This window comes from Malaciobacter mytili LMG 24559 (assembly GCF_003346775.1).
Taxonomy (GTDB): Bacteria; Campylobacterota; Campylobacteria; order Campylobacterales; family Arcobacteraceae; genus Malaciobacter; species Malaciobacter mytili.
Map to the genome: position 1 here is coordinate 403,701 of NZ_CP031219.1, position 115,343 is coordinate 519,043.

A 115,343-nucleotide genomic window follows, 5' to 3' on the forward strand; every position below is an offset into this window, starting at 1 on the left:
AAAGCCTGAATATATATTGTGAAAAATTGGTGCAAGTATAAAAGTAATACCTCCAATAAAAAAGAACTCTTTTGCTGCTTGGTATGAATTTATTCTATAAAAAGACCAAAATAAAGTTGCTAGCCAAATATTGTAAAAAATTCCTTGTTGCCAGATTACTCTATCTTCTAAATCAAAAGGCAAAGCCCATTGTAAAATAAATAAAGCACCAGTAGAGGGAATAATACCTATCATAGACGCTAATGAAAATTTTCCAATACCATCATAAAAAGTGATTTTATTTTCATATTTTTTTGCTTTTTTCTCTAAATATAACATCATTGCAAAACCAATAGCTATTGCACAAAGTGCCATCATAATAGCAACTGCAATTCTTGAAAAAATATCTATACCAAATAAAAAATGTAAGAAAAATAGTGCTTCAGCTACAAATACAGGCCAAGTTTTATCTAAAACTTTTTGATTTTCTATAAGCTCTCCTGTATGGGCATTTAAAGTAATGGTTGGTTTATTAAATATCCCTCCATTTAAAAAGGGTTTATATGGGTTATAACCTTCTATTTCAACTCTTGCTGTTTCATCTTTCCAATTTATAAGCTTTACTACTTTAAAAGTAAGTTGTGGATTTATTTGATTTGCTATTTGTAAAAGTTCATTTAGAGGTTTCATACTAACTTCTTTATTTACTTTTTTTACTGGTTTACTTTGAGGGAAAAGTACAGTTCCTACCACTGCATCAATTGTTTTTGCTTCACCTTTTGTTAGCATTTGAGACATAGGAGCTGAACTAATAAGCCCCACATTCATCACTGCACCACTTAAAGTAATTAGAAGAAATGGAACAAATAACCAAGTAAAGACTTTTACATGAATTTTTGAAAAAACTGCTTGTTGATTTTTCCCTTTATTTGAAAATTTAAATAAAGTGATTAATATAAGTCCAGTAATAATTAAAACCATTGTTCCAATTGCAACAAATCCAAAAGATACTCTTCCTATAACTTTTAGAGGTGCTCCATAATGTAACTCATTTAAAAATTCAGCAAGATGGGATTGTTCTTTAGTTTCATTATTTAACTTCTCTTTTGTTGTTGGATTAAAAGCAATAGGTTGGGTAAATCTATGAGAAATTGTAACTGCTGGATCACCCATTCTTCCCGGAAGAGAAACTAAAATATTATTTTTAGGAAAATTTTCAGTTTTTAAAGCCTCTTCAATCATATAATTGTAATCAATTTTATAAATATTTATATTTGAGTCTATATGTCGTGAAGGTTTTTCCCAAGTTTTAATATAAGGAAGTAAAATTGCAAATACTCCAAAAAATATGGCAATATACATAATTATAGAAAAAATCACCCCAGATGCAATATGTATTCTAAATAGTCTTTGTTTAAAAAGTTTTGATTTTTCCATTAAAATTCCTTAATAAAAAAATAAAGTGCAATAGTAAAAATAGTTGTAGGAATTAGAACTCTTTTTAAAGCTTCTAGTTTTGATGAAGCTAAGGCTATCCAAGTAATAGCCCCTGCATAAGCAAAAGTATTAAACATAATAGAAATAATGGCAGATTCTTTAACCTCTAAAGGGATTAGAAAAGCAACTAAAGTCATACCTAAATAAGCTACTAATAAACCACCAAATATAGAACTAAAAATTCTAAAAATGCCTATTTGTTTTCCATTTGTTTCGGGTGTTTTAAGTATTTGATAGATTTTTTTTATCATATAAAACCTTTTATTTTAACTTCTCAAAAAGAGAAGTTAAAATGAGTAACTAAGAGTTGCAACAACAGCTCTTGGTGTTCCAATATAAACTCTACTTGTACTTGCAGATTCAACATACTCTTCATCAGTAATATTATGTAAGCTTAAATTTGCACTCCAATGACCTTTTTTATAACCTAATGTTGCATTGTAAATAATATTTGAATCAAGTTTTACACTATTTGTAGTATCTGCATATCTACTTCCTATATATCTAGCTCCTCCACCAATAAAAGTATTTGGTAAACCAAAACTATTTAAATTATATGTAGTAAATAAGTTAAAAGTGTGTTTTGGAATACCTGCAAGAAGTTTGCCTTCATTTTTTCCTTTATCTTCTGTTTTTGTATAACCATAAGAAGCAACTAAAGACCAACCAGAAATAATTTCACCTGCTAAGTCTATTTCAAATCCACGGCTTTCTTGTTCTTCACTTGCAACTGAAAATAATGGATTTGTTTCATCAGTTGTTGCAATATTTTCTTTTCGTATTTTAAATATAGCTGCTGTTAAATCAAAATTATCATTAAAAAGTTTTTGTTTAACCCCAAGTTCAATACCTTTACCTTCTTCTGGGTCTAAAAGTTTTCCATTTTTATCTAATGCTGTTTGTGGATAAAATGATTCTGAATAATTTGCATATAAAGTTGTTTGATTTGAAAGTTTATAAACTAAACCTACTTGTGGTAAAACTTTACTACTTTTTTGGCTATTTTGTGGAGTTACTCTATCATATCTTACTCCAGCACTTAGTATTAAATTATCTGTTAAGTTTATATGGTCTTGTAAAAATCCACCAACTCTTCTTGTAATTATAGTCTCACCTGTATTTCCATAAGTAATTGCTTGTGGATGGTCATCTTTAGAAGTTAGCTTTTCATATGTAGGATTTGATAAATTAATAGTATAAAGAGTTCTTCTATCCATGTACCCTCTAAATTTTGAAGAAGATTTTCTATAATCAGCACCTATTGTAAATCTATTTCTTAAATTAAAAATATCAATTTCTTTATTTAAAGTATATTGTAAGATATTATCTTTGTATTGATTTCTTTGCGAAGCATAAAATCTACTTAAGGTATTTGCAGCTTCATTATATACAAATGGAATATGAACATCATGGTTATCAATTTCATAATCTATATATCTATATCTTAATAATGAATTCCAAGAATTATAATTACTTTGTAGCTCAAATCCATAAATTTTTTGAAGTTTATCCAAAGTCTCATCTGGATGGGAAGTTACTGTTTTAGTAGAAGTAGCTAAAGTACCATCACTTTTCACATAGGCTCCAAAATCAGATTGTTTTCTTTCATTTAGATATTCACTAATAAAAGTAATAGTATTATTATCATCTATATCATAAGCAATACTTGGAGCAATAAAGATTTTTTTTGCATCATTATTATAATCTTTAACCCCTTCATCTGTTTTATAAACACTTACTAATCTATATCTTAAAGAGCCATCTTTATTTAAAGAACCACCCACATCAAGTTTAGGGCTATATGATTTATTTGAAGTATATTCAAAAACAGTTTGAGCGTGGAACTCTTTTTGTGGTTTTTTATGTACAAGGTTTATTAACCCTCCAGGATTTGCTTCACCGTATTGTAAAGAATCAGGACCTTTTAAAATTTCTACTCTTTCAAGGTTAAATAATTCTGGGTACGCCACACTATTACTTAAATTAAAACCATCTCTTAGTACAGGAACTCCTGCAAATCCCCTAATAGCAAATTTATTTTCTCTTCCGTGGTTATCCCCTAAATAAGTTGTATTTGAAGACATAGTTACAATATCATTGATATTTTGAGGTTGATAATCTTTAATAAAATCTTCATTATATACTTGAACAGATTTTGCCATTTCTTCTATATCAATATTATTTCTTGCTAAATTTATCTTTTTTTTATTTTGATAATCTGCTGTGGTTTTTTCTAAAATAGTGATACTATCTAGCTGTTTTGTTTGTTCTTTATCTTTAGCAAATAAGCTTGAACTTGCAAAAAGTAAAGAACAAAGAGTTATAGATAGCTTTCTTTGTAAACCGACAATTTTCATATATACACTCCTTGAAAAATTTATCGGAATGATATATAAAATGATTATGATTATCAATAATTAATAATCAAAAAAGGGAAAAATATATCTAAGAAAAGGAAAAATCAGTATGTTTTAAATTGTTTTCTATAACTACTTGGTGTTATTCCAAAATAATTAAAAAAGAGTTTGCTAAAGTGACCAGTGTGTTTATACCCAACTTTTATACAAGCTTCTTTTACACTAAAATCTTTTTTTAAAAGCTTTTTTGCTTCTTCTAATCTTTGCTTTTGAATCATTTCATAAATAGTCATTTTGTAGTAGTTTTTAAAATCTTTTTTTAAATAACACTCATTTATTGCAGATTTATATGCTATTTCTTTTATAGATAAAGTATTAGAAAAATACTCACTTAAAATTATCTGTTTTGCTTTTTCTAAAGATTTAATAATATTTTCATCCATATTAGAATTTGAGTTGATATTTTTGATAATTTTTTTATAAGTGTATTGAATTAGATTTGCAATATTTGATTCTAAAAATAGATCAGTAAAAAGGTACTCATCAAATTTTTTATTAAAAAAATAAGTTAAAATATCTAATTGTTCAGGGTCTATACTTCCACCTTCTATAATTGCATAATTTTTTTTGTTTGCCTCATTTCTTTTATTTTCTAAATTTTTAAAATCATAGGGTAATTTTAAAAAAAGTTCTTCTTTTATACCAATTGTAAAGATGCTATATGAAGTATTTTTTTTAAATTGCATTTTTGCTGAAAAATTATTTGAAGAAAATCCTAAAAAGAAACTATCTTTTTTTGATAGATATTTATTTTTATCTTTAAAAGTATAAGTAAAATCATTTGCAAAATTAAAGATTAAAACAGTTCCTGCAATAGTTGAAGTTTGTGAAATAATAGTATCTTGATATAGTTTAAAAGTAGTTATAGATATGGCAATACCACTTCCAATATCATACCAAATATAATTACCCATTCCAAAATTATTTTTGATTTTACCTAGATAATTTTTTCTTGAAAATGGGTTATTTTCTTTTTTTAATATTTCTATTAAATCGTAGTAATCTATTTCTAACATTATAATAATTGTCCTCAAAATCAACTTTAATTTTGATAATAATAATTAAAATGTATTTAAAATGTGTTTAATTTTAGATATAGATATTTTTTACTATAAAATTAAATAAAAAGTTTTCATCATTATTAAATCGTATAAAAGACTCTTTTATATGACTTTCATAACTATTTTTATTTATACCTCTAAATTTTTTAAGCCTTTGATTTAAAAAAGTTTCAAAATTATTTGAAGATTTATAGTAGCCAATAACTAAAAAATCATTTTTTCTTTTATTGTACAAAAGTTTTACACTATTTGCTTTTTTATGATTTATTAAAGTAGTTTCAATATTTTGTTTTATAAAGTTAAAAAGATTTTTATAATATAAAGCTTTTGAATCTAAAAAATAGTATTTGTTATTATATTGTATATAATAAAAAACCTCTTCATTTAAATAAATATATTTTAAAGTAAAGCAGTCTTTATCTAACTTTGTATCCAATGGATATTTATTTAGAAGTAAAACTCTTATATCTTTATAATATTTATTAATTGTTTGTCTGCTAATATCTAGCTTTTTTGCCACTTCACTAGCTGTACAATCACTAATAAAATATCTACAAATATTTTCTATTTTTGAAATTTCTATTTTTCTATTATTTAATTTATTGATTTTAACCATAAGCTATAATATTTAAAAAAAATGTGTAAAAAATGTGAACAACTCTATTTATAAATAGAATTAAAATTAAGTTGTCATGATAAATAAATTAATAATATTCTCCTAAGTTAAAATAAGAAATAATTCCATTTTTAGTGTTAATTATGATAATTGTTATCATATCAGGAGAAATAATGAAATTAGGAAACAAGAGATTATTAAAGTTATCTATATGTGCTGCAATTTTATTGCAAATGCCAGTTTTTGCAGATAGTACAAAACAGAATAATAAATCATTAGGTACAGTAGATGTTGTATCTTCAAGTGATAGTGAAAGTACAAATTCATATACTGTAAATTCTATGAATACAGCAACAAAGTTAAATCTTTCATTAAGACAAACACCACAATCAGTTAGTGTTTTAACTACTCAAAAAATGAGAGACTTAGGAATAAACTCTTATGATAGTATGCTAAATAATGTAACAGGGGTATCATTAAATAGATGGGATGAAAGGGTTAATGCTAGTGCAAGAGGGTTTGATTTAGATTATTATAAAATTGATGGAATGCCTACTTATATTACTTATAATGCAAGAGATTTAGACCTTTCTTTATATGATAGAGTTGAAGTAGTAAGAGGAGCTAATGGCCTAACAACTGGAGCTGGAAATCCTGCTTTAAGTATTAATTTAGTTAGAAAAAGAGCTAATAGTAATGAATTTAAAGGAGATATATTTTTAAGAGGAGGGTCATGGGATAGTTATAGCGCTATGACTGATATATCTACACCTTTAAATAGTGATAAAAGTATAAGAGCTAGAATAATTGCAAAACATGAAGATAGTAAATCTTTTATGGATAATTATGAAAAAGAAAACAATCTTTTTTATGGTGTTGTAGATATGAATCTAACAGATACTACTTTTTTATCAGTAGGCGCTAGTTATCAAAAACTAGATAGAAAGGGTATTAGATGGGGTGGTTTACCAGCTTTTTATAGTGATAATTCAAAAACAAATTTTGATAGATCAAAAACAGTTTCTGAAGATTGGACAGCTTGGGATGTGGAAACAAAATCATTATTTGCAAACTTAGAACAAATTTTATATAAAGATATTTCTTTAAATCTTGCATATACATATGATGAGATAAAAACAGATACGGCACTTTTATATTTTGCTGGAAAAGTAAATAAAGCAGATGGAAGTGGTTTAAACTATATGGATTGGAAAGCCCAAGAAGAGAAAAAACAAAATACTTTAGATATAAATGTAAAAGTTCCTTTTGACGTGGCAAATCTTTCACAAGAGATAATTGTAGGTGCAACATATAGTAAAGATAAAACTTTAAAATATGATGCTGTTTATCCACAAGGGTATTATTCTATACTTCCAAATTTCTATGATTATAACTTAGATTTCCCTTCTTCATCAAGTGCAGATGTGCCATATATTATAAGACCTGAAGATATAGTGCAAAAAGGTATTTATTTAGCGGGGAATTTCTCTTTAACAAATAGTTTAAAATTAATTGCAGGTGCTAGGTTATCATCTTGGGAATATAATAGTGAAGATTCAAATAAAGAAACTAGAAAGTTTGATAATGAAATTACTCCATATGTAGGTTTAGTATACGACATAGATAAAAATCATTCACTTTACACAAGTTATACAAGTATTTTCCAACCTCAAGATAAAAAAGATAGAAGTGATAATTTTTTAGAGCCAATTGAAGGGAAAAACTATGAAATTGGAGTAAAAGGGGAATATTTTAATGGAAAACTTACAAGTTCATTGGCTATTTTTAGAATAGAGCAAGATAATGTAGCACAAACAGATGGTGACCCAATAGGTGGTAAACAACCTTATAAATCTTCTGAGGGTGTTACAAGTAAAGGTGTAGAATTTGATATTAGTGGTCAAGTAACAGATAATTTAACTTTAGACTTTGGAATTGCAAATTTTGAAGCAAGAGATGCAGATGGTGAGAAATTTAATACTAAAGCTTCAAGAACAACGGCTAATCTATTTGCAAAATATACTATAAATAATTTAAGATTAGGTGCTGGGTTAAATTATAAAAGTAAATATTATACTCAAACTGATTCAGGAAAAATTACTCAAGATGCTTACACTCTTGCAAATGCAATGATAGGTTATAAAATAAATAAAAATGCTAATTTACAATTAAATATAAATAATATTTTTGACAAAAAATATTATGAAGGAATAGGAAAAAATAGTATGGTATATGGAACTCCTAGAAGGGTCTTATTAACTTTACAATATTCATTTTAATATGAAAAGGAAAAATAATGAAATTAGGAAACAAGAGATTATTAAAGTTATCTATATGTGCTGCAATTTTATTGCAAATGCCAGTTTTTGCAGATAGTACAAAACAGAATAATAAATCATTAGGTACAGTAGATGTTGTATCTTCAAGTGATAGTGAAAGTACAAATTCATATAAATTTGATTCTATGAATACAGCAACAAGATTAAACTTATCTTCAAAAGAAACACCGCAGTCAATTAGTGTGGTTACAAATGAGCAAATAAATGATATGGCTATGGAAAGTATTTCTGATGTGGTAAAAAGTGTAGTGGGATTATCTTCAACTACTAGTGATAGTGAAAGAAGTTCTTTTTCAGCTAGAGGATTTGATATTTCAAATTATCAAATAGATGGTGTAGCAGTTTCTTGGGTAGGGGGATATAATACAGGTGAAACACAGCAAGATTTAACAATCTATGATAGGGTTGAAGTTGTAAGAGGAGCAAATGGTCTTATTTCAGGAGCAGGTGATCCCTCTGCTGCTATTAATTTAGTTAGAAAACATGCAAATAGTAAAGAGTTTAAAGGAAATATCACTTTACAAGGGGGAAGCTGGGATAAATACAAAGCTTCTTTAGATGTTTCAACTCCTTTAACTAAAGATGGAAAAGTAAGAGCTAGAATTGCAGCTAGTTATGAAGATAGAGAATCTTTTGAAGATTATTATAAAAATAAGAAAACAGTACTTTATGGTGTAATTGATGCTGATATATCTGATAATACAAGAGTATCTTTAGGAACAAGCTATCAAGATAATAATCCAAAAGGAAGTATGTGGGGAGGTTTACCTTCTAAGTATAGTAATGGAACTAAAACAAACTGGGATAGATCTGATACTACTGCACCAAAATGGAGTTATTGGGCCTCTAAAAATAAAAATTATTTTGCAAATATTGAGCATTATTTTGAAAATAACATTAAATTATATGCAGGTTATTCAAGAATAGATAGTAGTGCAGATTTAAAATTATTATATCTATATGGAAATCCAGATAAAACTACTGGCTTAGGAATGGGAGGAAGTGGTTATAAAGGTGATTTCTCAAGAGTTCAAGATAATATTGATATTTATGCTTCTATTCCTTTTGAATTAGGAAGTTTAGATCATGAATTACTAATTGGAACAATGTATAATAAACAAAAATTCAAAGCTTATTCTGCTTCAAAAAGTGTTGGTTCAATTGGTAGTTTTTTTGATTGGGATGGAAATATACAAAGTCCTGATTTTCCTAAAATGAACTTAGTAGGAGATACAGTTACAAAACAATTAGGTACTTATTTAGTAGGTAGATTTTCATTATCTGATAATTTAAAATTAATAGCTGGAACAAGACTTACTAATTGGGAAAAGGAAGATAGATTAAAAGATTTTACATATGATCATGATAATGTTGTAACACCTTATGCAGGGTTAATTTATAATATAAATGAAGATTTTTCTACATATGTGAGTTATACTGATATTTTTAAACCACAAGATAATCAAGATTCTAGTGGAAATTATCTTGACCCAATTGAAGGGAAAAGTTATGAAGTTGGAATAAAAGGTGAGTTTTTTGACGATAAATTAAATGCTAGCTTCGCAATTTTTAGAATAGAACAAGATAAATTAGCACAAACAGATCCTTCAGGAGCATTAATCCCTGGAACAACTACTGTTGCAAGTGTGGCAGCAGAAGGAACTACAAGTAAAGGATTTGAAGTTGAACTTAATGGAGAAATAACTGATAATTGGAATTTAAGTGTTGGGTATTCTCAATTTCAAGCAAAAGATGCAAATGATAATGAAGTAAATTCAAATCATCCAAGAAAAACATTTAAATTATTTACTAAATATAAAATTGATAAGTTAAGTTTAGCTGGTGGGTTAAATTGGCAAAGACAAACAAATTTAAATGGTATATATCAAGAAGCCTATTCAACAGTTGATTTAATGGCAAAATATCAATTTAATAAAAATCTATCAGCACAGCTAAATATTGATAATTTATTTGATAAAAAATATTATTCAAATGTAGGTTTTTATAGCCAAGTAGCTTATGGAACACCAAGAAGTGCACTAGTAACTTTAAAATATTCATTTTAATATTAAAAGGAGAAATCCTTTTAATATTATATAATTATGATAATAACTATTAATATTTATAAAAAATACTGTATAATTTCTTATGCTAAAAGAAGAATACAAAAATTTAAAAATATTATATGTGGAAGATGAAGAGAATATTAGAAGTAATGCCACTTCATATTTAAAAAGAATTTTTACTAATGTTTATGAAGCAAAAGATGCTTTTGAAGCTATGGAAAAAATAGAGACTTTTTCTCCTCATTTAGTTATTACTGATATTAAAATGCCTAAAAAAAATGGTCTTGATATGATAAGACAAATTAGACAAAAAGATAAAGATACTCAATTTATAGTCTTAACTGCTTTTACTAATACAAACTACTTATTAGATGCTATAGATTTACATTTAGTTAAATATCTTACAAAACCTATAAAACATGAGACAATTTTTCCTTTACTTATGCAATGTGCAAAAAAGATTTTTGATAATAAAAATACTAAAAAGTATATTTGTGAGAATTGTTATTTTGATTTAGTAAATGAAGTATTAAAAATAGAAGATGAGATAATAAAATTATCAAAAAATGAGACTTTATTTTTTAAACTTTTATGTGAAAATTTTTCAAGAGTGGTTACTTATGAAGAGATACAAAACTATATTTGGTATGATGAATATATGAGTGAAAATGCTATTAGACTTTTAGTTAGAGACTTAAGAAAAAAACTTCCAATAAATTGTATTAAAAACCTATCAAAAGTAGGGTATAAAATAGAATTATTTCAATGAAATACATAATTATTTTTTCTTTTTTTATTTTAAATTTATATGCAAATAGATTTGGGATTGTGGAAGATATTCAGATTTCTGAAGATTTTAATACCTATAAACAAGTAAATTATTTAGAGTATAAAAATAAAGTAGTAAAAAAATTTTCTATAAAATTAGATATAAACAAATATAAGCTTAAAAATAAAACATATTATTTAACAATAGTTAGTGATGATAAAAACCTAATCTATACAAATACAAAATATTATAAATATAATCATTTATTAATAATAAAACTAGATAAAAATTCTTTTGAAAAACTCTTTTTCAACTATGAATATAAAGAAGCAAAAAGAGCTGGATTTAGATATAGAGTTATTAGTGAACTTGAGTATAAATATATACTTCCTTACGAAGGAATACTATATGGTTTAGCTTATGGAATTATTTTTTGTGCTTTTTTATACTATTTTATTATTTACTTTTCAACTAGACAAAAGTGTTTTTTATATTATTCTATTATGCAGCTTTTTGTGCTTTTATCTCTTGTGGGTTTTGTTTATTTTAGTTATAAACCCTATCCTTCAGTTTTAGGTCAGGCTCTTGTGGATATTTTTGAAACCTCTGGATTTTTATTTACACTTTTATTTACAAAAGAGATTTTATCTTTAGAAAAAAATCTACCAAAAGTTTCTAAAATTGTCAATTTTTTTATAGTTTTAAATATCATAGATTTATTATTAATAGTGATTTTTAAAATTTCAATTTTGTATGAATTTTTACCTTTTTATATTAGTTTTCTAATTCCTTCTTTAGTAGGAATAATTAGTATTTATAAAGGTAATAAAAATGCAATTATTTATACTTTAGGATGGGTTTTTATGGCTTGTTTTGTCTTTATGGCACAAGAAAAGCTTTTACCTATTAGTGGAATATATATTATACATATAGCAGCCCCAATGGAATCACTTATTTTTAGTTTTGCTTTAGCTTATACTTTAAGACAATTGGTTATTGAAAAAAATGAAAAGGAAAAACTTTTAATACATAAAAGTAAGTTAGCTTCTATGGGAGAGATGATAAATAATATTGCCCATCAATGGAGACAGCCTTTAACTCATCTAAGTTTTATAAATATGAATTTGCAGTTAGCAAGTGAGTATAATGAACTTGATAAAAAATATTTAATTGAAAAAATAAATGAGTCAAATGAACAAATAGAATTTATGTCAAATACAATAAATAGCTTTAGAGATTTTTATAAACCCCAAAAAAGTAAAAACTCCTTTTATATTTCTGAAGCAGTTAATAAATCTGTGGATATTATGCTTCCATTATTGCAACTTTATAAAATTGAAGTGATATTAGATATAAAAAGTGATAAAAGAGTTTTATCTTATGAAAATGAGTATTCCCAAGTTATATTAAATCTACTTTCAAATGCAAAAGAGGCTTTAGTTGCAAAAAATATTCAAACTCCAAAGATAAAAATAACTATTGATGTAAAAGAAAAAAGAAGTTTAACAACTATTTGTGATAACGCAGGTGGAATTTCAGAAAAAATACTTTATAAAATTTTTGAACCATATTTTACTACTAAAGATAGTGGGAGTGGAATAGGGCTTTATATGTCAAAAACTATAATAAACTCCCATTTTAAAGGGGAATTAAGTGTTCAAAATAAAAAAGAGGGTGCTTGTTTTATAATAAAAGTTTAAAAGAGAGTTTTATTAAAACTCTCTACCATATAATTCTGAAGCTTCTTGAATTACTAAAAAAGCCTCTTTATCATATTTTTTTATAATTGATTTTAAAAGTTGCAGCTTTGAAATATCAACAATTACTAAAATTAAAGTTTTACTCTCTTGCTGTTTTAGATTAAATCCTTTTATAATAGTTCCATGTTCTCCTAATTTTTTATATAATTGTATTGAAAGTTCACTCACATTATTTGAGACAATAGTTACTGCTTTTTGTGCAGGTTTCCCTGATAATAAAACATCTATAATCCTAGAAGTAATATAAACTCCAATTACACTAAATAAAGCTTTTTCTACATTATTATAAATAAAAATTGAACTAAACATAATAAGTGCATCTATAAATAAAATAATTTGTGAAGTTTTATATTTTGTTTTTAAAGCTATAACTTCTGCTAAGATGGTAGTACCTCCTGTTGAAGACCTAGCAAGCATTACAAATCCAACTCCAAAACCTATTAATAATCCACCAAAAATAGAAGCTAATATAGTTTCATGTGTTAGGGGTGATACTTCTATAAATTCTTTTAAAAAGTCTGTAAAAAAAGAGATTAAAGCTATACTTATTAGGGTTTTTACAACAAAAGCCCTTCCAAAAAATTTCATTCCTAAAAGTATTAAAGGAATACTAACTATTAGTATGCAAATACCTAAAGTAGTAGAAGGGAAAAGAGCATATAAAAGTTGTGCTAATCCAACTCCTCCTCCTGTAATAATACTATTTGGATTTAGAAATGCTACTGTTGAATAAGCTATTAAAAAGCATCCTAAAATAATAAAAAGTAAATTTTTTATCTTAATCATTTATAACCTTTAAATTTTTTGCTAATTATAAAGAATTCTTTTTTTTATTTCTTCTTTAAAATTGTTAGAAAAACTAATTATTCTTGCTTAAAATAATTTTTTTATAGATATAATTTGATTATGAAAAAAGATACAATAGTAAGACATAGAAAAATAGCAAATGATATAATGCATTATATTTATAAATATATAAATACAAATATTGATTTAGAAGAGTTAAGTATAAATCTAAAGATAAGTAAATATCATATGCATAGAATTTTTAAAGAAGAGTTTGGTCAAAATATTTATAAAACAATAAAATCAATAAGACTTCAAAAAGCTGCCAGTTTACTTTTAACAAATCATAATTCAACAATCACAAATATTGCAAAAATGTGTGGTTATAGCTCTCAAGGTGCTTTTATAAAAGTATTTAAAGATAAATTTAATATGACTCCAAAGGAGTGGAAAAGGGGAGATTATAAGCAACTAATAAAAATAAAAGCCTCTTATTCTTTAAAAGCACAAATATTAAAAATTAAATCAAAAAAAATATATTATATAAGGCATAAAGGGGATATTGATTCTAAAAAACTGGTTTGGGAAAAGTTAAATACTTGGGTTTTATCCAAAGATATTAAAGAGTATAATCAAATAACTTTATATCATGATAATCCCTCTATAACACCTCTACTTGAATGCCAATATACAGCAGCAATTCAAACACAAGAAATTATAGAAGAAAACACTTTGCCAAGTTTAATGTCTCCTAGTGGAATTTATGCAAAATTTGATTTTCAAGGAAGTTATAAAGAGTTTTTAGAGTTTATAAATTGGGTATATTTTGATTGGCTAATAAATAGTGGATATGAAACTACAACAGAGCCCTCATATGTAGTCTATAAAAAGAATTCTTTTTTAGATGATGAGGACTTTTTTATTGCAAGTTATTATATTTCAATTTATATGTAGTTATTTATTTTTAATCTCTTCTATTAACTTTTTTGTATTTTTAGAACTAAAATATAAAGTCAATAAAATTAAAATTAAGCCAATAAATAAAAAGCTTATAAGTTCAATTCCTAACTGGTGTTCTTCATGTCTTGGTTGAGATAGTTTTTCTAATACTTCTTTAGTGGCTTTAAATTTAAACCCTTCTAGTGGAGCAATACCTTTTTGTACAAGTTGCTCTTCTGGTCCACCATCTAAAACTATTTGGTACTCTTCTTTAGGAATAGGAATAATTAATTTACTTTCATATGGAAGTCTATTTTTATATAAAACTTCACCCGAAGTAAGAGATTCTAATCTAACCATTGCACCTTGAGCTTTTTGAAGATTATCAAACTCTCCTATTACTGTAATTGTATTATCTTTGTTGTCAATAACTTTTAATAATAAAGTGTGTGCTTGTAAATTTAAGCATATAAATAAACTAAGAAGTAAGAATTTCATTTTTTTCCTTTATATTTTTGCTTTAAAAAATTTTTTTGCTTCTATTCTATCTTTTGGTAATTTATAAGATAAAAGTAAAAGAACTAAACCAAATAAAAATAAACCTATATCAACATTTAAAATAATATGCATATTTTGTTTATATAATTGTATGGGCATAAATCCACTAAAAATTCCGTGAAAAATTGGAGTTAAAATAAAAAATATTCCTCCTAAAGCAAAAAACTCTTTTGCTACTTTATAAGAAGAAACTCTATAAAAAGACCAAGTTAAAGTGGCTAACCAAAAGGTAAAAAATAGCCCTTTTTGAATAAGAAGTCTATTTTCTAAATCAAAAGGTAAAAGCCATTGTAGTAAAAAAATAAATCCAGTTGCAGGAATAACTCCTATCATAACTGCCAATGATAGTTTGCCCATCCAATGATAAAAGATAATTGTACCTTCAAATTTTTTAGCTTTTTTTTCTAGCCATAACATAACACCAAAACCAATGGCAACAGCACAAATTAACATAAGTAAAGCTATTAAAACTCTTGTAAAAATATCCACTCCAAAAAGAAGATGTAAAAAATACATAATATCCACAAAAATAACAGACCAGTGCTTATCTAAAACTTTTACATTTTGAATTAAGCTTCCATCAACTCCACTTAAAACAACTTTTGGTTTATTAAATACTCCGTTTAAAAAAGGCATTTTGGGATTGTATCCACTAAGTTCCACTTGAGCACTTGAATCTTTCCAATTTATAAGTAGAATTTTTTGAAAGTTTATATTTGGGTTTATCTGCTGTGCTTTTTTTATTAGCTCATTTATTGGAAGCATTTTTATATTATCGTTTTTTCTATGTATTTGCTTTGCTTCAGGGTTTAAAACAGGTCTTAATAAAACTCCTATATTTGCAGTTTCTCCTTTTGATGAGATATAGGCCATAGGTGCAGAGCCAAAATATCCAATATTCATTAATGCACCTGTTAAAGTAACAATAATAAAAGGAGCAAATAACCAAGTAAAGATTTTTCTATGCCAAAAAGAAAATTTACTTTGTTGGTTTTTCCCTTTATCTTTATATTTTATAAGAGTAACTTGGATTAATCCACCAATTATTAAAAACATAACTGCAACAGCCACAAAACCAAAAAGTACATATCCAAAAGTTTTTAAAGGTCTTCCATAATGCATACTATTTAAAAACCAAGCAAGTTCTGAAATATGCTCTTCATTTTCTATTATCTTTTTTGTATTTGGATTAAATACAATTGGCTCAACAAATTCATGGGAAATTATTAATGCGGGGTCATTATGATACCCTGGTAAAGTTATGTTTATATTATTTTTAGGAAAATCTTCATTTGAAATTATGGGGTCTATCATAGAAGAATAATCAATATTTTTAATATTTGCAAATTCAAAATGTCTTGAAGGCTTTTCCCAAGTTTGAATATATGGCAATAAAATTGCAAAAATTCCAAAGAATACTGCAATATACATAAATAATGAAGCACTAATACCTACTGCTACATGAACTCTTTGAAGTCTTTGTTTTAAAAGTTTTGAAGAATTATCACTCATTTTAGTTTCCTACAATAAAAATAGTTATGGCTATAGTTAAGATAAAAGTAGGAATTAAAACTCTTTTTAATGCTACTAACTTTGAAATAGATAAACATATCCACAAAGAAGCAATAGCCCAAGCAAAAGTATTAAACATCAATGGCACAATAATTGATTCACCAGCACTTCCTGGAATTATAAAAACAAGTAAAGTCATTGCTAAATATGCCACAAGTAAACCACCAAATATAGAACAAATTGTTCTAAATAAACCTATTTTTTTACCACTGTTTTCTACTATTGATAACTCTTTATATATTTTAAAAAATCTATTTATCAAACTATAAACCTTATTTAATTTTGAGAATTATAATCATTAAATATTAAACATGGACTTAAAAATAAACTAATCATGACAATCAAAAATATTACAAAGAAACATTTAGATATAATGGCAAAAAATTTTATAGTGAAAGAATAAAATGATAGATATTAGACAATTACAAAAAGATTTTGAAGCAACTGCTACAGCTTTAAGAAGAAAAGGTGTTGAGCAAGGGATTTTAGATAATCTAAAAGAACTTTCAAATGAAGCAAAAGCTAAAAGACAAGAGATGGAAAATGTAACTGCTGAACAAAATAAATTATCAAAAGAGTTTGGTAGATACAAAAAAGAGGGGCTTGATATTGCAACTCTTCAAGAAAATATTAATGAACTTAAAAATAAAAAACAACAAATGGAAGAAGAAGTTAGAGTTTTAGAAGATAAATTAACTTCTATAGTATTAACAGTTCCAAATCTTCCAGATGAAAATGTTCCTAATGGAGCAGATGAAAATGATAATATTGTTTTAGAAGTAGTAGGAGAAAAACCAACTTTTACTTTTGAACCAAAAGAGCATTGGGATTTAGGTGAGCAAAATGGTTGGCTTGATTTTGAAAGAGGTGTGAAACTAGCAAAATCAAGATTTTCTGCCCTTAAAGGAACAGCTGCAAGATTAGAAAGAGCATTAATTAATTATATGCTTGATTTTAATACAGCAAGAGGTTTTGAAGAGTGGTATGTACCTTTTATGGCAAATTCAAATACTTTACAAGGTACAGGACAACTTCCAAAATTTGAAGAGGATTTATTTAAAATAGAAGGGGAAGATTTATATCTTATTCCTACTGCTGAAGTTAGTTTAACAAACCTTTATAATGATGAAATTTTAAGTGAAGAACAACTTCCAATGCTTCTTACTTCTTATACTCCTTGTTTTAGAAAAGAAGCAGGAAGTGCAGGAAGAGATACAAGAGGACTTATTAGACAACATCAATTTGATAAAGTAGAAATGGTTGCTATTACAAAACCAGAACAATCTGATGAAATATTTGAGAAAATGGTAGCTTGCGCTAGTGATTTATTAACTTCTTTAGGTTTAGCTCATCAAAAAGTTATGCTTTGTACAGGAGATTTAGGCTTTAGTGCTGCAAAAACTATAGATTTAGAAGTATGGCTTCCTGGACAAAATAAATATAGAGAAATCTCTTCTATTTCAAATACAAGAGAATTCCAAAGTAGACGAGCAAAAATTAGATACAAAGATGGAAAACAAAATATTTTAACTCACACTTTAAATGGTAGCTCACTAGCTGTTGGTAGAACACTAGTTGCTATTATGGAAAACTATCAACTTTCAGATGGAACTATAAAAATCCCTCAAGTTCTAGAAAAGTATATGTGAAAAGCGTTATAAACGATAATTTCTTATCGTTTATAGCTTTGAAACCGGAATGGTCGGAACGAAGTGAAGCCATGGAGGCTGAAAGAAGCGTTTATAGCTTTGAAACCGGAATGGTCGGAACGAAGTGAAGCCATGGAGGCTGAAAGAAGCGTTTATAGCTTTGAAACCGGAATGGTCGGAACGAAGTGAAGCCATGGAGGCTGAAAGAAGCGTTTATAGCTTTGAAACCATATTTGATATTTTATACTTAGAAGCTATTAAACATAGAAATAATTATCTAAAATTTTAAATAAAAGGAAACCGTATTAGGTTTCCTAAAATAAATTCGCACTTTTAAATAAAACATTCACATTTTTTTATTAGAAATTTTAGAAGTGAATTTAACTCTCTTTTTGATCAAAGTTAGGAATGAAGTTTCAAAAAGAGAGTTGAGAGTCAAAAGAAGTTTTAGTAAGACTTATTATGTAGGGAAGGAGACATATATATAAGATAAAACTTCTTTGATGACATTATATAACTTTATAAAAATTATATATTTGATTTATATCAAATCAAAGTGAAATTTCCGTGATTTTTTTTAAATTTGTTAAAAAAATAGGTATTTTTTTATAAATACCTATTATAAAACTTTCCTATTTCTATAAGAAAGAAGAATTAGTATCAAAATCACTATTGCAGTAATTGGAACAAAAGTAGGAATTGGAACAGGATCACCTGCTGCATAAGAGTGTTTTCCACTTAAATAGTAATTAACTCCAAAATAAGTCATAATAATTGAAGCATAACTAATTAGACTTAATGTAGCAAAAAGATAATCAGAAATAATACCTTTTATATATCTTAGATGAATAATAGCTGCATAAATTAAAATAGATACTAAAGTCCAAGTCTCTTTTGGATCCCAACCCCAATATCTTCCCCATGACTCATTTGCCCAAATACCACCTAAAAAGTTACCTATTACTAATAATACAAGTCCAATTAAAATAGACATTTCATTTATTCTATTTGCTTCTTTTATACTTAATAAAATTGAGAAAAATTTATCATCTTGTGTTTTTTTATTTATAAAAGCAAATAAAAATATACTTATAAATCCAAGTAAAGCACTCAGTCCTAGAAAACCATAACTTGCTGTAATTACACTAACATGAATTGTAAGCCAATATGATTTTAAAACAGGAGCTAAAGTTGTGATTTGTGGTTCCATCCAACTTAAGTGAGCTACAAATAAAGTTATTCCACTTAAGATACCTGTTGTAGCTAATGCTAAATTTGATTGTTTAGAAAAAAACATCCCTGATAATACAATTGCCCAAGCTATATAAATCATTGATTCATAACCATTTGACCAAGGTGCATGACCTGCTATATACCATCTAAGAGCTAAACCAAAAGTATGAAAAATAAAACCCACAGCAAATAAAACTAAAATAACTTTTGTAAATTTTGATAAATTTAGGTTTTGTTTAAAAATATTAATAAAAATTGTAATTAAAAGTAAAAATCCTAAGATTAAATAAAAAGGTGTTAATCTTTCAAAAATATTGTATTTATTAAAAATTAATTCTGCTTTTATTTTCCAACTACTAGGTAAAATATGTGAAGCAAACTCTTCTTGATATTTTTGTATTTCTTTTAATTTATTTGTTGCATTTTCCCATAAAAGTGGATTTTTTGTTGCTTCATCTAAAGCAAAATAGTAATCTTTCATAAGTGTTTTAATTTTTAAAGCTTCTTCTTTTGGCAAATCAATATCTGAACTATTATCTAAAACTCTAATTGCAACTGAAGATTCAATCCATCTATTTTTTTCATCATATTTTATAGGAAAAGCTTTAAAAAAATCCCCTGTAAAAAGAGTATAAGCTATATTTAGTCTTTCATCTACTTTTATAAGTTCTTTATCAAACTTAGTTCTTAATGCAGGTTTTTTTGCATTTGCATTTTCAAGAAATTTTGTAAGTTTATAATTTCCTTGTGCATCATAAATATTTTTAAAACTAATTGTGTTTTTATCTATTCCTAATATTTTTTTCAATTTATCATCATTTATTTTAATAAATTCAATTTCTTGCCAAATATTTGGATATATCATCATACTTAAGAAAAATTGATTTGCATCTAAAGAAAAAATCTCATTTTTTCTAGTTAGTTTATTTATAATCTCAATAGCTAAAGAATTAATAGGTTTGATTCTTCCTTGATAATCTTGAATTAAAACAGAACCAAAATATTGTGAGTGTTTTTTATTTATATTTTGAATAGTTTTTAAACTTTCTTCATTTGCAAAAGTTGAAGTTTGAAAAAATATAAAAAAAGTAGCTATTAAAACCATCAGATTGTTTTTTAAATAGTAGCTTTTTTTTATACTTTCAAGAGTATACTTTTTATTGCTTAATTTTCTAAATCTTCCATTTTTACTAAAAAGATTTAAAAATAATCCTGTAAAAAGTAAAAAATATCCAATATATGTGGGAACTTTTCCTGGGTCTTTATTTACAGATAAAATTGTTCCTGTTTCATCAGTTTTATATGAAGATTGGAAAAATCTAAACCCATTATGATCTAAAGTATTATTCATATAAATTCTATAAAACTTTTCACCTTTTAAATCTTTATCCACAATTTCAATATCACTTAAGTATGAAGAAGGAGAGTTAGACCCTGGGTATCTTTCTAAACTAAAATCAAGTAGTTTTAAACCAAAAGGTAGAGTTATTTCTTTACTTCCCCATTGCATTTTAAGCTCTATATTTTTATCAAGTTTTACTTTATTAACATATCCTCTTGTTGCTTCAACAGCTTTAAATAAGGCTACTTGTTTATTTATATTTTTGTACTTTACATCAACTAAAATAGCATCAACTCTATTTTCTTTTTTTGTTTGACTTTGGGGTAAACTTACAACTTTTAATGCGCCACTAACACTAGCTTCTTTTATCATAAATTCAGTTTGTCCAACTTTGTATACTCTTGAAAGATAAGCAATTTCTTCTTCATTTGCTTTTATTTCACCTTCTAGTTTATCTTCTATTGAATACCAAGAAGTTTTTATATTTGATTTAAAATAGATATTATTATCTTTTGTTGTAAAAGATACTACGGGTTTTTTAGAGTCTTTAATCTCTTTATTTAATGAAAAAGATAAAAACATTGTCTCTTTTTCATCTTGTTTTTTTAAATCTATACTTTTCATACCATTTAAAGTAGAAACAATTATATTTACCATAGGTATTCCATCTTTTATATCTACTATTTTTTCTGCTGCATTTGGTACAAAACTATTAAAAGTAACTTCAACTATATCATTATTTAAAGTAAAGTTATGAGAAAAATCTGTTTGATTTAATTTTGTCATTAATACTTTTTGTTCAAACTTTTGTTTTTTATCATTTTCTTTAATTTGCATTTGCACAAAATGATCTAAAGTATAAATTTTATTTTGAGTTTGACCTTCACTAATAGTCATAGTAGCTTCATATCCCACATATCTTGTTAAAGCTGAACCTAAAAAGATAAATACAAATGAAATATGAATCATAAGAATTAAAAATTTTTCTTTTTTATACATTTTAAACCAAAAGATATTGAAAACAACACCTATTGTTAAAAGAAGCATTATTGTTTCAAACCAAGTCTGTCCATAAATAAAAGACTTAGCCCCAAGTGGTCCATAATCATTTTCAACAAATGTAGCAACAGCACAGGAAAAGGCAAAAAATAGCATAAGTACAGTCATTAATTCCATACCAAAGAAAGTTTTTATTATTTTTTTCATTAAAAGACCTAAAAATTTATTAAAATTTACAAGTAACACCGAAGGAAGATAAAGGGAGGTGTTACTTATAAATATTATAGTATAAAAAGAGGAGTATATCCTCTTTTTATTTTAGTTATATGAAGTTTTGTGCTCAACATCTTTTGTTGATTCAGGATTATAGATACCTTTTTTCTCAGCTTCTTTTTTCCATTCTTGTAATAAACCATCATTGAATTGTTTTTTCTCTTCAATTAATTTATTAAATGGTAATCCAATAATTTTTTGAGCATCTTCTTTTGAATAATTAGCAGGTGCTTTATAATCACTTGCTCCATATTTAGCTAAGATTTTAGCTAATTTAATTCTAGCATCTCCAGCTTTTTCTAAAGCAGTACCAAGAACTCTTAAAGTCTCTTCTGGTGCGTGGAAGAATGCTGGGTGAGAAGCAACTGCGTAGTCCCATCTCCATTGTGCATGTCTAATATCTTTTAATGCTGGTGCCATTTCTTCTTTAGTTGCACCTAATTCCCAAGCTTTACCAGCTTCTAAGTGTGCAGCAGAAATTTGTTTCATAGCTTTTGTATGTAACTCATCTTTTCTTGCTTTTTTCTCAGCAATATTAGCAAGTAAAGATTTTTCACTTACTCTATGACAATTCATACAAGTTTTACTCATATTTTCTAAAGGATTTCCAATATTATGGTCAGTATATTTAATACCACCTTCTTGAGTATATGGCATGTGACAATCTGCACAAGATACATTGTTTTTACCATGAGCACCTGTTTTCCACATTTCATAACCTGGGTGTTGTGCTTTTAACATTGGTGTTTTAGAAATTTTGTGTGTCCAATCAGAGAATTCTAAATCATCATAGTATTTCTCCATAGCTTCAACAGAAGTTCCATTTGCCCAAGGTAAAGTTACAACAGCAGCTTTTTTACCTGCACTTGTAGTTTTTTTAGCAAAATAGTATTCAACGTGACATTGAGCACAAACCATTGTTCTCATATCTTGTTGGCTTGCATTTGCTAAATCAGTAATTCCAGCAGCTTTTAAAGCATCATCTAGATATTTTCTATTAACTTGTAACTCCATAGTTTTTGGATTATGACAATCTACACATCCAATAGGATTTATAATATCAGAACCATATTTAGACCATTTACCACTATAATACTCATCATCACCTTGCTCAGCCATAATTCTTGGAACGTCTGGTGATTTACATGTCCAACATGCAGTTGGCATTGGTCCTGTTTTTTCATCAACTGGCCCACCAGTTCTTAGAGTATTTCTATTATCTTCGATTGCATAAAAGTGCCCTCTTGGAGCATTATAATCTTTTGCAAATCCATATCCTGCCCATAATACTACTAATTCAGGATACTCTTTTAACATATCATGGATTTCATCAGAATTTTTTGTTTTTCTCCATGAATCAAATTGTCTTGGATAATGAGTTCTAAACTCTTCACTCTTAGTTTCCCATCTATTATCCATTTGTGGAACACTATTGATCTGTTTTTGCTCTTCTTTCTTTTCATTAATTGAAGCAACTAAAGCAGACATTAACCCTATCGCTATTAAAGAAATAGCAAGAAGTATTTTATATTTTTTCATGACAACTAACCTTCTATTTCATTTTTTCTTTTACCCCAATATTATATGGAGTAGAAACTAAACTACGAACTTTACCATGTGGCACATATTTGTGACACTCCCAGCATTTTCGACCATTCTCAAGACTTCCGTCTTCACCACTATGATATTTGTCAGCATTCATCTTCAATGTCGCATTTTCACTTGCATGACATCGAACACAATTTGCTTGTACACGGTTTGCTCCATCATCACTTATATGAATATTATTCTCATAAGTGTTTAATGTGAATGCAACTGAGTGATTCCACCCATCTATTGCTTTAGATTTGTATTTAGCTACAAAATTGTCAACAGGTAAGTGACAATCAACGCATCCTGCCACATTTTTATGTGAACTATTTTCCCAAGTTGCAAAAGCTGAATTCATTGTATGACAATTAATACAGGCTTTTGGGTCACTTGATAAATATGACAGCATGTTAGATGCATATACTGTGTAAACAAAAAGCGAAGCGGCAACAAGAAGACTTAAAACTGTCCCATAAACAACAATTTTTTTGTTCTTTTCCATCCTATATCCTTTAAGTTACACTGAAATTATAAAATTAATTATATACAACTTTCTTGATCTAAATCAAGAAAATATATTTTGAGTGAATGGTCATTCGTTAATTATAAAGAAAAATTATGAAACTTTTTTTGTAAAAAAAATTTTACCATTTTTGTAAGTGTCCATTAAATGGTAGGTCTAGCTAAGTTATTATTATAAAAAATTATAATAATAAAAGTGTGACGTAGTAGTGAAAAAAATATATAAAAATTACAAATTTCTTAAAAATAAAAATTAAATTTAGCTTTAAGCTTAAACTTTTAAACTAATTTTTTTTTATTTTACAAAAACTTTGGAATCATATGTCTTATTATCAATACTAACTTTTATATATCCATTTGTTACATTGTAGTGTTTATATAAAAGTGTAGTTCCAATTTTTATTTTATTTTTATTAAAGATTGATTCTTCTTTTTGTAAGTAGCCTTTTGAGTTTCCTATATATACATTTGGAGTTGTATAGTAAAAATTTCCAAAAACAGAAACTTTGGTAAAGCAAGTACCATTGTAGTCATTTTTTGTTTTTCTTATATGTTGGATATTTTCGCCATTTCCATTTTCATCAAATATTCCAATAGCTCTAGCTTGTCTTATATTTGTTGAGTTAGCATATAAAGTAAAAAATATAGATAAAACTACCTTTATTAAAATCAACTTTTTCATAGGTAATTTTATCTATTTATCGTGCAAAAATTGTGTAGTTTTATATATATGAGACAACTCTTATTGATTCATTGTCTTGTTTTTTTATTTTGTCATATAATCTTTGGTATTTTATTTTATCTTCAAATGAGATTGGTGTTCTAATAGATTTATATTCAACTAATTTTCCATCTTTTTTTACAGCACTTATTTGTGCATAAACCCAATAATATCCCCTATCTTTTCGTAAGTTTTTAATAAAACCACTCCAAGATTTTCCTTCTTGTAAAGTTTTCCATAACTCTTTAAAGATTTTTTTGGGCATATCTGGATGTCTTACTATATTATGTGGTTTTCCAATTAATTCTTCAACTTCATATCCACTAATTTGTGCAAAAGTTTCATTTGCATAAGTAATATTACCTTTTAAATCAGTTCTTGAAACAATAAGCTCATCTTTAGGAACAATAGTCTCTATTAGAAATTCACTCTCATTGTATTGCATTTTACTTTCCTGTTTTATCGAAATGTTTAGTAAACCCGTAAATATCTTTTTTCTTTAAATCCCCATTATAAACTATTTCTTCAGGTTTTATATTATCATCATTTAGCATACTTGGAACCACATCTGAGTTTTCAAGCACTTTCATATGTTCATTTAGTTCATCTTCACTATAAGCCATTTGCATATCAGCACTAATTATATGAGGAATACTTTCAACAACTCTTAGTTTCTCCAATTCTTCTTCAACATTTTTACCTTCAATAGTAATAATAATTCTTCCTAATTCATCATGCACATGATAATCACAGGCTTCACATTCTTTTAAATTTTTCACTACTTCATCTAAATATTTTGGTAATGTTTGAACTACTATACTTGAAATATTCATTTTTAATCCTTTAATTTATAAAAATTTATTTTTTTATCATCACTTGCAACAAAAAGTTCTTTTTCATTTAAAAATAGAATTTTTGTAATAGTTTTACTATTTTTAGTTAATAAATAAAGCTCTTTTTGCGTTTGTGTATTAAATACTGTAATATTATTTTGTTCATCACTTGCAAATGCAGCAAGTTGCGAACTTGGAGTTAATCCACAACTGTATATTAAAAAATTGACTTGTTTATAATAAGCATCAGAACTATTTTGGCTATTATAAACCACTGCTCTTCTATCTTGACCCGCTGTTAATATTATATTTTTTTTCCAATCAACTTGATATACATTATCCAAATTTTGTTTTTTATAATCTTTAATAAAAGTTGCATCTTTTGTATAATATTCATGTAAAACACCACTTTCATCAGCAATAACAATCTTAGATTTATCATCATTTAAAGCAAAATCAGAAAATTTTGATTGAGAGATTTGTTTAATAAAAAGTTCTTTTTTAGTTTTTAAATCATATAAATATAATTGATTACTTAAAAGAGAAAAGATAATTTTATCTTTTGATAAGAATTTTGCTTTTGCAATAAACATTCTTTTTTCATCTGATATGATTTTTGTAAGTTGATTATCTTTATATAAAAAGATATTTCTTCCACCTTTTTCCCCTTGAGAAAGAATAAGAATACTATCTTCTAAAATATCTACACTATAAACTTTTGCATCAACTTTATCACCCATAAAATCCAATATTTTAGGAAGTTCTATTCTATTTATTAAGCTTTTGCTTTGTAAATCAAAAATATCAATGCTACTTAAATCAGTAGAAGCTAATAGTTTATGTTTATATACAACTAAATCTGTAACTGCTCCCTTTGCTTCTAATATTGAAGTAGGAGTTAAAATCTCTTTTGAAAAAAGTGAAGTTGTTATAATAAAAATAAAAATAAATTTATAAAAAGACAAATTATTCTCCTATTTTTATAGCATCACTTGGACAAACTTTTATACAAAATCCACATGATGTACAATTCTCATTTATTTGAGGTCTAAACATAGCTAAAAAATCTATAGCATCATCTAAACAAGGGTCTTTGCAAGAAAAACACATAGTTTGATGCCAGCTTAGACATTTTAGTATATCTATTGTTATTTTTGTATCAATATTTCTTTTATTTTCGATTTTTAAAACTTCATTTGGACACACTTTAGCACACTCATCACAATAAGTACAACCACTATTTGAAAAGTCTAAAGTTGGAGTTTTATCTTCTTTTATAATTATAATATTTTGTTCACAAGAGAGTGCACAAACTCCATCACATTTTATGCATTCCCTTTTAAACAAAGATTCATCTTCAAAATAAGGAGGTCTAATAGCTTTTAATTCTTCTTGTTTTTTTGAAAAAGTAGATTTAAATGAATTAAAAAAATCTCTTCTTTGCATTATTTCCCTTTTAAAATAAGAGAAACGAGTTCTCTTATTTTATATATTATTTAACACCTTCGTTAATATTATCTATTAAGTTAGATGCTTTATTTGCATCTGTAGCTCTAAAATCTGCTTTAAAATTATTATCAACTAATTGCCCTTCAGATTGTGGTGCATGACATTGACTACAATTAAATCTAGCTCCTGCTAAATCATTTAGCTTTCTATTTGAAACAAGTAAATCACTTGTATTTTCAACTGTTTTTCCATTTTTTACTATTTTACCATCTTTTGATAAATGTGTTTCTGGTCTAAAGTCAGTAAAGTGTGACTTTGGAATTGGAGTTGCATTCATAGACTCAGCAATTCCAGGTAAGTGACAAGTTGTACACTGATTATCTTTAATAGTAATTGGTAACATACCATCTACACTATGTGGAATCATTGGAGGTGCATTTTCAAATGCTCTTTCAAATGTTACTCCTGTTCCTGGTACAGCTTCTTTGTACATTGTTTTATCTGCTACTGTTGTTTGCTCAGTATACAGGTCTGTTTTTCTTAAGCCTAAAGACTCTTCACTAACAGTTTGTGGGCTTGACACACATCCTGCAACAAATATTGCAGCAGCTGTTGCAATACCTAAAGCAATATTAGTTAATTTCATTGTATTTCCTTTTTAAATTTTTTATCGAAAAGTTAAGAGCTTCATCATCACATACTTCTACACATCTTCCACAGTTTGTACACTCTCCTGAAACTACAGGAATTGAATCTTTTGTTACCATAAATAACACTTGTGATTCTGGACAAACCTCTTTACATTTCATGCAAGCTGTGCAGTTCTCATGATTATGATGAACTCTAATAAAACTAAATTTCCCAATAAGTGAATAAAATCCTCCAATTGGACATATATGACCACACCAGCCATTTTTTAACACAAAAAGATCAAATAAAAATATAATTAATATAGCTGCCCAACCAAAACCTAAACCAAAAATAATTCCTCTATGTATCATTGATACCGGTGAAATAAACTCAAAAGCAGTTATCCCCATAAAAAATGAGATAATTAAGCTTAAAGCTAAAACATAATATCTAATATTTCTACTTGCTGGTTGTCTTTTTTGAATTTTATTAAATTCAAATTTTCTTCTAATATAGTTACTTAAATCAGTAATCATATTAACAGGACATACCCAAGAACAAAATGCTCTTCCACCTATAAACATATAAAATAGGATAATTATTACTGCACCAATTATAATATCCGTTGCAATAAGCGCACCTGCTGCAAACATTTGCAATACAGCATAAGGGTCACTAAGTGGGATAACATCAAATAATTTTGATGAACTTAGATTTCCAACTAAAATATTAAGTCCCCAAATATTAGCAGCAATATAAAGTACCATTAAAGAGATTTGTGAAACTCTTCTTAGAAGTAGGAATCTATTTTTTTTGATTAAATTAATCATCTAAAATTCCTCCTAAATCATTTAAACTATCTACTGCTTTTCTCTCACTAAGTTTTGTCTTAGTAATTTTACTTGTGGCCTTTTCTAGCCGTTTTTCATCATTTTTATCCCAGCCTTTGATATAATAATCTCCAGCTTTACCTAAGGCAACTTCTCTTGGTAAGACAAAAATAGCTGCTTTTTCTGTAACACAAGCTTTTTCACATAAACCACATCCAGTACATGCATCTGCATGAACTACGGGTTTTAAAAAGGCATGTTTCCCTGTTCTTTCATTTTTTGTATATTCAACTGTGATTGCTTCTCCTAAAATTGGACAAGCTCTATAACAGGCATCACATTGAATACCCCAAAAAGCAATACAACTATTATCATCTATTACAGCAACACCCATATCAGCTTTTTTAATATCAAGCTTATTATTTGTTGTTACTAATTTTTCATCAAGTGCACCAGTTGGACAAACTGGGACACAAGGAATATCAGGACACATGTAACAAGGAATCTCTCTTGGGACAAAATATGGTGTTCCAAGTGGTTTATTATCTCCTGGTTTTGCTAACATTAATGTATCATATGGGCAGGCTTCTACACACATACCACATTTAATACAAGTTTTTAGAAAATCATCTTCTTTTAGTGCAGCAGGTGGTCTAAGTAGAAGTGTTGATGCAGTTACTTCATCCACATATGCACTCCACATTAATCCACCTAAAGCAGCAAGACCCACTGCTCTTGCACTATTTAAGAAGAATTCTCTTCTATTCATTTTTTGATCTTTTTTTGGAATGTTATTGCTCAAGACAATACTCCCTTTTTTTATTGAAGATGAATTTCATCTTCAATTTAAATTATGCTTTATAAATTTTTACAGCACATTTTTTAAAGTCTGTTTGTTTTGACATTGGACAAGTATAATCCGCACAAACTTTATTAATAAATACTTTTTCATCAAACCAAGGTACAAATACAAGTCCTCTTGAAGGTCTATTTCTTCCTCTTGTTTCAACTCTAGCTTTTACTTTTCCTCTTCTACTTTCAACCCAACATAATTCACCTTGTTTTACTCCATATTTCTTAGCATCTTCTGGATGTATATAACAAAGCGCTTCAGGTACTGCTCTATATAATTCTGGAACTCTCATTGTCATTGTTCCTGAGTGCCAGTGCTCTAATACTCTTCCTGTTGATAACCATACTGGATATTGCTCATCTGGCATTTCAGGTGCATCCATATAAGGTCTTGCAAAGATTTTAGCTTTATTTGGTAATGGAGTTTTATTAGGGTTTGTAACACCTTTTAAATCACCATATGGTAAAGCTTTTGCTAATTTTCCATAGAAAGCATGAGAATTTTCAGTTGTTCCAGCTTTTTTATTTGCTTTTGCTGCATATGGGTCATATTTAGTATTAAATCTCCATTGAGTCTCTTTACCATCAACAACTGGCCATTTTAATCCTCTTACTCTATGATAAGTATCAAAGTCAGCTAAATCGTGTGCATGTCCTCTACCAAAGTCTGCATACTCTTCGAATAGGTATTTTTGAATAAAGAATCCATACCCTTCCCAAGTTTTTCCATCACTTCCTTTAACATTTCTGCTATCTCCATATCCTTCAGTATTATCAAAACCTGCTTGAATTGGGTCTTCTTGACTTAATTTATAAGATTTAGCTTTACTATTTGCAAATAAAATATCAAACATAGTCGTATTTTCATTATATCCCATAGCTTTAGCTTCAGAAATAACACTTGGTAATTTTTTACCATTTCTTAGTGTCCATTCACCCCATAAATCTTTAACTGTAAATCTTTTTGATAACTCTACCCATTGCCAAATATCTGACATAGAATCACCTATTGGTAATACTTGTTGTCTCCAATGTTGAGTTCTTCTTTCTGCATTACCATAAGCTCCCCATTTTTCATAAATCATAGCAGTTGGTAAAATAAGGTCAGATACTTTTGCTGAAATACCTGGGTAACCATCAGAAGTTACAATAAAGTTATCCATTTCTCTTGCTGCTTTAATCCAGTGACTAGCACTTGCAGTATCTTGATATGGATTACATACATTAACCCATGCAAATTTAACAACACCATCTTCAATATCTCTATGGATTTTCATAATATGTTGATTTCCAACAGGGTTAATTGTTCCTAATGGAACATTCCATGCTTTTTCAGTGATTTCTCTATGTTTTGCATTTGCTACCATCATATCTGCTGGTAATCTATGTGTAAATGTACCAACTTCTCTTGCAGTTCCACAAGCACTTGGCTGACCAGTTAAAGAAAATGCTCCTGAACCTGGAATTGCTTGTTTATTTAATAAAAAGTGAACATTATATGCAAGTGTATTTACCCAAGTACCTCTTGTATGTTGGTTCATACCCATTGTCCAGAAAGATACAACTTTTCTTCCTTTTTCAATATATAAATCAGCTAATTCTTTAATTTTTTTCTTAAATACTGCATCTGATTCATCAGGGTTACCTTTAGATACTTTTGTTACATAATCAGCATTATAAGGCTCTAAGAATTTTTTATACTCTTCAAAAGAGATTTCCCAGTGTTTTAATCCAGCTGGGTTATTAACCATAACATCACCAGCTTTATAACCATATGGTGCAAGTGCTGGAGCTTCATCTTCAGAAACTACTTTTTTCATCTCTTTTTCAATGATTTCCATCTCTTTAGCTGTATATTTACCTTCAGTAATGGCTTTTTCACCAGCTCTTCTCATACCATAACCCATATTTACTGGGCTTGCTGCAAAGATAATATGTTTTTTAATAAAATCCCAGTCAATTGATTCAGGGTTGTTATATACAATTTCTCTTGCAATATAGTTCCATAAAGCTAAGTCTGAATTTGGTTTGAAGATAATTTCAATGTCTGCTATATCAGAAGTTCTGTGTCTATAAGTAGAAAGGTTAATTATCTTTACTCTTTCTGGATCTGATAATTTTCTATCAGTTACCCTTGACCATAAAATTGGGTGCATTTCTGCCATATTTGAACCCCAAGATACTACAGTATCAGTTAGTTCAATATCATCATAACATCCAGATGGCTCATCAATACCAAAAGTTTGATAGAAACCAACAACAGCAGATGCCATACAATGTCTTGCATTTGGGTCAATTGCGTTACTTCTAAATCCAGCTTTCATCATTTTTTGAGCTGCATAACCTTCCATAACTGTATATTGTCCAGAAGCAAATACTCCAACACCTTCAGGTCCAGAAGCTTTTAATGCTTTTCTAATATGAAATTCCATTTCATCAAATGCTCTTTCCCATGAAACAGGAGCAAATTTACCATTTTTGTCAAATTCACCTTTTTCATTTACTCTTAATAAAGGTTGCTTTAATCTATCTGCACCATACATTATTTTAGCGTTAAAATAACCTTTAATACAGTTAAGACCTCTATTTACTGGTGCTGCTGGGTCACCTTTTACTGCTACAATTTTTCCATTTTTAGTAGCTAACATAATCCCACAACCAGTACCACAGAAACGACAAGCTGCTTTGTCCCATCTCCAGTCACCCTCAGTTTTACTTGCTGCTGCTTGTAAAGGCGCAGGTACATTCATACCAATCGCTGCGGCTGCAGAAGCTGCGGCTGAACTTTTAAGAAAATCTCTTCTTGAAAGCGACATTTTATCTCCTTTGTTTTTTGTTTCATATGAATTGTAACACTTATTTTTCTTATAATTATTGACCTTAGTCAAATTTTATAAGTTTTAATTAAGATAATAATTGTCCTTTTTAATGACACTTTATAGTTATAAAGTTTTAATTAAAAAACACACCAAAGAGCGAATTTAAAAATAAGAATTTATTTTAGGAGGCTAAATAACTCATATTGAAGCCTTTTATTTTATTTGGAAGCTAAAAGAGATTACAATTACTAAAGATAGTAAAAGAACTAGATATTGATTATTTAATTATAATTTATCATAATTACAAAAAAGTTACAATAAAATGAGTTTAAGGTTTAAAATTTTGATTAAAGTTCTTTTTTTAGGTATTTTAAAGTAGTTTAAGAATTAAAAAAAGTTTTAATTCTTAAAAAAATAAATTAGTATGGGGTTACTTAATTTTAAGTTCTATTGGAAAATACTCAATACATCTAGCACTAAAAAAATCTCTTTTATAATTTGCAGAGCTGAAAAGATGGTTATTTAAACTCCAATCATTTGATTTTTCAATAATTACACTTTGAGCAACTTTTCTTAAGGCTTTACTTTCACAAATAACTTTTTTACCTTCATTAAAGGCAGTTTCTACTTTGTGTATTCTATTTGTAGTAACAAAATAGTGTGTTCCAATAAAAATACTAAGCATAATACTTATAATTAAGACTCCTTTTTTAAGAGCATTTGGAGGCATAAATTTTCTTGTTGTTACAAAAATAGTAATTATTAAAATAAAAGCTGCAATAGCTAAATATCCCGCTTCAAGTTTTAAAAATAGTTCCATTTGTAAATCCTTTATAAATATTTATCTTCCCAAAGTTTAAAATCATCACTAAAATATTTAATTCTAGTTTTTTTAAACTCTTTAGAAGAGTAAAGTGGTAAGTTTGATTTATAGTCAATCTCTTTTTCTATATTTTTTATAACTTCATTTGTCTCTTTTTGTGTTTTTCCATGAATCATAGTAAATAAGTTATAGTTCCAGTTTTTATATTTAGGTCTTAAATAACAATGGGAAACATTTGAAAAACTTGCAGCAATTTTGCCTATTTTTGAAGCATCTTTTTCTTCTATATCCCATACAACCATTGCATTTGCATTAAATCCTGCTTGTCTATGATTTAAAATAGAAGCAAATCTTCTCATAATACCACACTCTTCAAACTGTTTTAAAATAGTAAAAAATTCTTTATAATCCAAATTTAGTTTTTCTACTATATGTTTAAAAGGCTCACTTATAAATTCAATATCATTTTGTATTTCTTTTATAACATTTAAGTGTATTTGATTAAGTTGCATAGTTTTAAACTCTTTATTTATAACTTTTTCTTTTTTATCTTGTTTATTTGTAGTATCTAATTTAACAGAGATTTTAAAAAGTTTTAAAGTGGGTAAAACTATATAATCTTCTGCTTTGCATAAATTTGCAAGGCACTTAACAGTTTTTTCTAAAGTAGTTTTTGAATTTGGAGAAATAGCAAGAGTGAACCATATATTATACCTATGGTTTCTTTCATAATTATGAGAAATTCCAGGATGAGAGTTTAGTATCTCTACTGCTTTATTAATATTTTCTTCTTTTACTTCAAAGGCAACTAAAGAGGACGTAAAGCCTAGTTTTTTTGTATCTAATATAGCAGAGGTTTGTCTTATAATCTTGTTTTTTTTCTCATCTTGAAGTATTTTTAACACCTCTTCTTCACTTATATTTAACTCTTGAGCAATTTTAAAAAAAGGTCTTTTAGTAAGAGGAAAATTTTTTTGTATTCTATATAAAATTTCATTTCTCATTTTTATATCCAAATTAAATTTTTCAAGTATAACAATAATTTTACTTCTAAACATTGACATAAAACAATAATTGATTTAAGTTAAGGTTTTTAGGTATAAATTTAAATATAATTACTCATTAAGAATAAGTAAAAGAGAATATATGGCATATTTCCCAGCATTTATAAAATTTGAAAAAAAAAGAGTATTAATAATTGGTGGAGGCATTATTGCCCAAGAAAAATTAGTACATCTACTTGAATTTACATCTGATATAACACTTCTTTCAAAAGATTTTACTGAAAATATTTTGGATTTAATTACTTTAAATTCTTTAAAATATATAAAAAAAGAGTATGAGATTGGTGATATAAAGGGCTATGATATTATTATTGTAGCAATTGATGATATTTCTTTACAAGAAAAAATATATATTGAAACAAAAAAGTTTAATTGTTTATGTAATTGTGTGGATTTACCTAATTGTTGTGATTTTATTTTTCCTTCATATATAAAAAAAGGAGATTTAACAATTGCAATTTCTACTTCAGGAACTTCTCCTGCTTTTGCAAAAAATCTTAGAATTTATTTAGAAAAAATTATACCCAATAATGTAAATGAATTTTTAAAAAAGATGAAAGAGTATCGAAAAACTATGCCTAAAGGTAAAGATAGAATGAAGTTTTTAGATAAGCAAGCAAAAGAGTATATAGAAAAATGGAATAAAAATGAAATCTAAACCCCTATTAATTATCGCTTTTTTTATTATCTTTATGTTTTTAAGTATTTTTGCTTTAAAAGAATCAATGCCCTCATATAAAAATAAAAGAGTTTATACCATATTAGAAAATTATATACCTTATATTATTGAAAAAAGAGCAGGGGGCTTATCTATTGTTGATAAAACAACTGGGGTTAAAGAAAAGCCACCTGCAAAGCAAGTTTTTTTAAGATTGGAACAACTAGAAAAGATGTGGGGAAAAGAGTTTTTAAAATTAGATAAAAATATATTAATTATTTATAATAAAGATAAAAAAGAAGTTACAAAAATAACTTTAAAAACAGATGAGGAATTAAATTGGGTAAGAGAGTATTTTCAACTAAAATAAACTCTTCTTTAATTTAATGGCATATTAAAAAAGGGATTCTTATGAAAGCTAAATTAAAAGAGATTTTTCTATTTAAAGATTTAGATGACAATACCTTAGATAAAATTGCGAAAATAACTTCTATACTAAGATTATCAAAAGATAATATTTTATTTTATGAAGGAGAAGAATCAAAGTTTTTGTATCTTCTTACAAAAGGTATTATAAAAGTGTATAAAACCTCTTCCAATGATAAAGAGATAATCTTAAAATATTTTCATGCCAATGAGTTTATTGCAGAAGTTGCAAATTTTGAAAATATTGCTTATCCAGCTACTGCTCAATGTTTTATTGATTCAGAAGTTTTAAAAATAGATTTTTTTAAATTAAAAGAGATTATTTATTCAGATCCAAAACTTGCTTTTGTAATACAAACTTCTTTAATAAAAAAAATAAGAAATTTAGAAAAATTAGTCTCTTTACATATTGTTTTAGACTCAAAAGAAAGAATAGCAAAATATATTTATGAGCAGCCAGAGCAGTTTTTTAATACTAAAAATATAATTATTGCAGAGATTTTAAATATCTCTCCTGAAACCTTGTCTAGAATGTTAAAGGGCTTTAAAGATGAAGGTATAATTGATATAAAAAATAAAACAATAAATAAAGAAAAATTAGAAGATATTTTTAGACTACAAAAATAAAAGTGGTTATTTAAACCACTTTATTTTCTCTCTTAAATTTACTACTTCCCCAATAATTATAATAGCAGGTGTACACATATCTTTTGAAGCTTCAACAATCTTTTCTAAAGTTGAAACTATTACTTTTTGATTTTTTGTAGTACCTTCTGAAATTACTGCACAGGGATAATCTTTACTTTTGCCTAAACTAAGAAGCTTATTTGTAATAAGTTTAATATTATGAAAACCCATTAAAAAAACAATAGTTTCATCATTTAAAAAGCTTTCCCATTGAATTTGTGAGATTTTTTTATTTGAAGTTTCATGTCCTGTAACTACTCTAAAAGAAGTAGTAATTCCCCTATGTGTTACTGGAATCCCTGCATATGCTGGAACACTAATACAAGAAGTTATACCTGGAATAATTTCAAATTCTATATCTTTATTATAAAGATAAATAGCCTCTTCTCCACCTCTTCCAAACACAAAAGGATCTCCACCTTTTAATCTAACTACATTTTCATATTTTAAAGCTGCTTGGTAGATTATCTCATTTATTTGTTCTTGTGGAACACAGTGCTTTCCATCTTTTTTTCCCACATAGATTTTTTCACAAGTTTTTTTTGCTAAGTTTAAAATCTGTGGATTTGCAAGTCTATCATAAATAATTATATCTGCTTGTTCAACTACTTTTACTGCTTTTAAAGTTAGTAATTCCATATCTCCTGGACCTGCTCCTGTTAAATATACTTTTCCCATTATTCACTCCTTTTATAAATAAATATTCCAGAAGGTTTTTTAATATCTAAAATCTCTTTTTGAACTATCCATTTTTTAGTATTAATTACTGCAACTTTATTTGAATCATTTATAGACACATATAATTTAGGTTTTTCTTCTGACCATCTTAAATGTAAAACTTTTCCATCAAATGTAAAACTTTTTATAATTTTTAAAGTTTTTGTATCAATTATTTCAATTATTGGAAAATCTTTTCCTGAATAAGTAACAGCAAGAAAATCTTTTTTAGGGCTTAAACTTGTAAATACAGGTAATCCTTTTGTTTGTATATTTTTAATAAATTTAAAATTATTATCATATACCAATACTTTTTTATCTCCTACAGCTGGTACAAATACTTTGTCTCCACCAATAGACCAAAATCCAAAATGTGGAACTTTTAAAACCATTTGTCTATTTTCATCTAAGAAAATCTTTACTTTTTGAAATTCCATTTTCTTTAAATCAACTACTCCAAAATGCTTAGAAGTAAAAAAACCAACAATATATTTTTCATCTTTTATCATGGCATCAAAAGGAAGTTCTCCAACTTCTTTAAATTCTTTATAAAGTTTAAAATTAGGCTCTTTTTCTCCTAGATTTAAATCTTTATATATGGAAATAGTATCTTTATTCATTTGTGAAAAAATTAGATAATTGTTATAAATTTTTATACCTACGTTTTTAGAATCAGTAAAGATTTTTTTAATAGGTTTTAAATCTCTTGTTAAAATATCTACGCTTTTATCATCATAATTTGCAACTGCCACATAATACTTTGCTACAACAAAACCAATTGCAGATTTTGAAGTTTTATAAGTAGCTGTTATTTTTTCTAAAATAGGATCAAATTTAATTATATATCCATCTCTTGAAATAACATAGCCATCTTTATCTTTAAACTTTACAACACCATGATTCATATTTTTCATATTTTTTATTGTGTTCTTTTTAGAGTCTTTAGAAATAACTGCAAGTGACGAGTCTTCTCTTTCAACTATAAAAATCTTCTCTTTTGCTTGTAAAGAATTTAATATTATAAATACAAATAAATATATTTTAAAAAGCTTCATTTTAACTCCTAATCTCTTCATTTGTTAAATAACAAGAAGGATCTTCTTGCCATAAATCACCACTTAAAGCATAAGCTCTTGCCCTTGAGCCTCCATTGCAAATATTGATATATTTGCATATTTTGCATTTTCCTTTTATTTTTCTTGGAAAATTTCTTAATTTATTTAAAATCTCATTTTTTGAATTATTCCAAATTTCATTAAAAGACATTTGTAGATAATTACCAATAGCAAAAGGGAAAAAAGGATCTGGTTTTACAACTCCTTGCCAATTTATATTTCCTAATCTGCTTCCACAAGAGTTACCTTTCCAGTTTAATAATCTCTTTTCTAAATTTAAAGCTTTATGGGGATAATCTTTTTTAAATCTATTTAAAAGAATTATGGCATCCATCTCCATATTACCTGTAACAATATCTATATCTTTTTTTTCTTTGTAATATTCAAAAGCTTTATCTATAATATATTCAACATATTCTCTTCTTTTTTCTTTTGAAATATCAATATCTAAATTCTCTTTTCCTCGTCCTGAATATACTAGATGAGAGATATAAAATTTTTTTACATTTAACTTTTCTACTAACTCAAACATCTTATAAAAACTATCTTGAGTCTCTTTTGTAAGAGTAAATCTAATACCTACATTTCCACCATGTTCTTGTATTAGTTTAATAGAGTCAATAGCTTTTTTATAGGCACCTTTGTGTCCTCTGAAATTATCATGTATATCCTCAATTCCATCAATAGAAATACCTATATAATTAAAAGTATTTATGATTTTTTCTACATTTTTCTTATTTATATAAAATCCATTTGTTGATAAATAAGTAAAAATTTTTTGTTCTTTCATATAAGAGGCTATTTCAAAAATATCTTTTCTTAAAAGAGGTTCTCCCCCTGAAAAGATTACAAAGTTTATATTTGATTGTTTTAGTTCTTTTGTGGTTTTTTTTATTTGTTCTAAAGTAAGAGTATCTTTTTCATAAATATCTGCTTTACTATAACAGTGATGACAAAGTAAATTACAGCGATTTGTAAAATTCCAAATTATTATTGAGCCATTTAACATTTTAGAGTGAGTCTCTTCAAATGTTGATTTTATTAGATTTGATAGACGTAACATTTTAGTTTTCTTTTTTAAATGAGATTATAAAATTTGTAATTTCATCTAATTGTTTAATAGTTAGTTTATCTTTAAAACTTGGCATAACTGATCTTTTATAGCCTAGTTGTATATAAGTAGACCTAGGTGCAATTATATGACCTTGAATTTCTCCATAAGTTCTTTTACTTGCAATTTCTTCAAAAGAAGGACCAAAAGCAACAGATGTTTGATGATGGCAACCCCAACAATACTCTTTAAATACCTTATCATTTGAAAAAACCGATGTGTAAAGAGACATTAGTACAAGTGGTATTTTAAATACAAGCCACATTTTGTACTCCTTTATGCTTTAACTATAATAATCTTATCATAATAGAACAATCTTGTACTTGATGTTTATCAATAAATAAAAAATAAAATAAGATAAAATATATAATAAAAGTCTAAGGATTTAAGATGCAAATAGTAATGATATTAGTTTTTTCAATTGTTCTTTTAATTTTTATGATATATCCAGCTATGAAAATAGTTGAATATCTAGAAAAATTTATAAATATTAGTGATAAAATGTATGATTTTTTAACTGTAGCAATTACAATAGCTTTATCTTTGATATTTGGAGTAGGATTATACTTTTTATAAGTATAATCCCTATTTTAAGGTTTTTAAAAAAGCATCTAAACTCTTTTTTTCATAAGTATTTAATTTTAAGTTTTCACAAGGAAGCATATTTTTACACTTTTGCTTAAAAATATCCCAACCAAAAAGTCTAGGATAAAATTTTCTATTTTTATTTATATAGTTATATTTACCAACAGGAATATTAGCTTTATAAGAGGCAAGTTGTTTAAAGCTATTTGTATCTAAAACTATAATTTCTCCATCTTTTTCATAAATACTTAAATAAGTATATTTGCCATCTCCACTATATTCTGTATGAATATATTGTTTATTTTTTCTTGGTATAAAACTTTTAATAGAGTAATCTTCTTTATTTATTAAAATAAGTTTATCACTTCCATTATCAGCCCAAAGATAAGCAGTATTTGGATGAGTTTTTACAAAAAAACCATCTCCTTTTATATCAATTTGTTTAATAAACTGCCAATTATACATTTTCCAAACAGTTATATAAGGCTTTTTTATATGGGGTGTTGCAAAATAAAAGTTTCCATTTTTATACCAATATGTTGCAGAAAAAAGATGTGGCATTCCCTTCATCTTATATTCAAATACCATTTTTGAAGTTTTTAAATCAAATACTCTTAAAACTTCACCTTTTCTTGCTGTTCCTATTAAATACTCTTCAAAAGGATCTATAAAAAAATCTTCAATGGGCTCTTTTATATTTATATAATTTATTTTAAAAGTATTAGTATTTATACTAGCAAGTAAAGGTTTATTTCTAAAAGTAAATATTGCTTTATCTTGTGAATATAGTTCATATAAAGCAGAAACTTTTCCTTCTAGTTTTTTTACTTCTAGTGGTATCATACTTTTAGTATCTATTATTACTATTTGTTCAGGAAGTAAACAAGTGGCAAAAAGATATTCTCCATTATTACTTAAAGAGATATTTCGTAAATTTATACAAGCTCTTACTTTATTTAATCTTTGAGCTGTTTTTAAAGAGTAATTTTGTATCCAACCATCTCTTGTGGGAACATAGATATTTTTTGCATCATTGCTATATTTTATACCTCCATGCACATTTGCCAAATTAAATTTACTTAAAACTCTTGTATCCTCCATAATCCAAACTTTAGAACCATCCCTTTCAACAACAGGCAAAACTTGTTCTATATCTTTTATTTTTAAAGGATTTAAAGGGTCATTAAATGAAGTAATTGAGTTATAAATATCTTCTTTATTCCATTGAATTTTCTCTTTTATAGGAGATTTTATATATCTTGCTATTGAAGTTAATTCATAAGGATTTAAAAAATCATATTTTGGCATTAAAGTTTGAGGAAAACCATCTTTTATTTTTAAAGCTAACTGTTTTTCACTAAATTTTTTTAAAAATTTGGGTAATAAAGGAGGGCCTTCTAGACCTATTCTTTTTTTATGATGGCAAGTTGCACAGTATTTATTATATAACTCTTTACCAACTTCTTTTTTAGGCAATGCTTCAACTGCATGAACAAAAGCACCATCTAAGGCAAAAACATTACTTAAAAAAATAGTTAATAAAAAAAAGACTTTTATTTTAGTTTTCATGGTTTCAAGCCTTTCATTTTAGATATTTAGTATCAAGCATATAGCTTGATACTAAGAGATAAATTAATATGTATCTGTCATTGTATTAGTTACATTAAATTTACCAGTTGGTGTAATTAATCTTTTATCATCAATTACAGATTTTAGTTCTAAAGTTTTTGAATCATAGATTAAAATTGGGCTAGCTTTTAGCTTATTACCCCAAATTGATGTCCAAACTTCAGATCCATCTGCATTAAACTCAAAATGTACAGGTCCTCTTGAAGCTACCTCTTTACCATCTTCAGTTTTTGCAGGAGTTAAATATTTTTTAGGAATAGGTATAGTTTTAACCACTTCTAAACTCTCTTTATCTATTACATAAATTTGTGTTTGAAGTTTTCTATCTGGATTAACTGGTCTATCTGCAAAAATATATGGTGAGTTTGGATGTCCTTTTATAAATAAGTTTCCTCCTCCTTCACCTGGAAGTGAGATTTTTTTCACAACTTTCCATGCATTTTGTGGATAATTTACAGGATCAGTTCCAATAAAAATAATATCATTTGAACCAATATGTCCTGAACCCCAAATTGGACCATATTTTTTAGAATTAACATTTACACCTCTACCTGGATGAGGCTTAATTCCTTGTGAAGGTATATTAGCAACTAAATTGCCTTTTACTGTATCAATTACAGATATTATATTTCTAGCATTTGCTGCTGTCATAAAATATCTTTTAGATAAGTCCCATCCACCATCATGTAAATATCTTTCAGCATCTACCATAGTAATTTTTGGATTTTTAATATCTGAGTAATCATATAGCCAAACTTGACCTGTCTCTTTTATATTAACTACCCATTCAGGTCTTTCATGTGAAGCAATAATTGCTGCAACTCTAGCTTCTCTTGTAAATTCTTGTGTATCATAAGTATAACTTGCAGTTGAAACAATTTTTAAAGGTTCAAGAGTATCTGCTTCTAATGTTACAATTGAAGGTGGCCAGTAGCATCCAACAATTGCATATTTATCTTTATAGTCTGGATGTTTAGATGTATCAATAGCTCTTGCATCATTACAAGTTCTAATTTCAGCTACATTTTTAGGAACTTTCATCCATAAATCAATCATTGAGGCTTTTCCATCTCTTCCTATAACATACATATATCTTCCTGAAGCCCCTGTTCTTGTAATATGTGTTGCAAATCCAGATGGTACCACTGAAACTACTTTTTTTGTAACACCATCAATAATAGCAATTTCTCCCACATCTCTTAAGATAACTGCAAAGTAATCTTTCCAATTTTCAGCTTCTGGAGCTTTTGGTCTATCTTTTACTGGAATAAGTATCTTATGAGACTTCTTCATATCAGCCATAGATTTTTCAGGAGGAAGAGGGGCTTCTATTTGAATATATTTAGCCATTAATTCAGTCTCTTCTTTTGTTAATTCTCCTGTTTTTCCCCAACCTGGCATTCCTCCAGGTGTTCCAAAATTAATAATGTGTTTTAATGTTTCTGTTCCAAATTCTTTTGATCTTGTAGCTTCTAAACTAGGTCCCAATGCCCCTTTTCTTAACATTCCATGGCACCCAGCACACCTATCAAAATATACTTGTGTTGCTTTTTGCATCTCTTCTTTTGATAATTTAATCTCTTTTGCATTAACTAATGATGTTAATCCTAAACAACTAATAGTTAATATACCTAATACTCTTCTTATTTTCATAATATTTATCTCCTTCCTTTGAAATAAATAAAAAACTAATTATTATTAGTTTAAGCCTTAACTGTAAACCTTATCTCAACTCTCTTCCTCTAATCTTTTTTTCTCTGCTTTGTAAATCCAAAACATTGGAAGTACAATTATTGTATGTAAAAATAGAGTTAAAGTTAATGGACCTTGATTTAATGTAGCAAAAAAACTTGGTACTACATCTACAAATGGATCTATCATTTTTTCTCCTTATTAATAAATATGTCTTGGACTTTTTGAAGTTGTTAATAAATCTTTTATTAAGAATATAAATCCAATAAAAGTTACAACACCCATAACAAGTCTCCAACCTATACCTTGTACAAACCATGGTAAACTTTGTGAAATAAAATAAGCTTGCCAAGTTGCTCCCATTTGAGCTCTTTCAACTAATACTTGTCCATAACCTGCAATAGTTAAAGATACAGTCATTCCTAATACTCCAATAGTAATTAATGAAATTGCCATTTTAGAAGCAAATGTTGCTTTTAAAACTTTGATACCATTTTTACCTTGTAATCCTAAATAAAACATACCTATTAAAATTGTTGCGTATGCTCCAAAAAAGGCTAAGTGTCCGTGAGCAGAAGTAAACTGCGTACCGTGCGTATAGATATTTATTTGTGGTAAAGTGTGGAAAAATCCCCAAACACCTGCACCTAAAAAGTTACCAAAAGCATTTGTAACAAACCAAGCAAAAGCAGGAGTATTGTTCATAGTTTTTTCTTCTGTTCCTTCTTTTAACCCAGTCTCTTTTCCCCAATCATAAATTACATGCACAAACATTGCAACTAAAGGTACTGGCTCAAGTGCAGAAAACAGTGCTCCAATTTCCCACCAATATTCAGGTGTTCCAATCCAAAAATAGTGATGTCCTAATCCTAAAATACCAGAACCAAAAAGCATAGTTACTTCAATCCATAACCACATTTCAACTATTTCTCTTCTAGCACCAATAATTTTAATAAGTCCATATGCTGCTAAACATCCAACAAATACTTCCCAAGTAGCTTCAACCCATAAGTGAATTACCCACCACCACCAATATTGATCAACTGAAATATTTTCTGTAAAGAACATACCTGCAAGATATAAACCAGCTAAGGCTAAAACATCTGCCATAAGAACTGTTACAATACCTGTTTGTTTTCCTTTTGCAGCTGTTGCAAAAAGGTTAAAAACAAATACTAAAACCACTACAACAATACCTATATCAGCCCATCTTGGTGCTTCAATATATTCTCTACCTTCATTAATAAACCAAATTGTACTTTCAGTTGCAGGCCCTACTTGAACTAAAATATATACTAATACAACAACTGTAACGGCAGCTGTTAATATATAAAAAGCAATATTTCCAAGTTTAATTCCTACTGTTTCAATTTCTGTTTCATCAGGTAGTAAGTAATATACTGAACCAATCATTGCATAAAGCATCCATACTACTAAAGCATTAATATGAACCATTCTTGCAACATTAAAATCAAATACTTCAAAAAGAAAGCTTGGAAATAAAAATTGAGTTGCTGCAATAAGTCCCATAAGTAATTGTGCACCAAATAATATAGCTGCAACAGTAAAATACTTAATTGCTAATTTTTTTGATTCAAATTGTAAATTATTTGCCATGAATCGCTCCTGTCTTACCATCTAAAGACATTCTTCCAAAGTTTCTTGGGAATCCATTTGTATCAATAGATGACATATGTTTTAAGAAAGCTACAAGTCCCATCGCTTCTTTTTGTGTAATACCAAGATTTGGCATCATTCTTTCATGTGATGGATACATTGAAGGATTTTGTAAAAATTTTGACATTGCTTCTTCTTTTGTTTTAGAATCTGTCATTAAAATATAATTCTCCCATGCTGGATCTAACCAAGCTTTTGTTAAATCAGGAGCATAATATGCACCATTTCCTAATAGGGTATGGCAATTCATACAGTTTTTAGCTTGAGAAGCTAATTTCCCAAGTCTTAAAAGAGATGAAGCTTCTTCTTCAGACCAATCATCTCTTCCAAAGAATTTTTCTTTTTCACCAATTTTTGGCACCTCATGACCTCTTTTTATATCCATTTCATAAGTAATTTTATAATTAATTACTGTTGGAGCGGGTACTCTTTTGGTAATACCATTTCTAAGATCTGTATCTGTTCCCATACTAATTTGACTCATAGAGTCAAAAGTAAGCCAAATTAATAATATAGCGGCAAATCCAGTTACCCAAGCAGCAGATTTTCTCCAAAAAGGGATACTCGTCCATACTGAAACAACTTTTCTAGACACCTTGTTCCTCCTAAGATTTATTGTTCATATCTTTCTTCTGAACGAAGATTTAAGTAATAATACAAGTGGGGAAGAATTAGATAACAAATCATTGTTACCATAAGTACTTTAACTGTAAAAGAATCACTTTGTATCTTCGTTGCAAAAAAATACATACAATATGTTTGCAAACCCCAAAATATATATGCAAATGGCATATATATTCTTTTTAGTTTGTCCATTTTTACTAGCGTATAAATAGCTACAAAAAATAGTCCAAATAACAATACAAATGAAGAAGATAAAAATATTGGTAAAAAATCATCCAATGCAATTTCTGGTCTTCTTATAAAAACAACATCCATATTTTCTCTCCTTTATTGACAATATATGAACCATAAAAAAATTCTAGTCTAAAAATAAACTTAAAAAAATGACATATGTCAATTTTTTATAATTATTGAAGTTATTTGAAATTATTAAACAAAAAATGTTTAGAAAATAAACAAATTAGATAAATAAAGTAAATTTTATAATTAAGCAATAATAGAGAAAAAAAGGGCCTTTTATCTAAAGGCCCTTTTTATGGATTATTTATTTTTACAATTAATTGCAAGGGTATTTAATTCTTTTTTTAATTCTTGAAGTTTATGTGTAAAGTTTAAAAGATTTTCTTGAGATTCTATAACCATATCTTCACTTTTATAAAGTTGATTTGACAGGTCTTGTGAATCTTTTAATTCATCTAAAATTTGATCAAATTCATTAGTTAAATCTTCTAATCTTTTTGAAGCATTATTTGAATAATCCATTGCAGCATTTATTTTATGAATAAAACAATTTAGAGTATCAGTTGCTTCAACAATCTCTTTTTCAGCTTCAAAGTTTATTAAATCAATAGGTTCAGTAATATTTTCTTCTTTTAATTTTTTTGATAACTCAAGGAACTTTTTAGCATTTTCTTCCATTGATTTTAATTGATAAAAACTATAAATTACTAAAAGAATAATCATAAGTGCAAAAATATATTGAAAATACTTTATAGAGTCAGTTTTTTTCTCTGCATAAGTTGTATATAAACTTACAATAACATCTACTTCATTTAATAAATTGTTATTTGTTTCATAAATTGTATCTACTAAGTTTTTTAATATTTTTTGATTTGTTTCATTTCTATTTTCTAGTAATTCTTTAATTTTTAAAATATTTGAATAAAAATTACTCCATAAAATTTCAACTTTTGAAATTTGATTTGAAATTGAAGTAGTTGGGGCTTTTTCAATACCCAATAAAGAATTTCCATCTTTTAAAGATTTTAAATTATATATAAATTCTTGCGTAGCATTATCTAATTCTGAAAAGCTATGTTTATTATTATGATATAAGTAAAATACATTTTTGGAAATTCTTTGGGTAAGCATTCTTTGTTTTCCAGCAATATTTATAATAAGTGCATCTTTTTCATTTTTTGCATTTAAATAAATAGTTGTTCCTATAATACTAGACATTAAGATTATAAATAATAATCCAATTGTTTTAATTTTTGTACTAATTGTTGTTTGTTTCATATCCCAATTCCTTTAAAAATTGATACAAGTGCCTCTTTATTTATAACTGAAACTATACTATTTTCAATCTCTATTATTTGGTTTCTGCTTAATCTTTTTAGTACTCTTGAAAGTGTTTCTGGCTGAATATGAAGCATAAAAGAAACCTCTTGTCTTTTTAACTTATTAAACATATCTAAATCTTGATTTAGCATAAAAGCAACTTTTGCTGTTGCATCAAATACTAATTCTCTATTTATAATACATTGAAGTTGATGTGTTTTATTTAGTAAAGCTTCCATTAGTTTAGAAGTAAGTATATTTTTATCTAAAAATTCTTCTTTAAATTTAACAAAATCAATTGATAAGATAATTGAGTCCTCAATAAATTCAGCATTTGAAAAACAATATATATTGTTTGTATTTATTGATGAAAGCTCTGAAATCATATTGTTTTTATAAATATGATATAAAAATATTTCATTACCAAATTTATCAACTTTATAGATTTTTATTAATCCACTAACTAAAAACATAAGTGAATTATTAATATCACTTTCATAATATAAAATAGAGTTTTGTGGATAACTATTTATTCTTGAAATTTCTGATAGTTTTTTTACTTGTTCTTGTGATAATTCATTAAAAAAATCTATTGAGCTTATGACTTCTTGTAGTGACAAAATTAAACCTTATTAATGTTTTTGTTTAAGCTATTCTATATTATCCTATTATAAATCTTAATTAAATAAGTTATAAACTAAGTTTATTCAAGGAAAAAAATGAGTTTTAAAAGATATATAAAAGCCGTAGGTACGGGGATAAAAGGTAATAGAAATTTAGAAGAATTTGAAGTAATTGATGCAATTACTCAAATCTTAAATAGGCAAGCAACTGATGCACAAATTGGTGCTTTTTTAATTGGTTTTAGGGTAAAGCTAGAATCTGATGAAGAATTAAAAGCTTGTGTAAAAGCTTTAAGAAACTTTATAAAGTTTTCAAATATAGAAAATTCTTTAGAACTTGGTTACTCTTTTGATGGAAAAGTACGAAATCCTTTTTTATTCCCCTTATATAAAGATATTTTAAAAGAATTTCATCTAAAAAATAGTGATATTAAACCTTTAAATTTAGTTATTTCAACAGATTTTTTGCAACCTGCTAAAAATGGAATTTGTGCAAATGATTTTGTAAAAGATTATGATTTAGGTGAAAATATTTATATTTTTAATAGACAAGAATATTTAAAACAATTAAGCGATTTAACTTCTTTACGGCAAGAATTAGCACTTAGAACAGTATTTAATACAGTTGAGAAACTATTAGGAGTTGCAAAAAGTGAATATGCTGTAACTACTGCTTTTCATCGACCGTATGTAAAAAAGTATATTGAAGTATTTAAAGACTATTATAAAAATATAGTTGTTGTAAAAGGTGCAGAAGGTAGTCCTGAAGTATTTAGTGATGGAAAATATTGGAAATTAGAAGGTGATGAAATAAAAGATTATAGTTTTGAACTTAAAGATTTTGGAATTAATTATTCTAAAGAATATAATAATATTTCTTTAAATGAAGCAAAAGCTATAATAAATAGTCCAGATGAAGAAATAATTAAATTATGTAAATTTAATATTGCATTATATTTAGTATTTGCAAATAGAGTAAACTCTTTAAATGAAGCATGGGAAAGATTAAATTAGAGGTTTGAAATGAATTTAGAAGATATATACTTTTTTAAGAATTTAGATGAAAAAATTTTAGAAAATATAAAAGAGTATTCAACTATTATAAAATATTCAAAAGAGAATATAATTTTTTATGAAGGTGATGATTCTAAATATCTTCACCTTTTAGTTAAAGGAATTGTAAAACTTTATAAAAGTGGAAGTAATAATAAAGAAATTGTTATGAAGTATTTTTATGATAATGAACTAATTGCTGAACTTAGTAACTTTGAACAAATCCCTTATCCAGCCACTGCATTGGCTTATACTGATTGTGAAATTTTAAAAATAGATTTTGAAAAGTTTAGAAAAATTATCTATTCAAATGAAGAGTTAGCTTTAAAAATTCAAGCTTCATTAATAAAAAAAATAAAGAATTTAGAAAGAATTATTTCGTCACAATTAGTTTTAGATACCCATCAAAGAGTTGCCAAATATATTGTGGAAAATAAAGATGATTTCTTTAAAACAAAGAATATTTTAATAGCTCAATTATTAAATATAACTCCTGAAACACTATCAAGAGTTCTTAGAAATTTTAAAGATAATGGCTATATAAATATAAAAAATAAAAGTATAAATACAGAAGAATTAATTTTACTTTATAATTAAAATTTAATAAAATTAAGCTTTTTTATAATATGCTTTTAAAATTTTTAAAAAAAAAGTGAGAAAAAAATGTTAATAGATGGACACAACAGAATTGTTGATTATTTAAGAGTGTCTGTAACAGAAAGATGTAATTTTAGATGCCAATACTGTATGCCTGAAAAACCTTTTTCATGGGTACCAAAAGAGAACCTACTTTCTTATGAAGATTTATTTAAATTTATACAAGTTGCAATTGATGAAGGTATTAAGAAAGTTCGAATTACAGGTGGTGAACCTCTACTTAGAGAAGGTTTAGACTGTTTTGTAAAAATGATATATGATTATAAAAGTGATATTGATTTAGCTTTAACAACAAATGGTTACCTTTTACCTAAAGTTGCTCAACAGTTAAAAGATGCAGGATTAAAAAGAATAAATGTTTCTTTAGATACTTTAAAAAAAGATGTTGCTGCAAAAATTGCACAAAAAGATGTTTTAGAAAAAGTTTTAGAAGGAATTGCAAAAGCTCATGAAGTTGGGCTAAAAATAAAAATTAATTGTGTTCCTATGAAGGGCATAAATGATAATGAACTTATTGATCTTTTAGAGTTTTGTAAAGAAAAAGGCTATGTAATTAGATTTATTGAGTTTATGGAAAATAAACATGCAAAAGATACTGCAAAGGGACTTACTTCACTAGAAATACAAAATATAATTTCAAGAAAATATAATTTTGAAGTAGTACCAAGGGATTCAAGTTCTCCTGCTCAATATTATAAATTAGAAGATGGATATGAATTTGGGATTATAGAACCCCATAAAGATGATTTTTGTGCTTCATGTAATAGAATTAGATTAACTGCTGAGGGATATTTAATACCATGTTTATATTTTGAAGATGCAATGAGTATTAAAGAGGCAGTTCAAAACAATGAAATTGATAAAGCTGTAAATATTTTAAAAGAAGTGTTAAAAAATAAACCTGAAAAAAATAAATGGTCTCAAGAAGATACAAGCGAAACTTCTACAAGAGCCTTTTATCAAACAGGGGGATAATATAGGTACTAGTTTTTAACTAGTACTTATTTTCTAACTATATTTGCTAGTTTATTTTTAATAGTAGCACCTTTAAACTCATTTAGCATTTTAAGTTCAGGTTTTTTATTTACATTATAAAACTCTACCATATATCCAATAGCATTTGATTTTAGATGAATATAACTATTTTTAACTTCTAAGTTTTCAACTAAATATTCATTTACACTGTTTTTTTTAATATCATTGTATCCTTTATATACTGCTTCAATTTGTAATCTTAAAGCTAAAAACTCTTTTTTATTATTTGAAATAACTCCCACAATGTATGAGTTTTGCATTTTTTTTGTAAATTTTTGCTCTTTTTTTATATCAATATTTAATTGCTTTACTAAATTTGCAAACTCTATATCTTTTGGTTCACCTAAATTATGTTCTAATAAGTATCTAGCTATTTCATGAGCTTTCTCTATACCAATATCATATAAAATGCCATCTGTAAAAGTTATTATTGAATTATCTTTTAAAGTAAAAGTAATAGTAAAATTTGAGTAGATATTTCCTGTTAAATAATTTATTTCAGTTTTAGTTTCTTTTATCTCATCTAATTTTATTTTTTGTTGTTTATATATCTTATTATTATCATAAATACTCCAAGAAATATAGTTCTCATCAATAGAAATTTCAGCTTTTCTTTTAATAAAAAGTACATATAAAATACAAGCAATTTGAAAGGCCATTAAAAATAAAGATATAAACATCAAAATAGAATAAATACCACCTTTTTGTATATGCCCTTGATACATTACTAAAGCAAACATGATAAAAGCAATTAGCATATAAAGTTTATGAATAATCTCTTTTTTATATGTTATATTTAACATTAATTTCCTTTTTATTTTATTCTTGAAACCTTAGTTTCTTTTAACTTAAACTAACTTTAATGATAGTTTACATATAATTCGCGTTCATTTAATTGTAAGTGAAATTAATTATATACCTATTAGGAGGTCAATTATGGCTTTAGATCAGGAAGTAAAAGCAAGTATTATTGCAAAATTCCAAAGAGCGGAAAAAGATACAGGTTCTTCAGAAGTACAAATTGCTATTTTATCTGAGCAAATTAAAGTATTAACTGAGCATTTAAAAATTAATAAAAAAGATCACTCTTCAAGATTAGGTCTATTAAAAATGGTTGGTAAAAGAAAAAGACTTTTAAACTACCTAAAAAGAACTAACTATGAGAAATTTACTTCAATAGTTGCTGAATTAGGAATTAGAGCTAAATAATTTTAGTTTTAAATTTAGTTCAAAAGGTTGCAAGATTTCTTGCAACCTTTTTTTTTGAACTTTTTATAAAAACAAAAATTTAGTTTATAAAAATAATTAATATTAATTTTAGTTCTAGTAGAATAATATTTATTAAAAATTATTAGGAAAAATATGTTATTAACAAAAAAGAGCGAATATGCTTTACTCTCTTTAATATCAATTGCAAAAAGTGAAAATCCTAAAAATGTTGATGTTTTATCAAAAGAATTAAATATTTCAAAATCATTTTTAGCAAAAATCATGCAAAATTTAGCAAAACATGATATTGTTGTATCTCATAGGGGAGTAAATGGAGGATTTGCTTTAAAAAAGCCATATGATGAACTTACAATATTAGAAATTACAACTGCTGCAGAAGAAAGAATACCTTCAGTTTTTGAATGTTCTCCCTCTCAACATTCATGTCCTTCTGATATTGCAAATACTTGTACTATTTGGCCTTTGTTAAATAACCTTCAAAATAAAATAAATTTGTTCTTAGAGAATCTAACTCTTAAGGACATAGCTTCATGAGGCTATTTCATATCTCTCACACTGATTTGGATGGTTACTCTTGCCAGCTTTTAACAAAAGAGTTTTTTAAAACAGGATTTTTTCTTAATGCTAATTATGGACTAGAAGTAAAATTAAGTATTAAAAAAGTAATTGAGTTAATAAAACAGCTTAATACTAATGATGAAATACTTTTTTTAATTACAGATTTAAATTTAACTTATCAAGAATCAAAAGATTTAGATAGTGAAATAAAAAAATTAAAAAAAGATGGTTATCAAATTAAATTACAAGTATTAGACCACCACGCAACTGGTCAAAAAAGTGCAGAAAAATTTGATTGGTATTTTTTGGACTTAAAAAGATGTGCTGCTAAGATTACATATGATTATTTAAATGAAGAATTTAATGGTTTTTCAAAAGAGATAGATACTTGGATAAACCCTTTAATAAACTGTGTAAATGCCATTGATATATGGCTTGAAGAGGAAGAACAAAACTTTGAATTTGGAAAAGTTCTTTTAAGTATGATTAGTCGTGTAAGAGAGATAAATAATGTATTATTTGCTGATTTAAATAGAGAACTAAGACTATTTTTACTTAAAAAAGCAGCAACATATATAAGTTTAGAAAATGGAAATATAAAACTTGATAATGATGTTCATTTATTAAAAAAACAGTTTTTAAATGTGGATGGAATTGATGATACAATTGATAATTTAAGTGCAAAATATTTAGTTAATTCACTTGAGGATTTAAAAGAAAGTTTAACAGTATTTTATAAAGAGCATAAAGGTCTTTTAACTTATACTTTAGGTTCTATTTCAATCCCTGCAAATGCCTTTTTAAAAGCAAATAGTGATTATGGCTTTTTTATAGACATCGGTAAAAAAGGAAATGCAAGTTTTAGAGCCAATGGCAAAGTTGATGTTTCTTTAATGGCTCAAAAGTTAGCAAATGGTGGTGGGCATATTAATGCTAGTGGTGCTAAATTTGAAGATTTTAAAGAGACAATAGATTATACTGAAGTAAAAAACTACTTACAAGAAAAACTAAAAGCAATAGAGTAATTATTACTCTATCCCAAACATTTATTATTTGAAAAATCTACTTCGGCTAAGGAGTCTTTTTTATATGCAAATGTAATTAATACATCTCCTTCTTCAAGTCTTTGTATTTCAAAATCAAATACTTTATCAATTTTTGGAAAAAGTCCATTTGGAAGTTGATGATTTTTCATAATTAGTTTTTTATTAGTATCATTTATAGCTTTTAATCCTGCCATTGCATTTATCATAGGCTCAGGTACTCCACATAATGAAGTATCAAAATATAAATATGTGATATTATCTTTTTCAAACTCATAAAAATCTACAGTTGTATTTTCTATTTGTATTTTAGTTGCATTATTGGGTAATAACATTTTTTTCCTTATAGGGGTATATTTATATAAAAAATTGCGCCATTTATACTATTATTCACTTCCAAAGAGCCTTTTAGTCTATTTACAATTGCTTTTCTTGTAAGGTGTAAACCAAGTCCTACTCCTTGCGCTTGATGTTTTGTAGTAAAATATGGATCAAAAATTTTTGGCATAATCTCTTTTTCTATACCCTTTGCATTATCTTCTATAATTATAGTAAAAAATTTCTCTTTTTTTAATAGAGATATTTTTATCCAAGGTGCTTCTATTTTATTTATAAGAAGAGCATCTTTTGCATTATTTACTATATTTATAATTGCTTGTATTAAATCATTTGCAAGCAAATTTTTAATAATTAATTCATCTGTTATATCTGTAATAAGTTTTATTTTTTCATTTTTAAGTGTAGCAGATAAAATATCTATTGTTTCATAAATTAAATCTTGAATTATCACATCTTTTATATTAGAATTTTTAAAAGTATAATCCCTAAATATATCAATTGTATTTGATAGATAATTTGTATTTTTTATAATTACATTTGCATAATTTTTTATTTCATGTTTATCTAAAATATTAAGTTCATCTGCAAGTTTTAATCCAGAACTAGCAACAGAAATTGCAGTTAATGGCTGTCTCCATTGATGGGCAATATTTCCTATCATCTCTCCCATTTGAGCCATTTTTTCATATTGATACAATTGTTCTTCTTGTTTTAAACTTTTTTCTACTTCTTCTTGAATTCTATTTTCTAAAGATTGATTTAATTCATTTAATTCTTTAGTTTTAAAAAAAACTTTTTCTTCAAGTTGTTTTTTTATTGAAACTTCTTTTAAAATATATGCAAGAATTAAAAAATAAATTAGTGAAAAAATCAGATAATTTTCATTAAGCTGTTTTTCTATATCCCCTAATTCTTTATTATTTTGATAAACTACAAAATAACCAATTTTTTCTTTTTGTATATTATATAACTCTAAGAAAGTAACTATTTTATGAAAATGTTTATCATTTTTTGGAAAAATTTTCATTTCAAAACTAAAATTATTTTTATTTTTTATACTATCTTCAATAAATAGTTTTAAAGAAGATTCATATTGTTCTTTTATATATTTCTCTTGACTTCTAATTTTATAAAAATTTTCTCTTTTTAATAAAATATAATTTTTTGATTCTATACTTGTTTCATAATAGTCTTTAAAAATATCAAAAATTTTTTTATTAAATACTTCTTTATCCAATAAAAAATGAACATGTACATTATATACTTTTTCAAGTCTATTTATAAAAGCATTTATACTAAAAGAAGTCTCAATACTTCCCAAATATTTCTCTTCTTTATGTAAAGGATATACATATCTAAAACCTGGAATAATTTTACCTGTTTCTAATCCACTAATTGGTCTTTTATATCTATTTACATATTTAACACTAAATCTAATATCTGATAAATCATCAGAGTGAAGAGATGGGTTATGCATTCTTAAAAATGAGTAATTATTGGGAAGATGAAAATGAAGTTGATTAAAATTAATAGATGTTAAATAATCATAATCTTTTTTTAAAAGATTATATAATTGTTCTCTATTTCTATTTTCAAAAGAATTTAATATTTCAGGTCTATTAATATAGCCAAAAAATACCGTATTTGCTAAAGTATCAAAAGAGTCAAAAATAGTATTGTATTGTGCCATTACTGTATTAGTAGCATTTGTTAATATATTTTTCTTTTTATAGCTATAATTCTTTGATAATAAGCTAAAAGTGATAAATGTAATAATTATAAATATACAAATAATATAAAATTTTTTCATAACTTCTTCTTGGGAATTGTATAAAAATTATATCATTATATTACTAAATTATAAATATATGACACTTTTTAAGATTTGAGATTTTACAAAATCAATAGAATGTATTATAATATGTATAAATTTCATAAAAGGATAAAAAATGCAGTGTGAATTTGCAACTATAAACTCTGATTCAAAACAGATAAAAGAGATTTTTGAAAATACAAAAACAATAGCTATTATAGGATGTTCTCCTGATAGTTCAAAAGCTAGTAATATTGTAGCTAATTATTTAAAAAATGTTGGGTTTAAAATTGTTCCGGTGTATCCTAAAGAAGAAGAGATTTTAGGTGAAAAAGTTTATAGAACTTTGGCAGAAATTCCTTTTAAAATAGATATGGTTGATATATTTAGAAAACCAGATGTTATTGCACAAGTTGTAGATGAAGCAATAAAAAGAGGTGATGTTGATACAGTTTGGACACAGTTAGGATTAGTTAATAATGAAGCTGCAAAAAAGGCACTTGATGCTGGAATAAAAGTAGTACAAAATCATTGTACTAAGATAGAACATCAAGCTTTATGATAGTTTACATACAGGATTGTTGTAAAGCGTAAGTTTTGCAATACATCCTGTTTTACCATCTTTTCTGTTTTCTAAAGCAATTTTAGCACCCATAGCATCTGCTGCATTTTTAGCTAAAAATAATCCAAGACCTGCACCACTTTCATTTCCTACTCTTTTAAATGGAGCAAAAAGATCAATTTTTTCATCTATTCCTATACCTTCATCAGTTACAGTAATAGTAGTAAATTCTTTATTTTTTTCTAATCTAATAGCAATATTTTTATTTTCAGGAGTAAATTTAATAGCATTTTGTACAAAATTTTGAATAATTTGATTTAATAAAGTTACTTGTAATAAAGTATTATAATAATTTACATTTGCATAAAAAGTAATTGTGATTTTCTTTTGGGCACTAAGCATTCTATAATCATTAGTTTTTCTTTGCATATATTGAACTAAATCTATTTCTGTTGGTTTTTCAAACTGTGCACCCTCAGCTCTTCCTATATCCAAAATAGAACTAATCATTTTATTCATATCATCAATTTGTTTAATTGTTAGTTTTAATGTTTCTTGATATTTTTCAGGTTCTCTTTGCTTCATTAAAGTTACTTCATTTTTTAACTTCATAACTGCAAGGGGAGTTTTTAATTCGTGTGCAGCACCTATAAATAACTCTTTTTTAAATTTTACATATGTTTCTATTCTATTTGTTAGGGAGTTAATTGAATCTGCAAGGGGATGAAACTCAATAGGTAAAGAACTTTTATTAATTTGAGTTAGATAATTTTCATTCATATTTGATAGTTTTTTATTTATTTGTAAAATAGGTTTTAAAAGAGTTTTAGAAACAGTAAAAGCGTATAAAACAACTAATATTAACCCACCAAGAGATAAAAATAATAGATTATTAAAAATATTTGTAAGCATCTCTCTTGATGAATTGATATTTTTTACAATTTTTATAAATTTCTTACTTTTTATATCAAAGGGGTAAAGAAGTTCTACAAAATGATCTTCTCCACTTTTAAAAGTTTCAAAACTAAGTTCTGAAAGATTATCTATTGTTACTAAATCTACAGTTATACCTGTATGAGTAATAATATTAAAATTTGTTTGGTTAGCACCTTTACTTTTACTAATTTTGTAAATTAGTTGAGCATCAGATACTAAACTCTCTTTAAGCTCTTCATATATAGTAGCTTTAGTATATCCATAGAAAATAAAAGAAAGAGTTGTTATGAACAGCGAAGTTGCAAGTATTAGTTTTTGGTAAAACTGAGTATATATGCTCTTTGTGTTCATAATAGACTCCCCTTATTTTTATTTTTTATATAAAATTATTCAGAATCACTTTGTGCTTCTGGATAGCAGAATCTATAACCTCTTCTTCTAATTGTTTCAATAGTTGAAATATTTAAAGGTTTATCCATTTTTTGTCTAATTTGGTTAATTGCTACTTCAATTACGTTTGGAGTTACTAATTCTGGCTCTTCCCAAATAGCATCTAATAATTGTTCTTTAGAAACAATTTGATCTCTATGTCTAGCAAGATGAGTTAGAACTTCAAATGGTTTACCTTTTAATTCAATTTCTTCATCATTGTAGATGATTTTTTCTTCATCAGGATTAATGATTAAATCATCAATCTCAATTACATTTGTACCACCAAATCTTAATCTTGCTTCAATTCTTGCAAGTAAAATATCAAAATCAAATGGTTTTTTAATATAATCATCAGCCCCAGATTTAAGTGCTTCAATTTCACTTTCTTTATCATCTCTTGCTGAAATAATTACAACAGCAGTTCTTGAACTTCTATTTTTTACGATTTTACACAATTCAATACCATCACCATCTGGTAACATCCAGTCAGTTAATACTAAATCATAGTTTCTAATATCGATAAAATATTCTGCATCTTTATAATTTTCTGCTGCATCAACTTGGTATCCAAAGTCAGTAAGCCCTTCTTGCAGCGTTCTATTTAAAGTTATTTCATCTTCTATAATTAAAATTCTCATATAATATTCCCTTAAATTTAAGTTAAGTTTAAATTTGTGCGAATTGTACCATAAAAAATGAAAAATTTAAAGGCTTTTTAAGTTAAATATTAAAATTTGATTAAAAAGACACAATTTTATAAAGAAAAAATTAGATATAATCGGCCTTTTATTTATTAGTTTTAATAAATTAACTCTTTGTTAATAAAATATAGATAGAATAAACCCATAATTAAACAAAAGGAAAATTATGAAAAAAATTGTATCAAGTGTAATAGCGACTTTAGCTTTAGCAGCAAGTTTAAATGCAGCTGATTACTATGCAACTGTAAATGGTGAAAAAATTACTAAAGAAGATTTAGAAATAGTATTAAGAAATCCAAATATAGATTTTGACATATTACCTAAAGAGAGAAAAGATAAAGCAATTGAGCAAGCAATTGAGAAAAAACTTTTAACTAATGCTGCTTTAAAAAGTGGTGTTGAAAAAGATAAAAGTTATAAAGAAGCTTTAGAAAAAATTAAAAAAGATTTAGCATTAGAAATTTGGATGCAAAATCAATTTAAAGCTATTAAAGTTACAGATAAAGAGCAAAAAGATTATTATAACAATAATAAAGAGAGATTTAAACAACCTGCTACTTTAGAAGCAAGACATATCTTATTAGAAAATGAAGCTGATGCTAAAGATGTAATTAAACTTTTAGATAAAGCATCAAATAAAAAAGATGAGTTTATTAAATTAGCTGCAGAAAAATCTAAAGGTCCTACTGCTTCAAAAGGTGGATATTTAGGAAAATTTTCTGAAGATAGAATGGTTCCTGAGTTTAGTGCAGGTGCAAAAGCCTTAAATGCAGGTGAATATTCAAAAGCTCCTGTAAAAACTCAATTTGGATACCATGTAATCTATTTAGAGTCAAAAGAGCCTGCAAAAACTTTAGAGTTTGATGTAATTAAAAATAAAATTAAAGAGTTTTTATTACAAGATAAATTTAGAAAAATTATAAGTGATAAAGCTGAAAAACTTAAAAAAGAAGCAAAAATAGTTATTAAATAAATTAAGGAGACAAACTTGGGTGTATTAGATGTAGTTAAGCCTGGAGTATTAAGTGGTAGTGAAGCTAAAAAACTTTTCTCTTATGCAAAAGAGAATGGTTTTGCTATTCCAGCTGTAAATGTTGTAGGAACAGATTCTGTTAATTCAGTTTTAGAAGCTGCAAGTAAAGTAAACTCACCAATTATAATTCAATTTTCAAATGGTGGAGCACAATATTTTGCAGGTAAAGGTTTAAAAGTAGATAATGCTGCTATTTTAGGAGCTATTTCTGGGGCTAAGCATGTTCACTTATTGGCTGAGGCTTATGGAATTCCTGTAATTTTACATACTGACCATGCTGCAAGAAAACTATTACCTTGGATTGATGGGTTATTAGAAGCTTCAAAAGAGCACTTTAAAGCAACAGGTAAGCCTTTATACACATCTCATATGTTAGATTTAAGTGAAGAGAGTTTAGAGGAAAATATTTCAACTTGTGTTGAATACTTTAAAACTATGAATGAACTTGATATGATGATTGAAATTGAATTGGGTATTACTGGTGGAGAAGAAGATGGTGTAGATAATACAGGAATTGATAATTCTCTTTTATATACTCAACCTCAAGAAGTTTGTTATGCTTATGAAGAGTTAAGTAAAGTAGGAGAAAACTTTACAATTGCAGCATCATTTGGAAATGTACATGGAGTATATAAACCAGGTAATGTAAAATTATCTCCAATTATTTTAAATAATTCTCAAAAATATATTCAAGAAAAATTAAATTGTGATGCAAAACCAGTTGATTTTGTATTTCATGGTGGTTCTGGTTCTAGCCTTTCTGAAATTAGAGAAGCCATCTCTTATGGTGTTATTAAAATGAATATTGATACAGATACTCAATGGGCATTTTGGGATGGTGTTAGAGCTTATGAAGCTAAATATAAAGGTTATTTACAAGGTCAAATTGGAAACCCTGAAGGTGAAGATAAACCAAATAAAAACTATTATGACCCAAGAAAATGGCTAAGAGCTGGTCAAGAGACTATGATAGCTAGACTTGAAACTGCATTTTCAGATTTAAATGCACTAAATAAGAACTAAAAGTTCTTATTTAGCACTCTCATTAGTAATTAAAGCTAAATTTGTAAGATTATACTTTTGAAGTAAGTCTAAAACTTTTACTACTCTTTCATATTTAACATTTTTATCTATTCTTACAACAATTGGTTTTGTTTTGTTTTTTACTTCTTTTAGATTATCTTCTAAGGATATAAAAGAGACTTCTATACCTTTTATAGCTAGTTTTTCTTGGCTTAATTCAATAAATACTTGTTCTTCATTTACTTCCATAGCTTTTGCATTTGAGCTAGGTAAATCAAGCATAAGTGCTAGTTCTTCTTTTTTAAATACTGAAGTTACAATAAAAAAGATTAGTAAAATAAATACCACATCAATAATAGGTGTTAAATCAGCACCTAGGGGTTCTCTTCTTTTCATTTGCTTATTAACTCTTTTTTTGCTTTTAATTCAATAGCATCAATTTGAGAGATAAAATGATTGTAAGCTATATGATGAGGAATGGCAACTATAAGTCCTGCAATTGTTGTTATAAGAGCAATAGAAATTCCATTTGAAAATAGTGTTGGATCACCTAATCCTTTAGCTGTAATAGTTTCAAAAGCCTTAAATACCCCATATACAGTTCCTAAAAGTCCTAAAAGAGGAGCAACTGAAGCTATGTTTTTTATATATGTTAAACCAATTTCTAATTTTTGTACTTCATATTCAATTTGAGCTTTTAGATTTTCATTTGGTGAAGCAAGAGTTTTTTCTTTTATTTTTCTAACCATTGCATTTTTTCTTGGAAGTGTAAAAAATTTCCAAATAATAATAGTAAAACCAATAATATTTAAAAAAATTAAGATATAAACTATTATTCCACCTTTATCAATATATTCTAACAAATTCATCTAAAACCTTTATTTTTTTTGTAATTGTACTAAAGTTTTATTAACAAATGCTACAATTACATATGAATTTTACAAACTCACCCATACAAAAAGTTATATTTAGAAATAAAGAGATTTATATAAAAAGAGATGATTTATTGCATAAGGATTTTTCCGGAAATAAAGCAAGAAAGTTTTATTACTTTTTAAATAATGATTTTAAAAATATAAAAAAACTAATATCTTACGGTTCGGCTCAAGCTAATTCTTTATATACAATGTCTGTTTTAGCAAAATTAAGAGGTTGGGAATTTGATTTTTATGTAAAGCATATTTCAAACTTTTTAAAAGATAATCCAGCAGGTAATTATAAAGCTTCTTTAGAAAATGGTGCAAATATTATAGAAAAAGAAGTTGAGGATTTGCACTCTTATATAAGTGAAAATTTATTAAGTAAAGAGATTTTATATATTCAAGAGGGCGGAAGAGTAAAAGAGGCTAGTTATGGAATAGAAATTTTATCAAACGAGATAAAAAGTTGGGCAAAACAAAATAATATAAAACAATTAAAAGTAATGTTACCAAGTGGAACAGGAACAACCGCTCTTTTTTTACAAAAATATTTACCTTTTGAAGTTTTAACTTGTCCTTGTGTGGGAAAAGAAGAGTATTTAAAAAAACAATTTTTTTCATTGGAAGAAAATGAAAAATTTCATCCCACAATTTTAAAACTTTCAAAAAATTATCATTTTGGAAAGCTATATAAGGAGTTTTATGAAATTTACCTTGAATTAAAAAAGCAGACAAATATAGAATTTGAACTATTATATGATCCTTTAGGTTTTATAAGTTTAGTAAACTCTGATTATTTTTTTTCACAAACACCTGTTTTATATATACATCAAGGAGGTATTTTAGGTAATAAAACTATGATAGAGAGATATAAAAGAAAGTTAAATTTTAATAATTAATGGTATAATTTTGTAACATTTTTTGAAGGTTAAAGTTGAAGATTAAAAATTATTTTTTTATCTTTTTTATATTGTATTTTTCATTATCTTTAAATGCCAATGAACTAAAAAAAGCTAGTATTCAATTAAATTGGAAATATCAATTTGAATTTGCAGGATATATAGCAGCAATTGAAAAAGGTTTTTACAAAGAAATTGGGTATGATGTTGAATTAAGAGAGTTAAATGAAAATATAAATGTTGTAGATGAAGTTAAAAATCAAAGGGCAACATTTGGTATTTATGACTCATCAATTTTAGATAAGTATGATAATACAAAACCTATAATTTTACTTGCAAATTATCTTAAAAAATCTCCTTTAGTTTTTGTAACAAAGCAAGATATTTATTCTCCTACAGATTTAAAAAATAAAAAAATAATGATTTCAAATTTTGAACTTGAAAACTCTTCTTTATCAAAACTTTTAGAGAAATTTAAAATAAAAAAAGAGGATTTTACAGTAATTGCACATGAAATTTCTATTGAGAAGTTTATAAAAGGTGAAGTTGATGTAACAACAGCTTATATTACAAATCAACTTTATTATTTACAAAAAGAAAAAGTACCTTTTAATATTTTAAATCCAATGAATTATGAAATCTATGGTTTTGGTGGTAATTTATTTTCTTCTTTAGAGTATGTAAAAAATAATACTTCAAATATAAATAACTTTATTAAAGCTACAAATAAAGGGTGGAAGTATGCTTTAGAAAATAAAGAAGAGATAATAAATATAATTTATAATAAATATTCAAAACAAAAAAGTAAAGAAGCCTTATTATATGAGGCTAAAATGATAGAAAATATTATGCTTTTAGATGTTTATAAATTAGGAGAAGTTAGAAAAACTCTAGTTTTAGATGAATTAATAAGAGCACAAAATATAAATTTAATAGATAAATCAGTAACTTTAAATGATATTATTTATTCTTTAAGTAAATATTCAAAAAATTATAATTTTTCATTGGATGAATTGGACTATTTAAATAGAAAAAAACAAATACTTATGTGTACTGATCCTTCTTGGATGCCTTATGAAAAAATAGAAGAAGGAAAGCATACAGGAATAATTAGTGATTATATATCTTTTTTTGAAAAAGAGATTAATATTCCTATTAAATTATATGTAACAAAAAGTTGGAATGAGAGTTTAAAAGCAATAAGTGAAAAAAAATGTGATATTCTCTCAGGTGTTATTCCCACAGAAATTCGTACAAAAAATATGGATATAACAAAACCATATATAAATTTTCCTTTAGTTATTGCCACTAAAAAAGAAGAGATGTTTATTTCAAATCTTGATGAAGTTATAGAAACAAAAAAAATAGCAGTTGTAAGAGACTATGCTTATTCAGAGGTTTTTAAAAAAAGGTATCCAAAAAATAAAATAGTTTTAGTTAATAATGTAGAAGAGGGCTTAGAAAAAGTTTTACATGGTGAAATCTTTGGTTTTATTGATAGTATTACTACAATTGGTTATAAGTTACAAAGAGAGTATTTTTCTGAATTAAAAATAGCTGGAAAATTTGATGAAAAATATTCTCTTGGAATTGGTGTTAGAAATGACGAGCCCCTTTTATTTTCTATTTTTGATAAACTTGTATTAAAACTTGATATTTCAACTAAACATGAGATTTTAAAAAAATGGATAAATGTTCAATATGATGGGGATTTTGACTATAAACTATTTTGGAAAATTTTTATAATTTTTATTATTATAATTTTTATTATTACTTATAGATATAAAGAAGTAGTTAATAATAAAGAAAATCTTCAAAAAGAAAGAAAAAAACTTGAAGAGAAAAATGCAGAATTAAAGAAAATGCAAAAAGCTTTAAAAGACTCACTTCAAAACTTTGAAATATTACTTGATTCTACAATGGAAGCTGTTCTTGTATTTAAAGAACATGACTGTATTGATATAAATAAAGTTGGATATAAACTATTAGGCTATAAAAGTAAATCTGAGGTTATAGGAAAAAGTTTATATCATCATGTGCATGAAGATTTTATCGTAACTTTAAAAGAATCTTTAAATAAAAACTTAGAGTCATATGAAATAGAGTTTGTAAGAACTGATGGCTCAACTTTTCCTGCACTTGTAAAAGATAGATATATTTATTTAAATAATGAAAGAGTAAAGCTTTTTACAATTGTTGATTTAACAGAACTTAAAAATAAAGAAAATCTTTTATTTAAGCAATCTAAACTTGCTTCAATGGGAGAAATGATAGGAAATATTGCCCATCAATGGAGACAACCTCTTAGTTTAATTTCAACTATAGCAACAGGCTTAAAATTAAAAATCGAGACACAAACAGAAGATAAAAATGAATCAATAGAGTTTTTAGATAGGTTAAATACTACTGCACAACATCTTTCTTCAACTATTGATGATTTTAGAAATTTCTTTGCTGCTGATAAAAGAAAAGAAGAGTTTTATGTTTATTCTTTAATTGAGCAAAATTTAGTTTTATTAGATAGTATTTTTAAAACAAATTTTATTGAAGTAAAAATAGATATAGATAAAAATATTAAGTTAAATACTTATAAAAATGAATTAACTCAAGCTTTATTAAATATTTTAAATAATGCTAATGATGCTTTTAAAGAAAAGAGTTTAGAAGAGGATAAATATATTTTTATAAGAGTTTATAAAAAACATAAAAATGTATTTATTTGCATAAAAGATAATGCAGGTGGAATTCCTACTACTATTATAGATAAAATCTTTGAACCATATTTTACTACAAAGCATAAAAGTAATGGAACAGGAATAGGGCTATATATGACTTATCAAATAATAAATGAGCATATTCATGGCAAAATTGAAGTGGAAAATTGCACTTATATTTATAATAATGAAACTCATAAAGGTGCTAAATTTATAATAACTATTCCTAATAAGTGATAAATTGATTTCAATCATTTAGAGTTTTACTTTATTTTAGATATAATATTAACCTATGATAAAAATCATGAGGAATGTTTTATTGAATAAGAGTAATATTATACTTATAGGTTTTATGGGAGTAGGAAAAGGAACAGTTGCAAGAGCACTTGTAAAAAACTCTACATTATTCTCAATAGATACTGATGACTTAATTGAAAGTATTGAAAGTAGAAAAATCAAAAAAATTTTTGAAACAGATGGGGAAGCTTATTTTAGAGCACTTGAAAAAAGATGTGCTTTATGGCTAGAAAATAGTGTAAATAATACAATCATCTCAACAGGTGGTGGATTTTATAAGCAAGAAAATCTACAAAAAATTGGAAAAGTAATCTACTTAAAATCTAGTTTTGAAGGTATCTTAGAAAGAATTAGAAATTCTGAAAATGCAGAGAAAAAGTTTAAGAAAAGACCTCTTCTAAAAAATCTTGAAGAAGCAAAAAAATTATATGACTTAAGAGCAAGGGAATACGAAGCTGTTGCTAATGTAGTTATAAATGTTGAAAATAGAGATATTTTAGATATTGTAAATGAGATATTAGAAGTAATTTAGAGGGAAATTATGAAGATTATTAGTACAAAACAGGAAAATTTTAAAGAAGAATTTGAAGCTATTTTAGCAAGAGCTAAAACAGATATTCAAGGTGTTTCAGCCATAGTAACAAATATTATAAATGAAATTGTTGAAGAAAAAAATAGTGCTTTAAAAAGACATATTGAAAAGTTTGATAAGTGGGAAGTAAAAAGTGATGAAGAACTTTTAATTTCAAAAGATGATATGAAAAAAGCCTATGATAATATAAATGCTGATTTAAAAAAGGCTTTACATACTGCTTATGATAGAATTAAAGCATATCATGAAAAACAACTTCCAAAATCTTGGTTGGATTTTGAAAAAAATGGAACTGTTTTAGGACAAAAAGTATCTCCTGTTGATAGAGCTGGTTTATATATTCCAGGAGGAAAAGCTGCATATCCTAGTTCTTTACTTATGAATGCAATTCCTGCTATTGTTGCAGGTGTTGAAGAGATAGTTGTATGTACGCCAACTCCTAATAATGAGATAAATGAATTACTACTTGCAGCTTGTCATATTTGTAATATTTCTAAAGCTTTTAAAGTTGGAGGAGCAAGTGCAATTGCAGCAATGGCTTATGGAACACAAACTATTCCCAAAGTTGATGTAATAACAGGTCCAGGAAATATCTTTGTTGCTACTGCTAAAAAGCTAGTTTTTGGTGAAGTAAATATTGATATGATTGCTGGTCCTTCTGAAATTGGGATATTATCAGATAGTACAGCAAAACCAAAATATTTAGCAATAGATTTACTTTCTCAAGCAGAACATGATGAAATGGCTAGTTCTATTATGATTACAATTGATGAAGAAATAGCAAAACAAACTTCTATTGAAGTAGATAATTATTTAAAAGTATTAAGTAGAAGTGAAATTGCTTCAAAATCAATAAATGAAAGAGGTGCAATTATTATTGCAACTTCAATGGATGAAGCTTGTTCTTTAATGAATGAAATAGCTCCTGAGCATTTAGAAGTTATGACAGCAAATCCTTTTGAACTTCTTTCAAAAATTAAACATGCAGGTGCTATTTTCTTAGGTGAAAATACTCCTGAACCTATTGGAGATTATATTGCTGGTCCAAATCATACTCTTCCAACAGGAAGTACAGCAAAATTTTATAGTCCTTTAAATGTAGAGAATTTTATGAAAAAATCTTCAATTATAAATTTCTCATCACAAGCAATTGATGAATTAGGAGAAGCTTGTGCAATTTTAGCTGATACTGAAGGTTTAACAGCACACGCTGAGTCAGTAAGAGTAAGGTTAAGAAAGGATTTTTAATGGGAAAATTTGAAGCACTTTTTAATGAAGATGAAAATGATATTTTAATAGGAAGTGCAAAATCAAAATTTCTTGATGTATTAAAAAATGCAAATAGTGAAGTAGTAGCAGAAGAACTTGATAAAATTATTGAGAAATTTGCTGCAATGGAGCTATTATTAACTCAAAATGATGAGTTTGAAAAAGTTTTACAAGAATATATATTTAAAAATAGTAGTGAAGTTCACCAAATGAAAAAATCACTTTATATGGAATTTACTGGTGAAATTATCTCAAGACTAGATTCATAAGGTTTTAAAATTGGTAGAGTTAGAAAAAGTAAAAGAGCAAATAAAAAAATTTGTTGAAGAGTGTAATGATAAAAAATCTTTAGAGTTATTAGATAAGCTAGCAACAGGAAAGATGCTAAGAAGTAAATTAATACTTAAAATAGCTGGAGTAAATGAGACTTCAATTAGATTATGTGCAATTGTAGAGATGATTCATGCAGCCTCACTTTTACATGATGATGTAATAGATGAAGCAGATACTAGAAGAGGTAAACCCTCTGTAAATGCCCTTTATGATAATAAAACTTCAATTATGTTTGGAGATGTTTTATATTCAAAAGCTTTTACAGAATTAACTAATATGCCTCAAGAAGTGGCTTATACAATTTCAAATGCAGTTACACTTTTAAGTATTGGTGAAATGTTAGATGTGGATTTAACAAAAGAGTTTAATACTTCATATGATAAATACTTAGATATGATTTATAAAAAAACTGCTTCATTAATTGAAGCTAGTGCAAAAGCTGCTGCTATTTTAGCTAATAAAGATAAAGACAAATTTGCTTTATATGGTAAAAATCTAGGTTTAGCATTTCAAATGATAGATGATATTTTAGATATTACACAAGATAGTCAAACTTTAGGAAAGCCTGCCTTATTGGATTTTATTGAAGGTAAAGTAACAATTCCATATTTATTACTATTTGATAGAACTTTACAAAAAGATAAATTAAAATCCCTATATAAAAAAGAGTTATCACAAGAAGAGAGTTTTTGGATTAAAAATGAAATGAAAGCTACAAAAGCTTTAGAAGATAGTATAAATCAAGCAAAAACTTTAGGTATAGAAGCAATTAATGCTGTAAAAAATGAAAATGATGACTCTTTAGTTCAAATAATGAAAGCAATGATAGAAAGAGAGTTTTAATATGAGTTATTTAGTAATTAGCTTTTCTCATAAAAATACAGATATTCAAACAAGAGAAAAGTTAGCTTTCCCCGATGAAGAAAATAAAGATAGATTTTTAAGACAGATATTAGAAGAAAAAGTAATAAGAGAAGCAATTTTACTTTCAACATGTAATAGAGTTGAAATAATAATTTCCACATCAAGTGTAGCTTATGCAACCGCTTTTATTATTGAAAAATTATCAAAATATTCTGGTATTTCATATGATGATTTATATGATAGAGCTGATATTTATGATAATGAAGGAGCAATTCACCATTTATTTTCTGTTGCTTCTGCACTTGACTCTTTAGTAATAGGTGAGACACAAATTGTAGGGCAATTAAAAGATGCCTTTAGATTTTCATTAAATAAAAATTACTGTCAGCAAAACTTGCCAAGGGCTTTACATTATGCTTTTAAATGTGCAGCAGCAGTTAGAACAGCTACAAGTTTAGGAACAGGTTCTGTATCAGTTGCAAGTACAGCTGTAATTAAAGCAAAAGAAGTTATTGGGGATACAAATGAGGTTAAAGCTTTAGTAATTGGAGCAGGAGAGATGAGTGAGCTTACTGTTAAGCATCTTATCTCAAGAGGTTTTAAAGTTACTATAATAAGTAGAGATATTAAAAAAGCTACAATTTTAGCAGAAAGTTTTGAAGAACATGTGGAAGTTGAAGAGTATAGTAAATTAACACAGTTATTAAATCAAATACCAGTTATGATAACTGCTACATCAGCACCTTACCCCATTATTACAGAGAATATGGTTTATGAGTGTGATTTTAATAGATATTGGTTTGATATAGCTGTTCCAAGAGATATTGCAGATAATATAAAATCACCAAATCTTACAATATTTTCTGTGGATGACCTTCAGTATATTGTTGATTCAAATATGCAACTAAAAGCAAAACAAGCAAAAGTTGCTTTTAGCATTGTGGGAAAAATGTCTGTTGAATTTTTTGAGTGGCTAAAAACTTTAGAAGTAGAACCTGTTATTAAACATCTATATTTAAGAGGTGATGAAATAATTGAGAAAAAAGTTAAAAATGCTATAAAAAAAGGTTTTATTTCTTGTGAACACGAAGCAAATATAAAAAAACTTTGTCAAACAGTATTAACAGAATATTTACATCATCCTTCAAAAAAAATGAAGCATATTTCGAAAAATATGGAGTGTGATATTGTTTTAGGAGCTGTTCAATCAATGTTTGATTTAAAAACAGATTCAAATATGTTAAATAAATATAAGTGCGAGCATGCATTACAAATAAATGAAAGAGGATAAGATTTAAATGAAATTTTCTAGAATGTTTATACCAACTACTAAAGAAGCACCAAAAGATGCAACTTTACCATCTCACCAATATTTAGTAAGAGGTGGATTTATAAATCAAGTAGGAGCTGGTATTTATAACTTTATGCCTTTAGGAAAAATAGTTTTAGATAAAATTAGAGCTATTGTAAAAGAAGAGATGGATAATGCAGGAGCAAATGAAGTTCTTATGAGTTTTGTAACGCCCCTTGAACTTTGGGAAGAATCAGGTAGAGCAAATGTTATGGGACATGAGCTTTTAAAGTTTAAAGATAGAAAAAATGCTGGATATGTTTTATCTCCAACAAATGAAGAATCAGTTGTTGATATTGTGAAAAATAGAGTAACTTCATATAAGGATTTACCTTTAAATTTATACCATATAAATACTAAGTTTAGAGATGAAGCAAGACCTAGATTTGGTCTTATGAGAGGAAGAGAGTTTTTAATGAAAGATGCTTACTCTTTCCATGCTACACAAGAAGATTTAGTAAGAGAATTTAACCTTATGGAAGAGACTTATAAAAAAGTTTATTCAAGACTAGGTTTAGAGTTTAGAGTAGTTGAAGCTGATAGTGGTGCTATTGGTGGAAGTGGTTCTAAAGAGTTTATGATTTTAGCAAACTCAGGTGAAGATACAATTGTAGTATGTGACTCTTGTGATTATGGAGCTAATATTGAAGCTGCAAAAAGAAAAGAGCTAAAAAAAGAAAAACTTGAAACTAAACAAATAGAAAAAGTACATACTCCAAATTTAAAATCTATTGAAGAAGTAACTAACTTTTTACAAATTGACCCATACTATTCAATAAAAGCTGTGATTAAAAAAGCAATTTTTAAGAATAGTGTTGAAACTGTAGTATTTTTTGTAAGAGGAGTTGATGAACTTGAAGAGACAAAAGCTTGTAACGCAGTTGATGCTATTGATTTAGAAGATGCAACACCAGAAGATTTAGAAAAAGCAAATTTAATTGCAGGTTTTTGTGGAATAATTGATTTTCCAAAAAATATTAAAGTTGTTTTTGATAAAGAATTAATTGGAGAAAATAATATTGTTTGTGGGGCAAATGAAGAAGATTATCACTTAACAGGTGTAGATTTAACTGCTTTAGATTTAGAATATAAAGATTTAGTTGTGGTTAAAGAAGGTGATACTTGTGCTTGTTGTGGTGGAAAATTAACTTATACAAAAGGAATTGAAGCTGGACATATTTTCCAATTAGGAACAAAATACTCAAGTGCTATGAATGCAACATTTTTAGATTCAAATGGAAAAGCTCAGCCTTTTATTATGGGATGTTATGGAATAGGAGTTTCTAGATTAGTAGCTGCTGTTATTGAGCAAAACCATGATGAAAAAGGTTGTATTTGGACAAAATCTACTGCCCCATTTATGGTAGATATTATTGTCTCTAATTCTAAAAAAGAAGAAGAAGCACAAGCTGGTGAAAAAATTTATAATGAATTAAAAGCAAATGGAGTAGAAGTTTTATTAGATGATAGAATAAATGCAAGATTTGGTTTTAAAATGGGAGATTTCGAGCTTATTGGTTTTCCATATGCTGTTGTAATAGGTAAAAAATTACAAGAAGGGTTAGTGGAAATTATTGATAGAAAAACTTTAGAAAAAGTAGATGTTGCTTTAGAAGAAGTAACTTCTAAACTTCTAGAATTTATAAAGTAAGGTGAAAAAATGCAAGAGAGTGTTCAAACTGTTTCAGATTTAATTGGTATGTATGCTTTAAATATAGCATTATCAATTGTTATTTTTGTAGTTGGAAAATGGATTGTTGGAAAATTAACTGATGTTAGTGTAAGACTTTTAGAAAAAAGTAAAAAAGTTGATGATACATTAATTAAATTTCTAAGAAATATTATTTATTATACTTTATTGGTTATTGTTGTTTTAACAGCATTAAAACAATTAGGTATTGATACAACTTCATTTTTTGCAATTTTAGGTGCAGCAGGTCTTGCTATTGGTTTAGCTTTAAAAGATTCACTTGGTAACTTTGCTTCAGGAGTTATGATAGTTGTTTTTAGACCATTTAAAGTGGGTGATTTTATAACTGCTGCTGGTTCTAGTGGAACTGTTGAAGAGATTTCTATTTTTAATACTATTTTAAAAACAGGAGATAATCAAAAACTAATAATTCCAAATGGTTCTATTACAAGTGGAACAATAATAAATGTTAATGCAAATGATACTAGAAGAGTAGATTTAGTTGTTGGTATTGGTTATGATGATGATATTAAAAAAGCAAAAGAGATTTTAGAAACTATTTTAAAATCACATGATAAAGTTTTATTAGATAAAGGAATAACTGTTGCAGTTTCAGAACTTGCAAACTCTTCTGTTAATTTTGTAGTTAGAGCTTGGGTTAATACTCCTGATTATTGGGCAGTTAAATTTGATTTAACTGAAGCTGTTAAAACTACTTTTGATAAAGAAGGTATTTCTATTCCTTATCCTCAAACAGATGTACATGTTTACAAACATAAAGTTTAATCTACCTAAAATCTTAGAAAAAATCTTATACAACTTACAAGAAATTGGTGTAAAACCAATTCTTGTTGGTGGTTGTGTTAGAGATACTCTTTTAAATATTCCTTGTAAAGACTATGATATTGAACTTTTTAATATTGATGAACTTCAAATTGTTGAAAAAGTTTTGCAAAAGTATGGAAATGTAAAGCTTGTAGGTAAATCTTTTGGAGTTTTAACTTTAAAAGTACAAGAGTATGATTTTGATTTTGCCCTTGCAAGAGTTGAAAAAAAAGTTGGAAGTGGTCATAGGGGCTTTGAAGTTATAAACAATAAAAATTTAAATTTTCAAGAAGCTAGTTTAAGAAGAGATTTTACTATTAATTCTATTGGGTATGATTTTTTTGCTAAAGAGTTTTTAGACCCTAATAATGGTTTAGAAGATTTAAACAAGAAAAGATTAAAACATATAAAAGATGAAACTTTTGTAGAAGATCCTTTAAGAGTATATAGGGCAATTCAACTTTGTGCAAGATTTAATTTACAACTTGATAAAAAGACTTTTTTATTATGTAAAAAAATAGTTGAAAATAATGAACTTGAAGAATTACCAAAAGAGAGAATTTATGAAGAGTTTAAAAAACTTTTATTAAAATCTTCTAAGCCTTCAATTGGTTTTGAGTTATTAAAACAGCTAGGAATTTTAAAATATTTTAAAGAACTTGAAGCTTTAGTTGGCTGTGTACAAGATAAAGTATATCATCCTGAAGGAGATGTTTGGGTTCATACTTTAATGGCTTTAGATGAATTAGCAAAAATTTTAAAAACAGAAAAAATAGAAGATGAATATAGAAAATTATATTTATTTTATGCTACTTTATGCCATGACTTAGGTAAACCTTATTGCACAGAAATTTTAGAAAATAAGGTAACTTCTCATAAACATGAAACCTTAGGTGTTGAACCAACTATTTCTTTTTTATCAAAATTAACAAATGAAAAAAAACTAATAGAAAAAGTAATACCAATAGTTAAAAATCATTTAACACCTTTTCAACTATATCTTGCAAACTCTTCATTAAAAGCTGTAAAAAGATTATCTTTAAAAGTAAATATACAAGATTTATGTTTAGTTTGTTTAGCTGATTGTTTAGGTAGAGATATTAAAGATAAAGAAAAATGCCCAAAAGCAACCTCTTGGCTTTTAGAGCAAGCTACTTTACTAAATATTCAAAATAATGCTTTAAAACCACATATTCTTGGAAGAGATTTAATAACTTTAGGATTAAAACCCTCAAAAGAGTTTAAACAAATACTTGATTATGCTTTAGATTTACAAATAGATGAAAATTTAACTAAAGAAGAGATATTATACTTTATAAAAGAAAGATATTGTAACTAACTTTATTTATAAATAAAAAAAGTTAGTTAAGGTTTAATTATATAATTTTCACTTCCATTTGCCACATGATAGATAATAACATTATATTTTTTAGCATAATATTTCATTAGAAGTTTTTGTAAAATTGGCTCAATTGATGGGGTAAACCAAGCATTATTTGATATTGCTATCATATATTTTGTATCATTTATATTTTCAAAGATTTTATTTGTTGTTGCTTCATAACAAATTGCACTCCTAAATTTATAACCATTTATATTAAAATCAGTTGGAGTTACAGCTTTTATATAATCTTGTGCTCCATTATAAAACCATTTATTTATTAAATCTGTTAAGAAACTTGAAAGTGGTATTTCTTCTCCAAAAGGAACTAAAACTACTTTATTTGCAATAACTACTTTTTCTTTTGAAAAGAAAAATGAAGAGTTATAAAATCCTTTTTCATCACTTGACATAGCACCTATTACTATATCAATTTTTTGAGATTTTTCTTTTAAATATTGCATTAAAAATTCATCTTTATTTAATAATAAAGGAAGAGTAGTCTCTGGTAAGATAACTAAATCATAATTTAAATCAATTGCTTTATCTATTTCATTTATATTTTTATTTACTATTAAATGTTGATTTTGTTTTAGCCATTTTTGGTCTTGCTTGATATTTATTTTAGACATATATATTTTTAAATTTGGCTCTTTTATTTTTAAATTAGGGTTATAATCAAAGGCAAAAAGTAAAGGAATAATAGCTAAAAATTTATATTTTAATTTTTCTGTTAATAAAAAAACTGCTAATAAAATTAAAATAAATGCAATTTTAGAAGTTTGTAAATATGAATCAATAAAAAGTAATTCTAATTTAAACCAATTAAAATTAAAAGGTTCTATAAAACTTAATGCAAAAATAGCACAAATTCTTAAAAATTTTTTATTTATTACTAAATTAAAAATTATTGGTGAAAAATATGAACTTACAAGACAATATAGAGGTCTAAATGTTCTAATTACAAAATCTGTAAAGTAAAATAAAAATGCAATTATAAATCCAAAACCAAGGATTACAAAGGGTATTAAATAAGCTACTTCATAATAAAAAAAACTATTTGCTATCCAATAAAACCAAAAAATTCCTGTAAAAAATCCTGCATAAATTAAAGAATTTTTAGGAATTGTAATTAAAAAGTATAAACCAAGAAGACCTAAAAAGGTGTTTAATATTTTAAAATTAAAGTTTAAATACTCTAAGTAAATAAAAGCACTTAGCAATATAGCTGTTATCAAGCCTTTTATTATAATAGTTTTGTTAAAATATTCAGGTTTTACTAAAAACATAGAAAATACTTTAAAAGGAAGTTTAATGCAAGGTCAAAGTGCTGATTTAATAAGCTCATTATTACCTCTAGTTGCGTTATTTGCAATTTTTTATTTTTTAATTATCAGACCACAACAAAAACAAGCTAAAGCTCATAAGGCTATGATTGCTGAATTAAAAAAGGGTGATAAGATTGTAACAAATGGTGGCTTAATGGTTGAAATTATTAAAGTTGAAGAGACTTTTTTAATTGTTAAAAATCATGATAATACTGAAATGAAATTAATGAAAGAGTTTGTTGCAAAACTTTTAGACTAATTTAACTTATATTTTAAAACATACAATTTTTGTATGTTTTAAATTTTTTTCTATGTACTAACAAGCTAAGGAAAAAGATTGAAAATCTTAAATTATAGACTCATAATATTTATACTAAGCATTATATTTGGAGTTGTATTTTCTATACCTTCATTTATGCAAACAAATAGTGGTAAAAAAATCTCATTAGGATTAGATTTACAAGGTGGACTTCATATGCTTCTTGGAGTTCAAACGGATGAGGCAGTTACTTCAAAAATCAAAACAATAGCAACTTCAATTAAATATTTTGCCGAAGACGAAGATTTATTAATAGAAGATTTAAGTATCAATGGTGATAGCATAACTTTTACTATTTTAGATAAAGATGAAGCACCTAAAATTGAAACAATGTTAGAAAAAATAGGTGGTTTAGAAGTTGGATTAGATGAACTTACTTTTAATGTAAGTTTAACTGATGATGAGATTGTTCGAACAAAAGATTTATCTGTTGCGCAAGCTGTTGAAACTATTAGAAATAGACTTGACCAATTTGGACTTGCTGAACCAACTGTTATTAGACAAGGTGAAACTGATATTGTTGTTCAACTTCCAGGAATTAGATCTCAAGAAGATGAAAAAGCTGCAAGAGAACTTATTTCTAAGCCAGCTAATTTAGAACTTATGGCAGTAGATGAAGAAAGAGCAGACCAAGTTTATACTATGAGTGATGCTCAAGCAGCTTCATATGGAGATATTATTTTAGAGGATGTAAAAAATCCAAATACTTTATATTTAGTAAAAGAGATACCTATTTTAAATGGGGAGCAAGTAATTGATGCAAAAGTTGCTTTTGACCAATCAAATCAGCCTATTATTAATTTTACATTAAATTCAAGTGGTGCAAGAATTTTTGGTGATTTTACAGCAAAAAGTATAGGAAAAAGACTTGCAGTTGTTCTTGATGGGAAAGTTTATTCAGCTCCTTCAATTAGAGAAAGAATTGGTGGAGGAAGTGGACAAATTTCTGGTGGTTTTACTATGATTGAAGCTGGAAATGTTGCAATTGCTCTTAGAAGTGGAGCTTTACCAGCTTCTGTAAAATTACTTGAAAAAAGAAGTGTGGGACCATCACTTGGAGCAGACTCTATTCAAGCTTCTATGGTTGCACTTATTTTAGGATTTGTACTAGTTGTAGTATTTATGATTGTATATTATAAAACTGCTGGAATTATTGCAAATATTGCACTTATTACAAATATTTTTATTATAGTATCAGTTATGGCAATGTTTGGTGCAACTCTTACTTTACCTGGTATGGCAGGGATTGTATTAACCGTGGGTATGGCAGTTGATGCCAATGTAATTATTACTGAAAGAATTAGAGAATTATTAAGACAAGGATTATCAATTCAAAAAGCAATAGAAGATGGTTACTCAAATGCAATGAGAGCTATTTTAGATGCAAATATTACTACTTTATTGGTTGCTGTAATTCTTTATGCTTATGGAACAGGACCAATAAAAGGTTTTGCAATTACTATTTCTATTGGTATTTTAGCTTCAATGCTTACGGCAATTTTGGGAACTCATGGTATTTATGAAGCCTTAATGCCAAAAATATCAAAAGATAAAAATATAAAAAAATGGTTTGGGGTTAGCTAATGGAAATTTTTAAAACTGATAGAATATATAATTTTATGGGAAGAAGACTTCCTTTTTTAGGTCTTTCTTCTATTTTATTTATTGCCTCAATAGTAATTTTATTTACTAAAGGTTTAAACTTTGGTATTGATTTTGCTGGTGGAACAATTATTCAAGTAAAATATGAGAAACAAGCCCCAATTTCAGATATTAGAACTGTATTAAAAACAAAACCTGAATATGCAAATGCAATTATTTCAGAGTTTGGAAGTAAAGAAGAGGTTGTTATTAGATTATCTGGTACTTCTTCTGATTTATCAACTGATATAAGTGATAAAATACATAATGTATTAGCAAGTACAGGAAATTTTGAAGTAAGAAGAGTTGATATAGTTGGACCTAAAGTTGGAGGAGAATTAAGAGAAAAAGGTGTAATGGCTTTAGGTTTAGCTATTATTATAATCTTAATTTATGTAAGTTTTAGATTTGAATGGAGATTTGCTATTGCTTCAATTTTAGCATTAATTCACGATATTACTATTGCTATGGGAGCTTTATCACTTTTTTCTATAGAAGTAAATCTTGATATTTTAGCAGCAATTCTTACTCTTTTAGGATACTCTCTAAATGATACAATTATTGTATTTGATAGAATTCGAGAAGGAATACAAACTTCTAAAGAGACTTTATTAGATACTATTGTAAATGAATCAGTAAGTAAAACTTTATCAAGAACAACACTTACTTCATTAACAACATTTTTTGTTGTTGTTACTTTATTTGCCTTTGGTGGTGAGATTATTCATGGATTTGCCTTTACTTTACTTGTAGGTATTATTGTGGGTACATATTCATCTATTTTTATTGCAGCATCTTTTTTAGTTCAATTAAAATTTTCAATAACTGATTTTAGAAGTAAAGAAGCTGAAAAATTAAAAAGACAAAAAGAAAAAGAAAAAATAAGAGCTATGTATGAAAAAGGTACAGTATAAAGTATCTTATTAAAAAAAGAATTTAGTGGGCTATTTGTTTTTTACAAATTCCCTCTTAAATTCTATTTTGTGTCTTTACTTTTAAAAATCTCAAAATTCATAATTATTTTATAAATAATCTTATATATACTTCTACAATAGCTTTGTTTAAAGAAAAATGCAATAAAATAATATTTCTTTAATAAGATAATTTCCTTTTAATTATAAAGGTAAAAAATGGTTACTGATATTAAAAAATCTAATAATTCTAAATTAAAAAATATAAAATATACTTTTGATAAAATATCTTCAAATAATGCAACAGATTGGCAATTAGCACTTTTTTGGATAGTTCTTTTTGAAATTTCAGCAGTGATTTTTGAATATTTTTTTGTAAAAAAATCGCATATTTATATAGAGTATATACCTCAAAGTTTTTATAAAGAGATTTTTGTAGCTTCTCTTGTGGTTCCTTTTGTATGGTTGTGTGTTTATAATTTAATTTTTATAAATAAGAGCAATTTATTATATTTAGGGCTTTATGCAGTTATAGGTTTATATTTAGTAATTACTCAAGATGTAACTTTTAATTTGCTTTTACATAATTTAAATCCTTTGGAATTGGATATTGGTGGAAGTATATATTTTACAATTCAGCTTATTTTTAAATTAGTTACCACATATTTGATTTTTCAATTAGTAATAGCTTTAAGGTACAAAAGAGTTTAAAGCCAATAAATTACAATTTTAATAATAAATTTCTTTATTTTGTTAAAAAAGCGTTTATATTTTCTTGATATTATATATTTAATAAGAATTTGCAAAGATTTTTTGCAATATATAAGGAGAGAACAAATGCAAACTTCAACTACAGCAAATAAAGAGAGTTTTTTTTATCTTTTTGATAAATATACTTCAAGGAATGGTACAGATTGGTACTTAGCATTGACTTGGATATTTGTTTTAGAATTAATATCTTCATTAATTGAGTATTTTTATTTACCCATAGCAAAAACTTATATAGTTGATATTCAAGAAGGCTTATTTAAAGAGGCTTTAATAGCAATATTTATCTCTTTTTTTGTCTGGCACTTTATTTATAGTATTGTACAAATGAGAAAAAATCAATTTTTTTCACTAGTTATGTATGTTTTACTTGGAATTTATTTTTATATTACAAAAGATGTAACATTTAATTTACTTTTTCATAATATTATAAATCCATTTGAATTTGAATTTAGTGGTTTTAGTCTATATACAATTGTTCAAATTTTTATAAAAGTAGTTATCATATATCTTATTGTAAAAATGATAGTTTCTATTAAAAATAGAAAAAAACTAGACAATTAGTTTTCTTCAAAAACCTTAATACCATAGTTTTAAAGCCTTTTTTATCCTTTTTTAGGTAATATATTTGCCTAATATTAAAAGTAAAACTTTAAAAGGATAACTATGGATTGGGGTAAGGTAACTTATATATTTTTCTCACTCATGTCACTCACAACTACAGCAGGGTTTATTTATGAGCCAAATGCAGTAGCATTGTTCTTAGCTGCAGGTGTAAATGTAATCTCTACAATTTTAAAAATTGGTGTAAAAAATCTTTTAGCAGCAGAACTATTAGCAAGTTCATTAGTGGCAGACTTACACCTAATTCCTGCGTTTATGGTATTAACTTTTATAGGTGATGAAAGAATGGCAATTGCTTTAGCAATAGGTGCAGTTGTAGCAAATCTTTTCTCAATAGCATTAGCGCTAATAGAAAGTGCAAAAAGTCAAGATAAGGATGATTATTAATGGAATATAATCCACAACAACTAGAAAAAAAATGGCAAACTTTTTGGAGTGAAAATAAAAGTTTTGAGCCATCTGATGATACAAAACAAGAAAAAAAATATATTTTAAGTATGTTCCCATATCCAAGTGGTAGAATTCATATGGGACATGTTAGAAACTACTGTTTAGGTGATGCAATAGCTAGATATTTTAGAAAAGCAAACTTTAATGTTTTACATCCAATTGGTTGGGATAGTTTTGGTATGCCAGCAGAAAATGCAGCTATTAAACATAAGCTTCATCCAAAAAAATGGACATATGAAAATATTGATTATATGAGAGATGAGCTAAGAGCTTTAGGTTTATCTTTTAGCCAAACAAGAGAATTTGCAACTTCTGATGAACTTTATACAAAATGGGAACAAGAGTTTATTATTAAAATGTATGAAGCTGGACTTTTATATAGAAAATCAACAGTAGTAAATTGGTGTGAACCTTGCCATACTGTTTTAGCAAATGAGCAAGTAGAAGAGGGTTGTTGTTGGAGATGTGGAACTCCTGTTGAGCAAAAAGAGATGCCAGGATATTATATTGCTATTACAAAATATGCACAAGAATTACTTGATGATTTAAAAACATTAGAAGGTTCATGGCCATCACAAGTTCTTACAATGCAAGAAAATTGGATAGGAAGAAGTGAAGGTTTAGAGTTTGATTTAGAATTATCTAAAGATTCAAGATTTAAATTAAATAAACAATTTGCTTCATATAAAGTATTTACAACAAGACCAGATACAATTTATGGTATTTCTTATTCAGCTTTAGCACCAGAACATCCAATTGTAAAATATATAGTTGAAAATAATTTACTTCCAAATGATAAAATTGAAGCTATTAAAGCTATGCAAAAAGTAAGTGAAAGAGATAGAGCAACTCAAGATAAACAAGGAGTTTCTTTAGAAATTGATGTAATTCATCCTTTAACAGGTGAACTTATCCCTGTATGGGTAGCTAACTTTGTATTGGCTTCTTATGGTGGTGGAGCAGTTATGGCAGTTCCAGCCCATGACCAAAGAGATTTTGAGTTTGCAAAGCAATACTCTTTACCTATAAAACAAGTAATTGTAGGAAGTGAGGGAATTATTGAAAATCCAACTGAAGCCTTTACAGGTGAAGGTGAGCTAATAAATTCAGAAAGTTTTACTGGACTTAAAAATATAAAAGCAAAAAAAGCAATAATTTATCATTTTGAACAAAACTCAATTGGAAAAAAACAAGTTAATTTTAAACTAAGAGATTGGGGAGTATCAAGACAAAGATATTGGGGAGCACCTATTCCTTTTGTACATTGTGATTCTTGTGGATTAGTTCCAGAAAAGGTTGAAAATTTACCTATTGCTCTTCCTGAAGATGTAGAAATTACAGGACATGGAAATCCATTAGATACTCATGAAACATGGAAAAAATGTGCTTGTCCAAAATGTGGTAAAGAGGCTTTAAGAGAGACAGATACTTTAGATACTTTTGTACAATCTTCTTGGTATTTTTTAAGATATGCAACAAATCATAAAAAATGGGAAAAAGAGGGAATTTCTAAAAAAGATGCTGATTACTGGATGGATGTTGATCAATATATTGGTGGAATTGAACATGCAATTTTACACCTTTTATATGCAAGATTTTTCACTAAAGTATTAAATGATTTAGGATATGTAAATTCAAGAGAACCTTTTAAAAGATTACTTACTCAAGGTATGGTACTTAAAGATGGTGCTAAAATGTCTAAATCAAAAGGAAATGTTGTAGATCCTGATTCTATTGTTGAAGAGTTTGGTGCAGATACAGCTAGATTATTTATTTTATTTGCAGCACCTCCAACTAAAGAGTTAGAGTGGAATGATAGTGCAGTAGAAGGTGCATATAAATTTATTAAAAAATTTGTACAAAGAAGTAGTAATATCTCAAAAGAAGCTGCATTAAATTTTGAAAATATTGAGCATAGTTCATTAAATAAAGAAGAAAAAGAAGCTAGAAGAAAAGTTTATGATGCATTAAAAAGAGCAAATGATGTATTTACAAAAACTTTTACATTTAATACACTAATTGCTGGAGCTATGGAAGCTTTAAATGCATTACAAGCTCAAAATAATGAATTAGTATGGGCAGAAGGATACTATATTCTTACAAATATTTTAGAGCCAATAATTCCTCATACTTGTTGGGAATTAGCTGATAATTTATTTGAAAGAAAAAATTTCAATAACAAAATTGAAGTAAAAGAAGAAGTTTTTGCTTTAGATTCAATTGTTTTAGCTGTAACAATTAATGGTAAAAAAAGATGTGAAGTGGAAGTATCTCCTAGTGCTTCAAAAGAAGAAATTTTAGAAATTGCTAAAAAACAGGCTAATAAATGGCTTGAAGGTAATGAAATTATCAAAGAGATAGTTGTACCAAATAAGTTAGTAAACTTAGTAATTAAAGGATAAAAATGAAAAAAAGTCTATTAGTACTATTATTTTTTATTGTTATACTTTTTTCAGGATGTGGATATAAGCCATCTAGTTATTATGCAAAAGAGCAAATAAATGGTAATGTTTTTGTAGATTTATATGTAGATTTAAAAGATCCAAAAAATGCTGTATTAATTAAAGATGCAATGAATGAAATTTTAGTACACAGACTTAATGCAAAATTAGTTGATAATAGAAAAGATGCAGATACTATAATGAAACTTAGATTAGGTTCTGTATCTTTAAGTGAATCTTCATATGATGATGAAGGATATACAAAACTATATAAAGCATATGTAAGTGTTTTTGTTTCTTATGAAAATGCTAAAGTAAAAAATGCATTTACTGTAACTGGTACACATGATTTCTCACTGGATAATAGTGCAACTATAACAGATACAAAGAGATTTGAGGCTATTAAAATAGCAGCATCTAAAGCTTTAGAAGAGGTAATATCAAAAATAGCTGTTTACTCTTTTAAAAAGTAGAATAAGTAATGCAAGAAAATTTAAAAAATTGTACTTTAGAAAAGTTTTTAGAACATAAAACTTTATATTATGACAAAATAGATTTCTCAATAGTAAAAAACTCTTGGGAAATCTTAAAAAATCATATAAAACTTCCTTTTGTTATACATATAGTTGGAACAAATGGTAAAGGAAGTACAGGGAGATTTTTAGCTCATTATTTATATAAAAAAGAGTATAAAGTTCTTCATTATAGTTCACCACATATTTCTAAATTTAATGAAAGAATTTGGATAAATGGAAGTGATGTTAGTGATAATAATTTAGAAGAAGCTCATAAAAAAATACAAAATATCTTACCTCTAGAACTTTTGCAAAAGCTTACATATTTTGAATATACTACTTTAATAGCTCTATTTTTAAGCTCAAATTTTGATTATATTGTATTGGAAGCTGGACTTGGTGGTGAGTTTGATGCCACAAATGTTGTAGAAAATAATTTAAGTTTAATTACAACAATTGATTTAGACCATCAATCTTTTTTAGGTAATAGTGTAGAAGAAATTGCAAGAACAAAAATGCGAGCTTGCAATAACCATATGATAGTTGGTTATCAAATTCATAATAAAGTAAAACTCGAAGCTTTTAAAGTAAAAGAACAATTAGAACAAGAGTTTGGATATTTAATTGATATTACTTTTGTTGAAGAGTTTGAAAAATATACAATAAATGATAAATTTGCTAAATATTTAAAAAGAAATCTTCATTTAGTAATAGAAGCTTTAAAATATCTAAAAATTGATATTGATATAAAATTATTTGATGATGTAACTTTACAAGGAAGATGTCAAAAAATTGCACCAAATATTACAATAGATGTGGGACATAACCCTTTGGCTGCGCAGGTTTTAAAATCAGAGTTTGAACATAAAAAAATCATTTTGATATATAACTCTTATGAAGATAAAGATTATAAAGAGGTTTTAAGAATACTAAAACCTATAATAAAAGAGCTAATTATATTGGAAATTGAAGATAAAAGAATAGCAAATAAAAATAATTTATTAAATATTTGTAAAGATTACAATATAATGACAACTTTTAATCTTGAAATAAAAGAAAATGAAGAATATTTAGTATTTGGTTCTTTTTTAGTAATTGAAAAATTTTTAAAATTAATAGGGTTTAATGAAAAATAGGTTAATCATCACAGTATCTGATGTAAGTGGTACAAAATCATATAATGTACATCAGTTTATAAGAAAATTTGTAGTTATATTTTCGATTATTGCACTTTTTGTTTTAGGGCTTAGTTTTTGGCTTATCACATATTTGCATAGTGAAGTGTCAAATATTAAAGAATCAAAAAGAGAAGAGATTGCACAATTAACTAAAAAAGAAAAAGAATTATTAGCTCAAAATAGTTTTTATTCAAAGCAGATACAAGGTAAAATTGAGGATATAGAAGAACTTAGTTCTAAATTAGACCATCTTGAAGAGATAATTGGTATAAAAAAAGATGAGGATATAGACTTAATTAAAAGGGCAACACTAGCTACAATGACTACTGTTGAAAAAGTTTATATGTTAAGAACTATACCAAATGGAAGTCCTTTAAAACTCACAAGAGTTACTTCAAATTATGGTTATAGAATCCACCCTATTTCAAATAAAAAAATATTTCATAGAGGAATTGATTTAAAAGCAGCTATGAGAACAGAAATTTTTGCAACTGCTGATGGAGTTGTTAGTTATGTGGAACCAAATGATAGGGGTGGTTTTGGGCGAGTTATTAAGATAATGCATGGATATGGTTTCCAAACTCTTTATGCTCATTTAAATAAAACAAAAGTTAAAATAGGTCAAGTTGTAAAAAAAGGAGACCTAATTGGTCTTAGTGGAAATAGTGGAAATAGTTCTGGACCACATTTACACTATGAAATGAGATATGGAACAAAAGTATTAAATCCAAGAGATTTTATTTTTTGGGATATTAAAAATTATGAATCTATTTTCAAAAAGCAAAGGAGAATTCCGTGGGAATCTTTGGTAAATCTAATAAGCGAACACAACAAAATAGTGCGACAGTAATTGCACAAGGTACTTGCATAATTGGTGGAATAAGTACAGAAGGGACTGTTCATATTGATGGTAAGTTTGAAGGTGTTATTTTAGAAGCTGATGTAATTACAATTGGTCAAACTGGTGAAGTAATCGGTGATATTAAAGCAAATAATTTAATTGTTAGTGGGCTTTTTGATGGAAAAATAGATTGTAATGAAGTACATGTTTTATCAACAGGAAAAGTAATAGGTGAAATTAAATATAATGAACTTGTTATTGAAGAGAATGGTAAGTTTGAAGGTAGAGGTATTAGAAAAAGTTCAAGCTTAACAAGTAGATATGGTGAAATTGAACAAAAAATCAATAATATCATAATCTCACCAACACCAATTAGTCATGATAAAAATTCGTGAGAAATTAAATCAACTATACCAAGAAAAACTTAAAATTGAAGAAGAGATTAGACTTTTAGAGTCTAAGCTTCATGACACAAAAAAACACCTTTCAAAATATGAAAAAATAGATTTATTTAAAGATTTATTTGTAAGTAGAACAGATATTTTTGCTAAAAAATGGATTAGTAAAGATGGGAAAAAAGAAGGTTTTTTCCCTGTTACTCAAACCTTTAAAGCTGAAGATTATCTTCCTTTAACTAATAATGAAATAGAACAACATTTAAGAGGTTTATGCTTTTTAGCTTCTTATGTTATAGATAATACTAACCAATGCAAATATATTGTTTTAGAAATTTTGCAAGAGGATAAGTTTAAACTTCAAATAGCTTTAAATTCTTTAAATATTAGAGCTTATTATGAAGTTTCACAGCATAATAGTTTAAAAGCTTGGATATTTTTTGAAGAAAAAGTAAGTGCAAAAATTGCAAATTCTTTGGCTAAAACTATTATAAAAAAAGCAGCAATTAGTGCTAAAGTTTTTCCAAATGAAGAGTTTGCAACAAAAGCTAGTTTAGGTTCAAGTATTACTTTGCCTTTACAATTAAAGTTTAGAAAAGAGCATAAAACAGAATTTATAGATATAAATACTTCAAAGGTTTATGAAGATCAATGGAGTGTTTTATCAAATGTATTAAAAATAAAAAAAGCTGAGATATTAAAGCTTACACAAAGTGATGATGTAAGTAGTTTTGATAGTGATACTTTTGAAAGTATTGAATATCCACAAGTTTTATTAAATTTAATAATTTATGATTTTTTATATATTCCTACAAAGGATTTATCAAAATCATTTTTAAATAAATTAAAGGCATTTGCTTCTTTTGATAATCCACAAATAAAAGTGCTTTTATCTTTAAGAAAACCTTTATACAATACTCCAAGGGTAATTAAAAACTTTGAAGAAGATGAAAAGTATCTAAAATTGCCAAGGGGTTTAATTTATAAAGTTTTAGAGTATTTTGATAAACATAATATAAAATATAAGCTTGAAGATAAAAAATTTTTAGAAAAAATTGAAACTAAAAAAATTACTTTTACTTTAAGAGAAGAACAGCAAGAAGCTATAAAAAATATTTTAAAAACAGATTTTTCTATATGTGTTGCACCTCCTGGTTTTGGTAAGACTTTAATTGGTGCAAAAATGACAGAACTTAGAGCTTGTTCCACATTAATAGTAGTAAATAAAAATATGCTATTAACTCAATGGATTCAAAGATTTGTTGATTATTTTGGATATGAAAAAAAAGATATAGGATATTTGGGCAAAGGGAAAAATAAATTAACTGGAATTATTGATGTTGCTACAATGCAAAGTTTAAAAAATGATGCTTCAATTATAAATAATTATTCATTTGTAATTGTAGATGAATGTCATCATATTCCAGCAGTTACCTTTGAGCAGATAATAAAACAATTTCATGGTAAATATGTTTTAGGTCTTAGTGCAACTCCAAAAAGAAAAGATGGTCTTGATCCAATTTTATTTCAGCAACTTGGAAATATCTCTTATGAATATAAAAAGAAAAAGAGTGGTTATAATGATTTATTAGTTATAAAAACACAATTTTCAAGTCAAGCAGATAATTATGCAACCTTGATAAATGAACTTTGTTCTAATCAAACTAGAAATAATTTAATTTTAGAGCAAATAAAACAAAATATTAAAAGAAAAATTTTGGTATTAAGTGATAGAATAGAACATTTAAATCTCTTGGAAGCTATGTTAAAACAAGAGGGAATCGACTATGTTTGTATTCATGGAAGTATGAATAAAAAAGAACAAAGTGAAAATATGCAGCAAGTAGAAACCAAAAGTTTGATACTTGCAACTACTTCATACTTTGGTGAAGGTATAGATTTTCCTCATTTAAATACAATTTTATTTGCAACTCCTATTTCTTACTATGGAAGACTTATACAATATTTAGGAAGAATAGGAAGAGATGGACAAGAGTGTTTAGCAATTGATTTTTTAGATTCAAAAAATGCAATGTTAAATTCAGCTTTTAAAAAAAGGCTTGAAGGATATAAACAGATGCATTACAAACAAATTATAGGAAGGTAAATGTTAGGAATTATTGTTTGGACAATTTTTATTGCAGTTGTAGTTAATCTTATTTTAAAAAGATTTAATTTACCTACAATTATAGGATATATAGTAACAGGTACTATTATTGCATATTTATTTGATTTACACGCGGCTGTAAATAATCATGACTTAAAAGAAATAGCCGAGTTTGGTGTTGTTTTTCTAATGTTTACAATTGGTTTAGAGTTCTCCCTAGAACATCTAAATAAAATGAAAAAAGAAGTGCTTGTTACAGGTTCTTTACAAATATTAGTAACTACAACTTTTGTAGTATTAATTTGTATGTATATTTTAAACTTTGATTATAAAACTTCTTTGATTTTAGGAGCTGCATTATCTTTATCTTCAACAGCTATTGTACTTAAAATATATAATGAAAATGGAGATATAAAAAAGCCTTATGGAAGGAGAGTTTTAGGTATTTTAATTATGCAAGATATTGCTGTTATTCCAATACTTTTAATGATCTCTATTTTTAGTATGGGAGATGATAAATCTGTTGCTAATATAATTTTTGAAACTACTATTGCAGCTATGATTTTAATACTTTTATTATATGTATCTGGAAGATACCTTTTAGAACCATTTTTTGAATATGTAAGTCAATCAAAATCTGAAGAGTTATTTGTAGGTTCAGTTTTATTAATAGCAATAGGGGCCTCATATTTAGCTCATTATTTTGGTTTTTCATATTCTTTAGGAGCTTTTATTGCTGGTATGATGATTAGTGAAACAAAGTTTAAGCATCAAGTTGAAGCAGACTTAATACCTTTTAGAAACTTATTGCTTGGAGTTTTCTTTATAACTGTTGGTATGCAAATAAACTTTACAGTAATTGCTCAAAATATAGTTACGATTTTAATATTACTTCCAATTTTACTTGGATTAAAGTATATTATTATTTACTTAATTGTTAGAATTGATGATACAAAAAGAGTTGCATTTAAAACAGCCTTATCTTTAGTTCAAATTGGTGAATTCTCTCTTGCTGTTTTAGAATTAGCAAGAAGTAAATCTTTAATTGATCCAACATATTCTCAAGTACTTATAGTAACAATAGTTATTTCTATGATTTTAACACCAATCGTACTTAAAAATCTTTCATCTTTTGCTTCAAAATTAATTCCAGAAGATACTATGCAAATATTAAATACTTTACAAGTTGATTCTGATACACAAGGGCATATTGTAGTAATTGGATATGGTCATTTAGGACAAGAAATTGTAAAAAAGTTAAAAGAAGAGCATAGAAATTATGTAATTATTGAGCATAATATGAAGTATTATAAAATAGGTAAAGATGAAAATGAACCAATTATTTTTGGAAATGCTGCAAGTAAAACTATTTTAAAATCTGTAAATATTAAAAAGTGTTCAGCAACAATTGTAGCTATTGATAACCCAGAAAAATTACATCTTATTTGTGAAGTTATTAATGACTTAATTGATAATAGTAAAACAATAGTAAAAGTTGGAAGACCAAGTGAGAAAAAAGAGCTTGAGGGGTTAAATTTAGAACATATTATTGTTGAAGATGAGGTCTTATCAAAAGCAATAGTAGAAGAGACAAGAAGTTGTCAGCTTCCAATTTTTAAGAATATATAAAAAATCAAGTGGATTTTTATCCACTTGATAATTAAAATTTAATATTAAGACTTAGCCATAGTTCTCTTCTTTTTTGTGCAAGATTATAAGCATAAGTTTCTACAGTATCTCCATTATCATTTTTATAACTTGTCATTTTTGTAAAATCTTTATCTAATAAATTATTAATTCTTGCATTAAAAATTACATCTTTAGATATTTTATATGATGTTCCTAAATCAAATACTTGATAGTTATCATAATATTTTAGCTTATCATCTCCTCTCCATCTATCTTTTTCTCCTACTATTCTTAAAAAATTATTCCATTTAGAAGTTGTTTGCCAATTTAAAGTTGCACTATATAAATGTTTTGCTGTTGAAGAAAGAGGATTTTTATTATCATCTCTTTTTGAATCAGTATAAGTATAATTGGCTTTAATTGTTAAATTATCTAGAATTTTATATTTACCTGATAGTTCAATACCTTTAATTTGTGCATTTCCAATATTTTGTTTTTGTCTCATAGAACTTGCAATTGTATTCCATTGAGAAGGAAGTTGATTTTGTTGAACATTAACACTTTCAATTTTATTATTAAAATTATTTTTAAATAAAGTAATATTAAAATCATGTCCAGCATTATGTTGGTAATAAGCAGCTATTTCTGTATTTAGACTCTCTTCGGGTTTTAAATTTGGGTTTCCAACCCAGGGTAAAGTCCCTTGTCCTCCAAAACCTGTAATTCCTGAAAAAAGATCTGTTGTTTTGGGAGTTTTATATCCTGTTGCAACACCACCTTTAAAAATTAAGTTAGAATTTGCATTGTAAACTAAATAAGCTCTTGGACTAAGGTGACTTCCAAAAGTTTCATGGTCATCATATCTAATTCCTGTGGTAAATGTTAAATCTTTTAGTATATCCCAACTATCTTCTAAAAATAGTGCCCATTGCTTATATGAACTTGTAACTGCTTTTTTTGTTTTATTTGTTATTCCAAATACACCATCTTCTAATTGTGCATCAATATATTGTGTTCCTAAAACTAAAAAATGTTTTTCAAAAGGAATTTCAATTTTTCCATTATAGGTTATATTTTTTGACTCTAAGACTCTTTTTGGTCTTGGTAACAATGAATTAAATTGTGCTAATTGTGTACTTGAACCATTGGTTTCAAAATCATTTAAACTTGAATAGTTAGCATATAAATCATTCATAAAAAGTCGTTCTGAAGGGTTTAATGGTAAGCTTCTTCCATTATTTGAAGTTTTTATATGATGAATACCTATTGTACTTTTCCCTATTTCCCAAAAGCCTTCATGTAAAATAGAGTATTGTTCCCTTTGCATTCTTTGAATAGGAGCATATCCAACTCTTGGAGAAAAATTACCCCTTCTTTTAAACCATAAATTTTCTTTACTATCAACAGTTCCTACATTACTGCTTGTATTATCATATTTTTGTTTCATAATATCATAATCAAATCTTAAAATATGTTTATCACTAGGTGTAAAAGTCAAACTTGCACCTAAAGTCCAATTTTGATTATCCACAGTTTTTCCTGCCCCTCCAAAAGTTGTACCTGAACTTGTTTGGGGATTTGAAGCTTCTTTATCATAATAGCTTCCTCTTAAACTTAATCCTAATTTATCTTTAATTATAGGACCTCTTATGGCAAAATCGCTTGTTTTATTATTTCCAAATTGATTATCTGTTTGAAAAGTTTGACCTTGTGTAAATGAGCCTCTCCATTTAGTAAAAGTTTTTTTAGTAATTATATTTATTACTCCTCCCATTGCATCAGCACCATATAAAGTACTCATAGGACCTCTAATTATTTCTATTCTTTCAATTGCTTCTAAAGGAGGAATATTTACATACTGAAATCCTCCAAAATTATTTGGATAAATATCTCCATTATTGTTTTGCTTTTTCCCATCAATTAAAATTAAAGTATAATCTCCTCCCATTCCTCTAATACTAATTGTTCCTTGTCCTGATTTATCCCTAGTTTCTCCAATATCAACTCCTTCAATATCTCTCATTGCATCAAGTAAGTTTGTATATGAATTTTTATGTAATTGCTCTTGTGTAATCACAGAAATACTTGCTGGTGCTTTAACTAACTTTTGTTCATAACCACTTGCACTTATTACGGTTACTTCCCCCATATTAGATGGATTATTTGCTGATAAGTTGTTTATTGTGGCTATTATAGTTATTGATAATAGACTTTTTTTTATTTTCATATGTTCCTCCAAATATGTTTTAACAATATTTTATTTATAAATAATGATGAAAAAATGATATTTTGATAATCATTATTATAATAAAGAGATATTTTAAGAAAATATTTAATATAATAATAAGAATAATTATTAAATCAAGATTTTATTAAGGAGTTATTTTGTCAAATAATTTAATTATAAATAAAAAATTTAAAATATTAATTGTTGAAGATGAATTAGTTTTTGCAATGGCAATAGAATCCAAACTTAAAAAAATTGGACTTAATCTTAGTAAAATAGCTACTTCTGCAAATGTTGCAATTATTTATGCTCAAAATAATTATCCTGATCTTGCTTTAATTGATATTAATTTAAATAGTTCAAAAACAGGAATTGATGTGGCAAACTATTTATGGAAAAATCTTAATATTCCTATAATATTTTTAACTTCATATTATGATGATAAAATTATTAAGCAGGCAATGGAGTGCGAGCCTTATGCTTATTTACTAAAACCTTGCAGACAAGAAGAATTAAAAGTTGCTATTAATACAACTTTACATAAACATTATTTCTTTTTTAAAAATAGAAAAATATTTAATCAACAAAAAAAAGAGTTTATATATTTTGAAAATAATCTAAAATACAGTAAAACTACTTCTGAATTATTTGTTAATGATATAGTTTTTAAACTAACAAAAAATGAAAAAAAATTTTTTGAAATTCTTACAAAATATGCAGGTAAAGTTATAAGTTTTAATACTATTTATAATTTTATTTGGCGAGAAGATGTATATGATTTATCAAAACTAAGATCACTTGTTTATAGATTAAAAGTTAAATTAGGATGTAATCTTTTTGAAAACTTTTATGAACAAGGATATAGGATAAAAAATATTGAAAAACTTATTTGATTTAAAATGTTTTTTATTTATCGAGATTTTATTAGTTATTATTATTTTTTTATTTGCATTTTTACTAAAAAAAGTTTTTGAAAATAAAAAAAGTTTAAAATCTTTAAAAGAAAAAGATTTGCTATTAAAAGAAGTACAACATAGAGCTAAAAATAATTTAGCTTTAATTATTGGATTAATACAACTACAAGAAGAACTTAGTGATAAAAAAACAAAAAAAGCTCTTATTGATATTCAAGAAAGAATTTTTTCTATGGAACTTTTACATAGAAAACTTTATAAATCTAAAAATATAAATTATATCTCTTTTAAAAGTTATGTGATAGATTTAGTTAAAATTATCTCTCATTCATACGATATTTCAAATAATGTTTTGGTTGAATTTAAAATAGAAGAAATAAATTTAAATCTTGAAAAAGCAATACCTTGCGGAATTGTTTTAAATGAACTAATTACAAATGCATATAAATATGCTTTTACAAAACAAAATAAATCTATGTTAAAAATAATTATTTATAAAAAAGAAACAAATTTGATAATAATAGTAAAAGATAATGGAAAAGGATTAAAGGAAAATTTTAAGAAAATAAATAATAAAACTTTAGGTTTAAAACTTATAAATAAAATTGTGAAACTTCAGTTACTTGGGACCATTGAGTATATTTATGAAAAGGGTTCGAAATTTATAATTAAAATAAAGGATATATAGGGTTACTCACCTATATATCTCTTTCTTTGTGAGACTTTTAATTTATCTATATGAACTAAAATAAATCCATCTACACAATCACTAAAATTTGGGTCAATATTAAAAGCAAAAAATTCAACACCACCCTCTTCACAAACTTCACTATACTGCTTAAATAAAGTAGGAACTGCAACTCCCATATTATTTAAAGATGATTTTAAGATTTTAAAATCATTTTTCTTATCATTTAAAACAAATAACTCTTTAATATCTTGAATATTTGAAGAGTATTGATAAGCCAATCGTGCTTCAACAAAATTATTATCATTTAAATAATAGTGTGAATAATAAAAAATTAACATATCTTTTGCAATTTTAGGAAATGAAGCAGAAATAGAAACAGGACCAAACATATATTTAATATGTGGATTTTTCTTTAAATATGCACCTATTCCATACCATAAATAATCTAATGCTCTTGTTCCCCAATATTTAGGTTGAACAAAACTTCTTCCAAGCTCAATAGAGTTTCTTAGATATTCTGAAAATCCATTATGATATTTAAATAAAGTATTTGAATAAAAACCTTTTACTCCAATGTTTTTATTTATAAAGTCTCCATCTCCTATTCTATATGAACCAACTATTTCCAAATCATTTTCATCCCATAAAATAATATGTCTATAATAAATATCATATTTATCTGTATCTCTTTTTTTATTTATTCCCTCTCCAACTTTTCTAAAACTAAGTTCTCTTAATCTTCCTAACTCTTTTAAAACAATAGAGTCTTCACTATAGTCATACAAATAGATTTTTTTGCCATCTTTTGTTTCACCTATTAGTTCAGATTTTTTAAGCTCAGCAATTAAATCTTTTCTATTTTGAGGATGTGCAATTGCTTTTTGAGTTATAAAAAAAGATTTTTTTGTTTTTTTCAAAGAATATAGGTGCTTTTTATATAAATTAATAAGATATTTTTTATCAATACCTTTTGGTTTAATATGCTCATTTGAGATAAGTTCACCTATTTTAATATTAATATTTTTTGATTTTTTCTTAAACATTTCATGGGATAAAAGTAAAGTTGAAAAAGTTTTATTAATCACAGAAATAGTATAGAAAATTTTTGAATTTTTTCCATCAATAAAAATGGGTAGAATAGGAGCATTTGAATTTACTGCAAAGTTTAAAAAACCTTTATTCCAAATAGGGTCTTTTATTCCTTTTGCACTTGCTCGGCTAACTTCACCAGCTGGAAAAATAATAATTGCTTCATCATTATTTAATGCTTCATAAACTGCTTTAATATCATTTTTTGATTGCCTATTTTTAAAGTTATCAATAGGAATCATTAAAGTTTTTAAAGCCTCAAATCCTACTAAAAAATCATTTGCAACAATCTTTACATCTTGTCTAATACTTCCAATTAATTTTAATAAACATAAGGCATCAAGACCACCTAATGGATGATTTGCAATAATTACAACTTTCCCTGATGTGGGTATATTTTGTAAGTCGTTGCTTGAAACTGTATAGTCAAAATCAAAGTAATCTAAAACTGCATCTACAAATTCAAAACCTTTTAAATGAGAATTTTTAATTAAAAAATCATTTATATGTTCTTCATGAACTATTTTTTTTGCAATATTTAAAATTGATTTGCTTAAAAAATTGCCTTTTTCTTTAATTTTAGGGAATTTTTTTATAATCTCTTCTTCTACATTTATCATTACAATCCTTTTTTTTAAGTTTAATAAATCATAGTTACAACTAAGTTACAAAAGGTTACTTTTCATTCTTTGATAAAACTTATGGTAAAATCCCAAAAAATATTAAGGAAGGTTTATGAATAAGTCTTTTATTTCAAATTTTTTAGCTGTTTTACTAATATTAATAGGGTTCTTTGCTAACAATGAGATTTTACTTATGATTGGCCTTTTTGCATTTAGTGGAGCAATAACAAATGCTATTGCAATACATATGCTATTTGAGAGAGTACCCTTTTTATATGGAAGTGGCGTAGTTGAGAGTAGATTTGAAGAGTTTAAAAAAGGAATCTACTCTTTAATGATGAATGAGTTTTTTACAAAAGAGAATTTAAATAGATTTTTTCAAGAAGAAATTGGAAGTAAAAAAACACATTTTGACCTATCAAATATTTTAGAAAAAACTGATTTTACTCCTGCTTTTGACTCCCTAAAAGAAGCTGTTATGAATTCTTCTTTTGGTGGAATGTTAAATATGTTTGGAGGAGTACAAGCCTTAGAACCATTAAAAGAGCCATTTGTTGAAAAACTTCAAAGTGCAATTGTAAATATCTCTAAAAATGAAAGCTTTCAAGAAGCACTTCATAGTTCACTTTCAAGTAAAGATGTAAGTGATGATATTTATGAAAAAGTAAGTAATATTGTTAATAAAAGATTAGATGAATTAACACCTAAAATGGTAAAAGAAATAGTTCAAAAGATGATTAAAGAACATCTTGGTTGGTTAGTTGTTTGGGGTGCAGTATTTGGTGGACTTATAGGATTTATTACAACTATTTTAGTAGGATAAGAAATGGAAGAATTAAAAGAATTAGAAGTATTAGTAGTTTTAGAAGTAACAGGATTACAAAATAAAGAAAAGCTTGAAAAACATGTAAAAAAAGAGGGTTTTTTAATAGTTGAAGGCGAAGAATTTGCTTATTCAGGAAAAAGTACAACAACAACATTTTCTACAAAAGCATATATTTTAGAAGTATTTAGAAAAGGTTTAGAAAAAGCTGGATTTGAAGAGTGTAATATGATTTTTCAAATTGGTGAATTACCTTGGCAAGCTTATAAATTTGATAAAAATACAAATGATTTTGAACAAGTAAAATAGATGAATAATATCTATGAGTTTTTATCACAAAAAAACAATTGTGAATTACTAATTGTAAATGATGATAAACAAGCACAAATTGCTTATGATATTGCCTCTTATTTAGGTTATGAACCTTTTGTTTTATCTGATTTTAGAGCAAATTTTGGAGATGATTTATTATCTTTTAATGAAGAATTACAAGAAATAACAAAAGCTTTAAATGGTTTTTATAGTTATAAAAAACAAAATAAAATACTTATTTCACCTATTAGAACTATAACTTATCCTATGCCAAAGGCTAAATGTTTTGATAATTTTACAATAAATTTTGCAGATACTTTAAATTTAGAAGAGTTTAAATCAAAACTTTATAATTGGGGTTACTATTTTGTTGATATTGTAACTTCTGAAGCTGAGGTTTCTATAAGAGGGGATATTATTGATATTTGTCCTTTAGGAAGCCAAACAGGATATAGAATTTCTTTATTTGATGATGAAATAGAAAGTATTAGAAAGTTTGATATTGAAGATCAAAAATCATTTAAAGAAGAAATAGAGAGTTTTACCATAACGCCTGCTTTTTTAGCCTTAGATGATTTAACTTTTCAAGAGATAAATGAAGAAGTTCAAAAGGTTGAATCAGATGCATTTATAAAAGATATACACTCCCTTGGATTTTGGTATTTAAATGATTTAGGGGAGTATTTACCTTCAAATATGAATAGTTTTATAACTTATGAAGCATTAGATGAACTTGAAGAAGTTTATGTATTTGAAGAAAAAAGAATAAACAAAGATAAATTTTTATCTCTTCCTCTAGTTGCTAAATCACAAGAATATAAAAATATAGAAGTTGCAAATGTAAAAGAATTTATTACTTTTCATGAGGGCAAAAAAATCACTATTATCTCTTCTAGTGAAGCAAAGATAAAAGGTTTTGATTTAGAGCTTAGTAATAAAAATATAAATTATGTAATAAAACCTTATATTATTAATTTAGTAAGCAATGAAGAAGTAATTATCTCTTTAAATAAGCAAATAAAAAAGAAAAGAAAGAAAAAAGTACGACTTGTTTTAGATGAGTTACAAGTTGGAGATTTTGTAGTTCATGAAAAACATGGTATTGGTAAATATTTAGGAATAGAACCTGTTACGGTTATGGGTGCAAAAAGAGATTTTGTAGTTGTAATGTATGCAGGTGATGATAAGCTATTAATTCCTGTTGAAAATATAGATTTAATAGATAGATATGTAGCTGATGGAAGCTCTTATGCAGTAGTTGATAAATTAGGCAAAGGAAGTTTTGCTAAATTAAAAGAAAAAGTTAAAGATAAACTTTTTGCAATTGCAAATGATATTATAAAATTAGCTGCAAGTAGAGAGCTTATAAATGGTATTAAAATAGATACAAATAAACAAATTTTAAATGAGTTTCAAACTAAAGCAGGCTTTGATTATACAAAAGATCAAGTAAGAAGTGTAAGAGAAATTTTTGAAGATTTAAGTAGTGGAAAAGTAATGGATAGGCTACTATCTGGTGATGTGGGATTTGGTAAAACTGAAGTTGCAATGAATGCTCTTTTAGCCACAATTTTAGATGGTTATCAAGCTATTTTTGTTTGTCCTACTACTTTACTTGCAACTCAACATTATCATGGAATTGCTAAAAGATTTAAAGAGTATGGTATTGTAATTGCAAAACTTGATGGTAAAACAACTGCAAAAGAGAAAACGCATATTAAAAAAGGTTTACAAAGTGGTGAAATACAACTTGTAATAGGAACTCACTCTTTACTTGAAGTAAAAACAAAAAATTTAGCTCTTGTTGTAATTGATGAAGAGCATAAATTTGGAGTAAAACAAAAAGAGAAATTAAAAGCTTTAAGGGAAGATGTACATATTTTCTCTATGAGTGCAACCCCAATTCCAAGAACTTTAAATTTAGCCTTAAGTAAACTAAAGGGTATGAGTAGCTTATTAACTCCACCAAGTGAAAGATTAGGGGTTAGAACTTATGTTAAAGAGTATAGTGAGAAATTAATAAAAGAGATAATTTTAAGAGAAAAAAGAAGGGGTGGACAACTTTTTTATGTGCATAATAATATCTCTTCAATGGAAGCTAAAAAAGCTGATATAGAAGCTATAGTTCCAAATATTAAAGTTCAAATTATTCACTCACAAGTAAAACCAACAGAAGCTGAAAAGATAATAGATGCTTTTGAAGCCAAAGAGTTTGATGTTTTATTAGCTACTTCTATTGTGGAGTCTGGACTTCATTTACCTAATGCAAACTCTATTATTATTGATGGTGCAGATAGATTTGGAATTGCAGATTTACATCAATTAAGAGGAAGAGTTGGTAGAAGTAATAAAGAGGGGTTTTGTTATTATGTGGTTGAAGATAAAAAAACAATTACAAGTGATGCTATTAAAAGACTTCTTGCTTTAGAGACTAATTCATATTTAGGCAGTGGTACAGCTTTAGCCCATCAAGATTTAGAAATAAGAGGTGGTGGTAATATTATAGGTGAAGCTCAAAGTGGGCATATTAAACAAATTGGATATGGTTTATATTTAAAAATGCTAGAAGATGCTTTAGCAACTCTAAGTGGAGAGATTAAACAAGAAAATAAATCTGTTGATATTAAACTTGCAATAAGTGCTTATATTTCAAGTGATTATATAGTTGAAGATAGGGTAAGGTTAGAGCTATATAGAAGACTTAGTAAAGCTCATTCAAAAGAGGAAGTTTATACAATAGAAGAAGAGATGGAAGATAGATTTGGAAAACCTGATATTCCAACAAAACAGTTTTTAGAACTAATTTTAATAAAAATTTATGCTTTAGGTTTAAATATTAAAACTATTAGCTCTTATGAGATGAATATTACTTTTATAAAAGAGGACGAGACTAAAGTAAGTATAAAATCTCCTTCAAAAGATGATGATGACATTATTGCTACAACTTTAAAATATTTAAGAAAATAAAAAGGCCTTTTAAGGCCTTTTTACTCTTTAGTTATACTCTTTTAAAAATTTTGCTGCATTTTTAAAATCATTTGTTAAAGGTCTATCATATTGTAAAAATTTTACAACTTTTCTAAAGTCATTATATAATTTTTCAGTTTTTGCTGATAGTTTTAAATTAGGATTTTCTTGTAATCTTAAATCAATAGCTTGTGCTGCAATTAATAACTCCATTCCATAAATATGGTATAAATTATCAATTTGAGTTCTAACTCTATTTAATACTTCAGGTGCATTTGTTGCAATATCTTCAATATCTCCTGCAACTGGTACATAATTTAAAGATACAGGGTTAGCTAAAACTTGGTTTTTAGAAGCAAGTGAAACATATGGTTTTTGCATAGCTCCAAAAGCATGTACAGTATTTTTAGTTCCTAAAAATCTTGATAATTTTGTAAATTTAGGGTCTAATAATTTATTTGATCTTTGTGCAGAAGCTAATGAATTATGTGCTAATACAATAGCATTTGCTTCAAATTCAACTACCCAAGGCATAGGCTCAAAGTTTGCTGTTGGTACAACTGCACCTTTTAATACATCAGTTTTTACATATACTTTTTTCTCTTGAAATCTATTTGTTTTTGATTCAACATCTATTGCAATGCCTGGATTATCATCTGATGAATTCCATTGAATTTGCATTAAATTATCTAATTTTTTAATTGAAGTATCAAGTGTTCCTAAGATATATGCTGCATCTCTATAACTTAGTGGATCTTGTAAAGCTCTTGATGAATCTTCTTCCCAAAGGTAACTACCATCTAAGATTTTAGTGATTTGTGTTGCTGCTTCTACATAACCAGGAAAAGGTCTTAATTTTCTAGTTTCTGTATGCATAGGTGCAATATTTCCATTTAAAGCTTCTAAACTTAAAGCATAAACATATTTAGATACTTTTGCTAATTGTTTCATCTCTTCAAGTGCAAGTCCAGCTAAAGCTCCTGAATAAGCATTTGAGCTAATAATTGATAAAGCATCTTTTCCAAATAATGAGATTTTTTTAACATTTGCTTTTTCAAATGCCTCTTTTGTTGGCATTTTTACACCATTATAATATACTTCACCCTCTCCAATCATAGCAAGACCAATATGTCCTAAAATAGTAATATCTGCCTCACCCATTGAACCTTTTGAAGGAATAGCTGGAATAATATTTTTATTTAAAAAAGTTTTATACATATCTACAACTTTAGATTGTACCCCTGTTCCACCAACTAAAATATTATTTAATCTAGTTACTAATACAGCTCTTGCTTCTTTAATTGGTAAATCTTCTCCAACTCCACCACAATGTGCATGGATTAAACCTTTGTTAAAGTTTGTAGAAGCTTCTATAACTTCTTTACTTAATTTACCTTTTGCATCAACCATTTTTTTATCTTTATTTAACCCAACTCCAACTGTAAGTCCATAGATTTTGTGTCCATTTTCGGCAGCTTGAATTAAAACATTATGCGAAGTTTGTACTTTTTTAATAGCATCATTACTAATTTTAATCTCTTCACCATTTGCTACTTGTAAAATTTTATCACTTGACATATGTTTACCATCTAGTAAAACTGGGGCTGCAAAAGCATTTATCATTCCAAATGCAATTAAACTTGTTTTTAATAAAATTATTTTAGACATTGTTTATCCTTTTTTTAAAGTTTGTTATTTTAAATCTTCTTCCCATTCCCCAACTGGTTCATGAGTTCTATCATATAATACTTTACTTAAATCTTCATGCCCCACATTTTTATGGCAACTTGTACATTTAAGTGGGTCTTTATCTGCATTTTTATATTTAGTATATAAATTATGCATTTTTGTTGCTGCTGTGCTTTGACTTTCTGTCTCTTCTATATTTTTATGACAATTTAGGCAACCACTATCATATACAAAAGATTCTCTATTTTTTCTATGCTCTTGCCAATTCATTTTATTTGGGTCTTTTGTTAGTGCTGAGGTAACCTCAACAACACCATTTACCCCTTTTGTAAATAAATAGCTTGCTAAACTGCTATGAGGAAGGTGACAAGAAACACATGTTGTTTTAATTCCATATTGGTTTTTACCTCCATGTTTATCATCTAAATAAGTATCCACCATAGGTTGCATCCATGTATGACATGATACGCAAAACTTATCATCACTTGTTGCTTTAATTGCACTATGTCCAGTAAAAGTAAAAATTAATCCAAATACTATACTGCTTGCAATTATTGTTAATAATATTTTTTTATTTTTTAAAAAATCAAATTTCATCTCATCTACTCCTTATGGTACTAATAATTTTTTCATAGAGTCTTGAGAATGGCACATTACACAATAATTTTGTGTTGATTTATGTGATGAGTGACATAAATTACAATCCATTTTTGGATAATGAGGTGATGCGTGAATATTATCATCATATCCTAAAAACTGTGTTCTTTTTGCTAAAGTTTTATAATCTTTATGACATTCTAAACAGTTTTTAGTTGTTAATTCTTTATAAGACTCTTTTGGTCCATCTCCATGACAATCAGCACATTGAAACCTTAATTTCTCATGGTGTGCTTTAATAGGATAATTTTTTTTAGAGTATTTACTATTATCATCTTGGATTTTTGTAGCAATATTTGAATCTGTACTATTTGCAGATACAACTATTGCAAAAAATGCAAGCATAGTAATAGTTGCTGTTAAGATAATTTTTTTCATTTCTTCTCCTATACTTTTAATAATTCAACTGCACTTTGAGCTGCAATTCTTCCAAATACCAAACAATCTGGAATTGCACAACTTCCAAGCCGACTTGCACCATGAGGACCTCCAACAGCTTCACCTGCAGCAAATAATCCCTCAATTGGATTTTCATTTTTATCAAGTACCCTTGCTTTTGTATCAATAGCAACTCCTCCCATAGTATGGTGTACTTTAGGAATAGCTCTAAAGGCATAATAAGGAGGTTTAGAAATATCTGGAACAAATTTATTTCTTAATTTAAAAAATGGTTTATTCATCTCTTCATCTTTTCCATTTTTTACATATCTATTATAATCTTCAACAGTTTTCTTTAAACTCTCAACAGGAATATTATAAAATTCTGCCAAATCTTCTAATGTATCAAATTTATGAATAACTTTTTTATGAATACCTCTATAAACATTCTCTTTTCTAGTTCCTGTTGCCCCTACGCTATCACAAAAAACAATTGGATGAGTTAAACTTCCATCTGCATTTTTATGGATTTTTAAAATAGCTTCAGCTCTAATTTTTCTATCTGCTAATTCATTAACAAATCTTTTTCCAGTTCTTGCATCAACCATAACTCCATAAGCAAAAGCAGGAATTGCAAAAACAGGAGCAATACCAAAACCTTTTTCATCTGGTGAGCCCCAAGGTCCCATTTGTATCCAAGCTAGATCTTTAGTTTTTACATTATGTTTCATCATCATTTTTAAAGAGTATGCTGTTGCCCCATAATGGTTTGTACAGTCTAAATCTGGTGTTAATTGTGAATCAAGTTTTTGTCTAAAATTAACATCATAAGAAAACCCACCAGTTGCCATAACAACTCCACCATTTATTTTGTAGTACTTAGTAACCCCAGTTTTATTATTTTCTTCATTGAAATTAGGATCAAACTTAAATTTGTAATTTTCTCTTACTTTTATTCCAATTACTTTTTTACCTTTTTTATCAAAGATTAAATCATCTAAAATCACTTTAGTTCTAATAGTTGCTCCTTTTTTAAGAGCATACTCTTGTAAAGGAATTGTAATTTTTCCACCTGAGTTAATTGTTGGCCAAATTGTTCTTGGAACAGAGTGTCCTCCAAAGTGTCCTAAGTTATCTCTATAAATCACACCTCTTTGTGTTGTAAATTTATATGCTTCAAATCCATTTTTTGCAATAACTTCAACTAACTCTTTTTGATTTAATCCAAGTCCTGCTTTATAGATATCTTTTACATATAATTCATAAGAGTCTTCTATTCCTCTTTCTTGTTGTTGAGGTGAACCAACTATTGCAAAGGCACCTCCATTAATAGCTGAGTTTCCACCAAGTACTGGCATCTTATCAATCATTAATGTTTTTGCTTGTAATTCAATGCCTTGGCATAAAGCAGCTGAACCGGCAAAACCAGAACCCACAACTACAATATCCCACTCCTCATCCCATTTGATACTCTCTTCTTGTGCGAATAAATTAGTATTTATTCCCATAAAAGTAATACCTCCTAGAACAGTAGCATTTTTAACAAATTCTCTTCTAGTAATTTTCAAAATGAACTCCTTCTATGGTTTGTTAAATCAAATTATAAATAAAGTAGTGGGTCTAAATAATAACCAAAAAGTTCAGTCCCATATAAAAGTAAAAGGGATATAATTTAAAATAAAATATTAGAAAAAGAATAGTTGATGAGAAAACCTTTTTATAAAAATACTAAAATATTTTTTAGTTTTAGTCTTATATTTTTTTTACTTATTTTAAGTAACTATATTATTAATTTACATATCCTTCAAAGTATGATTTCTGACCAGCAAACAAATACTATAAAAGGTGCTTCAAAAAGAATTAGTAAGTGGCTTAATCAAAAAATAAATAGTATGGAAGTTATTAAGAATTTTATTAAAGATATAGACCATACAAAACATGCAAAAGATATAGAAAATATACTTTTACAAAGTAAAGAAGTTGCCAGTTTTGCAAATGTTTATGTGGGATATGAAGATGATACTACTTTATCTGGGCTTAGTTGGAATAAACCTGATAATTATATTACAACAGCTAGACCTTGGTATATAAAAACTCAAGTAAATAAACAAACTACTATTACAGACCCTTATTTTGATGTAGGTTTTAAAAAAGTAGTTGTTGCAATATGTACTCCTTTTCTTGAAGAAAATAAAAAACAAGGAGTAATTTGTGGAATACTTCCTTTAAATGATATAAGAAATGAAATATTAGATATTCCCTTACCTTATGATGGAATAGCTTTTTTAATTGATAGTTATGGAAGAATACTGCTTCATCCTGATGAAAAACAGCAATTAAAAAACTCTTTTTACAGCTTTCCAACAGAAAATAAAATGACAAAAGTTAATAATGAATTTGATAGTTATATTTTTTCCCATGACCATATAAATCAATCAAATTGGTTTATTATTGCCCAATTAAATAAAAGTAGTGTATATAAGAAAATAAACCTTCAATTATTGATAAATTTAACCATATATGCTATTAGTGTTTTAGTTTTTATTATTTTAAATGTAATTTATCAAAATAGACAAAATATAAGTGATGAAAAACTAAAAAAAACTGAAACTTTATTAAATCACTTTATTGATTTTGCTGATAGGGGGATTTTAATAGCCGATTCAACAAATAAGATTTTATTTTTTAACACTTCTTTTACTGAGTATTTAAAAATAGATAAAAAAGATGTGGAAGATACTTTTTTAAACTATGAAAATAATCTTTTTAAGATTTTTCCATTGGAGTTTAGTATTGAAATTTATAATAAGATTAAAGAAGTAAAAGCTTTAAAACAGACTGTTGAAGTTGATATAATGCATAAAGAGAGTGAGAAATACTTTCATATTACAATTTTACCTGTATTAAGTAGTGATAAAACTTATCAAGGTTTAATATTATTTTTTCAAGATGTTACTTTAAAAGAAAAAGGAAAAATTTATAAAAAAGAGCAAGAAGATATTCTTTTTCAACAGGCAAAAATGGCTGATTTAGGAGAGATGATAGCTGCAATTTCTCATCAATGGAGACAACCGTTAAACTCTTTATCTATAATGGTTGGAAACCTACTTCAATTTAAACAAATGGGGCATTTAACTGATGAGATATTTGAAGAAAATTTAAAACATAGTATGGTTAATATTCACTATTTAGCAGATACTATTGAAACTTTTAGAAATTTTTATAAAACAAGTAAAAAAGCTGAAAGCTTTGAAATAGATAAGGCAATTAATGAAGTATTTTATATACTTTCACCTCATTTTAAAAATCTTGGAATAGAGCTTGAAATTAAAGTGTTTGAAGCTGAAACTTTAGAGTGCTTAAATTATAAAAATGAATTTCAACAAGTTATTGCAAACTTAATACATAATTCAAAAGATGCAATTATTGATTGTAAAAAATGTCCTAAAAAGATTATAATTGAAATTTTTTTAAAAAAAGAGATTTTTTATATAAGAGTTAAAGATTATGGAAATGGAATTTCTTTTAAAATTAGAAATAATCTATTTCAAGCCTTTCAAACAACTAAAAAGCAAAAAGGAACGGGAAAAGGTTTATATCTTTCTCGTTTAATTGCTAAGAAAAAACTTGATGGAAGTTTATCTATAAGTAATTATGAAAATCCAACAGAGTTTTTATTAACGCTACCTTTAAAAAGGAAAGAAGAAAATGATTGATGCAAAAGTATTAAGAAAGTTATCAAATATACATGTTTTAATTGTAGAAGATGATGAAATGACTGCTTATGTTATAAAACAGTCTTTAAGTTTTCACTGTAAAAAAGTTGATATTGCCAATAATGGAATAGAGGGGTTTGAAATGTATGAAAGCAAAAAACCTGATGTTGTTATTGCTGATATTAATATGCCAGAGATGAATGGCTTAGAAATGGTAAAAGCTTTACATGAAATCTCTCCTCATTTACCAGTTATTATTATGACTTCTTATGATAATTCAGAAAATATGCTAGAGAGTATTAATCAAGGTGCTTATAGTTATTTAAGAAAACCTATAAAAATTGAAGAACTTCAAACAGCTCTTTTAATGGCAACAAAAGATATTTATAATTCAAATATTGAGTTAGAAGAGAACTTTCATTATGAGTGTAATACAAAAACTTTATTTAAAGAACATAGACCAGTAAAATTAACAAAAACACAAAAAGAGCTTGTACATCTTCTTATGTCAAATATTAATAAAGTTGTTGATTTTACTACAATTGAGAGTTATGTTTGGCAAGAAAAAAGTATGAGTATTGAAGCTTTAAGAATGTGTATTAAAAAAATTAGGACAAAAACTTATTTAAAATTAATTGAGAGTGTACCTGGTTCTGGATATATAATAAATTCAAAAAAATAGACCTTTTAAAGGTCTATTTTACTTTTACTTTCTAAAAAATTTAATAGTTTAATAATATATATTTTAGATAGAGGAGAGTTTTTCTTATCTAAATTTAATCTTTTAGAATATCAGAAGTTAAAAAACTTCTGATAGGTTATGGAATAATAATGTTAAAACATTAATATTTGAAAAAAAGAAAGAGGGAAGACTTTCTTTTTTTACCAAGGAGTGTTAAAAGGAAGCAAATATTTGAGTCCTATTTGCCTTTTCAAATCAAATTATATGCAACACAAGTGTATAAAAAGTGGGTTTTTTATACTTTTTATAAAATATTTTAAAATTTACTCTTTTGGTTTTATAATAGTAAAAGACATCGAGTTCCAGCTATGAATACCTCCCCTATACCAAAATAGTTTTTCTTGAGGATAGCCCATTTCAATAAGTCTATCTAAAGCAACATGGGATTGCTTACACCAAGCCCCATTACAAAAAACAATTATGGTTTTTGCATTATCAAAGTTATAAGTATCTTTTTGTTTTTTTATTCCAAGTTTTTTTAAATTTTCTAAATATAAATCCATAAATAGTTCATCTTCTTCCAATTCATCAAAAGGAATATTAATAGCAGTTGGAATAGTACCTGTTTCATACCAGCTTTTTGGTCTTGTATCCACTAAAGCATAATTATTTACAGATTTATTGTATTTTGTTTTTATAAACTCTAAAACTTCAAGTTCTCCTACTGTTTTTACTTTATCATTATAATTTATTGGTTGTACCATTCCTTTTGAAGTAATAAAAGTTTTTTTACAATTATTAGAAACTTCTTTTTTTGCAAAATCTTCACCCCAAAATAGTTCTGGTTCCATTGCAAATTTTATGCAATCACTATGAATTTCCCTTTGTATTAGAACTTCTTCATTTTCAACTTGTGCTTTTACTCCTGAAAGTTGAAGTATAGTTAGTTCTGAAGTAAAGGCAAAATTTAAAATTATAGGTAAAAGCAAAATTTTTTTCATATGAATTCCTTTAAAGTTTATTTAATATCATAACAAATTAAACACACTATTATTAAAAATTTGTTAAAAGACCTTTGGTAAAATATTATATCTTACTTTTAAAAGGATATTTATGAAATGCCCAATTTGTAAAGATATAGATTTAGTGATAAGTGAAAGACAAAGTGTTGAAATTGACTATTGTCCTTCATGTAGAGGTGTTTGGCTAGATAGGGGAGAACTTGATAAAATAATACAAAGAAGTAGTGTTTCTTCATCTCAATACAATGATTATAGAAATTCTTCTTCAAGTAAATATGACTCTTATAAGCATAAACAAAATGGAAATTATAAAAGAAAAAGTTTTTTATCAGAGCTTTTTGATTTTTAAAAGGTAGTTAATGATTTTATATTCTTTAGCAATTATTGCTGGATTTGCACTTTTAGTATGGAGTGCAGATAAATTTGTAGAAGGTGCTGCTTCAACTGCTAAACATTTAGGTATGCCTACACTTTTAATTGGTATTTTAATTGTAGGATTTGGTACAAGTGCACCTGAAATGGTTGTTTCAGCAATTGCAGCATATGAAGGAAATCCAGCTTTAGCTTTAGGAAATGCAATTGGTTCTAATATTGTAAATATTGCTTTAATTTTAGGTATAACAGCCTTAGTAGCTCCAATTGCTGTTCATTCAAAAATTATAAAAAAAGAGTTACCTCTTTTATTAGTAATTGTTTTATTTAGTGGATATTTACTTTATGATGGTTCTTTAACTTTTATAGAGGGAATTATTTTATTAGTAGGTTTTTTTAGTTTAATTGCTTGGTCAGTATTTTCTGCACTAAAAACTAAAAGTGATAATTTTGCTAATGAGATGAATGATGAACTTGAAGAGATAAAAATGAGTTTAAAACAAGGAATTTTTTGGTTAGTTTTAGGTTTAGTTTTATTAATTGCAAGTTCAAGAGTTTTAGTTTGGGGAGCAGTTGGTATTGCCCATGAGTTTGGAGTAAGTGATTTAATTATAGGTCTTACAATTGTTGCTTTAGGAACTTCATTACCTGAATTAGCAGCTTCTGTTATTGCAGCTAAAAAGGGTGAACATGATATTGCAATAGGAAATGTAGTTGGATCAAATATGTTTAATATTTTAGCAGTTATTGGAATAGCAATTGTTATTACTCCTATGCAAACAATTTCAAGTGAAGTTTTAAATAGAGATTGGATTGTAATGCTTTTATTAACTCTTGCTTTATTTGTAATGGCTTATGGATTTAGAGCAAAACAAGGAAAAATTAATAGAATAGAAGGTTTTATTTTAGTTCTAGTTTATATTGCTTACAATAGTTATTTAGGATATTTTCTAACTACTACAATCTAAAATATTTTAGGATTTAATTCCTAAAATATCTTCAATTAAACCAAAATACCACCCTTGTGCTGCTATTGCTATATCTTCTTGGATTTTTGAAGTAAAGCTATTTGCTTTAAAAGTATCTTTATACTCATATAAATGAGAAATAGAGACAGCTTTATTATCTGTAATCATAGAATAACAAATATTTCCAGGTAAATTTTCTTTATAATTAAACTTTTTATTGTTTATTCTATCAATTAACTCTTGCGCAACTAAATAAGCAGTTGAATTTGCCATTTGTGCTGATTTTGGAAAGGCATATTCTCCTTGTGAATCTCCTATTATATAAACATCTTCTGAAGAAATAGATCTAAATGTAGGCTGTCTAAGTTTTGCCCAGCCATTTTCATATGTAGCAAGATTTGCTTTTTTTATAAGTTCATTTGCTTTATTTGGTGGAATTATATTTGCTTCTTCAAACTCTAAACTTAAAGTTAGATATTCAAGTTTTTCTTTATTAAACTCTTCATATACAATTTTTTTTGTTTTAAAATCTATATCTTTAAAGTTAGAATAGGGTTTATAAACTATTATATCTTTATAAAAAGTTTCAAAAGCTTCTAAGAATTTTTTAGGTTTTGCTGCTGGTTTTTCTCTTGGGTCCAAAACTATAACTTTTGCTTTGATATTATGCTTTTTAAAGTAGTTTGCAATCATACAAGCTCTTTCATAAGGGGCAGGGGGACATTTATAAGTTCCATTTGGAATAGAAATTACAAAGTTCCCACCCTTAAAGTTTTTAATCATTCTTTTTAAAGCTAAGTGTTCACTTCCTGGTTTTAATCCTGCTGGGGCTTTTAATTTGCACTCTTTAATTTTATTTATATCTTTAAAAAGTTTTTCATAATCATAATCTATTCCCACAGCCATAATTAAATACTCATATTCAATTATATGGTTTGAAGTTATAATTTGTTTTTTATCTTTATTGATTTTTTCGATAGTTTCATTAATAAAATTATAATTATATTTTAAAATTGCACTATTAAAATCATAATTTAAATCTTCATAACTAATATTTAAAGCTTCACCCAACCAAGCATTTGATAAGGGGCAAGAAGAAAAATTTGCTCTTTTTTCTATTACAGTTACATCTAAATCTTTATTTAATTCTTTTAAATGTTTTGCACATGATAATCCTGCAAAGCCACCTCCACATATTGCAACTTTTGTTTTTATAGTAGATGTATTTATCTGTTTTGCATTTATATTTGAAGTTGTTAAAAGTGCAGCACTAACAAAAGAGTATTTAAAAAAATCTCTTCTAATCATAATCTCTCCAAAAATTTTAATTAAGTTATCTTAACAAAAAAACATATAGAAATTAAATAAATATTATATTTATAATAAGAAATTTTTATTTAACATAATTATGAGTTATTTTGTAACTATTAATAAATTGTTAATTTAAAGTTAAATTCTTGTTAAAAGCATAAGCTTATAATTTCAATATAGAAAATATAAAAGGATAAAAAATGAAAAAGACAGTTTTAGCAAGTTTATTAATAGGTTCTGTATTAACAACATCAGCTTTTGCCTATAATGGTAAATGCAATCAAGGTAATATGGCTCAAAATTGTAATATGATGAAAGATACAAACTCTTTTAATTGTAAGGCCAAACAAGGAGTGATGAAACATAAAAGAGATGGTTCACATGCTTTTTATAAAGCTTTATATCAGTTAAATTTAGATGATTCACAAAGAACAAAAATAAAAGAAATCTTCCAATCTAATAAAACTAAGATGAAAGGAATTAATGAAGCTTTTAGTTCTTCTTCATTTGATAAAGATAAATTTGTAGAAATTGTATCTTCTAAAAGAGAGAATATGATAAAATTAAAAGCTCAAACAATAGAAGACATTTATAAAATCTTAACATCTAAGCAAAAAGAGCAATTAAAAGTATTATTAGATTTAAAAGCTGATAGATTTAAAGGATAAATTTTGATTAAAATTGCAATGGTAGAGGATGATGTTCAACTAGCAGAACTTCTAACTGAATACCTAAAACAGTTTAATATTGAGGTTACAAATTTTGAAGAGCCATTTTTGGCTCTTTCAAGTTTAAATATTTATAAATATGATTTACTTATTTTAGATTTAACTCTTCCTGGAATGGATGGGTTAGATGTTTGTAAAGAAGTAGTAAGTAAACATAAAATACCTATAATAATCTCAAGTGCTAGAAGTGATATTACCGATAAAGTTACAGCTTTACAACTTGGTGCTGATGACTACTTACCAAAACCTTATGACCCAAGAGAACTTGAAGTTCGCATTAAAACTATTTTAAGAAGATATAATCAAAATAATGAAGATGTAAAAGAGAATAAAAAAGGTATTTTTAAACTAGATAGTGATAAAAGAGAGATTACAAAAAAAGGGCAGTATATTAAACTTACGGCAGCTGAGTATGAAGTTTTATCCCTTTTAATAAAAAGAGAAGGTTTTATTGTAACAAGAGAGGAGATTTTTGATAATTCTGATTTATTAAATCATGATTATGAAAGTTCTGGCTCACTTGCTGTTATAATTAATAGAATTAGACAAAAAATAGAAGATAATCCAAAAGAACCAAAACATCTACAAACTATAAGAGGAATGGGGTATAAATTTTTACAATGAATAGAGAATCAATTTTTTTTACAATAACAGTAAGTTTTATAATATCTATAATTTTAGTAATTGCTAGTTTTACGATTTTAATGACACATAATTTTAAAAATAAAGAAGAACATCTTATTGAGAAATATGTTCCAATTATTAAAATGGTTGTAAGACAGTATCATAGAGGTGGTGTTGATAATGATTTTTTAAAGACACTAGAAGAGATAAACTATACAATGTTTACTAAAAGAAAAGATATAAATAATATTACATATAATCCAAAAACTGTTATTTTAGTAGAAAAAAAGGATCCAAGTGTAAGAACAAGCCTTTTAAGAGTTCTTGAATTAAATGGAAAAAATTATATTTACATGAAAAAAAGAGGTGAAACGATTTTAATTAGGGATAATATTACTCATAATAACTTAACTCATTTATATATTATTTTAGTATTTGCAATAGTTATTATAACAATTATTTTAATGTATTTAATTACCCTAAGAAAATTAATGCCTCTTAAAATTTTAAAAGACAAAGTTAAAAATCTAGGTGATGAAAACTTTGATTTTGAGTGTTGTGATACAAATAGAAAAGATGAAGTATCTTTACTTGCTTTAGAGTTTAAAAATACAGCTTCAAAACTAAAAAGTATTAAAGAAGCAAGAAATGTTTTTATTAGAAATATAATGCATGAATTAAAAACTCCTATTACAAAGGGTAAATTCTTAGTAGAGATTGAAAATAGTGAACAAAATGATGAAAAATTAAGAGAAGTTTTTAATAGACTAGAATCTTTAATTAACGAATTTGCTTCAATAGAAGAACTTATCTCTTCTGCTAATAATATAGAAAAAAACAATTACTATTTAGATGATATTGTTGATAATGCAAAAGATATTCTAATGATTGAAGATGAAGATGTAATTTGTAAATATGATAATAAAAAACTTAATATAAATTTTAAACTTTTTTCAATTGCTGTTAAAAACTTAATAGATAATGCAATTAAATACTCTTCAAATAAAAAAGTAGTAATAAAAACACAAGATGAAGATATTATTTTTGAAAATCAAGGTGAAATTTTAAAGTATGATTTAAAAGCTTATTATGAGCCATTTTTTGCTTCTGAAGAGAAGACTACAAACTCTTTTGGTTTAGGAATATATATTGTACATAATATTTTAAAAGCAAATGGTTATACACTTGATTATGAGCATAAAGATGGAATAAATATTTTTAAATGTATTAAGGATAAATCATCTACGAAATAGCAATTATTGGGGCAGGAGCAAGTGGTTTGATGCTTGCAAGCCATATTAAAAATAAAAGCGTTTGTCTTATTGATAGTAATAAGAAAATAGGACAAAAGATAAAAGTTAGTGGTGGAGCTAAATGTAATATTACTAATAATGTGGTTAGTTGTGATAACTACTTAGGTGATAAAGAGTTTGTAAAAAAAGTTTTAAAAAACTATACAAATAATGATTTATTAGAGTTTTTAAATGCTAATAATGTGCAGCCAAAGATTAATCCTAAACTTATAAAAGGAACATACTTTTGTAGAAGCTCACAAGATGTAATTGATATGTTTACAAGATTAACAACCCATGTTAAAAAATATTTAGATACAAAAGTTTTAGATGTTGAGCATAAAGATGAACTTTTTATTATAAAAACTTCAAAAGGCGAAATCAAAGCAAAAAAACTTGTAGTTGCAAGTGGAGGATTATCTTATAGTACTTTAGGTGCCTCTAGTATAGCTTTTGATATTGCTAAAAAGTTTAATCACACCATAACAAAACTAGAACCAGCTTTAGTAGGTTTTACAGTGCAAAAAGAGCAGTTTTGGTTTAAACAGCTAAGTGGTTTATCAATTATTGCTAAAGCAAAAGTAGAAAATAAATCTTTTTATGGTTCACTACTTTTTGCCCATAAAGGTTGCTCTGGACCTATTATTTTAAATAGTTCTTTATATTGGAAAAAAGGAAAAATAAGTTTTGATTTTTTACCAAAAGAAAAAATAGAAAAACTTTTAAAAGGTAATGCTTTAATAAGTTCAAAACTTCCTTTACCAAAAAGATTTGTTCAAGAATTTTTAGACTCAATTGAAATTAAAGATAAACCTTGTTCTTTAGTAACAAATGATGAGTTAAAAAAACTACAGCTTATTCATAATTATGAACTTTCTCCAGCTGGAAATTTTGGTTATACAAAAGCTGAAGTTACAAAAGGTGGAGTTGATACTTCACAAATTGATGTAAATAGTATGCAAAGTTTAAAACAGAAAAATTTATATTTTTTAGGGGAATGTTTGGATATAACAGGTGAACTTGGGGGATATAATTTTCAGTTTGCCTTTTCAAGTGCTATGACTTGTTCTTATAAAATATAACAAATAGTTATATAAAGTACTTACTTTCAAATAAATAATAATTATTTTTATACTTCATTTATGATTTTTTAGGTAAAATGTAATAGTATAAGTAAATAATAAGGTATAAAATAATGTTTTTCTCAAATAAGAAATCACTTGAGCAAATCGCTTTTTTAGAAGAAGAGGTTAGGAGTTTAAAAAATAGGCTTCAACAAAAAGATGAAGAGATAAACTCTTTAAATGCTAAACTTGAAAAAGCACCAAAAAGTTCAGATTTTGATACTTTTAAATTTGAAATATCTTTATTTCATAAAATTGCTGCTACTTCACAAGAAGAGGGTTTAGTTGTTTTTACATCAAAAGATGAATTATATTTTGCAAATGACTTAGCAAAAGCTAATATAAAAGATTTTTCTATAGTATTAAATGCAATTAAGCATGGTAATGATAGATTAATTATGGATGATTGTGAAGCTAAAATAGTAACTAAAAACTATGAAGGTTTTATAATTGTGTCTTTAAAAAGAACATCTATTCATGATAATAAAGAGGGTGGTTTATTAGAAAGACATAATAAAAATATGACTAATTCTTTAAACAACACTCAAACTACATATCTTTCATTACTTGAAGAGTTACAGTCTATGATGAAAGAATCAAAAGAGACTGCAACTGGTTCAACTGAAGGATTAAATCTTGCAAAAGAGATATTAAGTGATACAGATAACTTAAAAACTCAAATTGATATAGAAAATGAAGTTGTAGGTTCTCTTGTATCAAAAAGTAAAGATATTTCGCAAGTAATTACTTTAATTCAAGAAATTGCATTTCAAACTAATATTCTTTCATTAAATGCAGCAGTTGAGGCAGCAACAGCAGGAGAGGCTGGAAAAGGCTTTGCAGTTGTTGCTCAAGAGGTGCGAAATCTTGCCACAAGAAGTGCAGATGCAGCAACTCAAATAAAAGCAGTAGTAGATTCAATTCAAGTGGAAACAGGAAGAATTAAAAATAGTTCTGAAGTTGTTTCAAATGTTGTAAATCAAACAAAAGATAGGGTTGATATTTTAAATAAATTAATGAATACTTTCCAAAAAAATTCAAATAGATCAGTATATGAAGTTGAAAGTATTTCTAATAAAATCTTTATTAACCTAGCAAAACTTGACCATGTTATTTATAAAAATAATCTATACCAATTAATCTTTGGTGGTGAACATAACTTTAAAGCAGTTGATCATCATAATTGTAGACTTGGAAAGTGGTATGATACTGGTTTAGGAAAAGAAGAGTTTAGTTTTGTTCCTTCATATAGATATTTAGAAAAACATCACCATACAGTTCATCATGAAGCAAATTTACTTGCAAAAGAGTGTTCAGGTAATAGTATTGCTTGTTCTAAACAATTAATTGAAGATAAGATAGCTTTAGTTGAAGAGGGAAGTGAAAAAGTATTTTATTACTTAGATAAAATTTTAGAAGAAAAAAATGAAGCTGTTATGAAAGAAGCAGCTAGAGAGTTATTTAAATAAGGATAAATTATTATGGAAAATAGAGTTTTTAAAATTGCAATAGTTGATGATGAAACAGAAATTTTAAATATGTTAAGTAGATTTTTAAATAGAAGTGGAAAATATAGTGTATCTACTTTTTCAAATCCAGTTGTAGCTTTAAATAGTATAAAAACTGAGAATTATGATGTAATTTTACTTGATATTATGATGCCTCAAATGAATGGGCTTGATGCTTTAGAAAAAATAATGGAAATAAAAGAATCACAAAAAGTTATTATGATGACTGCATATTCTACATTGGATAAAGTGTTAAAATCACATAAACAAGGTGCTACAAATTATGTGATGAAACCTTTTGATTCTCTTCAAGCCTTAGAAAATAAAATAATAGAAGTATTAAAGTCTTAATATATGAAAAAAGTAAATCTGTTTTTTAGAGTAAGTGCAATAATACTTTTATGTATTATTGCTATAACAGGTTTACTAGCTTCATATTATAAAAATAAAGAAGTAAAGCAGTTACTTAAAAAAGATATAGAAAAAATTAAATTAAATTTTAACAATGTTTATGAAGAGAATAAAAAACTTTCTGAATTAATATTTTTTAATAATCTTTTATATGATCAAAAGATTATTAAATTATATAAACAAATTTCTACTGATAAAAAAAAATCAAGAGAAGAACTTTTTTTATATTTAAAAGAGAGATTTTATTATTTTAAATCTTTTGGTGTAAAGCAAATCAATTTTTATCTTCCAAATAATGAGACTTTTTTAAGAATGGGAAAAAAAGATATTTATTCTGATGTGGCTAAAAATAGAGAGACTTTATTATATGTTAATTCTATTTTAAAAGAGATTGATAGTGTAGAAATAGCCCAACTTAACCCCTCTTTTAGATTTTTAAAACCTCTTTTAGATGAAAAATTAAACCATCTAGGCTCTATTGAAATAGAGTTTGATTTTGATTATATAGCAAATTTAATCCAAAAAAATATGGGATATAAAGTTTTTTTTGTTTTTAATAAACAATTAATTAAAAAAAATCTTTTTCATTCAGAATATAAAAGATTTGCAGATTTTATTTTAAATGACAATTATCAAATTGAAGAGACTATTTTTAAGCTTTTTAAATATGAAGAAGAGGTTTTTAAAAAAATTAAAGAAAATAATGAAGAACTAATTAAATTTCATATGAAAAATAGTGATGAGTTTGCTTTTGATATAGAATTAAATAAAAAAAGAGTACCTGTTGCTTTTATACCTTTAAAAAACTCTCTAACAAATGAAGTAAATAGTTATTTAGTTGCTTATGATTTAACAAATGAAGAGATTTTAAAAAGTGGTTTAATTTATAATAATATTTTGATTTTTATCTTTATAATCTATTTATTTTTAGCTTTTTTAATTATTAAAATATCTATGCTTCAATATAAAAAAGATTTAATATATACTAAATATGATGATTTATTAAAAGCCATAGATAAATATGTAGTAATGGTTGAGACAAATAAAAGTGCTTTTATTACAAATGTAACTCAAGCTTTTTGTGATATTTCAGGCTACTCTAAAAGTGAATTATTGGGTAAAAATATTAATATTTTAAGACATCCTGATATTTCTAAAAACTTTTTTGAACAAATTTGGCAAAAATTAAATAATGGTCTTTCTTGGGAAGGTGAAATAAAAAATATTGATAAAAATGGAAATTCTTATTGGGTTAAAGGTACAATTTTTCCTAAATATGATGAAAAAAATAAGCTTATTGGATATACCTCAATTAGGGTTGATATAACTGATACTAAGCAACTTATAAAAATAAATAATCTTTTAAAAGAGGATCTTTCAAATAGACTTAATGAAATAAGAATAAAAGATGAAAATCTTATGGATA

At 26.4% G+C, this 115,343-nt stretch carries 109 protein-coding genes (2 of these 109 cut by a window edge); 58 read left to right on the forward strand and 51 right to left on the reverse strand.

The features are described 5' to 3' along the window. The 5 genes from AMYT_RS02105 to AMYT_RS02125 all read right to left on the reverse strand — a co-directional run. Window positions 1-1,416, reverse strand: partial view of a PepSY-associated TM helix domain-containing protein gene (locus AMYT_RS02105; RefSeq protein ID WP_114840918.1) — the 5' portion only. 141 nt of this gene lie to the left of the window's left edge; only the first 1,416 of its 1,557 coding nucleotides appear in the window; it begins with the start codon at window positions 1,414-1,416; its stop codon lies off the left edge, out of view. Beyond that, the gene (locus AMYT_RS02110; protein WP_114840919.1) at window positions 1,416-1,727 is read right to left on the reverse strand and encodes a hypothetical protein; all 312 of its coding nucleotides are present in this window, start codon (window positions 1,725-1,727) and stop codon (window positions 1,416-1,418) included. The genes AMYT_RS02105 and AMYT_RS02110 overlap by 1 nt, the downstream gene beginning before the upstream one ends. Window positions 1,728-1,763: 36 nt before the next feature. After that, a complete protein-coding gene (locus tag AMYT_RS02115; protein WP_114840920.1) occupies window positions 1,764-3,833 on the reverse strand; it encodes a TonB-dependent siderophore receptor in 2,070 nt (689 codons plus the stop codon). Window positions 3,834-3,937: 104 nt separating this feature from the next. Next, a complete protein-coding gene (locus AMYT_RS02120) occupies window positions 3,938-4,909 on the reverse strand; it encodes a helix-turn-helix domain-containing protein (RefSeq protein WP_114840921.1) in 972 nt (323 codons plus the stop codon). A gap of 73 nt (window positions 4,910-4,982) precedes the next feature. Further along, window positions 4,983-5,570 (reverse strand): hypothetical protein, encoded by a 588-nt coding sequence (locus tag AMYT_RS02125; RefSeq protein ID WP_114840922.1) that lies wholly within the window; start codon window positions 5,568-5,570, stop codon window positions 4,983-4,985. A gap of 173 nt (window positions 5,571-5,743) precedes the next feature. Here AMYT_RS02125 and AMYT_RS02130 point away from each other — a divergent pair, with 173 nt between their 5' ends. The 4 genes from AMYT_RS02130 (at window position 5,744) to AMYT_RS02145 (ending at window position 12,444) form a co-directional block, all read left to right on the forward strand. Then, window positions 5,744-7,849, forward strand: coding sequence for a TonB-dependent siderophore receptor (locus tag AMYT_RS02130; protein WP_114840923.1), 2,106 nt, complete (start codon window positions 5,744-5,746; stop codon window positions 7,847-7,849). Window positions 7,850-7,866: 17 nt separating this feature from the next. Then, the gene (locus AMYT_RS02135) at window positions 7,867-9,975 is read left to right on the forward strand and encodes a TonB-dependent siderophore receptor (protein ID WP_114840924.1); all 2,109 of its coding nucleotides are present in this window, start codon (window positions 7,867-7,869) and stop codon (window positions 9,973-9,975) included. Window positions 9,976-10,057: 82 nt separating this feature from the next. Next, window positions 10,058-10,744 carry a response regulator transcription factor gene (locus tag AMYT_RS02140; protein ID WP_114840925.1) on the forward strand — a complete coding sequence of 229 codons (687 nt, stop codon included), beginning with the start codon at window positions 10,058-10,060 and terminating at the stop codon, window positions 10,742-10,744. Further along, complete coding sequence (locus AMYT_RS02145; RefSeq protein WP_114840926.1) at window positions 10,741-12,444, forward strand: sensor histidine kinase; 1,704 nt, start codon at window positions 10,741-10,743, stop codon at window positions 12,442-12,444. Before AMYT_RS02140 ends, AMYT_RS02145 begins: the two co-directional genes overlap by 4 nt. Window positions 12,445-12,456: 12 nt before the next feature. Here the strand turns inward: AMYT_RS02145 and AMYT_RS02150 are convergent, their stop codons facing one another. After that, window positions 12,457-13,290, reverse strand: a complete 834-nt coding sequence (locus tag AMYT_RS02150; RefSeq protein WP_114840927.1) for a YitT family protein — start codon at window positions 13,288-13,290, stop codon at window positions 12,457-12,459. Window positions 13,291-13,410: 120 nt separating this feature from the next. Between AMYT_RS02150 and AMYT_RS02155 the strand changes: the two genes are divergently transcribed. Further along, entirely contained in the window at window positions 13,411-14,244 is an 834-nt protein-coding gene (locus tag AMYT_RS02155; protein WP_114843128.1) for an AraC family transcriptional regulator, read from the forward strand. Here the strand turns inward: AMYT_RS02155 and AMYT_RS02160 are convergent, their stop codons facing one another. Genes AMYT_RS02160 through AMYT_RS02170 form a run of 3 tightly spaced genes read right to left on the reverse strand, consistent with a single transcriptional unit; the run spans window position 14,245 to window position 16,621 of the window. Beyond that, on the reverse strand, window positions 14,245-14,727 hold the full coding sequence (locus AMYT_RS02160; RefSeq protein WP_114840928.1) for a hypothetical protein: 483 nt from the start codon (window positions 14,725-14,727) through the stop codon (window positions 14,245-14,247). Between the two features lie 9 nt (window positions 14,728-14,736). Then, complete coding sequence (locus tag AMYT_RS02165) at window positions 14,737-16,299, reverse strand: PepSY-associated TM helix domain-containing protein (RefSeq protein WP_114840929.1); 1,563 nt, start codon at window positions 16,297-16,299, stop codon at window positions 14,737-14,739. A 1-nt stretch (window position 16,300) separates the two neighbouring features. Further along, window positions 16,301-16,621, reverse strand: a complete 321-nt coding sequence (locus AMYT_RS02170) for a hypothetical protein (RefSeq protein ID WP_228197880.1) — start codon at window positions 16,619-16,621, stop codon at window positions 16,301-16,303. A gap of 142 nt (window positions 16,622-16,763) precedes the next feature. On the opposite strand from AMYT_RS02170, the gene serS reads away from it, so the two are divergent. After that, a complete protein-coding gene (serS, locus tag AMYT_RS02175) occupies window positions 16,764-18,008 on the forward strand; it encodes a serine--tRNA ligase (RefSeq protein WP_114840930.1) in 1,245 nt (414 codons plus the stop codon). A gap of 619 nt (window positions 18,009-18,627) precedes the next feature. On the opposite strand, the gene ccsA is transcribed toward serS, so the two are convergent. From ccsA to ahbB, 14 genes are all read right to left on the reverse strand, one after another. Next, window positions 18,628-21,789: a cytochrome c biogenesis protein CcsA gene (gene ccsA, locus AMYT_RS02180; protein WP_114840931.1), complete on the reverse strand. Its 3,162-nt coding sequence runs from the start codon at window positions 21,787-21,789 to the stop codon at window positions 18,628-18,630. Between the two features lie 111 nt (window positions 21,790-21,900). Then, on the reverse strand, window positions 21,901-23,394 hold the full coding sequence (gene nrfA, locus AMYT_RS02185; RefSeq protein WP_114840932.1) for an ammonia-forming cytochrome c nitrite reductase: 1,494 nt from the start codon (window positions 23,392-23,394) through the stop codon (window positions 21,901-21,903). 13 nt (window positions 23,395-23,407) lie between these two features. Beyond that, window positions 23,408-23,947 carry a cytochrome c nitrite reductase small subunit gene (gene nrfH / locus AMYT_RS02190; protein ID WP_114840933.1) on the reverse strand — a complete coding sequence of 180 codons (540 nt, stop codon included), beginning with the start codon at window positions 23,945-23,947 and terminating at the stop codon, window positions 23,408-23,410. Between the two features lie 315 nt (window positions 23,948-24,262). Then, on the reverse strand, window positions 24,263-24,649 hold the full coding sequence (locus tag AMYT_RS02195; RefSeq protein WP_114840934.1) for a hypothetical protein: 387 nt from the start codon (window positions 24,647-24,649) through the stop codon (window positions 24,263-24,265). Window positions 24,650-24,689: 40 nt separating this feature from the next. Next, a complete protein-coding gene (locus AMYT_RS02200; RefSeq protein WP_114840935.1) occupies window positions 24,690-25,133 on the reverse strand; it encodes a PAS domain-containing protein in 444 nt (147 codons plus the stop codon). 1 nt (window position 25,134) lies between these two features. Beyond that, window positions 25,135-25,521, reverse strand: coding sequence for a chaperone NapD (locus tag AMYT_RS02205; protein WP_114840936.1), 387 nt, complete (start codon window positions 25,519-25,521; stop codon window positions 25,135-25,137). 2 nt (window positions 25,522-25,523) lie between these two features. Continuing rightward, window positions 25,524-26,486: a WD40 repeat domain-containing protein gene (locus tag AMYT_RS02210; RefSeq protein ID WP_114840937.1), complete on the reverse strand. Its 963-nt coding sequence runs from the start codon at window positions 26,484-26,486 to the stop codon at window positions 25,524-25,526. A gap of 1 nt (window position 26,487) precedes the next feature. Then, the gene (locus AMYT_RS02215) at window positions 26,488-26,967 is read right to left on the reverse strand and encodes a ferredoxin-type protein NapF (protein ID WP_114840938.1); all 480 of its coding nucleotides are present in this window, start codon (window positions 26,965-26,967) and stop codon (window positions 26,488-26,490) included. Between the two features lie 46 nt (window positions 26,968-27,013). Then, window positions 27,014-27,616: a nitrate reductase cytochrome c-type subunit gene (locus AMYT_RS02220; RefSeq protein ID WP_114840939.1), complete on the reverse strand. Its 603-nt coding sequence runs from the start codon at window positions 27,614-27,616 to the stop codon at window positions 27,014-27,016. Further along, window positions 27,603-28,430: a quinol dehydrogenase ferredoxin subunit NapH gene (gene napH / locus AMYT_RS02225; RefSeq protein WP_114840940.1), complete on the reverse strand. Its 828-nt coding sequence runs from the start codon at window positions 28,428-28,430 to the stop codon at window positions 27,603-27,605. The genes AMYT_RS02220 and napH overlap by 14 nt, the downstream gene beginning before the upstream one ends. Further along, complete coding sequence (gene napG / locus AMYT_RS02230) at window positions 28,423-29,232, reverse strand: ferredoxin-type protein NapG (protein WP_114840941.1); 810 nt, start codon at window positions 29,230-29,232, stop codon at window positions 28,423-28,425. Before napG ends, napH begins: the two co-directional genes overlap by 8 nt. 49 nt (window positions 29,233-29,281) lie before the next feature. Further along, window positions 29,282-32,098, reverse strand: coding sequence for a nitrate reductase catalytic subunit NapA (gene napA, locus AMYT_RS02235; RefSeq protein WP_114840942.1), 2,817 nt, complete (start codon window positions 32,096-32,098; stop codon window positions 29,282-29,284). A 433-nt stretch (window positions 32,099-32,531) separates the two neighbouring features. Next, window positions 32,532-32,921: a hypothetical protein gene (locus tag AMYT_RS02240; RefSeq protein ID WP_114840943.1), complete on the reverse strand. Its 390-nt coding sequence runs from the start codon at window positions 32,919-32,921 to the stop codon at window positions 32,532-32,534. An 11-nt stretch (window positions 32,922-32,932) separates the two neighbouring features. Beyond that, window positions 32,933-33,928 carry a siroheme decarboxylase subunit beta gene (ahbB, locus tag AMYT_RS02245; protein WP_114840944.1) on the reverse strand — a complete coding sequence of 332 codons (996 nt, stop codon included), beginning with the start codon at window positions 33,926-33,928 and terminating at the stop codon, window positions 32,933-32,935. Between the two features lie 142 nt (window positions 33,929-34,070). Here ahbB and AMYT_RS02250 point away from each other — a divergent pair, with 142 nt between their 5' ends. From AMYT_RS02250 to AMYT_RS02260, 3 genes are read left to right on the forward strand one after another with little or no spacing between them, the layout of a single operon-like run. Beyond that, on the forward strand, window positions 34,071-34,646 hold the full coding sequence (locus tag AMYT_RS02250) for a precorrin-2 dehydrogenase/sirohydrochlorin ferrochelatase family protein (RefSeq protein WP_114840945.1): 576 nt from the start codon (window positions 34,071-34,073) through the stop codon (window positions 34,644-34,646). After that, window positions 34,636-35,016, forward strand: coding sequence for a hypothetical protein (locus AMYT_RS02255; protein WP_114840946.1), 381 nt, complete (start codon window positions 34,636-34,638; stop codon window positions 35,014-35,016). The genes AMYT_RS02250 and AMYT_RS02255 overlap by 11 nt, the downstream gene beginning before the upstream one ends. Before the next feature lie 41 nt (window positions 35,017-35,057). Next, window positions 35,058-35,699: a Crp/Fnr family transcriptional regulator gene (locus AMYT_RS02260; protein WP_114840947.1), complete on the forward strand. Its 642-nt coding sequence runs from the start codon at window positions 35,058-35,060 to the stop codon at window positions 35,697-35,699. A 6-nt stretch (window positions 35,700-35,705) separates the two neighbouring features. Here AMYT_RS02260 and cobA read toward each other — a convergent pair whose 3' ends face one another. Genes cobA through AMYT_RS02280 form a run of 4 tightly spaced genes read right to left on the reverse strand, consistent with a single transcriptional unit; the run spans window position 35,706 to window position 38,967 of the window. Continuing rightward, window positions 35,706-36,437 (reverse strand): uroporphyrinogen-III C-methyltransferase, encoded by a 732-nt coding sequence (gene cobA, locus AMYT_RS02265; protein WP_114840948.1) that lies wholly within the window; start codon window positions 36,435-36,437, stop codon window positions 35,706-35,708. Then, complete coding sequence (locus AMYT_RS02270) at window positions 36,437-37,531, reverse strand: cytochrome D1 domain-containing protein (protein WP_191287679.1); 1,095 nt, start codon at window positions 37,529-37,531, stop codon at window positions 36,437-36,439. Before AMYT_RS02270 ends, cobA begins: the two co-directional genes overlap by 1 nt. Window position 37,532: 1 nt before the next feature. Further along, entirely contained in the window at window positions 37,533-38,654 is a 1,122-nt protein-coding gene (locus AMYT_RS02275) for a radical SAM/SPASM domain-containing protein (RefSeq protein ID WP_114840950.1), read from the reverse strand. Between the two features lies 1 nt (window position 38,655). Then, complete coding sequence (locus AMYT_RS02280) at window positions 38,656-38,967, reverse strand: c-type cytochrome (RefSeq protein WP_114840951.1); 312 nt, start codon at window positions 38,965-38,967, stop codon at window positions 38,656-38,658. A 125-nt stretch (window positions 38,968-39,092) separates the two neighbouring features. On the opposite strand from AMYT_RS02280, the gene AMYT_RS02285 reads away from it, so the two are divergent. Next, on the forward strand, window positions 39,093-39,278 hold the full coding sequence (locus AMYT_RS02285) for a hypothetical protein (protein ID WP_114840952.1): 186 nt from the start codon (window positions 39,093-39,095) through the stop codon (window positions 39,276-39,278). Between the two features lie 9 nt (window positions 39,279-39,287). Here the strand turns inward: AMYT_RS02285 and AMYT_RS02290 are convergent, their stop codons facing one another. The 8 genes from AMYT_RS02290 to AMYT_RS02320 all read right to left on the reverse strand — a co-directional run bounded on the left by AMYT_RS02290 (window position 39,288) and on the right by AMYT_RS02320 (window position 47,089). Next, window positions 39,288-40,856, reverse strand: a complete 1,569-nt coding sequence (locus AMYT_RS02290; RefSeq protein WP_114840953.1) for a cytochrome D1 domain-containing protein — start codon at window positions 40,854-40,856, stop codon at window positions 39,288-39,290. A 63-nt stretch (window positions 40,857-40,919) separates the two neighbouring features. Continuing rightward, entirely contained in the window at window positions 40,920-42,569 is a 1,650-nt protein-coding gene (locus AMYT_RS02295; protein ID WP_114840954.1) for a nitrite reductase, read from the reverse strand. 75 nt (window positions 42,570-42,644) lie between these two features. Beyond that, window positions 42,645-42,797: a hypothetical protein gene (locus AMYT_RS14905; protein WP_162919456.1), complete on the reverse strand. Its 153-nt coding sequence runs from the start codon at window positions 42,795-42,797 to the stop codon at window positions 42,645-42,647. A gap of 12 nt (window positions 42,798-42,809) precedes the next feature. Next, window positions 42,810-44,225 carry a cbb3-type cytochrome c oxidase subunit I gene (locus tag AMYT_RS02300; RefSeq protein WP_114840955.1) on the reverse strand — a complete coding sequence of 472 codons (1,416 nt, stop codon included), beginning with the start codon at window positions 44,223-44,225 and terminating at the stop codon, window positions 42,810-42,812. Continuing rightward, window positions 44,215-44,880: a c-type cytochrome gene (locus AMYT_RS02305; RefSeq protein WP_114840956.1), complete on the reverse strand. Its 666-nt coding sequence runs from the start codon at window positions 44,878-44,880 to the stop codon at window positions 44,215-44,217. The genes AMYT_RS02300 and AMYT_RS02305 overlap by 11 nt, the downstream gene beginning before the upstream one ends. A 17-nt stretch (window positions 44,881-44,897) precedes the next feature. Then, the gene (locus AMYT_RS02310; RefSeq protein WP_114840957.1) at window positions 44,898-45,224 is read right to left on the reverse strand and encodes a hypothetical protein; all 327 of its coding nucleotides are present in this window, start codon (window positions 45,222-45,224) and stop codon (window positions 44,898-44,900) included. A 225-nt stretch (window positions 45,225-45,449) separates the two neighbouring features. Beyond that, window positions 45,450-46,427 (reverse strand): type IV pili methyl-accepting chemotaxis transducer N-terminal domain-containing protein, encoded by a 978-nt coding sequence (locus tag AMYT_RS02315; protein ID WP_114840958.1) that lies wholly within the window; start codon window positions 46,425-46,427, stop codon window positions 45,450-45,452. Next, on the reverse strand, window positions 46,424-47,089 hold the full coding sequence (locus AMYT_RS02320) for a Crp/Fnr family transcriptional regulator (RefSeq protein WP_114840959.1): 666 nt from the start codon (window positions 47,087-47,089) through the stop codon (window positions 46,424-46,426). Before AMYT_RS02320 ends, AMYT_RS02315 begins: the two co-directional genes overlap by 4 nt. 99 nt (window positions 47,090-47,188) lie before the next feature. Here AMYT_RS02320 and AMYT_RS02325 point away from each other — a divergent pair, with 99 nt between their 5' ends. The 3 genes from AMYT_RS02325 to moaA all read left to right on the forward strand — a co-directional run bounded on the left by AMYT_RS02325 (window position 47,189) and on the right by moaA (window position 49,777). Beyond that, on the forward strand, window positions 47,189-48,106 hold the full coding sequence (locus tag AMYT_RS02325; RefSeq protein WP_114840960.1) for a glycosyl transferase: 918 nt from the start codon (window positions 47,189-47,191) through the stop codon (window positions 48,104-48,106). A gap of 9 nt (window positions 48,107-48,115) precedes the next feature. Then, window positions 48,116-48,742, forward strand: coding sequence for a Crp/Fnr family transcriptional regulator (locus AMYT_RS02330; RefSeq protein ID WP_114840961.1), 627 nt, complete (start codon window positions 48,116-48,118; stop codon window positions 48,740-48,742). A 66-nt stretch (window positions 48,743-48,808) separates the two neighbouring features. Next, window positions 48,809-49,777: a GTP 3',8-cyclase MoaA gene (gene moaA, locus AMYT_RS02335; protein WP_114840962.1), complete on the forward strand. Its 969-nt coding sequence runs from the start codon at window positions 48,809-48,811 to the stop codon at window positions 49,775-49,777. A gap of 26 nt (window positions 49,778-49,803) precedes the next feature. Here the strand turns inward: moaA and AMYT_RS02340 are convergent, their stop codons facing one another. Then, window positions 49,804-50,640: a hypothetical protein gene (locus AMYT_RS02340; protein WP_114840963.1), complete on the reverse strand. Its 837-nt coding sequence runs from the start codon at window positions 50,638-50,640 to the stop codon at window positions 49,804-49,806. 133 nt (window positions 50,641-50,773) lie between these two features. On the opposite strand from AMYT_RS02340, the gene rpsO reads away from it, so the two are divergent. The 3 genes from rpsO to AMYT_RS02355 all read left to right on the forward strand — a co-directional run bounded on the left by rpsO (window position 50,774) and on the right by AMYT_RS02355 (window position 52,650). Then, the gene (gene rpsO, locus AMYT_RS02345) at window positions 50,774-51,046 is read left to right on the forward strand and encodes a 30S ribosomal protein S15 (RefSeq protein WP_114840964.1); all 273 of its coding nucleotides are present in this window, start codon (window positions 50,774-50,776) and stop codon (window positions 51,044-51,046) included. Between the two features lie 153 nt (window positions 51,047-51,199). Continuing rightward, on the forward strand, window positions 51,200-51,601 hold the full coding sequence (locus AMYT_RS02350; protein WP_114840965.1) for an RrF2 family transcriptional regulator: 402 nt from the start codon (window positions 51,200-51,202) through the stop codon (window positions 51,599-51,601). Further along, window positions 51,598-52,650, forward strand: coding sequence for a DHH family phosphoesterase (locus AMYT_RS02355; RefSeq protein ID WP_114840966.1), 1,053 nt, complete (start codon window positions 51,598-51,600; stop codon window positions 52,648-52,650). The genes AMYT_RS02350 and AMYT_RS02355 overlap by 4 nt, the downstream gene beginning before the upstream one ends. Window positions 52,651-52,658: 8 nt before the next feature. Here the strand turns inward: AMYT_RS02355 and AMYT_RS02360 are convergent, their stop codons facing one another. Both AMYT_RS02360 and AMYT_RS02365 read right to left on the reverse strand, forming a co-directional pair. Further along, window positions 52,659-53,003, reverse strand: coding sequence for a hypothetical protein (locus AMYT_RS02360; RefSeq protein ID WP_114840967.1), 345 nt, complete (start codon window positions 53,001-53,003; stop codon window positions 52,659-52,661). An 8-nt stretch (window positions 53,004-53,011) separates the two neighbouring features. Next, window positions 53,012-54,817 carry an ATP-binding protein gene (locus tag AMYT_RS02365; protein ID WP_114840968.1) on the reverse strand — a complete coding sequence of 602 codons (1,806 nt, stop codon included), beginning with the start codon at window positions 54,815-54,817 and terminating at the stop codon, window positions 53,012-53,014. A gap of 139 nt (window positions 54,818-54,956) precedes the next feature. Between AMYT_RS02365 and AMYT_RS02370 the strand changes: the two genes are divergently transcribed. Then, on the forward strand, window positions 54,957-55,382 hold the full coding sequence (locus AMYT_RS02370) for a CoA-binding protein (protein WP_114840969.1): 426 nt from the start codon (window positions 54,957-54,959) through the stop codon (window positions 55,380-55,382). Here AMYT_RS02370 and AMYT_RS02375 read toward each other — a convergent pair. Together AMYT_RS02375 and hsrA are read right to left on the reverse strand one after the other, a co-directional pair. Then, window positions 55,377-56,669, reverse strand: coding sequence for a sensor histidine kinase (locus tag AMYT_RS02375; RefSeq protein WP_114840970.1), 1,293 nt, complete (start codon window positions 56,667-56,669; stop codon window positions 55,377-55,379). The two genes, AMYT_RS02370 and AMYT_RS02375, sit on opposite strands and share 6 nt — an antisense overlap. A gap of 35 nt (window positions 56,670-56,704) precedes the next feature. After that, on the reverse strand, window positions 56,705-57,388 hold the full coding sequence (gene hsrA, locus AMYT_RS02380; protein ID WP_114840971.1) for a homeostatic response regulator transcription factor HsrA: 684 nt from the start codon (window positions 57,386-57,388) through the stop codon (window positions 56,705-56,707). Window positions 57,389-57,617: 229 nt separating this feature from the next. Between hsrA and AMYT_RS02385 the strand changes: the two genes are divergently transcribed. Next, window positions 57,618-58,424: a peptidylprolyl isomerase gene (locus AMYT_RS02385; RefSeq protein ID WP_114840972.1), complete on the forward strand. Its 807-nt coding sequence runs from the start codon at window positions 57,618-57,620 to the stop codon at window positions 58,422-58,424. A 15-nt stretch (window positions 58,425-58,439) separates the two neighbouring features. Next, the gene (gene fbaA, locus AMYT_RS02390; RefSeq protein ID WP_114840973.1) at window positions 58,440-59,507 is read left to right on the forward strand and encodes a class II fructose-bisphosphate aldolase; all 1,068 of its coding nucleotides are present in this window, start codon (window positions 58,440-58,442) and stop codon (window positions 59,505-59,507) included. 6 nt (window positions 59,508-59,513) lie between these two features. On the opposite strand, the gene AMYT_RS02395 is transcribed toward fbaA, so the two are convergent. After that, complete coding sequence (locus AMYT_RS02395) at window positions 59,514-59,903, reverse strand: ExbD/TolR family protein (protein WP_114840974.1); 390 nt, start codon at window positions 59,901-59,903, stop codon at window positions 59,514-59,516. Continuing rightward, the gene (locus tag AMYT_RS02400; RefSeq protein ID WP_114840975.1) at window positions 59,900-60,376 is read right to left on the reverse strand and encodes a MotA/TolQ/ExbB proton channel family protein; all 477 of its coding nucleotides are present in this window, start codon (window positions 60,374-60,376) and stop codon (window positions 59,900-59,902) included. The genes AMYT_RS02395 and AMYT_RS02400 overlap by 4 nt, the downstream gene beginning before the upstream one ends. 47 nt (window positions 60,377-60,423) lie before the next feature. On the opposite strand from AMYT_RS02400, the gene AMYT_RS02405 reads away from it, so the two are divergent. The 10 genes from AMYT_RS02405 (at window position 60,424) to AMYT_RS02450 (ending at window position 72,600) form a co-directional block, all read left to right on the forward strand. Beyond that, on the forward strand, window positions 60,424-61,326 hold the full coding sequence (locus AMYT_RS02405) for a 1-aminocyclopropane-1-carboxylate deaminase/D-cysteine desulfhydrase (protein WP_228197881.1): 903 nt from the start codon (window positions 60,424-60,426) through the stop codon (window positions 61,324-61,326). Between the two features lie 35 nt (window positions 61,327-61,361). Further along, on the forward strand, window positions 61,362-64,277 hold the full coding sequence (locus AMYT_RS02410) for an ABC transporter substrate-binding protein (RefSeq protein WP_114840976.1): 2,916 nt from the start codon (window positions 61,362-61,364) through the stop codon (window positions 64,275-64,277). Between the two features lie 67 nt (window positions 64,278-64,344). Next, window positions 64,345-64,869, forward strand: a complete 525-nt coding sequence (locus tag AMYT_RS02415; protein ID WP_114840977.1) for a shikimate kinase — start codon at window positions 64,345-64,347, stop codon at window positions 64,867-64,869. A gap of 9 nt (window positions 64,870-64,878) precedes the next feature. Continuing rightward, window positions 64,879-66,177 carry a histidinol dehydrogenase gene (hisD, locus tag AMYT_RS02420; protein ID WP_114840978.1) on the forward strand — a complete coding sequence of 433 codons (1,299 nt, stop codon included), beginning with the start codon at window positions 64,879-64,881 and terminating at the stop codon, window positions 66,175-66,177. Beyond that, window positions 66,177-66,467 (forward strand): DUF2018 family protein, encoded by a 291-nt coding sequence (locus AMYT_RS02425; protein ID WP_114840979.1) that lies wholly within the window; start codon window positions 66,177-66,179, stop codon window positions 66,465-66,467. The genes hisD and AMYT_RS02425 overlap by 1 nt, the downstream gene beginning before the upstream one ends. 10 nt (window positions 66,468-66,477) lie before the next feature. Then, window positions 66,478-67,374: a polyprenyl synthetase family protein gene (locus tag AMYT_RS02430; protein WP_114840980.1), complete on the forward strand. Its 897-nt coding sequence runs from the start codon at window positions 66,478-66,480 to the stop codon at window positions 67,372-67,374. Between the two features lies 1 nt (window position 67,375). Next, window positions 67,376-68,686, forward strand: a complete 1,311-nt coding sequence (hemA, locus tag AMYT_RS02435) for a glutamyl-tRNA reductase (protein WP_114840981.1) — start codon at window positions 67,376-67,378, stop codon at window positions 68,684-68,686. Window positions 68,687-68,693: 7 nt separating this feature from the next. Further along, window positions 68,694-70,397, forward strand: a complete 1,704-nt coding sequence (locus tag AMYT_RS02440; RefSeq protein WP_114840982.1) for a proline--tRNA ligase — start codon at window positions 68,694-68,696, stop codon at window positions 70,395-70,397. Between the two features lie 9 nt (window positions 70,398-70,406). Continuing rightward, complete coding sequence (locus AMYT_RS02445; protein WP_114840983.1) at window positions 70,407-71,222, forward strand: mechanosensitive ion channel family protein; 816 nt, start codon at window positions 70,407-70,409, stop codon at window positions 71,220-71,222. After that, window positions 71,200-72,600, forward strand: a complete 1,401-nt coding sequence (locus AMYT_RS02450) for a CCA tRNA nucleotidyltransferase (RefSeq protein WP_114840984.1) — start codon at window positions 71,200-71,202, stop codon at window positions 72,598-72,600. The genes AMYT_RS02445 and AMYT_RS02450 overlap by 23 nt, the downstream gene beginning before the upstream one ends. Before the next feature lie 26 nt (window positions 72,601-72,626). Here AMYT_RS02450 and AMYT_RS02455 read toward each other — a convergent pair whose 3' ends face one another. Then, on the reverse strand, window positions 72,627-73,931 hold the full coding sequence (locus tag AMYT_RS02455; protein WP_114840985.1) for an apolipoprotein N-acyltransferase: 1,305 nt from the start codon (window positions 73,929-73,931) through the stop codon (window positions 72,627-72,629). Window positions 73,932-73,956: 25 nt separating this feature from the next. Between AMYT_RS02455 and yajC the strand changes: the two genes are divergently transcribed. The 13 genes from yajC (at window position 73,957) to AMYT_RS02520 (ending at window position 87,789) form a co-directional block, all read left to right on the forward strand. Beyond that, entirely contained in the window at window positions 73,957-74,229 is a 273-nt protein-coding gene (gene yajC, locus AMYT_RS02460) for a preprotein translocase subunit YajC (RefSeq protein WP_114840986.1), read from the forward strand. 78 nt (window positions 74,230-74,307) lie between these two features. Continuing rightward, on the forward strand, window positions 74,308-75,873 hold the full coding sequence (secD, locus tag AMYT_RS02465) for a protein translocase subunit SecD (RefSeq protein ID WP_114840987.1): 1,566 nt from the start codon (window positions 74,308-74,310) through the stop codon (window positions 75,871-75,873). Further along, complete coding sequence (gene secF, locus AMYT_RS02470; protein WP_114840988.1) at window positions 75,873-76,844, forward strand: protein translocase subunit SecF; 972 nt, start codon at window positions 75,873-75,875, stop codon at window positions 76,842-76,844. The genes secD and secF overlap by 1 nt, the downstream gene beginning before the upstream one ends. 216 nt (window positions 76,845-77,060) lie before the next feature. Further along, window positions 77,061-77,552 (forward strand): hypothetical protein, encoded by a 492-nt coding sequence (locus tag AMYT_RS02475; protein WP_114840989.1) that lies wholly within the window; start codon window positions 77,061-77,063, stop codon window positions 77,550-77,552. Window positions 77,553-77,678: 126 nt separating this feature from the next. After that, the gene (locus AMYT_RS02480; protein WP_114840990.1) at window positions 77,679-78,173 is read left to right on the forward strand and encodes a hypothetical protein; all 495 of its coding nucleotides are present in this window, start codon (window positions 77,679-77,681) and stop codon (window positions 78,171-78,173) included. A gap of 102 nt (window positions 78,174-78,275) precedes the next feature. Then, window positions 78,276-78,620, forward strand: a complete 345-nt coding sequence (locus tag AMYT_RS02485; protein ID WP_114840991.1) for a DUF6394 family protein — start codon at window positions 78,276-78,278, stop codon at window positions 78,618-78,620. Beyond that, window positions 78,620-81,085, forward strand: a complete 2,466-nt coding sequence (gene leuS, locus AMYT_RS02490) for a leucine--tRNA ligase (protein WP_114840992.1) — start codon at window positions 78,620-78,622, stop codon at window positions 81,083-81,085. Before AMYT_RS02485 ends, leuS begins: the two co-directional genes overlap by 1 nt. Window positions 81,086-81,087: 2 nt before the next feature. Beyond that, window positions 81,088-81,597 carry an LPS assembly lipoprotein LptE gene (lptE, locus tag AMYT_RS02495; protein WP_114840993.1) on the forward strand — a complete coding sequence of 170 codons (510 nt, stop codon included), beginning with the start codon at window positions 81,088-81,090 and terminating at the stop codon, window positions 81,595-81,597. Between the two features lie 8 nt (window positions 81,598-81,605). Further along, on the forward strand, window positions 81,606-82,775 hold the full coding sequence (locus tag AMYT_RS02500; protein ID WP_114840994.1) for a folylpolyglutamate synthase/dihydrofolate synthase family protein: 1,170 nt from the start codon (window positions 81,606-81,608) through the stop codon (window positions 82,773-82,775). Beyond that, the gene (locus AMYT_RS02505) at window positions 82,765-83,667 is read left to right on the forward strand and encodes a M23 family metallopeptidase (RefSeq protein ID WP_114840995.1); all 903 of its coding nucleotides are present in this window, start codon (window positions 82,765-82,767) and stop codon (window positions 83,665-83,667) included. The genes AMYT_RS02500 and AMYT_RS02505 overlap by 11 nt, the downstream gene beginning before the upstream one ends. Next, window positions 83,613-84,053, forward strand: coding sequence for a bactofilin family protein (locus AMYT_RS02510; RefSeq protein WP_162919457.1), 441 nt, complete (start codon window positions 83,613-83,615; stop codon window positions 84,051-84,053). The genes AMYT_RS02505 and AMYT_RS02510 overlap by 55 nt, the downstream gene beginning before the upstream one ends. Then, on the forward strand, window positions 84,037-86,160 hold the full coding sequence (locus tag AMYT_RS02515; protein WP_114840997.1) for a DEAD/DEAH box helicase: 2,124 nt from the start codon (window positions 84,037-84,039) through the stop codon (window positions 86,158-86,160). Before AMYT_RS02510 ends, AMYT_RS02515 begins: the two co-directional genes overlap by 17 nt. Then, window positions 86,161-87,789 (forward strand): cation:proton antiporter, encoded by a 1,629-nt coding sequence (locus tag AMYT_RS02520; RefSeq protein WP_114840998.1) that lies wholly within the window; start codon window positions 86,161-86,163, stop codon window positions 87,787-87,789. A gap of 31 nt (window positions 87,790-87,820) precedes the next feature. Here AMYT_RS02520 and AMYT_RS02525 read toward each other — a convergent pair whose 3' ends face one another. Continuing rightward, a complete protein-coding gene (locus AMYT_RS02525; protein WP_114840999.1) occupies window positions 87,821-90,016 on the reverse strand; it encodes a TonB-dependent receptor domain-containing protein in 2,196 nt (731 codons plus the stop codon). A 158-nt stretch (window positions 90,017-90,174) separates the two neighbouring features. Here AMYT_RS02525 and AMYT_RS02530 point away from each other — a divergent pair, with 158 nt between their 5' ends. Next, the gene (locus tag AMYT_RS02530) at window positions 90,175-90,909 is read left to right on the forward strand and encodes a response regulator (RefSeq protein WP_114841000.1); all 735 of its coding nucleotides are present in this window, start codon (window positions 90,175-90,177) and stop codon (window positions 90,907-90,909) included. Beyond that, window positions 90,893-91,618, forward strand: a complete 726-nt coding sequence (locus AMYT_RS02535) for a sensor histidine kinase (protein ID WP_114841001.1) — start codon at window positions 90,893-90,895, stop codon at window positions 91,616-91,618. Before AMYT_RS02530 ends, AMYT_RS02535 begins: the two co-directional genes overlap by 17 nt. A gap of 2 nt (window positions 91,619-91,620) precedes the next feature. On the opposite strand, the gene AMYT_RS02540 is transcribed toward AMYT_RS02535, so the two are convergent. Beyond that, entirely contained in the window at window positions 91,621-93,330 is a 1,710-nt protein-coding gene (locus AMYT_RS02540) for a lysophospholipid acyltransferase family protein (RefSeq protein ID WP_114841002.1), read from the reverse strand. Window positions 93,331-93,445: 115 nt separating this feature from the next. On the opposite strand from AMYT_RS02540, the gene AMYT_RS02545 reads away from it, so the two are divergent. Genes AMYT_RS02545 through mfd form a run of 3 tightly spaced genes read left to right on the forward strand, consistent with a single transcriptional unit; the run spans window position 93,446 to window position 97,435 of the window. Next, the gene (locus AMYT_RS02545) at window positions 93,446-94,156 is read left to right on the forward strand and encodes a DUF445 domain-containing protein (RefSeq protein ID WP_114841003.1); all 711 of its coding nucleotides are present in this window, start codon (window positions 93,446-93,448) and stop codon (window positions 94,154-94,156) included. Window positions 94,157-94,159: 3 nt separating this feature from the next. Continuing rightward, on the forward strand, window positions 94,160-94,465 hold the full coding sequence (locus AMYT_RS02550) for a hypothetical protein (protein ID WP_114841004.1): 306 nt from the start codon (window positions 94,160-94,162) through the stop codon (window positions 94,463-94,465). Continuing rightward, window positions 94,466-97,435: a transcription-repair coupling factor gene (mfd, locus tag AMYT_RS02555; protein WP_114841005.1), complete on the forward strand. Its 2,970-nt coding sequence runs from the start codon at window positions 94,466-94,468 to the stop codon at window positions 97,433-97,435. A gap of 27 nt (window positions 97,436-97,462) precedes the next feature. On the opposite strand, the gene AMYT_RS02560 is transcribed toward mfd, so the two are convergent. Genes AMYT_RS02560 through AMYT_RS02575 form a run of 4 tightly spaced genes read right to left on the reverse strand, consistent with a single transcriptional unit; the run spans window position 97,463 to window position 101,727 of the window. Beyond that, window positions 97,463-99,103: an HAL/PAL/TAL family ammonia-lyase gene (locus AMYT_RS02560; RefSeq protein ID WP_114841006.1), complete on the reverse strand. Its 1,641-nt coding sequence runs from the start codon at window positions 99,101-99,103 to the stop codon at window positions 97,463-97,465. Window positions 99,104-99,127: 24 nt separating this feature from the next. Beyond that, the gene (locus tag AMYT_RS02565; RefSeq protein ID WP_114841007.1) at window positions 99,128-99,721 is read right to left on the reverse strand and encodes a cytochrome c3 family protein; all 594 of its coding nucleotides are present in this window, start codon (window positions 99,719-99,721) and stop codon (window positions 99,128-99,130) included. A 12-nt stretch (window positions 99,722-99,733) separates the two neighbouring features. Continuing rightward, window positions 99,734-100,159, reverse strand: a complete 426-nt coding sequence (locus tag AMYT_RS02570) for a cytochrome c3 family protein (protein ID WP_228197882.1) — start codon at window positions 100,157-100,159, stop codon at window positions 99,734-99,736. Between the two features lie 8 nt (window positions 100,160-100,167). Further along, window positions 100,168-101,727, reverse strand: a complete 1,560-nt coding sequence (locus AMYT_RS02575; protein ID WP_228197883.1) for a flavocytochrome c — start codon at window positions 101,725-101,727, stop codon at window positions 100,168-100,170. 135 nt (window positions 101,728-101,862) lie between these two features. Between AMYT_RS02575 and AMYT_RS02580 the strand changes: the two genes are divergently transcribed. Both AMYT_RS02580 and AMYT_RS02585 read left to right on the forward strand, forming a co-directional pair. Then, entirely contained in the window at window positions 101,863-103,875 is a 2,013-nt protein-coding gene (locus tag AMYT_RS02580; RefSeq protein ID WP_114841008.1) for a cache domain-containing protein, read from the forward strand. Continuing rightward, window positions 103,868-104,557: a response regulator transcription factor gene (locus AMYT_RS02585; RefSeq protein WP_114841009.1), complete on the forward strand. Its 690-nt coding sequence runs from the start codon at window positions 103,868-103,870 to the stop codon at window positions 104,555-104,557. The genes AMYT_RS02580 and AMYT_RS02585 overlap by 8 nt, the downstream gene beginning before the upstream one ends. A gap of 323 nt (window positions 104,558-104,880) precedes the next feature. Here AMYT_RS02585 and AMYT_RS02590 read toward each other — a convergent pair whose 3' ends face one another. Beyond that, the gene (locus AMYT_RS02590; protein ID WP_114841010.1) at window positions 104,881-105,558 is read right to left on the reverse strand and encodes a rhodanese-like domain-containing protein; all 678 of its coding nucleotides are present in this window, start codon (window positions 105,556-105,558) and stop codon (window positions 104,881-104,883) included. Window positions 105,559-105,670: 112 nt separating this feature from the next. Here AMYT_RS02590 and AMYT_RS02595 point away from each other — a divergent pair, with 112 nt between their 5' ends. Further along, the gene (locus AMYT_RS02595) at window positions 105,671-105,928 is read left to right on the forward strand and encodes a TFIIB-type zinc ribbon-containing protein (RefSeq protein WP_114841011.1); all 258 of its coding nucleotides are present in this window, start codon (window positions 105,671-105,673) and stop codon (window positions 105,926-105,928) included. 10 nt (window positions 105,929-105,938) lie between these two features. Further along, window positions 105,939-106,919: a calcium/sodium antiporter gene (locus AMYT_RS02600; RefSeq protein ID WP_114841012.1), complete on the forward strand. Its 981-nt coding sequence runs from the start codon at window positions 105,939-105,941 to the stop codon at window positions 106,917-106,919. A 6-nt stretch (window positions 106,920-106,925) separates the two neighbouring features. On the opposite strand, the gene AMYT_RS02605 is transcribed toward AMYT_RS02600, so the two are convergent. Continuing rightward, window positions 106,926-108,227 carry an FAD-dependent oxidoreductase gene (locus AMYT_RS02605; protein ID WP_114841013.1) on the reverse strand — a complete coding sequence of 434 codons (1,302 nt, stop codon included), beginning with the start codon at window positions 108,225-108,227 and terminating at the stop codon, window positions 106,926-106,928. Between the two features lie 203 nt (window positions 108,228-108,430). Here AMYT_RS02605 and AMYT_RS02610 point away from each other — a divergent pair, with 203 nt between their 5' ends. The 7 genes from AMYT_RS02610 to AMYT_RS02640 all read left to right on the forward strand — a co-directional run. Continuing rightward, entirely contained in the window at window positions 108,431-108,898 is a 468-nt protein-coding gene (locus AMYT_RS02610; protein ID WP_114841014.1) for a Spy/CpxP family protein refolding chaperone, read from the forward strand. A 3-nt stretch (window positions 108,899-108,901) separates the two neighbouring features. Continuing rightward, entirely contained in the window at window positions 108,902-109,582 is a 681-nt protein-coding gene (locus tag AMYT_RS02615) for a response regulator transcription factor (RefSeq protein WP_114841015.1), read from the forward strand. Next, a complete protein-coding gene (locus AMYT_RS02620; RefSeq protein WP_114841016.1) occupies window positions 109,579-110,835 on the forward strand; it encodes an ArsS family sensor histidine kinase in 1,257 nt (418 codons plus the stop codon). The genes AMYT_RS02615 and AMYT_RS02620 overlap by 4 nt, the downstream gene beginning before the upstream one ends. A gap of 5 nt (window positions 110,836-110,840) precedes the next feature. Continuing rightward, the gene (locus AMYT_RS02625) at window positions 110,841-111,956 is read left to right on the forward strand and encodes a BaiN/RdsA family NAD(P)/FAD-dependent oxidoreductase (protein WP_228197914.1); all 1,116 of its coding nucleotides are present in this window, start codon (window positions 110,841-110,843) and stop codon (window positions 111,954-111,956) included. Window positions 111,957-112,069: 113 nt separating this feature from the next. Then, complete coding sequence (locus tag AMYT_RS02630; protein ID WP_114841018.1) at window positions 112,070-113,467, forward strand: methyl-accepting chemotaxis protein; 1,398 nt, start codon at window positions 112,070-112,072, stop codon at window positions 113,465-113,467. Window positions 113,468-113,479: 12 nt separating this feature from the next. Next, window positions 113,480-113,857: a response regulator gene (locus tag AMYT_RS02635; protein WP_114841019.1), complete on the forward strand. Its 378-nt coding sequence runs from the start codon at window positions 113,480-113,482 to the stop codon at window positions 113,855-113,857. Between the two features lie 3 nt (window positions 113,858-113,860). After that, window positions 113,861-115,343, forward strand: the 5' portion of a protein-coding gene (locus AMYT_RS02640; protein ID WP_114841020.1) for a PAS domain-containing protein. It continues 689 nt past the right edge of the window; the window shows 1,483 of its 2,172 coding nt (coding positions 1-1,483); its start codon is at window positions 113,861-113,863; its stop codon lies beyond the right edge, outside the window.

What these genes read in the sequence shown, in the direction of transcription:
- AMYT_RS02135 (WP_114840924.1), top strand. Translation starts at nt 7,867, where the DNA reads ATGAAATTAGGAAACAAGAGATTATTAAAGTTATCTATATGTGCTGCA.
- secF (WP_114840988.1), top strand. Translation starts at nt 75,873, where the DNA reads ATGGAAATTTTTAAAACTGATAGAATATATAATTTTATGGGAAGAAGA.
- AMYT_RS02140 (WP_114840925.1), top strand. Translation starts at nt 10,058, where the DNA reads ATGCTAAAAGAAGAATACAAAAATTTAAAAATATTATATGTGGAAGAT.
- AMYT_RS02445 (WP_114840983.1), top strand. Translation starts at nt 70,407, where the DNA reads ATGCAAGAGAGTGTTCAAACTGTTTCAGATTTAATTGGTATGTATGCT.
- AMYT_RS02275 (WP_114840950.1), bottom strand. Translation starts at nt 38,654, where the DNA reads ATGTTACGTCTATCAAATCTAATAAAATCAACATTTGAAGAGACTCAC.
- AMYT_RS02580 (WP_114841008.1), top strand. Translation starts at nt 101,863, where the DNA reads ATGAGAAAACCTTTTTATAAAAATACTAAAATATTTTTTAGTTTTAGT.
- AMYT_RS02365 (WP_114840968.1), bottom strand. Translation starts at nt 54,817, where the DNA reads ATGAAAAAATTTTATATTATTTGTATATTTATAATTATTACATTTATC.
- AMYT_RS02220 (WP_114840939.1), bottom strand. Translation starts at nt 27,616, where the DNA reads ATGAAATTAACTAATATTGCTTTAGGTATTGCAACAGCTGCTGCAATA.
- AMYT_RS02280 (WP_114840951.1), bottom strand. Translation starts at nt 38,967, where the DNA reads ATGTGGCTTGTATTTAAAATACCACTTGTACTAATGTCTCTTTACACA.
- AMYT_RS02545 (WP_114841003.1), top strand. Translation starts at nt 93,446, where the DNA reads ATGAATAAGTCTTTTATTTCAAATTTTTTAGCTGTTTTACTAATATTA.
- AMYT_RS02260 (WP_114840947.1), top strand. Translation starts at nt 35,058, where the DNA reads ATGAAAGCTAAATTAAAAGAGATTTTTCTATTTAAAGATTTAGATGAC.
- AMYT_RS02375 (WP_114840970.1), bottom strand. Translation starts at nt 56,669, where the DNA reads ATGAACACAAAGAGCATATATACTCAGTTTTACCAAAAACTAATACTT.
- cobA (WP_114840948.1), bottom strand. Translation starts at nt 36,437, where the DNA reads ATGGGAAAAGTATATTTAACAGGAGCAGGTCCAGGAGATATGGAATTA.
- AMYT_RS02160 (WP_114840928.1), bottom strand. Translation starts at nt 14,727, where the DNA reads ATGAAATTCTTACTTCTTAGTTTATTTATATGCTTAAATTTACAAGCA.
- nrfH (WP_114840933.1), bottom strand. Translation starts at nt 23,947, where the DNA reads ATGGAAAAGAACAAAAAAATTGTTGTTTATGGGACAGTTTTAAGTCTT.
- AMYT_RS02525 (WP_114840999.1), bottom strand. Translation starts at nt 90,016, where the DNA reads ATGAAAATAAAAAAAAGTCTATTATCAATAACTATAATAGCCACAATA.
- AMYT_RS02310 (WP_114840957.1), bottom strand. Translation starts at nt 45,224, where the DNA reads ATGGATGTTGTTTTTATAAGAAGACCAGAAATTGCATTGGATGATTTT.
- AMYT_RS02505 (WP_114840995.1), top strand. Translation starts at nt 82,765, where the DNA reads ATGAAAAATAGGTTAATCATCACAGTATCTGATGTAAGTGGTACAAAA.
- yajC (WP_114840986.1), top strand. Translation starts at nt 73,957, where the DNA reads ATGCAAGGTCAAAGTGCTGATTTAATAAGCTCATTATTACCTCTAGTT.
- AMYT_RS02270 (WP_191287679.1), bottom strand. Translation starts at nt 37,531, where the DNA reads ATGAAGCTTTTTAAAATATATTTATTTGTATTTATAATATTAAATTCT.
- AMYT_RS02240 (WP_114840943.1), bottom strand. Translation starts at nt 32,921, where the DNA reads ATGGAACTATTTTTAAAACTTGAAGCGGGATATTTAGCTATTGCAGCT.
- AMYT_RS02285 (WP_114840952.1), top strand. Translation starts at nt 39,093, where the DNA reads ATGCAAATAGTAATGATATTAGTTTTTTCAATTGTTCTTTTAATTTTT.
- serS (WP_114840930.1), top strand. Translation starts at nt 16,764, where the DNA reads ATGATAGATATTAGACAATTACAAAAAGATTTTGAAGCAACTGCTACA.
- AMYT_RS02520 (WP_114840998.1), top strand. Translation starts at nt 86,161, where the DNA reads ATGTTAGGAATTATTGTTTGGACAATTTTTATTGCAGTTGTAGTTAAT.
- AMYT_RS02450 (WP_114840984.1), top strand. Translation starts at nt 71,200, where the DNA reads ATGTTTACAAACATAAAGTTTAATCTACCTAAAATCTTAGAAAAAATC.
- AMYT_RS02300 (WP_114840955.1), bottom strand. Translation starts at nt 44,225, where the DNA reads ATGGCAAATAATTTACAATTTGAATCAAAAAAATTAGCAATTAAGTAT.
- AMYT_RS02475 (WP_114840989.1), top strand. Translation starts at nt 77,061, where the DNA reads ATGGTTACTGATATTAAAAAATCTAATAATTCTAAATTAAAAAATATA.
- AMYT_RS02195 (WP_114840934.1), bottom strand. Translation starts at nt 24,649, where the DNA reads ATGAAAAAGTTGATTTTAATAAAGGTAGTTTTATCTATATTTTTTACT.
- AMYT_RS02145 (WP_114840926.1), top strand. Translation starts at nt 10,741, where the DNA reads ATGAAATACATAATTATTTTTTCTTTTTTTATTTTAAATTTATATGCA.
- AMYT_RS02455 (WP_114840985.1), bottom strand. Translation starts at nt 73,931, where the DNA reads ATGTTTTTAGTAAAACCTGAATATTTTAACAAAACTATTATAATAAAA.
- AMYT_RS02385 (WP_114840972.1), top strand. Translation starts at nt 57,618, where the DNA reads ATGAAAAAAATTGTATCAAGTGTAATAGCGACTTTAGCTTTAGCAGCA.
- leuS (WP_114840992.1), top strand. Translation starts at nt 78,620, where the DNA reads ATGGAATATAATCCACAACAACTAGAAAAAAAATGGCAAACTTTTTGG.
- AMYT_RS02540 (WP_114841002.1), bottom strand. Translation starts at nt 93,330, where the DNA reads ATGATAAATGTAGAAGAAGAGATTATAAAAAAATTCCCTAAAATTAAA.
- AMYT_RS02620 (WP_114841016.1), top strand. Translation starts at nt 109,579, where the DNA reads ATGAATAGAGAATCAATTTTTTTTACAATAACAGTAAGTTTTATAATA.
- AMYT_RS02415 (WP_114840977.1), top strand. Translation starts at nt 64,345, where the DNA reads ATGAGGAATGTTTTATTGAATAAGAGTAATATTATACTTATAGGTTTT.
- AMYT_RS02570 (WP_228197882.1), bottom strand. Translation starts at nt 100,159, where the DNA reads ATGAAAAAAATTATCTTAACAGCAACTATTACTATGCTTGCATTTTTT.
- AMYT_RS02215 (WP_114840938.1), bottom strand. Translation starts at nt 26,967, where the DNA reads ATGCAAAGAAGAGATTTTTTTAATTCATTTAAATCTACTTTTTCAAAA.
- AMYT_RS02325 (WP_114840960.1), top strand. Translation starts at nt 47,189, where the DNA reads ATGAGTTTTAAAAGATATATAAAAGCCGTAGGTACGGGGATAAAAGGT.
- rpsO (WP_114840964.1), top strand. Translation starts at nt 50,774, where the DNA reads ATGGCTTTAGATCAGGAAGTAAAAGCAAGTATTATTGCAAAATTCCAA.
- AMYT_RS02315 (WP_114840958.1), bottom strand. Translation starts at nt 46,427, where the DNA reads ATGAAACAAACAACAATTAGTACAAAAATTAAAACAATTGGATTATTA.
- AMYT_RS02165 (WP_114840929.1), bottom strand. Translation starts at nt 16,299, where the DNA reads ATGAGTGATAATTCTTCAAAACTTTTAAAACAAAGACTTCAAAGAGTT.
- AMYT_RS02150 (WP_114840927.1), bottom strand. Translation starts at nt 13,290, where the DNA reads ATGATTAAGATAAAAAATTTACTTTTTATTATTTTAGGATGCTTTTTA.
- AMYT_RS02120 (WP_114840921.1), bottom strand. Translation starts at nt 4,909, where the DNA reads ATGTTAGAAATAGATTACTACGATTTAATAGAAATATTAAAAAAAGAA.
- AMYT_RS02595 (WP_114841011.1), top strand. Translation starts at nt 105,671, where the DNA reads ATGAAATGCCCAATTTGTAAAGATATAGATTTAGTGATAAGTGAAAGA.
- AMYT_RS02115 (WP_114840920.1), bottom strand. Translation starts at nt 3,833, where the DNA reads ATGAAAATTGTCGGTTTACAAAGAAAGCTATCTATAACTCTTTGTTCT.
- AMYT_RS02370 (WP_114840969.1), top strand. Translation starts at nt 54,957, where the DNA reads ATGCAGTGTGAATTTGCAACTATAAACTCTGATTCAAAACAGATAAAA.
- AMYT_RS02290 (WP_114840953.1), bottom strand. Translation starts at nt 40,856, where the DNA reads ATGAAAACTAAAATAAAAGTCTTTTTTTTATTAACTATTTTTTTAAGT.
- lptE (WP_114840993.1), top strand. Translation starts at nt 81,088, where the DNA reads ATGAAAAAAAGTCTATTAGTACTATTATTTTTTATTGTTATACTTTTT.
- AMYT_RS02400 (WP_114840975.1), bottom strand. Translation starts at nt 60,376, where the DNA reads ATGAATTTGTTAGAATATATTGATAAAGGTGGAATAATAGTTTATATC.
- AMYT_RS02425 (WP_114840979.1), top strand. Translation starts at nt 66,177, where the DNA reads ATGGGAAAATTTGAAGCACTTTTTAATGAAGATGAAAATGATATTTTA.
- AMYT_RS02330 (WP_114840961.1), top strand. Translation starts at nt 48,116, where the DNA reads ATGAATTTAGAAGATATATACTTTTTTAAGAATTTAGATGAAAAAATT.
- AMYT_RS02600 (WP_114841012.1), top strand. Translation starts at nt 105,939, where the DNA reads ATGATTTTATATTCTTTAGCAATTATTGCTGGATTTGCACTTTTAGTA.
- AMYT_RS02630 (WP_114841018.1), top strand. Translation starts at nt 112,070, where the DNA reads ATGTTTTTCTCAAATAAGAAATCACTTGAGCAAATCGCTTTTTTAGAA.
- AMYT_RS02350 (WP_114840965.1), top strand. Translation starts at nt 51,200, where the DNA reads ATGTTATTAACAAAAAAGAGCGAATATGCTTTACTCTCTTTAATATCA.
- AMYT_RS02590 (WP_114841010.1), bottom strand. Translation starts at nt 105,558, where the DNA reads ATGAAAAAAATTTTGCTTTTACCTATAATTTTAAATTTTGCCTTTACT.
- AMYT_RS02355 (WP_114840966.1), top strand. Translation starts at nt 51,598, where the DNA reads ATGAGGCTATTTCATATCTCTCACACTGATTTGGATGGTTACTCTTGC.
- AMYT_RS02295 (WP_114840954.1), bottom strand. Translation starts at nt 42,569, where the DNA reads ATGAAAATAAGAAGAGTATTAGGTATATTAACTATTAGTTGTTTAGGA.
- AMYT_RS02395 (WP_114840974.1), bottom strand. Translation starts at nt 59,903, where the DNA reads ATGAAAAGAAGAGAACCCCTAGGTGCTGATTTAACACCTATTATTGAT.
- AMYT_RS02340 (WP_114840963.1), bottom strand. Translation starts at nt 50,640, where the DNA reads ATGTTAAATATAACATATAAAAAAGAGATTATTCATAAACTTTATATG.
- nrfA (WP_114840932.1), bottom strand. Translation starts at nt 23,394, where the DNA reads ATGAAAAAATATAAAATACTTCTTGCTATTTCTTTAATAGCGATAGGG.
- AMYT_RS02360 (WP_114840967.1), bottom strand. Translation starts at nt 53,003, where the DNA reads ATGTTATTACCCAATAATGCAACTAAAATACAAATAGAAAATACAACT.
- AMYT_RS02255 (WP_114840946.1), top strand. Translation starts at nt 34,636, where the DNA reads ATGAAATCTAAACCCCTATTAATTATCGCTTTTTTTATTATCTTTATG.
- hemA (WP_114840981.1), top strand. Translation starts at nt 67,376, where the DNA reads ATGAGTTATTTAGTAATTAGCTTTTCTCATAAAAATACAGATATTCAA.
- ahbB (WP_114840944.1), bottom strand. Translation starts at nt 33,928, where the DNA reads ATGAGAAATGAAATTTTATATAGAATACAAAAAAATTTTCCTCTTACT.
- AMYT_RS02515 (WP_114840997.1), top strand. Translation starts at nt 84,037, where the DNA reads ATGATAAAAATTCGTGAGAAATTAAATCAACTATACCAAGAAAAACTT.
- AMYT_RS02130 (WP_114840923.1), top strand. Translation starts at nt 5,744, where the DNA reads ATGAAATTAGGAAACAAGAGATTATTAAAGTTATCTATATGTGCTGCA.
- AMYT_RS02110 (WP_114840919.1), bottom strand. Translation starts at nt 1,727, where the DNA reads ATGATAAAAAAAATCTATCAAATACTTAAAACACCCGAAACAAATGGA.
- AMYT_RS02125 (WP_114840922.1), bottom strand. Translation starts at nt 5,570, where the DNA reads ATGGTTAAAATCAATAAATTAAATAATAGAAAAATAGAAATTTCAAAA.
- AMYT_RS02440 (WP_114840982.1), top strand. Translation starts at nt 68,694, where the DNA reads ATGAAATTTTCTAGAATGTTTATACCAACTACTAAAGAAGCACCAAAA.
- AMYT_RS02585 (WP_114841009.1), top strand. Translation starts at nt 103,868, where the DNA reads ATGATTGATGCAAAAGTATTAAGAAAGTTATCAAATATACATGTTTTA.
- AMYT_RS02480 (WP_114840990.1), top strand. Translation starts at nt 77,679, where the DNA reads ATGCAAACTTCAACTACAGCAAATAAAGAGAGTTTTTTTTATCTTTTT.
- AMYT_RS02200 (WP_114840935.1), bottom strand. Translation starts at nt 25,133, where the DNA reads ATGCAATACAATGAGAGTGAATTTCTAATAGAGACTATTGTTCCTAAA.
- AMYT_RS14905 (WP_162919456.1), bottom strand. Translation starts at nt 42,797, where the DNA reads ATGATAGATCCATTTGTAGATGTAGTACCAAGTTTTTTTGCTACATTA.
- napH (WP_114840940.1), bottom strand. Translation starts at nt 28,430, where the DNA reads ATGATTAATTTAATCAAAAAAAATAGATTCCTACTTCTAAGAAGAGTT.
- napA (WP_114840942.1), bottom strand. Translation starts at nt 32,098, where the DNA reads ATGTCGCTTTCAAGAAGAGATTTTCTTAAAAGTTCAGCCGCAGCTTCT.
- hisD (WP_114840978.1), top strand. Translation starts at nt 64,879, where the DNA reads ATGAAGATTATTAGTACAAAACAGGAAAATTTTAAAGAAGAATTTGAA.
- AMYT_RS02610 (WP_114841014.1), top strand. Translation starts at nt 108,431, where the DNA reads ATGAAAAAGACAGTTTTAGCAAGTTTATTAATAGGTTCTGTATTAACA.
- AMYT_RS02565 (WP_114841007.1), bottom strand. Translation starts at nt 99,721, where the DNA reads ATGAAATTTGATTTTTTAAAAAATAAAAAAATATTATTAACAATAATT.
- AMYT_RS02205 (WP_114840936.1), bottom strand. Translation starts at nt 25,521, where the DNA reads ATGAATATTTCAAGTATAGTAGTTCAAACATTACCAAAATATTTAGAT.
- moaA (WP_114840962.1), top strand. Translation starts at nt 48,809, where the DNA reads ATGTTAATAGATGGACACAACAGAATTGTTGATTATTTAAGAGTGTCT.
- AMYT_RS02550 (WP_114841004.1), top strand. Translation starts at nt 94,160, where the DNA reads ATGGAAGAATTAAAAGAATTAGAAGTATTAGTAGTTTTAGAAGTAACA.
- AMYT_RS02500 (WP_114840994.1), top strand. Translation starts at nt 81,606, where the DNA reads ATGCAAGAAAATTTAAAAAATTGTACTTTAGAAAAGTTTTTAGAACAT.
- ccsA (WP_114840931.1), bottom strand. Translation starts at nt 21,789, where the DNA reads ATGAAAAAAATAATAAAAACTTTCTTTGGTATGGAATTAATGACTGTA.
- AMYT_RS02560 (WP_114841006.1), bottom strand. Translation starts at nt 99,103, where the DNA reads ATGTCTAAAATAATTTTATTAAAAACAAGTTTAATTGCATTTGGAATG.
- AMYT_RS02405 (WP_228197881.1), top strand. Translation starts at nt 60,424, where the DNA reads ATGCTACAATTACATATGAATTTTACAAACTCACCCATACAAAAAGTT.
- mfd (WP_114841005.1), top strand. Translation starts at nt 94,466, where the DNA reads ATGAATAATATCTATGAGTTTTTATCACAAAAAAACAATTGTGAATTA.
- AMYT_RS02635 (WP_114841019.1), top strand. Translation starts at nt 113,480, where the DNA reads ATGGAAAATAGAGTTTTTAAAATTGCAATAGTTGATGATGAAACAGAA.
- AMYT_RS02250 (WP_114840945.1), top strand. Translation starts at nt 34,071, where the DNA reads ATGGCATATTTCCCAGCATTTATAAAATTTGAAAAAAAAAGAGTATTA.
- AMYT_RS02155 (WP_114843128.1), top strand. Translation starts at nt 13,411, where the DNA reads ATGAAAAAAGATACAATAGTAAGACATAGAAAAATAGCAAATGATATA.
- hsrA (WP_114840971.1), bottom strand. Translation starts at nt 57,388, where the DNA reads ATGAGAATTTTAATTATAGAAGATGAAATAACTTTAAATAGAACGCTG.
- AMYT_RS02485 (WP_114840991.1), top strand. Translation starts at nt 78,276, where the DNA reads ATGGATTGGGGTAAGGTAACTTATATATTTTTCTCACTCATGTCACTC.
- AMYT_RS02605 (WP_114841013.1), bottom strand. Translation starts at nt 108,227, where the DNA reads ATGATTAGAAGAGATTTTTTTAAATACTCTTTTGTTAGTGCTGCACTT.